This window comes from Novosphingobium sediminicola (assembly GCF_014196525.1).
Lineage (GTDB): Bacteria > Pseudomonadota > Alphaproteobacteria > Sphingomonadales > Sphingomonadaceae > Novosphingobium > Novosphingobium sediminicola.
Genome location: NZ_JACIDX010000014.1, coordinates 1 through 113,571 on the forward strand (window position 1 = coordinate 1; position 113,571 = coordinate 113,571).

Here is a 113,571-nt window from a genome sequence, read left to right on the forward strand (position 1 = left end):
GTCGAACTTGATCGACATATCCCGCACCGCATCATCGCCGCGCTTCTCAATATCGCCCAGCGCCGCCTCGACAATATCACGAACCTTGCGATCCGACGCCGCCTTCTCTTCCGCAGCCGCGCCGCGCTTCAGCCAGATGGCCATGCAAAAATCTCCCCATGAAAGGCTGTTTGGCTGTCATCTGACATGCGCTCCGCCACCCGACCATCGCATGTTATCGATGGTTTGCTATCGACCAAATGCCGTTGCCGCCTCGCGCCCGCGCGCTAGGTTCCACGCCAGATGATAAATTCCGGGAGATATATGCAATGCGTCTGGCCACGCTGAATAATGGCACAAAGGATGGGCGGCTGATCGTGATCTCGCCCTCGGCCACACATTACGCGCCCGCCCCCATCGAAACGATGCAGGCGGCGCTGGAGGATTGGGGCAATGCCAAAACCGCATTGGCCGCGATTACCAATTTCCCCGAGATCCTCGATGTGGATCAGCTGCTCGCCCCCCTGCCGCGCGCATGGCAATGGCTCGACGGCTCGGTCTATCCCAGCCATGGCGCGCTGATGGACAAGGTGCTGGGCATCGAGCCGGAAAAGCCCAATGCGCCGCTGATGTATCAGGGCGTGTCGGACACGTTCTATGCCCCGCGTGCCGATGTACCGATGGCCGACGAAGCGTTGGGCATTGATTTCGAGGGTGAATTTGGCATCCTGACCACCGCCGTCCCGATGGGCACGCCCGCCGCCAAGGCCGGTGATCACATCGCGCTGGTGGTCCAGATCAACGACTGGTCGCTGCGTAAACTGGCCGGGCCGGAAATGAAGACCGGCTTTGGCTGGATTCAGGCCAAGCCTCCCTGCGGCATGGCCCCCTTTGCCGTGACGCCCGATGAACTGGGCGAAAACTGGCGCAATTTCCGCCCCGCGCTGCACCTCAACGTACAATGGAACGGCGCGCAATTCGGCAATGCCTATGGCGAGCCGATGGCCTATGGCTTCGACGATCTGCTGGCCCATGGCGCGCGCACGCGCAATCTGGTGGCGGGCACGGTGATCGGTTCGGGCACCGTCTCGAACGAGAATTTCCGCGAGGTCGGCTCTTCCTGCATCGCCGAGCGGCGCGGGATCGAGATCGTGGACGAAGGCGCCCCGCGCACCGAATTCATGACCTATGGCGACACCGTCCGCATGGAGGCGACATTGCCCGATGGACGCGCGCCCTTTGGCGTGCTGGAACAAAAAGTGGTGCAGGCATGAGCATCAAGCTCGCGATCCTGCCCCGCACGCGTGAGGGCCTGAGCCGCGAAGGATTGCAGGCCTATCTGGCGGACTCCCATGGCCCGCTGGTCATGGCCCATGGCGAGGTCAGCGCCATGTTTGCCGGCTATGTCCATCACTATGTGCAGGATGAGCCATCGCCGCTGGGCGCAGCTTTGGCGGATCGCGATGCGCTGACCATCATCCACTTTGCCCGTATCGAGGATATGATCGCCTCCAAAGCCTCGCCCGCCTATGCCCAGATCGTCGGGCCGGACGAGGATAATTTCCGCGAACTGGCCGGATCGCTGGCCATGCTGCTGTCCGAAACCACCGTTCTGGCCGGGCCGGAGGATGTTGCGCGCAAGCTCTTCACTTTCCGGCATGGCGCCGATGCGCAGGATGCGGAAGGCTGGGCCGCAAAACTGGCCCCCATCCTTGCCGCACAGGGCGAGGATGGGCCAATTGCGGCGTGGCGCATCAACACAGTTGCCCGCACATTGGAAGGCCCCGCCCCGGCGGAATTGTTTGATGAAGTGTCGCTGCGCGGCCCCATTCCCGCCGATCTGGCCGATGCCCTGACCGCCGCGGCGCAAGCCTATTTTGCCGATGCCCCGGCCTCGGTGCTGGTCACCAGCCCCAAGATTTTTGTTTCCAGCCAAAGGATTGAAACCATGGAAATGTCTGATTCCGGCCTGCCGCCGATCCAGCGCGTGGTCACCGGCCATGATGAAAACGGCCGCGCCATCTTCAAATCCGAAGATGTGACCCCCACCAAGATGATCCCCAGCGGCGACGCCAGCTTCCTGACCATCTGGTCCACCGAAACCGTTCCCGCCGACCTCAACGATGAGCGCGACGGGCGCGACCTGCCCACCGGCCTGACGCTGGAGCGCGGCAGCGTGATCCGCATCACCGATATGCTGCCCGGCAAGGAAAGCCCGTTCCACCGCACCAACAGCGTCGATTACGGCATAGTGCTGAAGGGCGAAATCGAGCTGGAACTGGACGATGGCCGCAAAAAGACCATCCGCGAGGGCGGCATCATCGTTCAGCGCGGCACCAACCACCTTTGGCGCAACACCACCGATCAGGTATGCCGCATCGCCTTCATCCTGATCGAGGCACCCGCCTACAAGCACAATGGCGTGCCGCTGGACGAGGCCAAGCCCGAGCAGGTCCACCCCGCCTATGGGGAAATGGGCGAGTAACAAGCCGCGGTTTTGACCGTGATGGGATCATGATGGGGTGGGGCCATGGCCTCACCCTTTCATGTCATCAGGGTCGAGCCGCAGCAGGAGTAAAACCATGATGTTCGATCTGACGGGCAAGGTGGCAATTGTCACCGGTTCTACACGCGGGATCGGCCGCGCCATTGCGCAGGCGATGATGGATGCCGGGGCGCGCGTGGTGATATCCAGCGAAGACCCCGCCGACACCGCCCGCGCCGCCGCAGAGATGGGCGCATTGGGTATCCCTTGCGATGTGACCGATGATGCGGCGCTGGGCGCGCTGGTCGATGGCACGGTGGCGGCGCTGGGGGGGCTGGATATTGTCGTGTGCAATGCCGGGATCACCGGGCGGCCCGGCCCCTTTGCCGCCATTGACATGGCGGATTACGCCCGCGTGATGGCGATCAACCTGCGCTCTCAGGTCGTGCTGTGCAATCTGGCCTATCCGCATCTGCGCGAGCGGGGCGGCAATGCGGTGCTGATCGCCAGCCTGTCGGGCCTGCGCGGCAATGGGGCGATCAATGCCTATGCGCTGGCCAAGGCGGGCGTGGCGCAGCTTGCGCGCAATCTGGCCGTGGAATGGGGGCCGCATGGGGTGCGGGCCAATGCGATTTCGCCCGGCTTCATCGCCACCGAACTTTCCGCTCCCTTGCTGGCCAACGAGGCATTCATGACCCGCCGCATGGGGATGACCCCGCTGCGCCGCCCCGGTACGCCGCAGGAAGTGGCGGGCGCGGCGGTGTTTCTGTCGAGCGCGGCGGGCGGGTTTGTCACCGGCCACAATCTGGTGGTGGATGGCGGGACGCTGATTACCGACGGGAGCTGATCGCTCCCGTCACCACGCCGTCGCCCCGGCATCCACCGCGATGTTGGCGCCAGTGACATAGCGCGCCTCGTCGCTGGCCAGCCAGGTCGCGGCATGGGCAATGTCCTGCGGTTCGCCCAAAACCTTGACCATGTTTTTGGCCAGCACTTTCTCGCGCAGGGCAGGTTCGCTTTCCATATGCGCGCGCGTGGCGGCAGTCAGGATAAAGCCCGGCGCGATTGTGTTGGCGCGGATGCCATGGGGGGCGCCCTCCATCGCCAACTGGCGCGTCATGGCCAGCACCCCGCCCTTGCCCGCGCAATGCGCCAGCGCGGCGGAACCTTCCAACGCATGAGCCGCATTGGCGCTGGCGAAATTGATGATGCTGGCCCGCCCGCTGGCCTTCAGCAGGCCCCATGCCGCCCGTGTGGGCAGGAACACGATGTCGAGTTCGCCCACCAGCGTCCGCTTCCACTGGGCATAGGTCATCTCTTCGATCCACGCGAAAGTCGCGAAAGCCGCTGCATTGAGCAGGATGTCCACCCGCCCATGCTCCGCGCCGATGGCAGCGAAGAGATCGGCCACCGCGGCCTCATCGGTCAGATCGCAATCCCGATCCGCGCCGGAAATATCGACGCCGATGACTGTTGCGCCCTGCTCCCGGAAATGCTCGGCGCAACCCGCGCCAATGCCATTGCCCGCCCCGGTGAGCACCGCCACCTTGCCCATCAGACGACCTGGGCCCGCCAAACGATCAGCCATGGAGCGCCACCTTCTGTCCTGCGTCCAACGCCTGCCCTTTGCGCAGCGATCCGACCAGAGCGCCAATCGCCCCCAGCAGCGCCGCGCCAGACAGCAGGCTGAACGCCCCCATCAGCCCGCCTGCGCGGCTGCTGGCCAAAGTGACCACCACCGGGCAGAGGAATTGACCGATGGAAAAGGCCCCGGTCCACAGGCCAGCCGCGCGGGCGCGAATGTCAAAGGGCAGCCCGTCCATCGCCCAGACCAGCAAGGTCGGCAACAGCACGCCCGCGCCCAATTGGTTGATGAAGCAGCCGATCAGGAAGGGCGTGGTTGACCCGGCCCGCCCCATCAGCAGGAAGCCGACCGTAAGAAAGGCAAACTCGCCCAGCAGCAGATACGCCACCCGCGCCCGCCCGATCCGCGAATAGATGAAGGTGCCGATCGGCACGCCAATGCTGGCCACCGAGGTCAGGAAGCCGATCTGGCCCGGATCGCTCACGCCCAGCAGGGCAATGCCCCGCCCGGCCTGAATTTGCACGGTATAGAACAGCACCGAGCCATAGATGGTGATGGCGATGATCCCGGCCATCCGGCTCCACGGGAAACCCGCCCAAGCGCCGTGATGCGGGGCATGATCCGCCTCCTCGTCGGCGTCCACCCCGGACGGTTCCCAGGTGAAGATCAGCACCAGCGCCAGCATGACCAACGCGCAGCCATAGACCCAGAAAGGCGCGCGCCAGCCAAAGCGGCCCAATTGCCCGCCGATGTTGAAAAACAGCAGCGCCGACATCGAGGCGAAAGCCGTTTGCCCCGCCAGCCATTTGTCGCGCGCGGCGCCCTTGAAATAGTCGCCGATCATTGTCGTGGTCAGCACCATGATCAGCGCTTCGGCCACGCCGACGCCGATGCGGCTGATGATGATCGCGGTCAGATCGGTGAGGAAAACCGGCGCGATGCCCACCACCGCATAGGCCACCAGCGCCCAGATCAGCAAACGCCGCCGCCCGAACCAGTCCCCCAGCATCCCCGCCACCGGCGAAAAGATCGCCACGCAGAGCGCAGGCACCGTCAGGATCATCGGCACCCAATATTCATGCGCCGGAATCCCGGAAAACTCGTTCAGCAACCCCGGCAGGATCGGCGCCAGCAGCACGATGGCCATGGTGGAAAGCGTGATCGGGATAAGCAGCGATAGGCCTGTCATGAAACCCGGCTGATGGTGGCCTGTCACCTGCATATTCTCCCGATGTGCGGCCCCGGCTTTGGGGGCCTATTTTCTCTTGTCCCTTGATTAGGCGCTTTGGCGCGAGGCTTCTATTTCAATCCGCCGATGGGCAGCTATCCATGGCGTGAATAGGATCAGGCGTCCTTGCTGACCCCGGCGGCCGAAATGGCGGCGATCAGTAGCGGCCCGCAAAACAGGGCAAAGATCGCCACCAGCGGCCAATGCTGGCCCAGCGCCCAGCCGCCCAGCAAAGGCCCGGTAAACGCCCCGATCCGACCAATGCCAAAGGCCCAGCCGATGCCCGTGGCGCGCACCGCATCGGGATAGACCTGCGCGGCCAGCGGATAGAGCATGTTGAAGCCGCCCTGAAGCGTGACGCCCATCAAAAAGGCCGAGGCCAGCACGCCCCACAGCGGCATGGACACCCCGCCAAAGAACAGGAACACGCCCGCAGTTGCCGCCAGCAGAATGCTGCACAGGCGGCGCACGTCATAATGGGTGCCTGCGATGCTCATCGCCACAGTTCCGGCAAAGGCGCCGAAATTATAGATCGCGCTGGCGATGATCGCCTGCGTCTGGGGCAGGCCCGCCTCGATCGAGAGTTTGGTGATCCAGCTGGTGATGAAATAGAGCGCCATGAAGCCGCAGATCGTGGCCACCCAGAGGCGGATCGAATTGGCGCGGCGCGGGCCGCTGACCACTTCTCCGATGCTGGCCTGTTGCCCCGATGCGCCCGCGTCCAATCCGGCGGGCAAGACCGCAAGGATCACGGGCACCAGCAATGCCGAAACCGCCGCCGTGCCCAGCAGGACCGAATGCCAGCCAAAGACCGGCAGCGCCCATGCGGTGATAAAGCCGGTAAACATCGCCCCGATGGGATAGCCCGCCTGAAGCACGCCCACGGCAAAATTGCGATGCTTGCGCGGGGCCACGCGCGCGGCGATGGCCGAAATGCAGGCCAGCACCGTGCCGATACCTGTGCCGATGAAAAAGCGCACAAAGGCCAGTTCCAGCACCGAATGGGTAAAGCTGGACACCGCCATAGCCAGCGCCATCAGCGCCATGGCCAACGCCACCATCCGCCGCCGCCCGAACCGGTCGGCCATCGGCGCAAGGCCAAGGCCCCCCAGCGCCATGCCCGCAAGGCCGGTGCTGAACACGATGGCCAGTTCCGCAGGCGAAACACCCCATTCATTTTGCAGCGAGGGCGCAATGAAGGAGACGACCAGCACATCCATGCCATCGGCCATGTTCAGCGCGAAACACAGCGCGACAATCGCCATCGCCTTGCGGGTCCAATGGTCATCCGCCGTATCAACAGTCGTATCGTGGACAGTATCAGGAGCAGCGGAGACAAAGGCCATTGGAGGTCTATCCTTCGGGGGTTTTTAGAATTGGACAGGATCGCGGTGGGCGGCCTGCGCGTTCAGGCGGATCGAGGCATTGGTCGCACCATAGGCGTCATAGCCGCGCCGCTGGACCACCTCGAAGAAGATGCGCTTGGCCACGGCCCGGCTGTAGAACTGGAAATATTCGCCCGCATCATCGCGGTCATAGAGGATGTTGTGTTCGGCAAGCCGGGCCACCAACGCAGGCTCAAGGCCAAAGCGGGCCTCCAGATCCTCGTAATAATTGGGACCGATGGCCAGGAAGGGCAGACCCGCCGCCTTGGCCCGCGCGGCCACGGCAAAAATGTCGTCGCAGGCAAAGGCGATATGCTGGACCCCGGCGCCGAAGTAATTATGCAGAAAGCGCGTGGAAAGCGCATTGGCCGCCATCGAGCCATTGAGCGTGAAGCGCACCGGTTTGGCCGCGTTGCGGCTTTCCACCGCCTGCGAATAGACGATGCCCATGGGGTCGGAGATTTCGAGCTGGGGCGTTTTGGCGAAATCGAACAGCGCTGTGTAATAGAGCAGCCAGCTCAGCATTTCCTCATATTGCATCGTCTGGGCAATATGATCGACGCGGGTCAGGCCGGTGGCGCCGGGCGCAGCGCTGCCCGGAAATTCCTGCGCCCACATATCGGCATCGGTGGCCGCATCGACCAGATAGAACAGCGAGCCCCCCACCCCGCGCACCGCCGGGATTTGCCATTCATCGGGGGCGACCGATTGGCTGAACCGGGGAATGTCGAGCGCTTCGGCTCGCGCAATCGCGGCGGATTGATCGGGCACGGCAAGGCCGATCGCGCAGACCGAGCCGCCATGGACCATGTCGAAACTATGGGCCAAACCTTCAGGCTCGGAATTGATGACGAGGTTGATCCCGCCCTGCTGCCAGCGCTCAACCTGCTTGGAACGGTGGCGGCCGGTGCGTTCAAAACCCAGCGCCTTGAAAATGCCGGTGAACTCCTCGGCTTCGGCATGGCTGGCGGCAAATTCGATGAATTCAACGCCCATAGGCGCGATGGCGGCGGGCATTTCGGGCGTCCGCCCCAGCGCGCGCGATGCGCCGTCATGCAGCACCTTCAACCCGCGCAGACCATCGCGCGCGACCTGACTGGCCGAGCCTGCGCGGAAACGGTCGTTGAAGATTTCAAGGCTCCAATAGCCGTCATAGCCGATGCGCAGCAATTGGGCGGCAAATTCATCCAGCGCAAAATCGCCTTGGCCGGGCATACAGCGGAAATGGCGGCTCCAGTTGAGCAGGTCCATTTGCAGGCGCGGCGCATCGGCCCATTGCACGATGAACAGCTTGTCGGGCCAGATGTCGCCGATGCTGGCGTTGGGGATATTGCGCGAGAGCGAGTGGAAACTGTCGAGCGTCAGGCCCAGCGCAGGATGATTGACATCGCGCACAAGGCTCCATGCATCGCGGTGATCGTTGACATGCGCGCCCCATGCCAGCGCCTCATAGGCGATGCGCTTGCCATGCTCGCCCGCGATTCCCGCGATGCGGGAAAGGTCGGAAAGCAGCGTGTCGCGATCCCCCGCCGCATGGGGCGAACAATTCGAGCAGAGCAGCACCAGATCGGTGCCCAGATCCTCCATCACCGCGAATTTGCGGCGCATCCGTTCCTCGGCCCGCGCGCGCTGTTCGGCGGGCAGGCCCTCGTAATCGCGGAAAGGCTGGAGCATCGCCACATCCAGTCCCAGATCACGGCACATCGCCCCGATCTCAACCGCCGATTGCGGGGCGCTGAGGAGATCGTTCTCGAAAATCTCCACCGCCTGATAGCCGGCCGCGGCAATGGCGTTCAGCTTCTCGGCCAAAGTACCGCTGATGGAGATAGTGGCGATGGAGGAACGAAACGGGGAGGTCATGCAGCCTGTTCTCCTGCAATATCCGCCAACAGACGCGCCAGCATCCGCTCCCGATCAGGAGCGACGCCGGTGATGTGGCGAAAGGCTTCGGCCGCCTGTCCTACCACCATCGACACGCCATTGGCCACCCTTTGCCCCTGCGCGCGGGCGGCAGCCAAAAGCTCTGTTTCCAAAGGGAAATAGATGATGTCGGCCAGCCATTGATCAGCGCGCATCAGCGAGGGATCAAACGGCACGCCCGGCAATTTGACCATGCCCACCGGCGTTGCATTGACCACGCCCGCGCGGCCCGCAATCGCGCCTGCCACATCATCGGCCACGGTAAAGCGGCAGGCGGGCACGGCCTGCGACAGGCTGTCGGCCAGCCGTTCTGCCCGCGCCGCCTCAGGGTCGAACAGCACCACCTCGCCCGCGCCCAGTTGCGCCAGCGCCAGAGCGGTCGCGCTGCCCGCGCCGCCGGTGCCGATCTGGGCCACCGATGCGCCCGCAATCGAGCCGAAAGCCCGCTCGACCAGCCATGAAAAGCCGATCCAGTCGGTGTTCTCGCCGCGCACCCGCCCATCACGAAACACCAGCGTGTTGACTGCGCCCAGCACGCGCGCCTCATCGCTCAATTCATCGCAATGCTCGATCACCTGCTGCTTGAAGGGAAAGGTCACATTGCTGCCCGAATAGCCGATATCGGCCATCAGGCGCACCGCCCGCCCCAGTTCCTCATCGCCCCAATGCATCGCGTCGAAATCGAACAGGCGATAGGTCAGCGGCACACCCAGCGCCCGCGCCTCGGCCTCATGGATTGCGGGCGAGCGGCTGGCGCCTATGCCCCGCCCGATCAGGCCGACAGCGTGGGAGGAAAGCGAGGGGGAAACATGGGTCATGAAAACAATCTCGGAAAAAGAAAGACCGGGAGGGCATGAGCCGCCCTCCCGGCAGTCAGGGTAGGGAAGATTTACGCCATACGCCGCCTGATCCACAGCGCCATGGGCACAGAATAGAAAATATGGCTGAAAATGCCGCCGATGATGACGGCAGGGTCAAGGTAATCGGGGTGTTCATGGCCCGCGATAGCGATGGCCACATGCATCACCACCCACAAAACGGGCGCGAGCAGCAGCCCGGCAAGGCTGGCCTCCCATCCGCGACGGCGCAGCCCCGGCCACGCCACCGCAAACAGCACGCCCCAAACCAGCGCGAAACCAAAGTGGATGGCAATCCCCAGCAGATAGGCAAGCGACCCGAGGGCCTCCTGAAAGGCTTTGCCAAACACCAGTCCGGTGGCGTTGCGGGCAATTCCGGCGAGCGGCATCATATGCTGCACGCCGACCCACACCACCGCCTCATAGATCCAGATCACCACCCCGCCGAGCAGCCCGCCCTCCAATCCCGCTTTGACGGTCAGAGCAGGGGTCGGGCTGCCGGACGGGGCGCGCATCAGAAGGACACCGACACGGTGCCGCCGACATAGCGGTAGAAGTCACGCGGCAAGGCCTGAGCCACCGCGCCCGCGCCGCCCACCGAGCCCGAAATGCGGCGCATACCGGCCACATAACGCTCGTCGAACAGGTTCTTCACATAGAGGCCCAGCTTATACTTGCCTTCGGGCGAGGTGAAGGTGATTGAGGCATTGGCCACGCCGAAGGAAGGACGCAGCCAGGGCGAGTTTGGATTGGTCGCATCGGCCAAATTGGTGAACAGCGTCTTGCCGGTCCAGGTATAGTTGGTCGACAGATTGGCCTCCCAGCCGCCCACCGGAACATCATAGCTGCCCGTCAGGCCCCACTTGGCCTCCGGCGCGTTCAAAGGCATGCCGCCCTTGATGTTCTGGGTGGCGCTCAGGAACAGATCGCCAAATTCGTTTTTCGAGAACAGGAAGTTGCCCGACAGGCGCAGCGCCGGAACCGGGCGCAGCACGATGTCGCCTTCGATGCCCTTGGTATAGAGCTTGCCCGCCGAACGCAGCACCGGCGCGCCAGAGCCGTCGGTGCCCGAGGACGATGTCTGATAGCCGTCGAAGGTGGTCTTGTATCCGGTCAGGTTGATCGTCAGCTTGCGGTCGAACCACTGGCTCTTGATGCCGATTTCATACGAGGTCGAGGTTTCGGGCGCAGCGGGAAGCGCCGCCATGCCCGCCGCGGTCACATACATGTCGGCATCGACCGCCTGCCCCTTATAGCCCTTGGCGAAAGAGGCATAGGTCATCAGGTCACGGGTAAATTCATAGCGTGCGGTGATGCGGCCCAGCAGCGCGGTATCGCTGAAGGTGCGATAGAAATCCCAGTTCGGCGTGCCGGCATTGGCGCCGCCCGTGGTGGGCGTGCCGATATGGTCGCCATTGGGGCCGGTCACCTTCTTGTGGTTCCACTTCAATTCGTCATGCACCACGCGCATCCCGCCCGTCAGCGTCAGCTTCGACGTGGGGTGCAGGTTGAGATTGGCGAACAGGGCCGAATTGATGTTCTGCACCTTGGTGATCAGGTCGGCGAACACATAGGCGTTGGGATTGGTGACGGTCACCGTGTTGGCGGTGGGGAAGGCCACATTGCCCGCGATGTTCGAACGCACGCCGCCGATCGACAGATCGCGCTCGGTCATCGAATTATAGTAGAAGGCCCCCAGGATATAGTCGGCAAACCCGCCGGTGGGCGAGGCAAGGCGCAGTTCCTGGCTGAATGTGTCGCTCTTTTCCAGACTGTTGCTTTCGCCGCAGAGCAGGCTGCCGTTGACCGTGCGACAGGCAAAGCTGAGCGGGTTGAGCAGCAGCGCCTGCATCTTGGCCAGCGCAGCATCGGCGGTGATGCCGGGGTTGGTGGCGCTGAACAATTGCTGGGGCGTGACGCCGGTAAAAGGCGCGTTGGTGCCGTCGCGGTCGCGAATGGCAAAGTCGCGGTACTGGCGATAGGCGGTGATGCTGGTCAGGGTGAAATCGCCCAGCTTGGCCTCGGCCGTCAGCGAGACGCCGCGATTCTTCTGCCAGCCGACCTGCTGCGTGTCGAAATTGACATAGCGGTTGTCGGGGCCGACGGGCGTGCCGGTATAGGCGGCGGTGACATTGCCGCTGGCGGCGGCCACGCGGATCGGTTCGCCGCAGCAATCGGCCTTGCGATAGGCCCAATCGCCCGCCAGCGTGAAGGTCAGGCCGTCATAGGGTTCATAGAGGAACTTGCCGCGCACCCCATAGGACTGCGAATTGTTGACCGTCGAATTGGTGGCCTTGTTGATGACCAGCCCGTCCTCGGTGTGATAATAGCCCGACACGCGAAACGCGGTGGTGTCGGACAGCGGGCCGGTCAGCATGGCATTGACGCCATATTCATTGTTGGCGGCCGCCACGAGTTCGACCTTGCCGCCCAGCTTCTTGCGGTCCGGCCCCTTGGTGACGATCACCACCGCGCCCGCCGAGGCGTTCTTGCCCTGCAGCGTGCCTTGCGGCCCGTTCAGAACTTCGACGCGCTCCAGATCGTTCAGCCCGTCAAAGACCGATCCCACGCGGGTGTAAACCACGCCATCGACGATGGTGGAAACCGAAGGCTCGACACCCACCGAGAAGGTTTCGGTGCCGATGCCGCGGATCGAGAAGTTGAACAGGCGCGCTTCATCGGCGGCCTGAAAGTTCAGCGTGGGCGAGATCTGGCCAAATTCCTTCGGGCTCTGGATCGCCATCTTCTGCAAGGTGGCCGCCTCGACCGCCTGAATGGACACCGGCACCGATTGCAGGCGCTCGGAGCGCTTTTGCGCGGTCACGATGATGTCGCCGGGGGCCTGCGGAGCCTCTGCGGCCTGCTGGGCAAAGGCCGGAGCCGATACCGCCAGAGCACATGCCATCGAGACGAACGAAATCCGGGCGTGAAACGCCTTCATACACACTCTCCCTGTTTAGCGGCGCCCCGATGCGGCCAACATTTGGCTCGCAGCCCCTTGGCGCGCCGTAATCCTCATCCTTGCCCGACTAGGCCCAATTACCCCGCTGGGCGACTAGCCTTAGGTCGAGCCATTTGACGATTCGCTTTTATACGGACCGTTTGGTATGTCAACAACAAACATTCTGGTTGGAATGTTATTGCAATCCCGCGTCGCTTGCGGCTAGATAAATCCACGGTTTGGAGAGAATGCCGATGACGCCCGCACCATCAGATGGCAAAAAGCGCAAACAGCGCGATGCCGAAGCAACACGCGAAGCCATCCTTCAGGTGGCCACCGAGGAATATGCCCGCGTTGGCCTGCACGGGGCCCGAGTCGAGGAAATCGCCTCGCGCACAGCAACCTCCAAACATATGATTTACTACTACTTTGGCAGTAAAGAAGGCCTGTACCGCGCCGTACTGGAAAAGGCCTATGCCGATTTCCGCAGCGCCGAAACGGCGGTCGATTATGATGCGATGGACCCGGTGGCCGCGCTCGAACAACTGATCGGCATCTCGTTCGATACGCACCGGGCCAACCCGCATATCATCCGCATCATCATGTCGGAAAACCTCGATCAGGGCAGCCATCTGGCCGCCGACGATCAGACCGTGCAGCGCGCCAAGGTGCTCGACATCACCCGCAGCATCCTAAACCGGGGCAAACAGGCGGGCGTGTTTGCCGATGATGCCACTCCGCTCCACCTGCATATGTCGCTCAGCGCGCTGTGCTTTCACTTCCATTCCAACCGCTACACCTTTGGCACGATCTTCGCGGTGGATTACGAAAACCCCGCCTTTGTCGAAGAGCGCCGCGCCGAGGTGATCCGGACCCTGATGAAAAGGTGCCTCAAATGACACGTGCCATTTCGCTGGCCGCCCTCACCGTGCTGGAGGCCGGGCCGGTCGAAACGATCCGCATCGCGGCGGCCTGCGGCTATACCCATGTCGGCCTGCGCCCGGTGGCGGCCACGCCCACGGAACGCCACTGGCCGATGATGAGCGACGCCGCGCTGGCGGGCGAAATCCGCGCCGCGCTGGATGGCGAAGGGGTGGGCGTGCTGGATGTGGAGATCCTGCGCCTTACCGATGCGATCGACTGGGATCTGGTGCGCGCCACCGCCGATTATGCCGCAGCCGTTGACGCCCGACGCATCCTTGTGGCCGATAATGACCCCGATGCGGGGCGCAGCCGCGACAATCTGGCGCGCATGGGCGAGATAGCCGATGGCGCGGGCGCGGTGGTCGCGCTGGAATTCATGCCATGGACCCATGCGCCCAATCTTGCCGCCGCCCGCGCGCGAACGCAGGGATTGCGCGGGGTGGCGATGCTGATCGATGCTTTCCATCTGGTGCGCTCTGGCGGGCGGGTCGATGAACTGGTCGCGGGCGATCCGGCGATTTCCTATCTGCAATTGTGCGATATTGCAGGCCCCATCCCCGATATGGACGCGATCCTGACCGAAGCCCGCGCCGACCGCCTGTTCCCCGGCGAGGGCGAGGTTGATCTGGCGGGCATCCTTGCGCGCTATCCCACCTTGCCGATCAGTCTGGAAATCCCGGCGGATCGCTTGCGTTTGCTGGGCGTCGGCCCACGCGAACGCGCCGCTTTGGCCATCACGGCCATGCGCCGGGTGATGGAAAAGGCTGGCCAGAATGACTGAATGCGATCTGTTGGTCATCGGCTCGGGCGCGGCGGGCCTATGCGCTGCGGCGACGGGGGCTGTGCTGGGCCTTGATGTGGTGGTGGCCGAACGCGCGCCGGTGCTGGGCGGAACAACGGCATGGTCGGGCGGGTGGATGTGGCTGCCGCGCAACCCGCTGGCCGTGGCGGCGGGGATTGCGGAACCGCGTGAGGCGCCGCGTGATTATCTGGCCGCCGTGCTGGGCAATCGCTTTGATCCGGCCCGCATCGACGCCTTTATCGACACCGCCCCGGCGATGGTTTCGTTCCTGACGCAACATGGTTTCCTGTTCGAAGCGGGCAACAAGATCTGCGACATCTATGGCGACCAACCCGGCGCGGGAACTGGCGGGCGCTCGCTGATCGCCGCCGCCTATGACGCAACCGTACTGGGCGAGAAGCTGGGCCTCCTGCGCCTTACCAAGCGCGAGACATCCTTTCAGGGCATGCCGATACAGGCGGGGCCTGATCTGGGCGCTTTCCTCAACGCCACGCGCAAACCGGCGGCCTTTGCCCATGTGGCGCGGCGTTTGATCCGCCATGGCTGGGAAATGGCACGCCATGGTCGGGCGACGACTTTGCTCAACGGCGTGGCGTTGATCGCGCGGCTGTTTGAACTGGCCGACCGGCATGGGGCGCGGTGGATGGTGTCATCGCCTGCGGTGGAATTGATCGAGAGCCGAGGGCGGGTGATGGGCGCGGTGCTGCAAACGCCGCATGGGCGCGAAATGGTCCATGCGCGGCGCGGGGTCGTGCTGGCCACGGGCGGTGTTTCAGCCAATCCGGCCCTGCGCGCGCAATTGTTCCCTCATGCGGATAATCACGAGACGCTGGCGGTGCCCGAGGCTGATGGCGCGGGTCTGGCGCTGGCGCGGCCATTGGGCGCGGGTTTTGCCGATGATCTGGCCGCCAATGGCGCGTGGTGCCCTGTCAGCCATGTGACATGGAGCGATGGCGCGCGCGGCATCTTCCCGCATATTATCGAGCGCGGCAAACCCGGCGTCATCGCCGTGCGCGCCGATGGGCGGCGGTTTGTGAACGAGGCCAATGGCTATCACGACTATGTCCGCGCGCTGCTGGCCGCGACGCCCGAAGGTGAGGAGGCGCGGTCATGGATGATCTGCGACCATGCGTTCATCCGGCGCTGGGGTCTGGGGGTGGTGCGCCCTGCCCCGCTGCCCTTGGGTTATTGGATCAAGAGCGGCTATCTCCACCGGGCGCCCACGATTGCGGCGCTGGCGGCGCAATTGGGCATCGCGCCGCAACTGGCGCAGACGGTCGCGGATTATAACAGGGGCGCGCGCGAGGGCCGCGACGATCATTTCGGACGCGGATGGTCGCCCTATAACCGCTATCAGGGCGATCCGGAGCGGAGTCCAAACCCCAATGTCGCCCCCATCGAGCGCGGCCCGTTTTACGCCATCGAGGTCATTCCGGGCAGCTTCGGCAGCTTTGCCGGACTGAAAACCGACGCCGATGCGCGGGTATTGCGCGAGGATGGATCGGCCATCGCGGGCTTGTTTGCCGCCGGCGCGGATATGGCCAGCATCATGGGCGGGCATTATCCGGCGGGCGGGATCAACCTTGGCCCGGCGATGGTGTTTGGCCACCGCGCCGCCATGGCGGCGGCAGGACAAGAAGGCGCCGCCATGGCGGCGGCGGGACAGGAGAGCCCCGCCGCCTGATGAGGCTTTAACGCCCCGCGCCGATCCAAGCGGCAATACCATTGACCGGGGCCGTAAGTTTCGCGGCAAAGCTGGCCGCGTCATCCACCGGGCCTGCGCCCTTATACACCGCGACCTGCGGATAGGCATAGACCGGGCGGCTGCGCGGGGGCAGCAGTTTGCGCGGGGGGAACATGCCCGGAGGCGGGCCTTCCGGCTTGGGTCCGCCGCTGATCCCGACGGGCACGCCCTCGCCGGTCTGGCCCGCGCGGTGGGCGATCATCGCCTGAGGCGCATCGCCGCCCTCGACCCATGCCATCAGATCGGCCAGCAGCGGAAACTCGCTCGGCCCGTCGCCGCCCGAACAATGGCCCATGCCGGGAAAGAGGAACATGCGGATGAAACCATCACGCTGCGCCTTGCCCAGTTTTGCGCCGACGCGTTCGTAATAGTCGATCGTGTTCAAGGGGCTGATATGCGGATCGGCCCAGCCATGCCACAGGATCAGTCGCCCGCCGCGCGCATTGAAAGCCGAAAGGTCGGGATTGTCGGCGCTGTAGAGCGCGCGGGCCGGTTCCTCGGCGCGATACATCGCCTCGGTAAAGGGGAAGGTCTGGGGCGTGAAGGGCGTGGCCGGATTGGGGGTAAACAGCAGGTGGTTGATCGTATCACCAGCAAACATCGCGCTGCCGATCATGCCATCGGGGGTGCGCGGCACGAAAACGCCCACCCATTCCTCCTCGCTGCCCGGCATCAGCGGGCCGACTTCCAGCGCCTTGCCATCAGCCGTGCGTGCGCCCTGATAGATGAGGCGCGCGGCCTCCGCCTTGGCGGGCGTCAGGCATTTGCCCGCCTCATAAGCGCCCTTGCACAGGATCTGCGCCGGATTGACGCGGCAGGCGCGCGGATCAGTGATCTGTCCATCGGCCAGCCCGTCCATCGCATCGCAACTGGCCAGCGCCAAAGCATGAAGTGCCTTGGTATCATCGGCCAGCAAGATCGCCTTGCCATCCGCGCCGGTGTTCACTTTGGCCAGCCAGCCATGGTGGAAGCTGTTCTGCACCGTGAAATTGAGCGCCGGAGCGCCCGCCGCGATGCCGTCGAAATCCTGCGGATAACGCTGCGCCTCCATCAGAGCCTCGCGCCCACCGTCCGAACAGCCGGAGAAATAGGCATAGCGCGGCGCCTGACCGTAAAAGGCGCGGATCAGCCCCTTGGCCGCCAGCGCGGTCAGATGCACGCCGCGATGGGCGAAATCCTCGCGCTGTTGCACGCTTTTGCCCCATGCGCCGCCCATGCCCGAATGGCCCATGTCGGTGCTGGCCAGCACGACCGAGCCGTCGGTGACCGGGGTGCAGCTCTCGGCCTTGCCCGCATCAATGCGCAAATTGCCGCAAAGCCCGCCGCAGCCGGTTTGCAGATAGCGCTGGGTCCAGCCCGCCAGCGGCAGGCGCACCTCGAATTGGATCGCGGGCGCGATGGTGCCGGTCACGCGGCAATAGGGCTTGGCGCCCGTCACTTCGCTGGCCGCCAAATCGGTCTTGGCACCGGTCGCACCCGACAGATCAATCGAGGCCAGACTGGCGCAGGCCATGACCGGCGCGACCGGGGCCAGATTGGCTACACCCCCTGCCTGCGCCGCTGGACCCATGCCCATCCACACCGCCACCATCGTGAAAGCCCATAAAAGCCTTCGCAGCATCTTTGCTTCCTTTCCGTCATCCCCCATGCCAGCGTTAGTGGCCTATGCGTCCCCTTGCGCCTAGACGTTGGTCGAGCCGGGCCGCCCTTGGCGCAGCGCCCGCGCGGGTTTAAACCCGTGCCCGTATGAGAGGAGAGCGAAAAATGCGCGTGCTGCTGGTGGATGACCACCCCCTGTTCCGACAGGCGCTGGCGGCCACTGTGCGCCAGATTGCCCCCGAACACAGCATCGAACATTACGATACGCTGGGCGAGGCACGCGCGGCATTGGGTGCGGGCGAGGATGCGCTGGTGCTGCTCGACCTGAAATTGCCCGACAGCCATGGGATCTCCGGCCTGCTGGGATTAAAGGCGCAGGCGCCCGCCGCCACGGTGGCGATTGTTTCGGCCAGCGATGACCATGAAACGGTCCAGACCGCGCAGGCCTGCGGGGCGTCCGGCTTTATCTCCAAGGCCGTCAGCGTCGAGGAATTGGCCGCCGCGATTGAAACGCTGCTGGCCGGGGCGGAATGGTTCACCGAAACCGGACCGGACCATGGCCGCGCGCCCCTCACCACGGCGCAGGCGCGCATTGTCGAGGGCGTCCATCGCGGCTTGATGAACAAGCAGATCGCCTATGAAATGGGCATCAGCGAGGCGACCGTCAAATACCATCTGACCGGGATTTTCCGCAAGATGGGGGTGCAGACGCGGGCGCAATTGCTGACGCTAGCCAGAGATTAGGCGCTCCCTCTCGCGGCCCAGCAGGCTGCGCAGGGCGAGAGGCGGCAAGGGCTTGGCCATCAGGTGAATGCCCTCACGCGGCAACGTTTCGGCCCAGCCCGGTTCGGGCGTGGCGGTCATCAGGATGCGCGCGCCGCAACGATCCGCTATTGCGCGCAACAGGCTCAGCCCATCGCCATCGCTCTCACGCGCGCCCAGCTTGTAATCGGCAATCGCCACATCCCACCGCCCATCCTGCGGCACGGCGGCAATGCTGGCGCAAGGCGTGACCTGCGCGCCCCAGCGGGCGATCAGTGCGCTGGTTCCGGCCAGCACATCCTCATCATCGTCAAGGCACAGCACGCTCATCCCGCCAAGGTCAAAGGCGGGCGCGGGCGCGGGGACAAGGCGCGGCGCGGGCGCGGTCAAAGGCACGCTGACGGCAAAGGTGCTGCCCCGGCCCGGCCGCGAGGCAACCTCGATGCCATGGCCCAGCGCCTGAGCAATACGCGCCACGATGGACAGGCCCAGCCCCGCGCCCTCGGCCATATCCTGCCCCTGCGCCAGACGGGTGAATTCGCGGAAGGCGGCTGGCAATTGTTCATCGGCAATGCCAACCCCGCTGTCGCGCACCTCCAGCCGCAGATGATCGGCCCGCACCCGCGCCAGCACGACGACCCGGCCATGGGGCGTATAGCGCAGCGCATTGACGATCAGATTTTGCAGGATCGAGCGCAGCAGATCGCGGTCGGTCCTGATCCAGCGCGCGGTGGGCAGGATCACCAGTTGCAAATGGCGCGCCTTGGCCATCGGCTCGAATTCATCGCCCAGCGAGAGCAGCAAGGCCCCGGCATCGACCGGCTGGGGCTGGGGTTTTAACGCACCCAGTTCGAGTTGCGAGAGCTTGAGCAGGGCATGGAGCAGGCGATGCGCGCCCTCGACCGCCTGATCGGCCTTGGTCAGCAGGTCGCGCTGCTCTGGATCATCCGCCGAGAGCAGAGCATTGCCGATGAACAGGCGCGCGGCATGCATCGGTTGCACCAGATCATGGCTGGCCGCCGCGACAAAGCGCCTTTGCGAGCCGGAAGCCTGTTCAGCCTGACGGCGTGCTTCATTCAGCGCGGCGGTGCGCTCCTCGACCCGGCTTTCCAGCATCTGTTCGGCCTGTTTCTGCTCGGTAATATCGGTCAGGATCAGCAGGTAGTCCCCCCCCGCCAGCGCCCGCCCGGCAAGGCTGACCACGCGCCCGTCGTTCAGGGCCAGTTCCTGCGCCAGCGCTTTGCCGGTGGCCTGCGCCGCGCGCCATCCGGTGGCCGCCATCGCCGCCTCGCCTGCCTGCGCCAGCGCATCCTCCAGCGAGCGGCCCATATGCAGCCCCTGATGGTTCATCCCCTGCCCCGTCAGCCCCAGCAGCGCGAAGAAACGCGCATTCCACGCCACCACCAGCGCCTCGTCATCGACCACGCAAACCCCTTGGGGCAGGCTTTCCAGCGTGGTCTGCAACAATTCACGGCTGAAATGGACGGCATGGCCCGCCTCGTCCAGCAGGCGCCCGATCTCGGTCGCATCCCTCTCGCCCGAGGCCAGCGCGATGGCCACCACATTACGCGCCGAGGACGCCCCGATCACGCCCGCCAGTACCCTTTCGGCCGCGCGCACCATATTGGGCGAGACGGGCTGATCGTCGCCTATCGCGCCGCGCCGCGCGGCCATGGCAATGTCCAGCACCGCGCGCCCCGCCTCCTCCTCGCCCAGAAATTGCCGGAGCAGGCGGCGCAGATCGCCAAGGCTGGCATCAATCGCCAGACGCCCCGAATCGCGAGCAGGATCGGCGGCGGCGACAAAACTGCTCGCCTGAATCAGGTCGATCAGGCGCGGGCGGGCCAGCAGCGAAAAGCCGACATAACAGGCGATATTGACCACCAGACTGAGCAGGATGGCCCAGCGCGCCAGCCCGCCTCGCAGCGCCATCCAAACGTCCGCCCCCATATCGGGCGCGGCAAAGAATGCGGGCGCCGCAATCGCCACCGCCCAGACCGCCACCCCCGCGCATACCCCCGCCAGCGCGCCATGAGCATGGCCGCGCCGCCAGTAAATCCCCCCGATCAGCGGCGGCACCAATTGCGCAAACGCGGTCAGCGCGGTCAGGCCCAGTTCGGTCGGCCCCTCGATGCTCTTGACCCCGATGTAATAGGCCCACGCCAGCAGCGCGACCGCCACCACCGTAATGCGCCGCACCAGCAGGATCTCGCCCCCCACGCCGTCATGATCGGGCCGCATCAGCAATCTTTCGCGCAGCCGCCCATGCAGCAGCGGCAGCACGATCTCATTGGACACCATCGCCGAAATCGCGGTCAGTTCGACCACCACCATCGCCCCGCCCGCCGACACCCCGCCCAGCCATGCCAAGAGCGCAATGCCGTAATCCCCCCGCGCGGCGGGCATGGCCAACATTTGCAGATAGGGGCTGACCCCACCCACGCCCAGCCCGCCGCGAATGCCCCCCGCGATCACCATCGTGGCCAGCACCCAAAGGCCGAAATAGGCCGGAACGCTCCAGCGCGCGCCGGCAATATCCTCGGTACGCTCCAGCGCGACAAAGCCGAGGTGGAACTGGCGCGGCAGGGTGAAGCTGGTGACGGTGCACAGGAAGGTGAGGATGAGGAAGGTGGAAAGCGAGCCGCCCTGAAAAGGAGGGAGATGCGCAAGAGGCCGCATCCCGCCCAATGACCACAGGCAGAAACCGGCCACCGCCAGCAGGCCCGAGAGCTTCACCAGCGATTCCACCGCGATCATGCTGACGAACCCGCGCGCATGGCGCGTCAGATTGGGCGAGCGCGTGCCGAACACAATCGTCATCGCCACCAGCGCCAGAAACAGCGGCCATGCCGTCACGCTGGCCGTTTCCTCACGCCCCGCGGCATAGGCCCAGACCTGGCGCAAAACCGCCAGTTGCAACGCAATATAGGGCAGCGTGCCCACCGTCGCCACCAGCGTGACGACAATGCCCAGCGGGCGACTCTTGCCAAAGCGCGCGGCGAGGAAATCGGCCAGCGAGCCGACATTCTCCTGTTTCGCCAGCACCGCGATCCGGCGCCACACCGGCGCAAACACCGTCAGCGCCAGCACCGGCCCCAACGCATTGGCGACGAACAGCCAACTGCCCCCGCTGGCATCGCCCACCGCGCCGAAATAGGTCCATGCCGAACACAGCGTGGCCAGCGAGAGGCCATAGCGCAGGCCCCGCCAGCGGCGATCATCACGCCCCGAAACCCGGTCCGCCCGCCAGCCCACCCAGGCCAGCGCGCCCAGATACAGCATAACCGCCAGAACCAGCACCCGCGCGCCAAGCATGGCCCCTCCCCTTTTCCGGGGCCGGTCATGCCATGGCGGTGCGGCGCTGGCTATCGGTCATGTGCGCAGCGCGACCAGACAGAGCAGTTGAAACAGCATCTGGGCGCCCGCCTGCGCGGTGATCGTGCCGGGGTCATATTCGGGCGCCACCTCGACCACATCGCCGCCGATGATGTCGATGCCCGCCAGCCCGCGCAGGATCGCAATCGCCTCTCGCGTGGAAAGGCCGCCCACCTCGGGCGTGCCGGTGCCCGGCGCAAAGGCAGGATCGAGCGCATCCACGTCAAAGCTGACATAGGTCGGCCCGTCGCCCACCACCTCGCGCGCCTTGGCGATGACCCAGTCGATGCCGCGTTGCTGCACTTCCTCGGCATGGATCACGGTCATCCCGCTGGCATGGGAAAATTCCCACAGATAGGCCGCCCCGCCGCGAATGCCGATCTGGACACAGCGGCGCGGGTCCAGCACACCCGCCAGCACTGCCTCGCGAAAGGGCGCACTGTGGTGAAAGCGCGAGCCTTCGCACATGCCGCCCGTATCGCAATGGGCGTCGATCTGGACCATGCCCATCGGCCCGCTGCGTTCGGCCAGCCCCTTCATGATCGAGCCGGTGATCGAATGATCGCCCCCCACCGACAGCGGCACCGCCCGCGTGCGCGCGATCATGCGATAGGCCGCCTCGATATCGGCATGGCATCCGGCCAGATCATAGCGGCTGTTCATCGGCACATCGCCCAGATCGGCCACGCGCAGCATGTTCATCGGCGCGATGCGCAAGGCATGTTCATAAGGCCCGATCCGGTCCACCGCCCGCAAGGCGCGCGGGCCATAGCGCGCGCCGGGCCGGTTGGTCACGCCCAGATCCATCGGCACCCCGATCAGCGCCACATCCAGCCCGCGCAGCAATTCATAATTCAGCCCGCCCGGCATATAGGGCGCGCCCAGCAGCGTCGAAGGATTGGCAAAGGGCCACTGGCGCTTGTCGCCATCCTTGAAATTCAGCCCGGCCACTTCGCGCAAATGGGGGTCATGCATATCGCCCCCGCCGGCCCCGGCGTATAACCGGCGCAGTTCATCCAGATCGAATGGCATCGTTTTTCACCCCTGCTTTTTATGGTGCAGAGATGAGCGCGCAGACACGGGCGCGGCAATCGCGCAAATGGCGTATTAGGCGGCTTAGCCCAGCTTGCGCCCGGCCTGAATCTTTTGCAGCAGTTCCAGCGCCATGCCCATTTCCGCCTCGGTCAGCACCCCCGCAAAGGCGTTCTCGATGGGCACCACCACCTTTTGCGCCTCGACCAAGGCGACCTTGCCCGCCTCGGTGATGAACAGGCCCTGCGCGCGCCGGTCGCTCTCGATGCTTTCCAGCACCAGCAGGTTCTTGCGCGTCAGGCTGGCGATCATCTGGTGGATGGTGGCGCGGCGCATGCGGAACAGGCGGGCAAGCTGGGATTGCGTGACGCCCGGATTGGCCTGAACCAGCCAGAGGATCGAGGTCTGTTTCGGCGTCAGATCCATCAGCCGCAGCGCCGGATCAAGATCGAACGAAAGCGCCGCATAGGCAATGCCCAGATTGAAACCCAGCAGGCTTTCCAGCCCCGCCGTATTGATCGCGCCCGCCAGCCCGTCGGTTTCGGGCACTTCGATTTCGGCAACATCGGCATCGTTCAATCGGCGGCGAGGAGCGCGAGAATCGAGCACGGGCGGGGGAACCTTTCTGGGTGGTAGTGCCAATGACTGTATGGAATATATACAGATTGGGCGCCATTGCCAATTTGTGCAGTTGCACGCAAGGCTTTGCGCCGATTTTGCGCCCATTTTGCAGATGCAAAAGACGCACAGAGCCTTGCGGTTTGCGCGGAGTTTTCACCCAATTGGTCCGATCAGGACAAAAAGCCGATGCTTTTCAAAGCGTCCTTCAGCGCGGCAACTGCAATCGATAACTGAGGCTAACCTTGCCCCCCGCCGGGATCGTCACCGCCCAAAGCGGATGTCCGTCCTGCTGCCCCAGCTTGACCGAGGCCGAAACCACCCGCGCGCCGTCGGGCAGCAGTTGCTGCGATTCGAAATGCACCGGCCAGCGGTTGGCATTGCGCGCCGTAGCGGTGATCGCCTCCTCGCGATCATTGATCCGCCGCGTCCTGCTTTCCAGCCGCACCTGCGGCGAGGCGCCGATCTCGATATTGGCCGTCTCGCCCACGGCCTTGTCCGCCATCGCGCCCTCGCCCACCGGCAGCGCCGCCGCGCCCACCTGCTGCACCACCGCCACCCCGCCAGCGGGCAGCGCAAGGCCCAGCCCGTCGACCTTGCGGTTGGCCATGCGCAGCCTGATCCGCGCCCGCTGGCTCTCGCCATCCTGCGCCGCCACATCGACGTCCGCGCGGTGGATCAGCCCCAGTTTCACCCGCCGCGCCGCCATCAGCGCCACCTGCTTTTGCCCATGGGCCGCCACATTGGTGGGCATAGGCACGCGATAGAGGCGCAGATCGCCCAGCACTTCTTCCTTCACCACCACCGGGGCCATGCGCTTGCGCGCCGTGACCACCACATCGGCCATCATCGCCACCACCGGCGCGGGCGGGGCAGGAGGCACCGCAAAGACCGGCATGGCCTCACCGCCAAAGGGCGCCTGCACCGGCGAAAGCTGGCAATGCAGCACCAGTTCCTGCGTTTGGGCAGGCTCCTCGCGGCTTTGCTCGAATTTGGGCTTGCCGCCCACCACGGCGGCCTGCGCCTGCGCAAATCCGGTGGTGTCGCCATTGGCCAGCGTGACCCAAGCCGTCATCTCTGCAGCCTGCGCGCCAGGGGCCAGTTTGACGACATAATGCGCCTGCCAGTCGAAGCCCCATGCCAGATAGGTCAGCCTCACCCGCGCCTTTTGCGCCGAGGCCGCATGGGTGGCGATGGACAGCGTGGGCCGCGCGTTCAGCCCCTCGGGCAGGCCATCATAGGCGATGGCATCTTTCAGTCCGCCGCAGCTGGCGATCTCAAAACCCGCCCTGGTCTGGACAATCGCCGCGCCGTCGGGGGCGGATCGGATGATCGCCTCCTCCTCACGGGTGTGCCCCTTGGCGTCGGTGCGGCGCAGCGTGACCGGGCGGCCAAAGACACGCGCGTAAAGATTGCGCGGTGAGAGCAGCTCGGCATCGAGGTTCTTTTCCGAAACCCCCGCGCCCAGCCCTTCGACCAGCGCGGTTTCGGCCATCATGCCCGCCGCCACGCCCTCGAAACGGATCGTGGCATCGCCCGCCGGGATCGCCACCTCGCGCTCTTCGGAAATCAGCGCATAACCGCGCAGCCACGCCGGGTCGATCGCCTGCCCCGCATCACGGTCGGGCGCGCGATAGATGGTCACCGCCACTTTCGTCGGGGCGGGTGATGTCACCATCTGTTGCGCCTGAATGGGCGCGGCGGCCATCAGGGCCGCGCCCAGCACGATCCGCCGCACGATCAATACCGTGCGTCGATCTGCGCGGTCAGATTGACCGAGCCTTGCGCGGGGATGGTGATCTTCCACACGCGCTCGTCGGCATTGCGCTGCTCGCCCTTGGCGCTTTCGGCCGAAATGCGCGTGTCATGCCATCCGCGATCAAGTCCGGCCTGCACCACCTCGACCGTCACCGGCACGCTGCGCGCATTGGTCAGGCGATAGGCCATATGGGTGCGCCAATACGTCTTGGGCGCGTCCATCGAAACGATCTGGCTCTGGCCATCGCGGGTGATGCGATATTGGGCCACGCGCTCCCATTCGGCGGTGTCGATCTTCTCGCGCTTTTCCACCGTGGGCTGGATCTTCACGTCAAACGCATCGCCGGTTTTCAGCGCGAGGGTCGATCCCATCGGCGTGTGGCCGATATTATCCTCGCCCACGAATTGCGGCGCGCCGGACGCATCGCGCATATAGACCCGCACCGTGCCTGCGGGCAGCGCATCGCCCAATCCGCCCTCACGCGCATTGGAAAAATTGATGACGCTGGCAAAGCTCTGCGCCTCGTCATTGGTGGAAAGCCAGGCGTTGCGATACCAATAGGACTTGGTCGCGCTCGCCCCCTTCACGTCCAGAAAGCTGACCTGCTTTTGCTGCGCCTGCGCCAGCGTGGTGGGATTGGCGATGGGGTAGAGGTAGAAATCGCCCACCTGCTCGCGCGCTGCGGCCTGCGTGCCGACGATGCCCACGGGCCGGGCCGGGCGAAAACGGGGCTGCGGCGCGCCGTCGCCCACCGCGCCCGCCACCAGCAGCAATTTCGCCGCCGGATAGGTCGTGCCGCTGGTGTTGTTCAGCGTGACCCAGCCCTGCACATCCAGCTTGCCCGCCTTTTCATCGAACATGGCGACATAATCGGCCTTCCAACTGAACCCGCGCGAGAGATAAGACAGCGCCACCGGCCTCCTGCCCGCCTGCGCCGCATCCAGCGTGACCGAGAGCGTGGGCCGCGCCTTGAGGCCCTCGGGCAACTGGTCGAACACGAGGCGCGCATCCATATCGCCCAGCACCTCGATCCGGTTGCCGATCTGGACCAGCGTGCCGTTGTTGTTGGCAAGGATCGTGCCGCGCTCGGTGGTTTCCACGCCCGTGGCGCGGTTGGTGCGGATGATCGTCACCGCCTGCCCTACGCCTTTGTCCACCAGCCTTTCCGGGCTGAGCAGATCGTAATCGAAATTCTGTTCGACCACGCCTGCGCCCGGCGCGGCAATCGTCACCGTTTCGGGCCGGATCTGGGCCGAAACATCGGCAAATTCGGTCAAGGCCCGCCCCTTGGGCAAATCCAATTGCCGCACATCCTGAACCAGCGCCAGATCATTGTTATAAATCGTGATCGCCACCTGACCCTGCGCGCTGGCCGGGGCCGCATGGGCGACGGTGCCCCATGCCCCTGCGCCACAAGTCATCGCGCCCAACAACAAAGGCGCCCAATTTGCCGCTTGCCGCTTCATCTTTGCATCGCCCCTTATCGCCATAATCTATGTGCCAAGTTAGCTTGACCTTTACTGCTGCCATAGCATGATGATTTTATGGCTGAACGCAAACTGAAGGCATGGGTGGCGGCGGGATTGATCGACGCGGCCGCCGCCGACCGCATCCGCGCATGGGAGGCGCAACACAGCCGCCCGGTCGCGCTCTGGGCGGTGGTGGGGCTGGCCGGATTGTCGATCGGGCTGGGGATCATCTCGCTGGTGGCGGCCAATTGGGCGGCCATCAATGGCGAAACGCGCCTCGCGCTCCATGCTGCCCTGCTGCTGGGGCTGGGGGCTGCGCTCTGGGCCTTGCCGGCGCAGGGAGCCGATGCCACGCGGCGCTGGGCCGAGGTGGGGATCTTCGTGTTTGCCGCGCTGGGTCTGGGTTTCATCGGCCATCTGGGGCAGGTCTATCAGACCAGTTCGCCGACATGGATGGCCATTGGCCTGTGGCTGGGCCTGTTTGCCCCGCTGCTGCTGGGAGCAGGTCAGGGCTGGCTTTCCGCGACGCTGCTGGCGGGAGGATGCATCGCGCTGCCATGGATGCGCTTTGGCGATCCGGCACTGGGCTTTTCGGCCGGACAGGCCGGGCCGGGCGTGATCCGGGGCGCCATCGAATGCGCGCTGCCTGTTTTATTGACGCCGCTTTCGGCCTTTATGATCGGCGGTTCGGCGCATGGTGGATTTTGGGGACGGTTGGGCCAGATAGGCTTTGCCTATGCCATCGGCGCGGTCAGCCTGTTTGTCATCACCTCGGGCTTTGGCGATTGGGGGCATGGGAGCGGGGCGGGCGACCGACAAGGCAATGTCGATGCGGCGCTGATGGCGGTGGCAGGCGTGCTGGGTCTGGCAGGGCTGGCGCTGTGGCAGGCAGACCGCACCGTGCAGGGCAAAGCCAGCGCTGCCGTTTTCGCAATGCTGGCGCTGGCCATGCTGGCGGCGGACCGGCTGGGCGGGCATGGGCTGGCGGTGGGGCTGCTGTTCATGGTGCTGTGGGCCGGGCTGGCCGGGGCGGCACTTCATGCCCAAACGCGCTGGGCGTTTCAAATGGCCGTCGCGGTGGTGGCGCTGCGGCTGATCATTCTGGCTTTTGAAGAGGCGGGCGGATTGCTGGCCAGCGGGGTCGGGCTGATCCTTGGCGGGCTGCTGGTGCTGGGCGTGGCATGGGGGGCATTGCGCATCACCCGCCATTTTGCCCCGGCGCGGGGGATCGCGTGATGCGCGGCCTGCTGCGCACATTGGTCATCGCGCTGCCGCTGGCGGGCCTTGGCTATAGCTGGCACGCAACGCGGCAATCGGCGGCGCAGGGCGTGGAATGGGACGTGGCCGTGACCGGCTATGACCCGCGCGACCCGCTGCGCGGGCATTATGTCCGCTTCAGCTATATCTGGCCTGAGGACAGTGGGGCCTCCCTGACCCCGGGTTTTGCCGGAGAAGATGCCTCCTCCCTCACCCGGCTCTGTATCGAAGGCGAGGCCCCCGCCATCCGCCGCACGACCACGATGACCGATCAGGATCAGACCAAGGATTGTCAGGGCATCGCCAGAACACCGCCGCAAGGTCCGGGCCTGACCTCAACCGTTCCGCGCGAAGGCCGTCTCTTTGTGCCCCAAAGCGATGCCGCCGGATTGCAGCGCGCGCTGAGCAATCCGGCGCAACAGGCGATCCTGCGTTTTCGCCTCAAGCCCGATGGAGAAATCGTCCCGCTGCGCCTGAGCTTTCAACCCAAGCCTGCGGTCAGCACCCAGCCCTGAACGAAGGGGGCGCCCGGCCCCCTTCTCTTCACACCGCGCGGTTGGCCGAATTGCCAAGATCAGCGAAATAGCCCGCCATCGCATCGGCGGCCTTGTCGGTCAGGGTGATGAAGGCGCGACGACGGTCTGATTCATCCTCGATCCGCTTGAGCAGCCCCGCCTCGGTCATCTGGCCGATCCAGCGCAGCGCGGTGGTGGGCGGCACGCTCGACGCGATGCACAGGCTGGTGACCGACACCTTGGCCTTTTCGACATGAGCCGCCGTCAGGTCGAGCAGCATATCCCATGCCGGATCGGCAAACAGATCGCCGTCGAAAAAGCGCGCACGCATCTGGCGCTGGCGGATGATACGGCGGACCATGCGCGGATCGGGCATTTGCGGGCGCGGCGCATTCACCAGCCTGTCGCCTGCGGCATCCTTGGCGATGCCGTCAAAGCGGAAGGCGGCGTTATTCTGCGCAGGGGTCGCCTGTGTTGCCGCGCCGCTCATACCGCCGCTCATGCCGCCGCTCATTCCTGGCGTCAGCGTGTTCAACCGCTCACCGATCTGCGTGACCTGTTCGGTCAGACGCAGCAGCACCATGCGATCCTCGTCCGACAATTCACGCACGCGCTTGGCCGGCATTCGCGCCATCACCTGACCCAGCGCGATCAGGCGTTCGGCGCGGCTGGGATTGACCAGAATTTGCGGGTCGGACTGATCGAGGCAGCCGAACACATCGTCAAGCGCATCCACGCTGGTCGAAACCACCAGCGCCGCGCCGGTATGTCCCGCGCGCAGATCGAGCCGCGAAAGCGCCGCCAAAACCTCACCATCGACAACCGGGCAATCGAGCAGCACGACATCGCCCAACGGCATCGCCTCGCCCGAGAGCAGGTGAGCAATCGGGCTGGCCTGAGCCAGACGGAAACCGGCACCTTCGGCATCCTCGCGCATCTGATCGCGCAGATGCGGGCGGTCGGCAAAGATCGAAACCTTCATCCGCAGGCCCGAGACATCATGGCTAGAACCATAGGCGAAATCATCGGCGGCATCCGAAAAACCAGCATAGGGCGCATTGAGCATGATATCCGACTCCGTCTTTCAAGTTCCTAGTAGGAATACGTAGAACCTAGAACAAACCAGAACATCGTCAAGATCAAAAATGGAACATTTAGAAAACAGAGAAGAACAGATCATCCGTTTCGGAGGCAATTGCCCCGCCCCGCCAAACGAAAAGGCCGTCCGAATGCCCCATAAAGGCAGCCGGACGGCCCTTTTCAAACCCTTGAAATCAATATCAATCGATAAAGGGATCGCGCACCAGAATCGTGTCCTCACGCTCGGGGCTGGTCGAAACCAGTGCGACCGGCGTTTCGATCAATTCCTGAACGCGCTGGATATACTTGATCGCCTGCGCAGGCAGATCGGCCCACGAACGCGCACCGGCGGTCGTGCCCTGCCAGCCATCCATTTCCTCGTAAATCGGCTCAACAGCGGCCTGATCGGCGGCGTGCGACGGATAATAATCCAGCACCTTGCCGCGCAGACGATAGCCGGTGCAGATCTTCACCTTTTCAAACCCGTCAAGAACGTCGAGCTTGGTCAGCGCAATGCCGGTTACGCCCGAAATGGCGCAAGACTGGCGCACCAGCACCGCGTCGAACCAGCCGCAGCGGCGCTTGCGGCCCGTGACGGTGCCGAATTCATGGCCGCGCTCGCCCAGACGCTGGCCCACTTCGTCCTCCAGCTCGGTCGGGAACGGACCCGAGCCGACGCGAGTCGTATAAGCCTTCACAATGCCCAGCACGAAACCGGCCGAGGACGGGCCCATGCCCGAACCGCTGGCCGCCGTGCCCGACACGGTGTTCGACGACGTAACAAACGGATAGGTGCCGTGGTCGACGTCGAGCAGCACGCCTTGCGCGCCTTCGAACAGCACGCGGGCGCCCGCCTTCTTCACCGTGTTCAGGCGCTTCCACACCGGCTCGGCAAATTGCAGGACGAAGGGCGCGATTTCCTTGAGCTCAGCGATCAGCGCCTCGCGGTCCACCGCAGGCTGGCCGAAACCGGCGCGCAGCGCATCGTGGTGGGCGCAAAGGCGGTCAAGCTGGGCATCGAGCGAATCGAGATGCGCCAGATCGCACACGCGAATCGCGCGGCGGCCAACCTTGTCCTCATAGGCCGGGCCAATGCCGCGACCGGTGGTGCCGATCTTGCCAGCGCCCGCAGCGGTTTCGCGCAGAGCGTCCAGATCGCGGTGCATCGGCAGGATCAGCGGGCAGTTCTCGGCAATCGAGAAATTCTCGGTGTTGATGACAACGCCCTGCGATTCCAGCTTCTCGATCTCGGCCTTGAGCGCCCAGGGGTCGAGCACCACGCCATTGCCGATGATCGAGAGCGTGCCGGTCACAATGCCACTGGGCAGCAGCGAGAGCTTGTACACCTTTTCGCCCACGACCAGCGTGTGGCCGGCATTATGGCCGCCCTGAAAACGCACCACCACATCGGCCCGGCTGGCCAGCCAGTCGACGATCTTGCCTTTGCCCTCGTCGCCCCACTGGGCGCCGACAACGGTCACATTTGCCATGGATAGAATCCCTCACCCTGCCAAGCGGATCCAGAAGCGCCCTTCGACAGGACTCGGCGCAGCGGATGGGACGATGGGGCGCGATTCCCAAAGGAAAGCCCCCGATTTCGACCGCGCCGTTACCCAGACTGATGCGCGCCGTCAATGGCCTTAGCGCGCGCGATGGGTTATGCCGATAAAAGCATGACCCAGAACAAGGATCGACCCTCGATGGCATCCCTCCTTCATCGTATGATCGGCGGGCTCAGCATGGCGGCCATGATGGCTGCGGCCTGTCCCGCCCAATCGCAATTGCTGATGGGCGCAATGATGATGCGGCGCATGGCGCGGGCGGCGAACAAGGGCGCCCCTGCCCCCGCTGCTCCCGCGCATCAGACCATCGCCTATGGCGCCGATCCGATGCAAAATCTGGACTTTACCCCGCCCGCAGGGGGTAACGCCAAGGCCCCGCTGGTGGTCTTTGTCCATGGCGGCGGCTGGACCCAGGGCAATAAGGACAATGCGACGGGCGGGTGGAAGGCCCCGCATTACACATCGCTTGGCTATGCTTTTGCCAGCATCAACTATCGCCTCGTGCCGCAGGTGGGGGTTGAGGATGAGGCGGGCGATGTGGCGGCGGCCTTGGCGCGGCTGATCGGGGATGCGGATCGGTTGGGGATTGACCGGCATCGCATCGTGCTGATGGGCCATTCGGCGGGCGCGCATCTGGTGGCGCTGCTGGGCACGGATGAACGCTATCTGGCGCGAGTCGGCCTCTCGCAGGGGGATCTGGCCGGGGTTCTGCCGATTGATGGGGCCGCCTATGATGTGCCCGCGCAAATGACCGCGGCGGGGGCCTATATGCAGGGCCGGTATAAGCAGGCCTTTGGCGATGATCCCGCCCGCCAGCGCGCACTCTCGCCTTTGACATACACCGCCGCGCCCAATGCCTCGCGCTTCCTGTTCATCAATGTTCAGCGCGAGGATGGGCTGGCGCAGGCCAAAGCTCTGGCCGGGGCGCTGCGGGGCGCGGGCGCGCAGGTCGAGACGCAGAGCTTTGACGGGCGCGGATTGCAGGGGCATGTCGAGATCAACCGTCGCCTGGGCGATCCCGACTATGCCGCAACCCCGGTGGTGGACCGCTGGTTGAAGGGCGTATTCGGGGTTTAACCTAGCCCGCGCGGCGCCTGAGCGTTGCTTTGCATTCGCGTCAGCCTGAATGCAAAACGCATCAATGCGCGTTGATCATGGCGATGGTCTGGTCCAGCCGCCCCTCGATCTCGGCACGGCGCAGGAATTGCACGCGCTCGACATTGATCTCGGCCGGGGTGGGGGTTTGCGCGAAGAGACCCATCACCTCGTCGATAAAGTCCGCCAGCGGCAGATAGCCCTCGCGGGTCGCCTGCCCCGGCGTCAGGTCGGTCTGAACCGCGGGCGGGGCCAGTTCGATCACCTCGACCCGCCCGGCCAGCAGCGCGCGCAGGGCCAGCGTATAGGAATGAAGCGCCGCCTTGGTGGCATTATAGGTGGGCGTGGAGAGCAGAGGCACAAAGGCCAGCCCCGAAGTGACATTGACGATGGCCGGGTTTTCGCGCGTTTTCAGATGGTCGATCAAGGCATCGGTCATGCGGATCGGGCCGAGCAGGTTGGAGGTAATCATCCCTTCCGCATCGGACAGGTCGCGCGCGCTGGCGGCATCCTCGAAACGCATGATGCCCGCATTGTTGATAAGGACGTTGAGCGCGGGATAGGCGGCAATGATCTCCTGCGCGGCGCGGGCAATATCGGCCGGATCGTCAATATTCATCGCAAAGCCCGCCATGCCGGGATTGGCCGCGATGATCTCGTCGATCAAAGCCTGACGTCGCCCGGCGATGATGACCTGATTGCCGCCTGCCTGAAACCTCTCGGCCAAGGCGCGCCCGATGCCCGAGGTGCCGCCGGTGATGAGGATGGTGTTGCCGCTGGTCTGCATGGAATATCTCCTTTGGAGGGTGCGACACTCCATGTACGCCTTCGCTCTCTGGATTGAAGAAGGCACCCAAAAGATTTATACTTACCCAATGGAGAGTAACTATCCCCCCAGTGATCCGCGCGTCGATGCGCTCGTCAACGAGTTGATCGGACGGGTGGCCGACAAATGGACGCTGCTGATTCTGGAAGTGCTGGAAGAAGGCGGGGTTATGCGCTTTACGCAAGTGAGCCGCGCCGTGCCGGGGATCAGCCAGAAGATGCTGACGCAGACCCTGCGCGCAATGGAGCGCGATGGGCTGGTGACGCGCACCATCCACCCGGTCATCCCGCCGCGCGTCGATTATGAGCTGACGCCGCTGGGCCATAGCCTGAGCGCCGCGTTCTGCGGGGTCTGGCAATGGGCCGAAGCCCATCTGGAGGAAGTGGAAGGCGCGCGAAGCCGGTTCGACGCCTTCCTCAGCGCAGATTAAAGCGCAACCACCTCGTCGCCTTCAAGCCGGTGAGTACAGCCCAGCGTCGCCGCATCGCAGGCATCGCCCAGCGCCGCCACCGTGCGCCAGCCCACCGCGCGCAGCCGCGCAGCCGCGCCCGTATCATGGCCCAGCGGCAGGAACAGCAGATCGCGCGGCGCCTCATGCGCGGCAAGCGCGGTGATGAGAGGATCGGGATAGAGCGAGAAGCCCACCGCCGGTTCCGCCGGCTCGCCCAGAATCGAATAGGACCCGCCACGCGCCACCGCGCCGCGCACCCCATCGGCAAAAATCTGGAAGCCGAACCAGCTCTGATACTCAAACCCATGGCGCTCGGTCGGGTCCAGCGTCAGGCGAACACCGGCAGGCAGGCGCGCGGCAATCTGGCGCAGCGCGGCGATGCGCTCGTCCAGCACCTCGCCCAAGGCCAGCGCTTCGAGGCGGGCAATCGCCGCGTCCAGCGGCCCGGTGGCGTGGATCAGCGGCAGATAAGCCGCCCCGCCCTCAGTGACCAAAGCGCCAGCGTCCTTGGCGTCCAGCTCGCGGCGGACGGCGTCCAATTGCGCAGGCGTCAACGGCCAAGGCCCGGCGGCCAGAGCATCAACCAGACCCGGCATCGTGAAATCGACCGAAATCCCCGTGGCGCCAGCGGCCTGAAGCGCCTCGATGGCAACCGCCACCACTTCACCCGCCGCCGCCGTGCCCGCATGGCCGATCAGTTCGGCGCCGATCTGCAAACGCTCGCGCGTGGGATCGAGGCCATCGCCCTTGATCGCCGTCACCTGTCCGGCATAAGCCAGACGCAGCGGGCGCGGGGCATCCTTAAGACGCGTGACGGCAATGCGGCCCACCTGCGGCGTAATATCGCTGCGCAGCGCCATCATCCGCAGGGACGAGGGATCGATAAAGCGCACCATGCGCCGCGTCTCGATGCCCGCCATGCGACTGGCCAAGGAGCGCTCGAACTCCACCCCCGGCGGCTGAACCCGGTCATAGCCATGGCTGTCGAGCACATCCATGATCGCGCGCGTAATGCGCGTGGCGGCCGCCGTATCCTGCGGCAGTCGGTCTTCCAGGCCCTCGGGCAGCAAATCGCGGGTTTCGGTGTCCATCATGGGGCGGGCTTTAGCGGGGGTTTGAAGATTTAGGAAGGCAGAATAGATGCGAGGGACTCGTCCCTCGCGCTCCCATTACTGTATATGTTGCGCCATGGGTTCAGCGTTGAGTGTCAGACGCGCCGTTAGAATTGTTAAGGCCTGCGGCGCTTTTTACGCTGCTTCGCCGCGCCGCAGGCTTTAAAACCAATCGTGCGAACACCCCCGCCGAACCATAGCGCCACCCCATAATGGGATTGCAAAGGGCCCCCGCCCTTTGCCCGCCGGAGGCAAAGAAAAAGGCGGAGCCCCATCCGAGACCCCGCCCTAATCCTTCAAACCCTAACGTTCAGATCAGAACGCCAGCGCCTTAGCGCGCTTCACGCCGGGCAACTTGACCGCAGCGTCGAGCACTTCGCCAGCGACCGGGCTGTCGACCGAGAGCAGCAGGACCGCCTCGCCGCCGGCTTCGCGGCGACCGAGGTTGAACGTGCCGATGTTGATGCCGTTTTCGCCAAGGAGCGTGCCGATGCGGCCGATGAAGCCGGGAGCGTCTTCGTTGACGATATACATCATGTCGCCGGTCAGTTCGGCTTCGACCTTGATGCCGAACAGTTCGACGAGGCGCGGTTCAGCGTTCGAGAACAGCGTACCGGCCACCGAGCGTTCGCCCGCTTCGGTCTTGACCGAGACGCGGATGAGCGTGTGGTAGTCGCCGGTCTTTTCGGTCTTCACTTCGCGCACTTCAAGGCCGCGTTCCTTGGCGAGGAACGGAGCGTTGACCATGTTCACCGTGGCCGACTGAACGCGCAGGAAGCCGCAGAGAACGGCCGCCACGATGGGCTTGGCGTTGAGTTCGGTCGCCGCGCCTTCGGTGTGGATCGAGATGCGCGCCACGGCTGAGGGGGTGAGCTGGCCCACGAGGCTGCCCAGACGTTCGGCCAGAGCCATGTAGGGGCGCAGCTTGGGGGCTTCTTCGGCCGAGAGCGAAGGCACGTTGAGCGCGTTGGTCACGCCGCCGGTGGTCAGATATTCGCCAAGCTGTTCAGCAACCTGCAGCGCCACATTGACCTGAGCTTCGGTGGTCGAAGCGCCAAGGTGCGGGGTGCAGATGAAGTTCTTGGTGCCGAACAGCGGCGATTCCTTGGCCGGTTCGGTCTGGAACACGTCGAGAGCGGCGCCCGCGACATGGCCCGAATCCAGAGCTTCCTTCAGAGCCGCTTCGTCGATCAGGCCGCCGCGCGCACAGTTGACGATGCGGACGCCCTTCTTGGTCTTGGCCAGATTTTCCTTCGACAGGATGTTCTTGGTTTCAGCCGTCAGCGGGGTGTGCAGCGTGATGAAGTCGGCCTTGGCCAGCAGCGTGTCGAGGTCGGCCTTTTCCACGCCCATTTCCACGGCGCGCTCGGGCGTCAGGAACGGATCGTAAGCCACAACCTTCATGCGCAGGCCCAGAGCGCGCGAGGCGACGATCGAACCGATGTTGCCCGCGCCGATCAGGCCGAGCGTCTTGCCGGTGACTTCAACGCCCATGAAGCCGTTCTTGGGCCACAGGCCAGCCTGCGTCTGCTCGTTGGCTTCGGGGATCTGGCGGGCCAGAGCAAAGATCATCGCAATCGCGTGTTCGGCGGTGGTGATCGAGTTGCCGAAAGGCGTGTTCATCACAACAACGCCCTTGGCGCTGGCGTAAGGAATATCAACGTTGTCCACGCCGATACCGGCGCGGCCGATGACCTTCAGGTTGGTGGCGGCGTCCAGCACTTCCTTGGTCACGCGGGTGCTCGAACGGATGGCCAGACCATCATAATCGCCGATGCGGGCGATCAGCTGTTCGGGGGTTTCGCCGGTGATCACGTCCACATCGCAGCCCATTTCGGCAAAGATGCGGGCGGCGTTGGGGTCCATCTTGTCCGAAATAAGGACGCGGGGCTTACGGGTCTCGGTCATGGGAATCGTATCCTCATGTGAATAGGGGAGAATGTGCAGGGACGGCTTTGGCGCGTCCCTGCAAAATCAGTTTGGCTTAGCCAGCCTTGACGTTAGCCAGCTTTTACAGTGGCGTAGGCGTAATCGAGCCATGCGCCGAGGTCTTCGATATCCTCGACATTGACCGTGGCGCCGCACCAGATGCGAAGACCCGCAGGCGCATCGCGATAGCCCGCGATGTCATAGGCGGCATCCGCCTTTTCCAGCACAGCGGCGAACTTCTTGATGAAGTCGGCGTCCGCGCCTTCAACGGAGAGGCACACCGAGGTCTTCGAACGGGTCGCTTCATCAGCGGCCAGATGCGAGAGCCACGAACGCTCTTCAACGATCTTGTTCAGCGCGGCGGCATTGGCGTCGCTGCGAGCCTGAAGGCCCTTGAGACCGCCCAGATCCTTGGCCCATTCCAGCGCGAAAATCGCGTCTTCAACGGCCAGCATCGAGGGGGTGTTGATGGTTTCGCCCTTGAACACGCCTTCGGCCAGCTTGCCCTTCGACACAAGGCGGAACACCTTGGGCAGCGGCCATGCGGGGGTGTAGGTTTCGAGGCGTTCAACAGCGCGGGGGCCGAGGATCAGCACGCCATGGCCGCCTTCGCCGCCCAGAACCTTCTGCCAAGAGAAGGTGGCGACGTCGATCTTCGACCAGTCGATGTCGTAAGCGAACACCGCCGAGGTGGCGTCAGCGAAAGACAGACCTTCACGGTCGGCGGGGATGAAATCGGCGTTAGGAACGCGCGCGCCGCTGGTGGTGCCATTCCAGGTGAACAGCACGTCGTTCGACCAGTCGATCGTGTTCAGATCGGGGATCTGGCCATAATCGGCGCGGATGATCGTGGGGTCCAGCTTGAGCTGCTTGGCAACGTCGGTGACCCAACCCTCACCGAACGATTCCCATGCAAGCGTGGTGACGGGCTTGGCGCCCAGCATGGTCCACATCGCCATTTCGAAAGCGCCCGTGTCCGAACCGGGCACGATGCCGATGCGGTGCGTTTCAGGGAGCTGGAGAATTTCGCGCATCAGGTCGATGCAATAGGCCAAACGCGTCTTGCCGATCTTCGCGCGGTGCGAACGGCCCAGCGACTCGGTCGCGAGCTTGGCGAGATCGTAGACTGGCGGCTTGGCGCAGGGCCCCGACGAGAAGAAGGGGCGAGCCGGCTTCTTAGCCGGAACTTGGATAGTCATGTAGTCTCTCCTTACAGAGAGCACGCGCGGCGTTGGGACCGCGTGGCCCGCCGGTCGCTCTAGAGATCGGCGCGGAACAGTCAAGCAGACTTTTTTGCAACAGATGGGAAAATTCGCGGCGCCTTGTGAAGATTCCCGCGCCAATTCGGTCAAATTGCGGCATTTTCCTGCGCAAATATCGGCCCGTTCAAACCGATGATATACCTCACTTTAACCACGCAACATTACATAGGTCAGGCCACCACAGGGTTCATCACGCCATATGGAACAGCCCCGAGGACTATCATTGCTGGCCACTCTCGCCGTCACCCTCACGCTGAGCGGATGCGGCGGGGCCATTCCCGACGCCCCCCATCGCGCCCGCCCGCAGCCCACCATCGCCTATCAACCCATCCGCCCGGACGAAGGGCAATGCCTGTCCGATCTGGGCGCCAAGGCCGCCGGTTTCACGCCCCTGCCCGATCAATATTATGGCGCGGGATGCGCGACCTTTAACGCAGTGCGTCTGGCCAGCCTGTCGGGCGACAGCCAGTCGTTCAACATCTCCAATCTTGGCCCCGTCACCTGCCCGCTGGCCAATACCTTTGCCGGATGGGCGCGATTCGGGGTGGACCGCGCCGCCCGCGCGATTCTGGGCAGCCCGCTGGCGCGCATCGAAACCATGGGCAGCTATAGCTGTCGCAATGTGGCGGGCACCGACAAGCGCAGCGCCCATGCCACCGGCAATGCCATCGATGTGGCCGCCTTCGTGCTGGCCGACGGGCGGCGAATCACCGTGCTGAACGGATGGAATTCGGACGATCCGGCCGAGCGCGAATTTCTCCACACCGTTCACCAATCGGCCTGCCGCCGCTTTGGCACCACATTAGGGCCTGATTTCAATGCCGCCCACCGCAATCATTTGCATGTGGATCTGATGAACAATGGCGTCTGTCACTAAACGGGACTGTCGTTAACCATCGTCCAGCTTGACAAAGGGGGGGCTCGCCCCAATCTGGCCCGCTGTTCGGGAGGGTTTGGGCCATGTTTCGTCTGTCATTTGCTCTGGGCCTGATGGCCTGTGCCGGGCCTGTGTTTGCCGCCCCACGCGTCATCCCGCGTCCGCCCAGCGTCTGGCTCGACGATTACACCACCCAAGAGCTGAAGGCCCGAATAGACAAGGGTTGTCCGGTGGTTATCGTGTTCAGCGGCGGTACCGAGGAAACCGGCCCCTATGTCGCGCTGGGCAAACATGCCGCGCGCATCCGCGCCTATGGCGAGGCGATTGCGCGCAATGTGGGCGATGCGCTGATTGCGCCGGTGCTGCATTATGCGCCCAATCCGGCCTATGTGACGCCCTTTCCCGGCACGATCAGCCTGCGCCCCGAAGTCTTTGCCGCCGTTAACGAAGATGTTGCGCGCAGCCTTATCAATGGCGGTTTCCGCCGCGTCGCGCTGATGAGCGAACATGGCCCCAGCCAGAGGCCGCTGGCCGATGTGGCCGCCCGATTGAACGCCGAATTTGCCGACAAGGGCGCGCAGGTCTTCTACATTTCCGACGGCTATACCCGCGCCCGCCGCGAGATCGAGGCCGCCATCCGCGCCGAGGGCAAGGTGGGCGGCGGCCATGGCGGATTGTGGGATACGGCCGAAACGCTGGCGGTCGATCCCTCGCTGGTGCGCCCCGGCCCCTATCTGCCCGGCACGATCGACAATGACGGCAACGGGCCGGTCAACGGCCTTGGCTACTCGGGCGACCCCACCGGGGCCAACGCGCGCATCGGCCGCGAATTTGGCGCGATGCGCGTGCGTCTGGCCAGTGCGGAATTGGGCGCGGCGCTCAAATCCGCCGGAGCTTGCCGGAAATAACGGGCTTGCCGCCAGTCAGAATCAGTTCCGGGCAATGTGAAAAGGAAAGTCCGGCAGCCCGTCAAGCGCGGCCTTGAGACTGTCGCTCCAACTGGCCGAGATCACGCGATACCACGAATCATTGGCCTCGATCCGGCGCTCATACTTGATGCTCAAATCGTCGCGTCCGATCACCACCAGATCAAGCGGCATACCCACCGACAGATTGGCCTTGAGCGTCGAATCAAAGCTGACCATCAGCAATTTGACCGCATCCTCGAACGCCATTTTGCGGTCATAGCCGCGCAGGATGATCGGGCGGCCGTATTTCGTCTCGCCAATCTGGAAAAACGGCGTGTCGAGCGTGCCCTCGATGAAATTGCCTTCGGGATAGATCATGAACAGGCGCGGCTCCTGCCCCTCGATCTGTCCGGCCAGAATCAGCGTTGCGCCAAATTGCCCCGCCGCCTGCGGCCCCACATCGGCGTCGCGCTCGGCAATCGTCTCGCGCAGAGTCTTGCCCACGATGCCCGCCATCTGAAACATGGTCGAGGCCTCCAGCACGCAATTGTGCCGTTCGCTGGGCAGCTTGAAACGTTCCTCGATCTTAGACACAACCGCCTGAGTTGTCGCCAGATTCCCGCTGGTCATCAGCGCCACGACCCGTTCGCCCGGCACTTCCCAATGGAACAGCTTGCGGAAGGTCGAGATGTTGTCGACGCCCGAATTGGTGCGGGTGTCGCTCATCAACACCAGACCGGCATCCAGCATCATGCCAACACAGTAGGTCACTTGCTTCCCCTTATAGCGCTATACCCCGCGCGAATCCTTAGGCTGCGGTTGCACAATAATGCCTGCTACAGTCAAGGAAAGATGGCCTTGAGAGCGTGACCCTATGGCAAAATACCAAGGATCGCGTCACCGCTCCCCTGCGTAGGCTCCGATAGGGCGGATAGTAGGGAGGCTTTACTGTTCCACCACCTGCTGCTGGGCCACTTGAACCGCCACCGACAGCACCGCCGCGCCCCCGCCCTGCGCCATGCTGGTGACAGGCGCGGCGTCGCGGTAATCGGCGCCGACGGCAAGGCGCACATAGGTGTCGTCCGGGCAGGTATCATTGGCCGCATCGAACCCGACCCAGCCCAGCCCCGGCACATGCACCTCGGCCCAGCCATGGCCCGCACCCTGATCCACGCGCCCCTCGATCACCAGATAGCCCGATACATAGCGCGCAGGCAGGCCCATCAGGCGCGCGGCCGCGATGAACACCTGCGCATGATCCTGACACACGCCTTTGCCTACCGCCAACGCGGCCTCTGCGGTGGTGGCCGCGCCGGTATGCCCCGCCTCATAGACCACCGCCTTGTTCACCGCCGCCATCAGATCGTGCAGCGTGGCAATAGTGTTGCTGCCGTCATGGCTGAATTTTGCGGCCAGAGCGCGGATCTTTGGTCCAGGTTTCGTCAATTCGGTCGGATTAGCCAAGATCCAGAGCGGCATGAAACCGGTATGCGCGCCCGCCACGCCCGCCTTGTCATAGGTTTCGATCATGCCCTGCCCGGTGATCGTGATCTCGCCATTGCCCGTGCCCAGCGAGATCAGCGAGACGAGGTTGCGGTTGTGATCCTCATAGGAACATTCGATCGCCCCGCCCTGCACCGACAATTGCCAGCCCAGCACTTTTTGCATCGCGCAGTCGCGCGGCGTCAGGCGCAGGCGTTGCACCCCGTGCCAGACCGGCTGGTCAAAGCGGTAATGCGTCTGGTGCTGGATCGAGATACGCATGGGCTGGCTCCGGGCCTATTCGGTGAAACGGTAATCGGCGGCAATGGCATCGGCCACCAGACGGTTGGTGGCGAGGAATTCGGTGATGAATTCATGCAGGCCATGTTCGAAAATATCGGTGATCGTGGTCTTGCCCAGCTTGTCGCTGGCCTCTTTCTGCATCAGATAGGCGGCGGTTTCCTGATGATAATCGCGGCACAGCCATTCCATATTGCTGGTCAGTTTGCGCAGGCAATAGGTCAGGCTGCGCGGGAAACGACCATCAAGTATCAGGAATTGCGCGATCCCCTTGGGATCAAGCGCCCCGGCATGGAGCCAGCGAAACGCCCGCTCGCCCGCAACGCTGCGCAGCACCATTTCCCATTGCGCATTGTCCAGCCGCGACCCCACCCAGGCCGCCGAGGGCAGCAGCACATGGTATTTCACGTCCAGAATGCGCGCCGTATTATCCGCCCGCTCCAGATGGGTGCCGATGCGGGCAAAGTTGAAAATATCATTGCGCAGCATCGTGCCTTCCATCGCGCCGCGCACGCTGGTGGCCTGTCGGCGGATGACGTCGAGGACATGCCCCAGATCAGCCTCCTTGACCGGCTTGGCCAGCAGCGACTGAAGCTGCATCCAGCTTTCATTGGTCACTTCCCAGACCTCGCGGGTGATGGCGGTGCGCACCATGCGCGCATTCGTGCGCGCAGCCTCCATCATGGAGAGCACAGACCCATCATTGCCCGCCCCGCGCAGCAACCAGTTGGTGATGGCAGGCCCCGACATATCGCCGGTATAGCCGTCATCCATCCCCAGCGTGACCAGCACGGAGCGCCATTCATCGCTGGCCACCGTATTGCCGCGCGTCAGCGCCATGCGGAAACCGGCGTCGAGCAAGCGCGCGGTATTTTCGGCGCGCTCCAAATAGCGCGCCATCCAAAAAATGCCCCAGGCGGAACGTCCCAACATATCCTATCCCTTATTCCGCCAGAACCCAGCTGTCCTTGGTGCCCCCGCCCTGCGACGAATTGACCACCAGCGAGCCTTTCTTGAGCGCCACGCGGGTCAGGCCGCCCGGCGTGATGTTGATGCCATGAGGCGAAACCAGCACGAAGGGCCGCAGATCGACATGGCGCGGGGCCAGACCCGCCTTGGTAAAGATCGGCACGGTGGACAGCGAAAGCGTGGGCTGGGCGATGTAATTGTCCGGGTTGGCGCGCAGCTTCTTCTCAAAGGCGGCGATTTCTCCCTTGCTGCTGGTCGGCCCGATCAACATGCCATAACCGCCGCTGCCATGCACCTCCTTCACCACCAGTTCGGGCAGGTGATCGAGCACATAGGCCAAAGCGTCAGCCTCGCTGCACCGCCACGTCGGCACATTCTTCAGGATCGGCTTTTCGCCAGTGTAGAATTCGACGATCTCGGGCATGAAGCTGTAGATCGCCTTGTCATCGGCAATGCCGGTGCCCGGCGCATTGGCGATGGTGATGCCCCCGCTGCGATAGACATCCATGATGCCCGCCACGCCCAGCATCGAATCGGGATTATAGGTCAGCGGATCGAGGAAATTGTCGTCCACCCGGCGATAGAGCACGTCGATCGCCCGCCAGCCCCGCGTGGTACGCATACAGACGCGGCCATCGACCACCCGCAGATCGCCTGCCTCGACCAGTTCGGCGCCCATCTGATCGGCCAGAAAAGCATGTTCGTAATAGGCCGAATTGAAAATGCCGGGCGTCAGCACCGCCAGCACCGGCCGGTCGCTCCCTTGCGCGGCGGGCGGCGCGCAGGCGGCCAGCGAACGGGCCAGCGCGCGCGGATAATCCGACACCGGCTGCACCGCGACCTTGGTGAACAGGTCGGGGAACATCGCCATCATCGTCTCGCGGTTCTCCAGCATATAGGAGACGCCCGAGGGCGTGCGCGCATTATCCTCCAGCACCATGAAATCATCAGGCCCGGTGCGCACAAGGTCGATGCCCACGATATGGGTGTACACCCCGCCCGGCGGCGTAAAGCCCACCATTTCAGGAAGAAACGCCTCATTCTGCGCCAACAGGCGTTCGGGCAGCTTGCCCGCCTTCACAATCTCGCGCTTGTGATAAAGGTCGTGGAGGAAAGCGTTGAGCGCACGCACCCGCTGGTCAATCCCGCGCGAGAGTTTCTTCCATTCATCCGCCGTGATGATGCGGGGGATCATGTCGAATGGGATCAGGCGCTCCTGCCCCGCATCCTCGCCATAGACGTTAAAGGTGATGCCGGTGCGGCGAAACACATCCTCGGCATTCTTGCCCTGTTTCTCAAGCCACTTGGGGCTTTGGGCCTCGTACCACTCGCGATAGCCGGCATAGGCGGGACGCACATTCCCTTCGGCATCGAGCATCTCGTCATAAGACGAGATCGTGGTGGATGGCATAGAACACCCCTTGAATACTGTCCGGCTCGAACACCCACGGCCGGTTATCTGGGCTCAAGCTGCAACAAACTTCTGCCATTGCCAAGCGCCTTGCTGCGTATGCGAAAGAAAAAATAGCGGTGTATAGACAAGTGTCGATTTGCCTTTAAAGTCCGCCGCGCACAGCATGGTTCTGGCCCGATTTTAGCCCACCCTTGCAGAACGCATCGCGAACGCCCATAGATAGGCCATGGCTGAACTTATCATCCGCCGGGGCCTTTCCGAACCCGACACTGACGGCACCTTTGTCCCCCATCGCCCTGCCCGCCCGCCCAAGGCCGAAGGCAGTCCGCCCCTGCGTATCGTCAGCGATTATACGCCCAGCGGCGATCAGCCCACGGCGATTGCCGAACTGGTACAGGGCATCGAAAGCGGCGACAAAACGCAGGTTTTGCTGGGCGTTACCGGCTCAGGCAAGACCTTCACCATGGCGCAGGTCATTCAGGCGACGCAGCGCCCCGCGCTGATCCTGGCGCCCAATAAAATTCTGGCCGCGCAATTGTATGGCGAGATGAAGAGCTTCTTCCCCGACAATGCGGTGGAATATTTCGTCTCCTATTACGATTACTATCAGCCCGAAGCCTATGTCGCGCGTTCGGACACCTATATCGAAAAGGAATCCAGCGTTAACGAGGCCATCGACCGGATGCGCCACTCGGCCACGCGCGCTCTGCTGGAACGCGAGGATGTCATCATCGTCGCCTCGGTGTCCTGCCTTTACGGCATCGGCTCGGTGGAAACCTATGCCGCGATGATCTTTGACCTGAAGGTCGGAGAGTCGCAGGATCAGGGCGAAATCATCCGCAAGCTGGTGGCCATGCAGTACAAGCGCAACGAGGTGGCCTTTGCGCGCGGCACCTTCCGCGTGCGCGGCGACAATCTGGAAATCTTCCCCAGCCACTATGAAGACATCGCCTGGCGCATCAGCTTTTTCGGCGATGAGGTCGAAGCGATCAGCGAGTTCGATCCCCTGACCGGCAAAGCGGGGGCCAAGCTGGACAAGATCCGCGTTTACGCCAACAGCCACCACGTCACCCCCGGCCCGACCATGAAGCAGGCGATGGAGGCGATCCGTTTCGAACTGCAGGTGCGGCTGGAGGAACTGAACGCGGAAGGCAAATTGCTGGAGGCCCAGCGGCTGGAGCAGCGCACCAATTTCGACCTTGAAATGATCGCGGCCACGGGTTCTTGCGCAGGCGTCGAGAATTACTCGCGCTTCCTCTCTGGCCGCCTGCCGGGCGAGCCGCCACCGACCCTGTTCGAATATCTGCCCGACAATGCCCTGCTGTTTGTCGATGAAAGCCACCAGACCGTGCCCCAGATCAGCGCGATGGCCCGAGGCGACCATCGGCGCAAGATCACGCTGGCCGAATATGGCTTTCGCCTGCCCAGTTGCATCGACAACCGCCCGCTGCGTTTCAACGAATGGGATGCGATGCGCCCGCAAACGGTGGCGGTTTCGGCCACGCCCGGCGGATGGGAAATGGAGCAGTCCGGCGGCGCCTTTGCCGAACAGGTGATCCGCCCCACCGGCCTGATCGACCCACCGGTCGAAATCCGCCCGGTCGAGGATCAGGTGCAGGATTGCATCGAGGAATGCCGCAAGACCGCAGCGCTCGGCTATCGCACTTTGGTCACCACCCTGACCAAGCGCATGGCCGAAGACCTGACCGAATTCATGCATGAGGCGGGCGTCCGGGTCCGCTATATGCACTCCGATGTGGAAACGCTCGAACGTATCGAGCTGATCCGCGACCTGCGCCTCGGGGTCTATGATGTCCTCATCGGCATCAACCTGCTGCGCGAAGGGCTCGACATTCCCGAATGCGGGCTGGTCTGCATTCTGGATGCGGACAAGGAAGGCTTCCTGCGCAGCGAGACTTCACTGGTGCAGACCATCGGCCGCGCGGCGCGCAATGTCGATGGCCGCGTGATCCTATATGCCGACCGCATGACCGGCAGCATGGAACGCGCCATCGCCGAAACCGACCGCCGCCGCGCCAAGCAGGAAGCCTATAACGAGGCCCACGGCATCACGCCCCAGAGCATCAAGCGCAACATCCACGACATCGTCGCGGACACCGCTTCGCGCGATGGGGTGCTGGTCGATATCGAGGATGACGGCGTCAACAACCTCGTCGGCCACAATTTGCGCGCCTATATCGAGGACCTCGAAAAGCGGATGCGCACCGCCGCCGCCGATCTCGAATTCGAGGAAGCCGGGCGGCTGCGCGACGAAATCCGGCGTTTGGAGGCCACCGAGCTTGGCCTGCCGGAAGGTGAGCGTAAGGCGCCCATCGTCGGGCGGTCGAATGAGGGCAAGCCGGGGACCCGTAAGACGCGGTTTGGGAAGCAGCAGAAGAAGTGGGGGAAGTAGGGGGCTAAGAGATGCCTCCGGCGGGCAAAGGGCGCGGGCCCTTTGCAATCCCGTTATTGTTTGCATTGCGCTTTGAGTTCGGCCTTGGGTGTCGGAGGCGATGTTTTGATTGGAAAGCCTGCGGCGCCAGTCAGCGCAACGCCTCACCGCCGGAGGCTATAGATGCCTACGGCGCTGCCCACAAAGAGCAACGCCGCCAACCAAACACAACATAGACATTACCGGGATTGTTAAGGGCCCCCGCCCTTAACCCGCCGGAGGCAAAACCTCACAACTTCCCAAACTTGGCCTCATACCCGGCCACATCCCCGGCCGCCAGAAACCCCGCCTGCGCCACCCACTGATCCCGCGTGGCGCGCCCGGCAAAGGTGCCAAGCTGCGCGTCAATCGCCACAATATCAGCCTCAGACCACGCGGCGATCTGGGCAAAGCTGACCACGCCCAACTCGGCCAGACGCGCTTTCAGCTTCGGCCCCAGCCCTTTGATGCGGGTCAGGTCGTCGCTCTGGGTTGCGGCTTCCTGTGCGGCCACAGCCTCAGCCAGATCGCCGAAAGCATCAGCCTCCACCTCAGCCTTGACCGCCACCTCGGCCAACGGTTCGGCCACGCCCAGCGACACGGTCGAGGCGGCACTTGGCGCGTTGATCAGCGCGGAGTTGCGCTGCGCCGGTGCCACGCCCTCGTCCAGAGCATCGGGCGCGCGATGACGTTCACGCGTCTTGCCGCGCCCGCGCAGCAGCAGGCCCGCCAGCAGCGCCAGCAGAACCACCGCGCCGGCGATCACCAGAGGATAGGACTGGAACAACTCAACCATCAAAACGCCTCACACATCCATCAATTACGCGGCCTGCTCGCCCTTTTGGCGGCGGAACAGCAAACGGTCGGCCGGGCCAAAGCCCAGCCGCCAGATCACCAGGCAGTAAAGCCCCAGAATCGCGGGAATGCCCAGAGCAATCTGCGCCCATTCCGGCAAAAACCGCACCACCGCCCAGCCCAGCGCGCCCGCCGCAACAGCGGCTGCAAACAGCGACCAGCGCAGCGTCTCGACCTTATAGCCCAGATGCCATTGCAGCAGCCGCGACTTGACCAGACTGGCGATGGAGAGCGTGACCATCAGCGCGCCTGCGGCAGAGGCGGCCTGATCCATCTCGTCGAAGTAAAATCCGCCCGAAATCAACATGCCCGCCAGCGTGAAAATCGCCTGAAGCCCGATCGTGGCCAGCGAGAGCCAGAGGTTACGCAAGGGGGCGATATAGATCAGCGCCGCCTCGCTGACGACCGCAGGCGCGGCGCAGACTTCGGCGCCCAACAGGAACGCCAGCGCCAGCATCCCGCCAGTGAATTGCGGCCCGACCAGCCCCAGCACCCCGTCGCCCGGAATGCCCAGCGCCAGCGCGATTCCCGCCTGAGCAGCCGTGATCCAGAAGCCCACCTGACACACCTGCCGGGCAATCGCTTCCAGATTGCCTTCCTTCAGATTGCGCGTGATGACCGGGCCAAGGATCGGCTCGAAACTGGTTTTCAGCTTTTGCGGCAGGCTGGCCACCTGCTGCGCCACATAATAGACGCCGACCGAGGTGGGCGTGGCGAACATGCCGAGGATGGCGATGTCGATACGCCGCGTGCCCCATTCCACCGCATCGGCCACGGCCAGCGGCATGGTGTTGAGCGCAAGCCGCCCAATCCGCAACGGATGCGGCGTCCAGTCCAGCGGCAGGCCATAGGAACGCAGCAGCGGCACCACCGCCGAAACCATCGCCGCCGAAACCGAAACCACATAGGACAGCGTAAGCCCGCTGGCGCCCAGATGGGTCCACCACCCTTGCGTCCCGCCCCATTTGCCCGCAGCCCAGAACACGCCCGCCGCGATGGAGAGCGTCCACGGCTCGATCACCGAACGCGCGCGCACCGTGGCGCCCACGTCAAAGCGATAGGCCAGCGCCGCCAGCGCAATATCGGTCAGCGCGGTTGGCGCAATGGCCATCACCAGCCAGCGATCCCAGGCGGAAAACTCGCCCGAAGGGAACATCGGCCAGGGAAAGAGGAAAAGGCCCAGCGTCACCGGCACCGCGATCAGCACGGTCAGCACCACGCCATCGGCGATCACATGGGCCGCATCGCGATCATCATCGGACAATCTTTGCGCGATGCCGCGCTTTTGCCCCAGCGTGCAAAGCTGCGAGGCCAGTTCGATCACCACCAGCGCCGAGGCGAAACGCCCCAGCGCATCGGCGCCATACAACCGCCCGGCGATGAACAAAAACGGCAGACGCGCGGCCAGACGCAGCAGGAAGCCGAAGAAATTGGTCCGCCCGCCTTTCGCCAGCGTGTTGAGATCGCGATTGACCACTTCGTCCAGCGCAGCGCCGGACGAGGATGCAGCACCCGGGGCGGCCGCATCGGTCAGGGGGAGGGCAACAGGTTGACTCAAGCAAAACTCCCGTGCGCCGGGGTATCATCCCCCGGCTCGGAACGATCCGCCAGCTCGGCCTTCAACGGCCTTGCCAACAGATCCGACACCACCGCCCCCGCCGGCGCTTCCCCCGAAAGCAAACGACAGACGGCATCGACAATCGGCATGGCAATTCCGGCCCGATGGGCCAGATCCGCCAGAACCGGGGCAGTATGCGCGCCCTCCGCAACGCTGGATTTCCCCGAGAGCGCCTGTGCAGCGCTCTGCCCTTGGCCCAACGCCTTGCCAAGTGAATAATTGCGACTGGCCGTGCTGGCGCAGGTCAGGATCAGATCGCCCAGCCCGCACAGGCCCGAAAGCGTTTCGGCCCTCGCCCCGCGCGCCACGCCAAAACGCAGCATCTCGGCATAGCCGCGCGCGATCAGCGCCGCGCGCGCATTCTCGCCCAGCCCCAAGCCTTCGACCACACCACAAGCAATCGCCAACACGTTTTTCACCGCCCCGCCAATTTCCGCACCCACAACGTCGGGCGAATAATACGGGCGGAAAGCTGCACGGGCGATGACTGGCGAAAGGCGTTGCCATTGCTCCTCGCCGCCCGAACAGGCCAGCGTGATCGCGGTGGGCAATCCCATCGCCACTTCGCGCGCAAAGGTGGGGCCGGACAAGACAGCAATCTGGGCCGAGGGATGAGCGGCGGCGGCCACATCGGCCATCAGTCGCCCCGTCCCCGCCTCGATCCCCTTCGAACACAGCACCAGATCGCGCGGGGCATCGGCCAGACCGGCCAGCACGCCCCCCATGAATTGCGCCGGGCACACCACCAGAATCGTCGACAGACCGGCCAGGTCGCCCATATCGCAGGTCGCGCGCACCGCCTTGGCAATGGTCACGCTGGGCAGATAGGTCGTATTGGTCCGCCGCCCATTGATCTCCTCGACCAGCGCAGCCTCGCGCGCCCACAGGATCGCTGGCGTGCCATCACTGGCCACCATTTGCGCCAGAGCGGTACCCCATGCTCCGGCACCGATGATGCCAACCGCGCTCACGCCTTCACCCCCGCCCCGCGCGCGGGCGCGGCATCGGGGTCCAGCGGCCAGCGCGGCCTTGCGGCAAAATCGAGCGGATCGCTGATGCCAAGCGCGAAACGTTCAACGCCCGCCCATGCGATCATCGCGGCATTATCGGTGCAAAGCTGCAACGGCGGCGCGACAAAGCGCAAGCCAGCCCCCGCCGCCAGCCCTTCGAGCGCGGCGCGAACCGCCTTGTTGGCCGCAACGCCCCCCGCCACGACCAGCGCGGTCACATCGCCCGCCACCGCCATCGCGCGCTTCGTGCGATCGACCACGCAGTCCAAAGCGGCCTGCTGAAAACTGGCGGCCAGATCGGCCTGCGAATATTGGCCCGTTTCATAGGCGCGCAGCACCGCGCTTTTCAGGCCCGCAAAGGAGAAATGCGGTTCTGTCCCGCCCAGCAGCGGACGCGGCAAAGGCACCGCGCGCGGATTGCCCTCCAACGCCAGCCTTTCCACCGCAGGCCCGCCCGGATAGCCCAGACCCAAAACCTTGGCGGTCTTGTCAAACGCCTCGCCCAGCGCATCGTCGATGGTGGTGGCAAGGCGGGTGTAATCGCCCACGCCATTGACCCGCAGCAATTGACAATGGCCCCCGCTGACCAGCAGCAGCAGATAGGGATAGGCAAGCTCGGCATCGGCCAGACGCGGCGAAAGCGCGTGGCCTTCGAGATGGTTGATCGCCAGCAGCGGCTTGTCGGCCGCCATGGCCAGCGCCTTGGCCGTGACCAGCCCGACCATCACACCGCCGATCAGCCCCGGCCCGGCCGTTGCCGCAATCGCATCGACATCGCCAAGCCCCAGCCCGGCGTCGGCCAGCGTCGCTTCGACCATCGGGGCCAGTCTTTCGGCATGGGCGCGCGCGGCGATTTCGGGCACCACGCCGCCATAGGGGCGATGCTCTTCGTCCTGACTGGCGATGCGCTGGGCCAGAATCACCCGGCCATCGGTGACCAGCGCCACCGCGGTTTCATCGCAGGATGATTCGATACCCAGAATAATCTTCAAGGGTTTGGCCACCCGTCCTCATGCGTTCTGCGCTTCCCCTTAGCGAGATTGCAGTTTAGCACAACCCACCATGCCTGAATCACCAGAAACCCAAAACCGCATTTTGCGCCTTGGCACCCGTGCCTCCCCCCTCGCCATGGCCCAGGCCTATGAGACCCGCGCCCGGCTTTGCGCGGCCCATGGCTGGGGCGAAAGCGCAGTGGAAATCGTGCCCGTCACCGCCAGCGGCGACAAGGTGCTTGACCGCCCCTTGGCCGACATTGGCGGAAAAGCCTTGTGGACCAAGGAACTGGACCTTTGGCTGCACGAAGGCGTGATCGACTTTGCAGTCCATAGTCTGAAAGATGTGGAAACCATCCGCCCGGACTGGCTGACCATCGCGGCGATTCTCCCGCGTGAGGATGTGCGCGATTGTCTGGTGGGCGCATCCAGCATCGCGGCCCTGCCCCATGGCGCGCGGCTGGGCACCAGCGCGCCGCGCCGTGCGGCTCAGGCGTTGAATTTGCGGCCTGATCTCAAGATCGTGCCCTTTCGCGGCAATGTCGCCACGCGCCTTGGCAAGCTGGCCGTCGGAGAGGCCGATGCCACCTTGCTGGCCATGGCGGGCCTTAACCGGCTGGATCAGGCCGATGCCGGCACCCCGCTGGAGGCTGACGAATGGCTGCCCGCGCCGGGGCAAGGGGCCATCGCCATCGAATGCCGTACCGATGATGCCGCCACGCGCGCCTTGCTGGCCACCATCGACCATGCCGACAGCCGCATCGCCGTGCTGGCCGAGCGCGCCTTGCTGGCAGGCCTTGGCGGCACATGCCATTCGGCCATCGCCGTGCGCACCGTTCAGCAATCCGGCAGCTGGCATCTGCTAGCCAGCCTGTTCAGCCCCGATGGCGCGGATCGAATCGACGGACAGACCGCTTTTGCCGCGCTCGACCACGGACCCATTACCGCTCTGGCCGCTGATCTCCTGTCACGGGCGTCTGATACGATTGCCATGCATTTTTCCGGAGCCGCCGCCCCTTTATGAATTCCCCCATCGTGATCCTTCGCCCCGAACCGGGCGCCAGCGCATCGTTGCAGGCGGCGGTGGCCTTGGGGCTGGATGCCTATGCCTTTGCGCTGTTCACCACCGTGGAGCGCGCATGGGATGCTCCGACGCCCGATGCCTTCGACGCATTGCTGCTGGGCAGCGCCAATGCGCTGCGCCATGGCGGGGCGGGGCTGGCGGTCTATGCGGGAAAACCGGCCTATTGCGTGGGCGATGTCACCACGCAGGCAGCCGCCGCGCGCGGGCTGACCATCGCGGGCAAGGGGCATGGCGGGCTTCAGGATGTGCTGGACAAGGTTTCGGGCCATGCCCGCCTGCTGCGCCTGTCGGGCGAGGAGCGGGTGGCGCTCTGCCCTCCCCCCGGCGTCACGGTTGCGGAGCGGGTGGTCTATGCCAGCCTGCCCGCGCCCATGCCGGTGGAGCTGGCGCGGCTGCTGTCGGTGGCGGCGCTGCCCGCCATCATCGTGCTGCTGCATTCGGGCGCGGCCGCGCGCCATTTTATTGCGGAATGCGCCCGGCTGGGCCTGTCGCGGGCGCGGATCATCGCCATCACCATTGGGCCGCGCGTCACCCAAATCTGCGATGAAGCGGGGGGCTGGTGCGATGTGTTGACTGCATCGCAGCCCAGCGATGCGGCGATGCTGGCTTTGGCGCGGCAAACGTGCCAGACTGACACGGGTTTGGATGGGGGTCTGGCCGGACAATGAACGAGGAATATCCCAATCAGCCGCGCGCCGAGAAGCGGGCAGGCTGCGCCGGGCGGGCGGTCGCTTTTGCGCTGGTCTTTGCGCTGGGCGCGGGGGTGACGGGCTTTGCCGGATGGCAAATGGGCTGGATGCATCATGGCATCATGCCGATGATGGTCACCAATGCCCCGGCCATCAGCCCCGTTGGCGAGGCGCAGATGAATGCACGCATCGCCACGCTCGATCAAAAGCTGCGCTCGATTGAAACGCAGGCCGCGCTGGCCAGCGGTCAGGCGGGCCGGGCCGAGGCGCTGCTGGTCTCCATCGCCACGCGCCGCGCGATTGAGAGGGGCACGCCGCTGGGCTATCTGGAGGGGCAATTGCGCATCCGCTTTGGCGAGGCGCTGCCACAGGTGGTCAATGGCGTGATCGCCTTTGGCCGCGCGCCGATCACGCAGGACCGACTCTCGGCGCAGCTCGACGTGCTGGCCCCGCAATTGACCGGGCCGGAGGATCAGCAAAGCACATGGTCCAAGGTTCAGCGCGATCTTTCGGGCCTGTTCGTGCTGCATAGCGAAACGCGCCCCGCCGCGCCCGATCCCAAGATGCGGCTAGATCATGCGCGCCTGTGCCTGCGCGAGGGGCGGATCGAGGATGCGATTGCCGACGTGCGCCTGTTGCCGGGCGCCAAGGCGGCGCAGGGCTGGATTACGGATGCTCAGCGCTATGCCACTGCGATGCATGCGCTGGATGCGCTCGACACTTCGGCGCTGCTCGAACCCAAGGGGCTGCGCGATGGTCAGGGGCGGTTGATTGAACAGGCCAGCCCGCTGGCGGGGCCTGCTCAGGCAGAGCCGTCTCCGGCGCCTGCGCCCTCTTCCGTAAAGCCTTAACGCAGCAGGCCCGGCAGCTGGCCCGAAAGGCCGCGCGCCTCGTTCATAAAGAAGGTTTTGAGGCTTGGCATCCGCTGCACCGCGCCCATGCCAAGCCGACGAACCGCGCTGGCCGTGCGGCCCGGCACGCCGAACAGGCGCACGATGCCATCCATCACACTCATCGTCGTGAAATTGTCCAGCGCGCGCCAGTTTTCATAGCGCTTCAACACCTGCGCATCGCCCGGCTCCAGCCCAAGGCGCATACTTTCGGCCAGCACCTCGACCAAGGCCCCCACATCGCGCAGGCCAAGGTTCAGCCCTTGCCCGGCAATCGGGTGCATCCCATGCGCGGCATCACCCACCAGCGCCAGACGGTCGCCCACGATGCGCGTGGCGTTCTGATAGGTCAGCGGATAGGCCATGCGCTTGGCGATCAGCTCGATCCCGCCGAACATGCCCTGCATCCGCTTTTCGATTTCGGCAACGAAGGTGCCATCCGACAGCGCCTTGACCCCGGCCGCATCCTTGGTCGGCACGGTCCAGACCAGCGCGCTGCGATGCACCCGGCCCGAGGCGGTGGGGGTTTTCAGATCGAGCAGCGGCAGCAGCGCAAACGGCCCGGCGGAATAGAAGATTTCCCAGGCCACATTGTCATGCGGCCGATCATGGGCCAGCGCGGTGACAATCGCAGTATGGTGATAATCCCAAGCGACAAGGCCGATGCCGTCCTCTTCGCGGGTCGGGCTGCGGCGCCCCTCGGCCCCGATCAGCAAATTACCCGGCAGGACACGGCCATCGGACAAAGTAGCCGAAACGCCATGCGGCCCGCGCTCGCGCTTCACCACATCGGCCTTGGTATGCCATGCGATATTAGGCTCATGGCGCGCGGCCTCGAACAGGGCGAGGCGGATGTCGCGATTGGAATACATCCGGCCCAGCGTGCCTTCATTGGCCTTGGGGCGGAAATCAATGCGGCCCGGCTTGTGCTGATCGGTCACGGCGATCGATTCAATCGGACAGCCCAGCGGGGCCAGCACATCGCCAAGGCCGATATTGGCAAACAGGTTCCAGCTTGCCGCGCTGATCGCCGAGGCGCGGCCATCGACGCCTTCTGCGGTCAGGTCGGCGGGGTCTTCGCGCTCGACCACATGGGACGTAATGCCCTGTTTCGCCGCAGCAAGGGCCAGCGTCATGCCGACGAGGCCGCCCCCCAGAATAACCAGATCTTTGGACGGCAAGACGCTAGCGGAGTCGGGATGGCTGTTCATGCCATCCCGCTACGCCTGTTATGCCTTAGCGGCAAGTGTCCGCAGGGCCACCGTCAACATCAAGACAGCGCCCGTCGAACGCACCTTCGGGAACCTTCAGCCCGATCATCGCCGCCAGAGTGGGGGCGATATCAACCGTTTCGACCGGCTGGGGCTGTTCCATACCCTTCACGCCCCTGCGCCAGAAGATCATCGGCACGCGGCGGTCATAGTCCCAGATGCTGCCATGGGTGGTGACATAGCCCGGCCCGGCCTTGGGCATGGCGATGATCGCGCGCCTCAACGCCGCATAGACCTGACCCGAACGGGTCGGATCGAAGGAGGCGCGGGCGCGCTGGATCAGGCTCCAGTCCTGCGGATGGCCATGGGGATAGGGGGTGGCGGCGATCTCATCGGCGGTAAAGACGGCCTCGACCTGAGGATGGGCCTTGAGACGGGCGACCAGCTTCTCGCTGACCTTGGCGCGTTCTTCGGGCGTCAATTGCGGGCTGATCCAGTAATCGCCGCCCACGCCGTCCGAGCAGACGATATTGCCCGCCACATCGGGGCCGGGGTTGCATGCGGGCAGAGGCTTCGTAATGCCCAATTCAGCGGCAATAGCGCGGCCTAGCGTTTCACCGCTCAGTGCTGCATCGCCGCGCCCAGCCTCGGGCACGCCCTGTTCGCGCAGGCGTTCGGGCAGGTCGATCCCGCCATGGTCGGCCGACAGCATCACGGCATAATCCACGCCCGACGCATCCAGCTTGGCAAAGAAAGCGCCCAGCTTCTGATCCAGCTCATGCTGCTGGATGCACATTTCGAGCCCTTCCGTGCCATAGGCATGGCCGACATAGTCATTGGCCGAGAGGCTGACCGAGAGAATATCGGGAGCCGTTCCCTTGCCCAGCTTCATCGAGGTGAGCAGCGAGGCGGCCAGATCGAGCGTAGCGGCATCGGCGCGCGGCGAAATGCGGAGCTGATCGGCGGGCTTCACCTTGCCCTTGGGGTCCAGCACAAAGCGGCCGGTGCCCACCGTGACCGATCCGGCCTGAACCGCGCGGTCACTGGCGGCGCACCATGCCGGAACCGCCATCGCGGGCGCGCCCTTGGCCAGCAAGGCCTTGAGGCCATCGTTCAATTTCAACACTTCGGGCGGCAAAGGCGCGCCGACAAAGCTGGTATAGGCCCCGCGATCATACCAGAAGGCGGCATCGATCTGATGCCCGCCCATCATCACCACAGCGCGATCCTTGGTGGACACGGCGACATTGCGGCTGGCGGGCCACTGCTTCTTGGCCCATTCACCAAGCGTGGGGACCTTCAAATGCACCGCCGAGACATAGGGCTTGGAGGTCGAGCTTTCAGGCTTGCTCTCATCCTCGACGCAGTAAACCTTCTTTTCCGCGCGCGGGGTGGACAGATCGACCCAGGTGTTGGCGATGATCCCGGTGCGCGCCGGATGGGCGCCGGTCATCAGCGTCGAATGGCCGGGGCAGGTTTCGGTGGCCGCGTGGCTTTGGAAACCGGCGGCGAACACCGCGCCTTTCAGCAGGCGGGCAAGGCCGCCGGTGTAATGTTCGCGATATTCGGCAAACAGATCGGCGCTGAACTGGTCCACCGAAATGGCAACGATCAGCTTGGGCGCGGGCAATTGCGCATCGGCGGCGGGGGCGGGCGCCTCCTTGGCCATGGCCGGGGCGGCGACCAGACAAAGCGCCAGTGCGGCAAGACACGACTTATGAGAAATGGCAATGGATCGGGCCACGGGGCTTTCCTTGCAAAATGTTTCGTTCGGCGGCAGGGGTAGGTGATGGCGCGTGGGCAGGATTTTCGCAAGTGCGAGAACCACCTTTGCCACAAGCCGGCCTGCCTGCCCCCGACGGAGAAGACGATTGATGACCGCCCCCGCCTTGCATCGCCATGTTGCGCCTTTATGGCAAGGTATCCTGTTCTTGCTGGCGATTTTGGGATTTTGCGCGCCCTTGCGGGCAGCGGATGCGCCGGGCGCGAACCATATTGCCGCGCAATTGATCGCCGAACATGGCGTCGCGCCGGGCGGCACGGTGACGCTGGCCATCCATTTCACGCCGGAAAAGACCTATCACGGCTATTGGCAGAACCCCGGCGATGCGGGGCTGGGCACGGTTCTGACATGGACCGGGCCGGGCAAGGCGGGGGCACCGTCCTATCCGGTGCCTGAAACCTTGCTGATTTCCGGGCTGATGAACCATGTCTATCAATCCGATTTCGCGCTGCTGGTGCCCTATACGGTGCCTGCGGATGCAAAGGCGGGCAGCGAAATTCCCTTGAAGCTCAAGGCCGACTGGCTGGCCTGCACCGATACGATGTGCGTGCCGGAATCGGGCGAGATGAGCACGGTGGTGAAGATCACGCAGCCGGGCGGCGAAGGCGCCTCCGATCCGCGCTTTGATACATGGCGTGCGAAATTGCCCGCCCCGCTGGGCGCGGCGGCGCATTGGGCGATTGCAGGCGACACTTTACGCCTCGCCATCCCCTTCCCCGCCAGCGGCAAGGTGGAAAATCCGCATTTCTTCGCCGCGTCGGAAAACGCCATCGCCTATGCCGCCCCGCAGAGCTTCTCGCGCAAGGGCGACATGCTGATCGTCACGCTGAAGCGCGCGGGCCAAGGGACGTTGAAGGATCTGTCCGGCGTGCTGCGCCTGAACAGCGCGGGCGATGGGGTTGAGGTGTCGGCCAGTGAAGGGGCTGTCCCCGCGGACGGCGAACCGATTGCCACGGGCGAGAGCAAAGGGCCGGAATTGCCCGCGCTGCCCTGGCTGATCCTGGCCGCGCTGGCGGGTGGGCTGTTGCTCAACATCATGCCCTGCGTGTTTCCAATCCTCTCGCTCAAGGCGCTCTCACTGGCCCGCGCGGGTGAATCGCAGGCCGAGGCGCGCGCCGAGGGGATCTTCTATTCCGCAGGCGTGATCGTCGCCTGCTCGCTGCTGGGCGCGCTGCTGCTCTCGCTGCGCGCGGGCGGTGAGCAAGTCGGCTGGGCGTTCCAGTTGCAGGAGCCGGGCGTGGTGGCCGCGCTGCTGATGCTGGCCGTGGCGATCACGGCCAATCTGCTGGGCCTGTTTGAATTTTCGGTGCCGGGTTTTGCCTCGCATGGCGCGGGCTCTTCACGCTCGGCCTTTGCCACCGGCCTGCTGGCGGCATTTGTCGCCACGCCCTGCACCGGCCCGTTCATGGCCAGCGCAATGGGCGCGGCGCTCCTGCTGCCGATCCCGGCGGCGATGCTGCTGTTCGCCTCGCTGGGCCTTGGTATTGCGCTGCCGTTTCTGGCGACTGCCTTTGTGCCTGCGCTGCGCCGCGCGCTGCCGCGTCCGGGGGCGTGGATGAACTGGTTTCGCCGCGCGATGGCGGTGCCGATGGGGCTGACGGCGCTGGGCCTGCTGTGGCTGGCCTCGCGGCTGGGCGGCAATGGCTTTGCGGGCTTCTGCCTCGTGCTGGCGATTGTTTTGCTGGCGGTGCTGGCCATGCTGGGCGATGGACAGCGCAAGGGTCTGGGCCGGGGCGTCAAGGCGCTGGGCCTGATCGCGGCGGGCGCGGTTGCGGCGGCGATCATCATGCCGCGCACGATCCAGCACCCCGGCGATGAAGGCGCCGACCTGCTGGGCGCGCAGGCCTTCAGCGAGGCCGCCCTCGGCGCTGCGCTGGGCAGCGGCCAGCCCGCCTTCGTCTATTTCACCGCCGACTGGTGCCTGACCTGCAAGGTCAACGAACGCGTCGCCATCGAGCGCGAGGAAACCCGCGAGGCCTTCGCCAAAGCGGGCGTCAAAGTGTTCAAGGGCGACTGGACCCGCCGCGACCCGGCGATCACGCGATACCTGACCGCCCATGGCGCGGCCGGCGTGCCGCTCTACGTCTGGTATCCCAAGGGCGCCAAGCAACCCAGCCAGTTGCCCCAGGTTCTCGGCCCCGAAACTCTGGCCGAACTGGCGCGCGGAGCAAAATCGTGAAGGCTGGGCAGATTGCCCATCATGTTTTGACAACGATCAAGGTGGGGAGCAGCGGTTTTCGCTAATCAAACCTCAAGACCGGCGGGTTTCGAACTGAAACTCCGCCAGACTTACGACTTTCTCCCCACCTTGGGCGGTTTCCTTTATGGATGCCGCCCATCTTTTTGTTCGGCTTTGGGCGGGTTATGCCTCCGGCGGGCAAAGGGACTTGTCCCTTTGCAATCCCGTTATTGGGGTGCGTGAGGCTGGCGATGCCGCGTGTTGTGCAATAGTTGCATAGCCTGCGGCGCGGCGGGAGTGCGCTGATCGGCGCCGCAGGCCTTAAAATTCCACGCCCTCGTCCGACACCCAAGGTCGAACCCGTGGCGCAACCCGGACAATATCGGGATTGTTAAGGGCCCCCGCCCTTAACCCGCCGGAGGCAAAACCCCTAAAAACCCCAATCAAACCGCCGAAGAAAACTTCTTCCCCGAATCTACCCGATAGGGATCGAACAAAGCCGCAATCGTGCGCGCATAGGGCAACCCGCCCGGCAGGATCACCAGACGCCCGCCATCCAGCCGCGCAAGCCCCCGCTCGACAAAGGGCGCCAAGGCCCCGCGCAGACCCGCCGCCAGCTCGCCGCCGATATCCGCCTCGCCCTGACACAACAGCGCCTCGATGATCGCGCCGCGCTTTTGGTCGTCGGCGCTGCGGCGAATACCGCCCACGCCCGTCAACCGGTCCTGCGAGAGGAGCATGCGATAGCGCCCGGCGTTCTTCTCGTTCTGGATGATCCGGTCGGGGAAGCAGGAGATGGCCGAAGCCCCCAGCCCGATCAGAACCGGCGCTGTATCCTCGGTAAAGCCCTGAAAATTGCGATGGAGGCGCCCCGCCACGGTCGCCTGCGCGATGGCATCGCCGGGCAATGCGAAATGGTCGAAACCCACCGGCTGATAACCTGCATCGACAAGGTAATCATGCCCGCGCGCCGCCATCATGAAACGCTCGTCCTGACCCGGCAGGTTCTGTGCGTCGATCCGGCGCTGGCGCGGCAGCATATGCGGCACATGGGCATAGCCAAAGAGCGCGATGCGATCCGCGCCCAGTTCGCAGGCGCGCGACAGGCTTTCCTCCACCATGTCCCAATCCTGACCCGGCAGGCCATACATCAGGTCATAATTGAGCGAATTGACCCCTGCTCGGCGCAGCATGGTGGTGGCGCGCTCGATCATCTCGCCCGGCTGGATGCGGCCGATCGCGGCCTGCAACGTGGGAGAGAAGGTCTGCACACCAAGGCTCGCCCGCGTGATGCCGACGAAACGCAACACATCGCCCCAATCCTGCGTCAGCGTGCGCGGATCGAGTTCGATCGACCACACCGGATTGTCCAGGCTGAAATGCACGGTGATCGCATCGACCAGCCGGACGAAATCGGTCGGGCTGATCGCATTGGGGCTGCCCCCGCCAAAGGCGATGCGGCGCACCTTGATCCGCCCGTCCAGCCGAGGCCCGACAATCGCGATCTCGCGCGTCAGCGCGTCCAGATAGGAGGCCAGCCTCTGCCTTTTGCCCGATGCCCCGGTGTTGCACCCGCAATACCAGCAGATCTGCTCGCAATAGGGGATGTGGATATAGAGCGAAACCTCGCCCACCGTGGCGCGCAACGCCTCATCAAGCGCATCTGCGCCAATGGCAGGCGTGAACTCCGCTGCGGTCGGATAGCTGGTGTAACGCGGCACAGGCCGTTCCAGCAGTTCAGGATGATAAGGCCACATGGGAATGGTAATGCCCCCGCGCCGGGCCGCTTTCTTTGCGCGCGATCAAGCGTGCGAAACTTTCAGCAGCACTTCTTTCCCGTGCGCTTGCGCTCGCCGCCATGGCATCCCTTGACGCAGCATCCGGGGGTCTGCTTGCCCGGAACGTCCTGCGGCCCCACCGGCACCGAGATGCTGCGCGTCACCCCATCGCCCGAACAGATCGCGGCCACAATCGCCCCCTTCGCCGCTGCCGGGGCCACATTGAACACCGCCGGCGCCATCGCGATCAGCGCAAAGAGCGAGATCCGCCTCATCCGCGCTCGCCCTTTTGTTCGACAGGCAATTCCTCGTCATCAATCAGGATGCGCGCGGCGGCCCCGTCCAGATCCTCGAACTGGCCATTACGCAGCGACCAGAAGAAAGCCACCAGCCCGGTCAGCCCCATCAGCAAAGCCACAGGGATCAGAAAAGCCAGCCCGGTCATGCCTTGGGCTCCCCTGCCGCCATCGCCAGACGCAGCGAATTGCCGATCACGATCAGCGAGGAAGTGGACATCGCCACCGCCGCGATCAAGGGCGTAACCAGCCCCGCCATGGCCATCGGCACGGCCAGCACATTATAGCCGATGGCCAGCACGAAGTTCTGCCGCACCACGCGCATCGTCGCGCGCGATGTGGCCATGGCGCGCGGGATCGCCAACAGCGAATCGGAGAGGAACACGAAATCGGCCGCCTGCCGCCCGACATCGCTGGCCGTGCCCGGCGCGATGGAGGCATGGGCGGCGGCCAGCGCCGGGCCATCGTTCAGCCCATCACCCGCCATCAGCACATGATGCCCCGCGCCCTGCAACCGCTGGATCGCCTCCAGCTTGTCGGCGGGGCTGGCGTGGCCTTGCGCGGTCATATGCGTGGCGCGGGCCACCTCGGCCACGGCGCCCATCGCATCGCCCGACAGGATCGAAGGCTCGACCCCCATGGCGCGCATCCAGCCCAGCGCCTGATTGGCCTCAGGACGCAGTCGGTCGGCAAACAGGATCAGCCGCACCGGCATGCCTTCGATGTCCAGCGCGCTGGCCATACCGCCCGTCGGCCCATCCGGGCGGCGCAGCGCCACCGGGCCGCCGTGCCAGAGCGCGTGAATGCCCTGCCCCGGCACTTCCTCGACCTGCGTCAATTCCGCCGCCGTCACGCCCCGCGCGCCCAGCGCCTCGACCAGCGCGCGGCTGAGCGGATGGCGCGAATGGCTGGCCAGCGCGAGGGCGACTTGCGCAGCCTCGACGGGCAGCGCATCCAAAGCCTGCGGATCGGGCGTCGGACGGCCCAGCGTCAGCGTGCCTGTCTTGTCCAGCAGCGCGCGGTCGATGCGGGCCATGCGCTCCATCGCGCTGCCGTCCTTCACCATGATCCCGCGCCGCATCAGCGCGCCCGCGGCCACCACCTGCGCCACCGGCACGGCCAGACCCAGCGCGCATGGGCAGGTGATGATCAGCACGGCAATCGCGATCTTGAGGCTTTCATAGGCCCCCGCGCCCGCGATCATCCATCCGATAAACGTCAGCGCCGCCAGCGTATGCACAGCGGGCGCGTAAAGGCGGCTTGCCCGGTCGGCGATGCGGACATAGGCGCTGCGATGCTGGCCCGCTGCCTCCATCGTGCGCGCGATTTCGGCAAGGGTCGTGTCCGAACCCGCCGCCGTCACGCGCACATCGACCGGCGCGTCCATGTTCAACATGCCCGCATGCACGGCATCGCCCTGCGCCACTGGCACAGCCGCGCTCTCGCCGGTCAGCAGGCTGCGGTCGAAACGGCTCGCGCCGCTCACGATCTCGCCATCGGCGGCCAGACGCTCACCCGAGGCTACGCGCATCACCATGCCGGGCAGCAGATCGCGGGCGGAAACCCAATCGACCGCTCCTTTGGCCACCACCATCGCGCCCGGTGCCGCCTGACGCAGCAGCGCATCCACCCCGGCCCGCGCGCGGTCGCGCATCATCGCGTCCAGCACTCGGCCCGCCAGCAGGAACAAGAGCAGCATCAGCGTGCCGTCAAACCACGCCTCGGCGCCATGGGTCAGCGTCTCATACAGGCTCAGCCCCGTGGCCAGGATCACGCCGATGGAGATCGGCACATCCATATTGGTGCGCCCATGCCGCAGCGCCCCCCATGCCGAGGCAAAGAACACCCGCCCCGCATAAAGAATCGCCGGAATACCAATCGCCGCCGACAGCAGATGGAACAGATCGCGCGTCGAACCTTCGGCCCCCGACCAGATACTGACCGAGAGCAGCATGACATTCATGCAGGCAAAACCGGCGACCGCCAGCGGCGCCAGCAAGGGTTTGACCGCCGAGGGCGGCGGGGCCAGATCCTCGACGCGAGGCTGGCTGGGAAAACCGATGGAGGCCAGCGCCCCCACCAGATCGGGCACGCCCAGCGCCGTGTCATGCGCCACACTGACTTGCCGCGCCGTCAGATTGACCCGCGCCGATTGCACGCCGGGCAAAGCGCCCAGCGCCCGCTCAACCTTGCCCATGCAACTGGCGCAATGCATCCCCGGCACCACCAGCGTGATGGTCTCGATGCTTTCGCTTTGGGTCAGGGGCAGGGCGCTGGCCATCTCATGCTTCCTATCAGAGCATCTGCTGCAGGCGGACGGTGTGATGGCCGGCGGCATCATCGCCATCCAGCTTCAAGCGCAGGCGCCAGCGGCCTTCGGGCAGCGGATCAATCGAGATCCAGCGCCCATCGCCCACCTTGCGGAAGGATACGGTGCGGTCGGCTTCCTGCCCCAGCGGATGCCATGCCTCGCCGCCCAGCACCGCATGATCGGGCCGCGCCTCGCCGATCAGCGACACCGCCACCCGGCCATCGGCCTGACGCAGCGCGCTCACCTGCCAGCCCAGCGCCTTTTCCTTCGCCGCCTCGTTCAGCCATGTGTTGTAATGCTGGCTGGCGACATAGGAATTATCGACCACCACGCCGCTGAAGCTGGTGCTGGCCAGCGTGGCCATATAGACATTCACGGCGATCACGATACCGAAAAAACCCACAAGGATCATGGTCATATGCCATCCGGTGAACCGGAAAGGGCGGCGGGCGGCAGGAGTATTCATAGCGGGGGCACTCCTTGGGTTATTCGGCGCCGGGGGCGTCAAAGCGGGTGTCGTAACTGACCTGACCGCCGTCCTGATCCAGCGCGCGCAGGGTAAAGCTGAGCTTGCCCTCAGCCGTCCCGGCAGGCGCCGTCACATAGATCCTTAGCGGCGATGTGGTGTCGGCCGGAATGATCCGTGTCAAATCGCGCGCGGCCATGTCTTTTGCCATGTCCTCGCTCCACATCTTTGCGCCCGCCGGACCGTCCAGCACCAGTTGCATCTTGCGCGGGCGGCCTTCCATGTTCTTCCAGCGCACCGCATAGGCATTGCGGATCTCGCCGCTGGACAGGATCATATAGGGCGGGTTGCGATCCTTGCTGACCGCGATGGAGATATGCTGGCGCGTGCCAAGGGCGAAGAGCAGAGCCGCGCCGATGGTGGACCAGATGCCGAGATAGATCAGCGTGCGCGCATGCCAGATCAGCTTCCAATGCGGCGTGGCGCTCTGGCCCTGCTTTTCGCGGGCCGAATCCTCCAGCGTCACATAGTCGATCAACCCGCGCGGGCGGCCGGTCTTTTCCATCACCCCGTCGCAGGCGTCGATGCACAGCGCGCAGGTGATGCAGCCGATCTGCGGCCCTTCGCGAATGTCGATGCCGGTGGGGCAAACCGCCGCGCAAAGCCCGCAATCGATGCAATCGCCCAGCGGCGCGCCATCGGTGCTTTTCTTGCCACGCGGTTCGCCGCGCCAGTCCTTATAGGTCACCAGCAGCGATTTTTCGTCGAGCATCGCCGACTGAATACGCGGCCAGGGGCACATATAGACGCAGACCTGCTCGCGCATGAAGCCACCGAACCACATGGTCGTGACGGTCAGCACAAAGACGGTCGAATAGGCGATGGAGGGCGCCTGAAGCGTGACGAATTCGCGCGCCAGCGTGGGCGCATCAGCGAAATAGAAGATCCATGCGCCGCCCGTCGAAATGGAAATGAGCAGATAGATGCTCCATTTCCCCAGCCGCCGCGCGATCTTGCCCGGCCCCCACGGAGCCTTGGCCAGCTTCATCTGCGCATTGCGGTCGCCGTCGATCAGGCGGTCAACATGCTGAAACAGGTCGGTCCACACCGTTTGCGGACAGGCATAGCCGCACCATGCGCGCCCCACCGCCGATGTGACCAGAAACAGGCCGATCCCGGCCATGATGAGCAGGCCCGCGACGAAGTAGAACTCCTGCGGCCAGATCTCGATCGCGAACATATAGAAGCGGCGGTGTTCAAGGTCGATCAGCACCGCCTGATCGGGGGAATAGGGCCCGCGGTGCCAGCGCAGCCACGGGGTAATGTAATAGACGGCGAGGCAGAAGGTCATCACCGCCCATTTCAGGCGCCGGAAACGGCCGTCTACCGCACGCGGATAGACGGCCTGAGTTTCCGCATGGAGCCGCTTCGGAGGCTGTCTGGTCAGCCCTTTGGGGTCCATGTTGGTCATAGTTATTGTCCTGTACTTGTGGCGGTTTGGGCCGCAGCATCCGCTGCCGGGGCCGCCGTGGCCGCAAAGGCTTCACCACCGCCAAGGCTGTGGACATAGGCCGCCAGCATCTTGATCGTGGCCGGGCTGAGACGGTTGCCCCATGCGGGCATCACGCCGGCGTGGGCATTGGTCACCGTTTCGGTAATCGCGGTACGGCTGCCGCCATAGAGCCAGACCTTGTCGGTCAGGTTCGGCGCGCCGAACATGCGGTTGCCCTTGCCGTCGGGATTGTGGCAGGCCACGCAATTGGCCGCAAACAGGGCCGCGCCGCGCTGAGCCGAGGCATTGCCCGGTTCCTGACCCGAGATCTGACGGACATAGCTGACCACGTCCTGCACATCGGCGGGTTTCAGGATGCCGTCACGGCCAAAGCTGGGCATCATGCTGGTGCGGGTGGCCGCGTCGCCGGGCTGGCGGATGCCATGTTCCAGCGTGGTCTGGATGTCGGTCAGCGTGCCGCCCCACAGCCAGTCATCGTCGTTCAGGTTGGGATAGCCGATGGAACCGGCCGCGCCCGAACCATGGCAGGGAACGCAGTTGACCTTGAAGGCCGCCTTGCCGCCCGCAACCGCCTTGGCCAGCAGTTCCGGGTTCTTGGGCAGGTCTTCAATCGGCGTGGCGTCGAGCGCGGCCAGAACCGGCGCGCGGGCCGCCTTGGCCGCGTCCATCTCCGAGGCGAGCTGGCCACGGCTGGTCCAGCCGAAGGTGCCGTGGCTGCCTTCCTTGATGCCCGGAATGGCGGGATAGACCACGCAATAGCCGATCGCGAACACGATGCAGGCATAGAACGTGTAGAGCCACCAGGTGGGCAGCGGGGTGTTCAACTCCTCGATGCCATCCCATTCATGGCCCATGGTCGAGGTGCCGGTCGGCTCGTCCACGCGCGGGCCGGCATGTTCATTCTCAGGTGCGGACATGATCGTCCTCCTCGAAAATCATGGTGGCGGCCTCGTCGCTGTTCTTGCGCCCGCCGGGGCGAAAGGGCCATGCGCAAAGCACCACAAAGCTGATCGTCATCGCCAGCAGCCCCCAGCTGTCGGCGAACTGGCGCAAGGCCTGATAGGTTTCGGTCTGGTTCACCGTCCCTTCTCCTTGGCCAGAGCTTCCTGCGCCGCCGCGCTTTCGGTATCCACAAAGGTGCCCAGCACCTGCAGATAGGCGATCAGCGCGTCCATTTCGGTCAGCTTCTTCGGGTTGCCGTCAAAATCGCGCGCCTGCGCCTTGGGATAGCGCTTGATCAGGTCGGTGTTGTCGGCATCGGGGTTGGCCTGATTGAACAGGTCTTCCTTGGCCTTGGCGATATCGTCCTTGGTATAGGGCACGCCGGTGATGGCGAGCGCCTTCACTTCGGCGGCGATATCGGGCTTGGCCAGCTCGTTCTTGGCCAGGAACGCATAGTTGGGCATGATCGATTCAGGCACAACGCTGCGCGGCGCGGTCAGATGCTGGACATGCCAGGCGTCCGAATATTTGCCGCCCACGCGCGCCAGATCCGGCCCGGTACGCTCCGAGCCCCACTGGAACGGGTGGTCATACATCGATTCGGCGGCAAGGCTGTAATGGCCATAGCGTTCGGTCTCGTCACGGAACGGACGGATCATCTGGCTGTGGCACAGATAGCAGCCCTCGCGGACATAGATGTCGCGCCCGGCCTGTTCGAGCGGGGTGTAGGGGCGAACCCCCTTCACCTTCTCGATAGTGTTGTCGATCCAGAACAGCGGCGCGATTTCCACGATGCCGCCCACCAGAACCACCAGCAGCGACAGAACGCCCAGCAGCGTGATGTTCTTTTCAATGGCGCCGTGCCAATGGAACGGTTGCTTGTCTTGGGTAGCCATGATCGGTCCCCCTTATTCGGCAGGCTGAGCGACGAGTGGCACGTCGTTCGCCTTGTTCTGTTCGATATTGTACAGCGGCGCTTCGGCGCGCAGCGGGCTGCCCGCGATGGTCTTCCAGACGTTGATGACCATGAAGGCCGCGCCCGAGAGATAAAGCACGCCGCCAAGACCGCGCAGCACATACATCGGGTGAATAGCGGGCAGCACGTCGGCAAAGCTGTTGAGCAGATAGCCGTCGGCGCCATATTCACGCCACATCAGACCCTGCGTGATCCCGGCCACCCACATGGATGCGGCATAGAACACGATACCGATCGTGGCGGTCCAGAAGTGCCAGTTGACCATGCGCAGCGAATAGAGCTGCGTGCGGTTCCACAGGCGCGGCGTCAGGTAATAGATGGCGCCAAAGGTGACCATGCCGTTCCAGCCCAGAGCGCCGGAGTGAACGTGGCCGATGGTCCAGTTGGTGTAGTGCGAGAGCGAGTTGACGCTTTTCACCGACATCATCGGGCCTTCGAACGTGGACATGCCGTAAAAGGCAAGGCTCATCACGAACATGCGCAGCACCGGATCGGTACGCAGCTTGTCCCAAGCCCCGTTCAGCGTCATCAGACCGTTGATCATGCCGCCCCAGCTGGGCATCCACAGCATCACCGAGAACACCATGCCCAGCGTCTGCGCCCAGTCGGGCAGCGCGGTATAGTGCAGGTGGTGAGGACCGGCCCAGATATAGAGGAAGATCAGCGCCCAGAAGTGGATGATCGACAGGCGATAGGAATAGACCGGACGCTGGGCCTGTTTCGGCACGAAGTAATACATCATGCCAAGGAAGCCCGCGGTCAGGAAGAAGCCCACCGCATTATGGCCATACCACCATTGCACCAGCGCGCCCTGCACGCCCGCGAACCAGCTGATCGACTGGCTGCCCAGGAAGCTGACGGGAATGGCCAGATTGTTGACCAGATGCAGCATCGCCACGGTGATGATGAAGGACAGATAGAACCAGTTGGCCACATAGATGTGCGGTTCGCTGCGCTTCATGATCGTGCCGCCATAGACGACCAGATACGACACCCAGACCACCGTCAGCCACAGGTCGACATACCATTCCGGCTCGGCATATTCCTTGGCCTGCGTCACGCCCAGCAGGTATCCGGTGGCCGCCAGCACGATAAAGAGCTGATAACCCCAGAATACGAAACGGGCGAGGCCGGGGAAGGCCAGCCTCGCCCGGCAAGTGCGCTGGACCACGTAGAATGACGTGGCGATCAGCGCGTTGCCTCCGAAAGCGAAGATGACCGCAGAAGTGTGGAGCGGACGCATGCGGCCAAAATTGAACCAGGGTTCAAGGTTGATCTGCGGATAGGCCAGCTGAAAAGCGATGACGACGCCGACCAGAAAACCGGCGACGCCCCAGAACACCGTGGCGATCACGCCCCAGCGGATCACATCGTCGTCATACTTTGATGCGTCCCCGGTGGGGGCGGCCAGCCCACGGCTCACCCGTTGATAGTCGGGCGAACGAATGGCGAAGATCAGACCGACAAGGCAGGCGACAGCCACCGTCGCTGCCTGGATGGCAAAGGCGGTGTCATGCGCGGCCACGCTGGCCATGATAGATAGAAGCAGAAGCACCAGCCAGATGCCTGCTCGCGAGACTAGGGTAACCATGAGCCTTCCCTCTCAGGTTTGTGGAAGCCTCGCCTATGAGCGGGGCCGGACCGGATCACATTGATTCCCGTCAAAAGCGCGGGCGCCGGCGAGAATTCATTTTCAGAATATCCTAAAACGGAAAATTTATGAAGCAGCGCAGATAGTTAATTGGTCCAATTGTGCATCTGCGATAGGGCGTCTATCCGCCCGGCGGCCGCTCTTTGCCCCCTTGGGCGCAAGTTGATGGAATTGGAGCGATTCGCTTTGGCCATGTTCGCATCCGGTTTTGGCCGCCGACAGAATTGGCGCAGCATAAAAAATCCTGCTTATTAATATAGGGCTCTGTAGAGGCCCTATTTGCCGCAGTTGCAGCATGAATTGCGCAGGATCAATTCCGCCCTTGTCCGCGATCAATGCCCGACTCCAAATATTGGCCCAAAGAGACATCCAACACCGCACAAGAACGGCTCGCACAGGGTGGGCTCGGCGGCGAAAGATGAGGAATCATGCGTAATTTCACCAAGGCTGCGGCCGCCCTGACCGCTCTTGCCGCTGCCACCACGATGGCGGGCGCCGCCCATGCCGAAGGCAATGCGGATGGCAAGATCCAGTTCAAGGTGCTGGCAACCGCCGTACTGCCGGATGGCGGGGTGAAGCAGGTCAAGACCGACATCCTGGGCCTCGTTCCCACCGCCGTTGGCAACACCGTGGCCAGCGACAATGTCACCCCGACCGTGGCGATCGAATATTTCTTCACGCCCAACATCTCGGTGGAAACCATTGCGGGCGTGACGGCGCACCATGTGTCGGCCTCGGCGGGCGCGCTTAAGGGCACCGAGCTGATCAGCAAGATCCACATCGTTCCGGCCACGCTGACCGCCAAGTATCACCTGCCGCTGGGCCATGGCATCAAGCCCTATATCGGCGCCGGACCCGCCCTCTTCATCGTGCTGGCCGACGAACCCAGCGCCGCGCTCAAGGCCGCGCTGCCCGCCGTCACCCGCACCAAGCTGAGCAGCGAATTCGGCGTGGCGCTTCAGGGCGGCATCGATATCGCGCTGGGCAAGGGCTATGGCCTGTCGTTCGACGCCAAGAAATATTGGGTCGGCACCAATGCCACCGTCTATGCCGGTTCGACTCAGGCTCTGGTGACCCGCCACAAGCTCGACCCCTGGGTGCTGAGCGCAGGCGTGTCCTATTGCTTCTAAGGCTTAACGGCTGCTCTGCCCGCCGTGGTCCTTGCGTCTGGTCTTCTGGCTCTGGATCAGGCGCAAATCGGCGGGCAGACAGAAAGGTCTGCCCAACAGGCGGCCGGACGGGTGAAATGTGGGAAGGCATGTTTCACCCGTCAAATCTGCAATGGATTTGACGGGCTATTGCGCGATCAGCCCGCTTCGGCGGTCAGCGCAAAACGATCGGTGATGATGACCTCGCGGCGCGAAGGCAGATCAATAATCCCCTCGCCGCGCAAGCGGGTGAACTGACGGCTGACCGTCTCGATGGTCAGACCCAGCACGTCGGCAATCTGCTGACGGCTGAAGGGCAGGACAAAGCGGTTCGCCTTGCTCTCATCGCCCGGCTCACACGTGGCCGGGGCCAGACGATCCGACAATTCGAGCAGGAAGCTCGCCACCTTCTCACTGGCCGACTTGCGCCCCAGCAGCAGCATCCAGCGCCGCGTGCGGTCCAGTTCGGTCAGCGTGCGTTGCAGCAGCTTATGCTCAAGGCCGGGATGCTCACGCGCGAAATTGTCAAAGTCGCCCCGCGAAAACACGCAGACCCGAGCATCGGTCAGCGCCGTCACGCCATGGTTGGTCGTGCCGCCAAAGGGGCGGCCGATGAAATCGCTGGGATAAACGACGCCGACAATCTGCTCGCGCCCATCCTCGGTGCCGGTCGAAAGCTTGAGCACACCCTCGATCACATTGGCGACCAGAACCGAATCCTCGCCCTCCCAGATCAGTGATTCGCCGGCGACAAGGCTGCGCCGCCGCCCAATCCCGTTGAGCGAGGAGAGTTCATCCTTATCCAGGGCCGAACAGATCGCCCGGTTACGGACAACGCATTGATCGCAAGAAGACATGTATGCGTATCTAACAGCCTTGGCCCCTTCCGGCAATGCTGCACTTTGGTGGAGTATGGCGCGGGGTGTTTTATTTTAGGGGTTTGGTAAAATGTAGATGGTGCCTCCGGCGGGCAAAGGGCGGGGGCCCTTTGCAATCCCATTTTTGGGTGGCCAATTGGCGAGGTTGTGTTTGGGGCTATAGTTGAAAGCCTGCGGCGCGGTGAGGCCATCCCTGTCCGCGCCGCAGGGCTTTAAAATCCAAACATCGCGTCCGACACCAAAGGCCAAACCCTATACGCAACACCGACAGTATCGGGATTGCAAAGGGCCCCCGCCCTTTGCCCGCCGGAGGCATCCTTACCCCCCAACCAGACCTACAAAATATCCGCCACATTCTGCAAAGCATGGCGCAATTTCTCGATGGCCTGCGCTTTTAGCTGATGCACGCGGGGGATAGACACGGACAGAACTTCGGCAATTTCGGCAAGGTTGAGTTCCTCGACGAAGTAAAGCTGGATCACCAATTGCAACCGTTCGGGCAGCTCGGCGATGGCGCCTGCCACGCTTTGGCGCAATTCCTCATCGGCCAGCAGCGCGAGACTGTCAGGCGCATCGTCGGCAAAGGCCATGTTGCTGTCGGAATAGGCATCGTCGATGGCTTCGAAGCGCAGCGGTTCGGAGGAATTGCGCAAGGCTTCCAGCTCGCCCAGCGTGATGCCCAGCGCGCCGGACAATTCCACATCATAGGGTTCGCGCCCCAGTTTCCCGGTCAATTCCTGCGTCTTTTCCCGCATCAGCCTACGCCGCTCGACCGCCCCGCGCGACAAAGGCACATGGCGGCGGATCAGATCGACCATCGCCCCCCTCACCCGCATCTTGGCATAGGCGGCAAAGCCGTCCTCGGTCGGTCCCTGATGGCGCTGGGCGCATTCGGTCAGCGCGACAAGGCCCGCCTGCATCAGATCCTCGACCTCTATGCCATCGCGGCCCGAGGATTGGAGGTGCCACGCAAGGCGCCGCACCATCGGCATAAAGCGGCGAACCCGGTCGGCAATATCGCCGCCATAGGCCCGCGCCGCGCCGCCATAGGCGCGAACAGCCTCCCCTGCGGGCCGTGATTTTGCAAAAGATTGAGGATCATGTTTCATGCGGCCATACTTTCAGAGGTCTGGCTGGAAGAGTCATAGTCGGGTGATGGCAGGCCCAGCGTTTGCGGGGCGGCCCCGCCGATCACGGCAATCACCTCGACAGGCTGGGTTTCGGGCAATTCGGCAATCGACATCACCACGCATCCGGGCGCGCGCAGCCGCAGCAGCGCGGCCAGCGGGCGGCGCAGGCGCGGCTGGACGATCAGGGCAATGGTCGCCCCGGTGCCGCGCTCGGCGACGATGGCGCTGGCCTGCTCGCCAATGTTGCGGGCAAGATCGGGTTCGATGACAGGCTGGCCGCTGATCGGATCGACCAGACCGCCCGCGATCATCGCCTCCAGCCCGGCGTCCAGCGTGACCACCGGCAGGCGTTCGCGCGGCGAACAGATACGCCCGACGATGAGCCCGCCCAGATCGGCCCGCACCAGATCGACGATGCGGTCGTGATCCTGCGTCTGCTGCACCGCCTGCGAGATCGAGGAGAGGATCGGCAGCGGATGGGACACCGAAATGCCATCCTCCAGCAAATTGCGCAGCAGGCGCGTCATGGCCGCCAGACTGAGCGGCGAAGGATAGATCGTTTCCACCAGCCCCGCCGCGCGTGTCTTGATCGCCTCCAACAGGGTTTTGACCTCGTCCGGCCCCATCAGCAAATGCGCGCGCTCGGACAAAAGCTGGTTCAGTTGCGTGGCGATGATCGTGGAGGCATCGACGGTCAGGAAACCCTCGGCAATCGCCAGATCGCGCGAGGCCGGGTCGATCCACCATGCCGGACAGCCAAAGGTGGGATCGGTGGTTTGCTCGCCCTGAAGGCGGGCATGGGGATTGGCCTCACTGGCATCGATCGCCATCACCTTTTCCGGCCGCAGCGTCGCCCCGCCCAGCGGCACGCCGCCCAGCAGGATGCGGTAATCATTGGGCGCGATTTCCAGTGAATCACGCACCCGGAATTGCGGCACGATAAAGCCGAAGCTCTGGGACAATTGCTTGCGTACACCGGTCACGCGGCTGACCAGCGGCGATCCGCGCCGCTCATCGACCAGTTGCACAAGGCCATAGCCCAGCTCGATGGTGACCAGCGTATGGTCGGACACATCCTCCAGCTCGATGCGGGTCGGGTCAGCCTTGGCGACGGGCGCAGGGGCGGCCTCGGCAATCTTGCTCCTGGCCTCACGCTCACGCAGCTTTTTCCAGAGGAAGAAGGCAAGGCCAGCCGCGGGCAGGAACACCGTCTGGGGCATGGCGGGGATCATGCCGATAGCCCCCAGAATGCCCGCCACCGGCAACCATGTGCGCGAATCGGCAAATTGCCCGCCGATCTGCCCGGCAAGATCGCGGCTGTCGGTGACGCGCGTGACGATCACCGCGGCGGCGATGGAGAGGAGCAGCGCAGGCACCTGCGCCACCAGCGCGTCGCCGATGGAAAGGCTGATATAGCGGCTCGCCGCGTCGCTGGCCGAAAGGCCATGGGTGATCATGCCAAGACAGAAACCGGCGATGATATTGACGCCAAGGATCAGCAAGGCGGCAATCGCATCGCCCTTCACGAATTTGCTGGCGCCATCCATCGAGCCATAGAAATCGGCCTCGGTGGTGATTTCGCGGCGGCGCGCGCGGGCATCGTCGGCGGTGATCAGGCCGCCCGCCAGATCGGCGTCGATGGCCATCTGCTTGCCCGGCATCGCGTCCAGCGTGAAGCGGGCGGAAACTTCCGACACACGCCCCGCGCCCTTGGTGATGACCACCATGTTGATGATCATCAGGATCATGAACACGAACAGACCAACCGCGAAATTGCCGCCGATCAGAAACGCGCCAAACGCCTCGATCACATGGCCCGCCGCCTCCGGCCCTTCATGGCCATGCACCAGCACCACGCGGGTCGAGGCCACATTGAGCGCCAGACGCAGCAGCGTGGCAAACAGCAGAACAGTGGGAAAGGAGGAGAAATCCAGCGGCTTTTCCGCATTCATCGAAGCCATCAGCACCGCCACCGACAGCGCGATGTTGAACACGAAAAACACGTCCAGCATAAAGGCCGGGATCGGCACCACCATCAGCACGATGATGGTCAAAATACCGAAAGGCAGCGCAAGCTGGCGCGGGCTGGCGATGCTCAGCAGCTTGTCCATCGCTTACATCCCCATCACACGCAGGCGCCCATAGGCATTGCGCACGAATTCGGACGTGGCGCCATTCTCGCTGCCAAGGCCAAAGGTGGATTGCAGCGTATCGGCCATGGATCGCGATTGCGTGGCGGGCGCGGCGGCCTGCATCGCATTGAATTCGCGTGAGAGCGGCCCGCCGGTCTGCGGCTGAGCGGCGGGCGCGGACATGGGATCGGCGGTTGCGCTCCATGCCATGCCCCCATCGATGCCGCCATAGGCCATCCCACTGGCCATCATCGCATCGGCGCTGATGCCTTCGGCGGCCAGGGCGCTTTCCATCCGGCCCCGGATCAGGCCCATCACCGCGCCCACGCTGCGCGGGTTTCCGGCATCGTCGTAAAAGATCGAGTGGTTGGCCGCCGCCGCGCGGGGAAGAATGCCCGCCGCCGACTGGTCCGGGCTGGAGTTCAGGGCCGAAAGGAATTTGGCCGCCCCATCCGCGCCAAAGAAATGCGCGACATATAACTCGCTGGCATCCGGCTTGCGCCCAAGCACGGCGGTCAGCGCATCGGCATTGTCGCTGGCCAGACTGGCCGCCATCATCGCCGAGGCATGGGGATCGCCGCGCAGGCCCAGCAGCGCCATGCGCTGGGACGGATCAGCCAAGGCCGCCCCCGTATCGCCCAGCCCCAGCATGTCGCCATGCTTTTGCAGCGTTTGCAGCCATGTGCTGTTGGTGAACTGATAAAGGCCGCTGGCGCTGGAGGCGCCATTGCGGGCGGTGGGGTTCAGCCCTGATTCCAGCCGCGCCTGCGCCGCCAGATAGGAGAAGTCCACCCCCGTGGCCCCCGCCGCACGGGCAATCGCCGCGCGGACATTGCCGCCGGACGCGCCATTGGCGGACTGGATCTTGTCGAGGCTGGCCGCCCACGAAGGGGGCGACATATCCGGCTGGCTCAAGCCCAACTCCCAAAGCAAAAGGTTCGGAGTGGATTTTGCAAAAGCCGTGCCAATTGGGCCGAAAACCGCGCCCATCGGGCAAAGCGGTGCTTTATTGTGCCACAGCCGCGCCAGCGCAGGCCATGGCGGGCCACACCCTACCCTCGGGCCGCCGCATAGGCATAGGCGGGTGTGTTGGCCCGCGCGCGATAGACCGAGGCGCCGCCGGTAAAGGCCTCCAACCGCGAGGCCACATTGGCCGCGATCAGATTGCGCACCTGACGGTTGACTTCATTCATCTTTTTGGCCGCTTCGAGCAAGCCGCGGCATTCATCATCCAGCGCGGTCACCCCGGCCAGATCAATCGCATCGCACATCGCGCTCTTGGCCGAGGCCGACCCCATGATCCCGTCCAGATCCAGCCCGGCCAAAGCCTGCCGCTCCTCTTGCAGGACGGCAACCATTTGCCGCAGCGTGTCACGCAGATCGAAAGGGGAAAGGGCCTGGCTCATGGTCAAACTCTCAACATCATGCCAGCGGCGATCATCGCGTCGCTGATCTTGGTGGGGATGATGGGATAATTGCCGTCCTCGATGGCCTTGCGGATCGAGGCGACGCGATCGGTGTCCACGGGGGCATCGCCCGCGCTGATCGCGGTGGTGCTGACCACGGTGGCGCCATCGCCGTTGACGGTCGATCCGGCCGCCGCCTGACCGGCGCTGCGCGTTTCGGTGGAAACCGAAGGCGAGGCAGCCGACGAGGTGGTGACGGGGCGCACCGCATTCACTTGTAATTTAGGCCCTGAACCAATGCCAGAGCCGGAACCGATGCTGGACATCGAACCGCTCCTTGCTTTCTACAAAGCCAAGAACGGAGGCGGTCTGCCGGTTTTAAGAGAGGGCGGCAAAATTTTGCGCGATTTTGCCGGATGGGGGGCGCAACAGACCCCAAGGATGGACGCCGCTATGACGGCCAATCGTGAAAAAGCGCTTAAAACGGCGATTGAGGCGAAAAAATCTGTCATTCGCGCAATTCAACCTCGACCTCGCCGGGCCGGGTGATGCGCGCGCGCACGGCGTCGGTCTGGGAATAGGCGCCCGCGCCGCTGCGCAGGGTGCGCACGCGTATCCAGTCGCCCACCGCGCCCGCGTCCAGCGCCTCGCCCGGCTGCGATACGGCAAAGCCCTCGCCCACCACGGCAATCGTCACCGCCTCGCCCCGCGCGATGGCCGAGGGGCCGGTTTCGGCCATGCGCACCGGCACAAAGACCCGCCAACTGCCTGCATCGGGGCATTGCACCAGCACCGCATCGCGGCGGCTGGTGCGCCAACTGAGCGCCAGCGGAGACATGCAGGCGTTGAGACGCAACCGGCGATCCACCGGCATCATCGCCCCGCCGTTCTGGCCGATGGCCTTGCCGGTGAATTCGGCCACTTCGCGGTCGATGGCGATCAGATCGGCAAAGGGGCTGGCGGCCTGCGCGCGGGCCGGGCTGATCCAGACCAGAGCAGCCATCAACAGCGCCGCGCGCAGGGTGAAGGGGGTGAAAGCCTTGTTTCGCATGATCGTTCTTGCCCGGTGTAAAAAGGCCCGGCGCGAAAAGACGCCGGATTCACGGGCAACCACTGCATATTCTGTGCCAATCAGGCCGGGCCTTTGTCATAGGCCAGCGCCGCCAGCGCCTCGATGCCCGATGCCGAAGCGACCGGTTCGATCACGATGCGCGCCCGTGCGCCCTTGCCGCCCGCCGCCGCCGCCATTTGCGCGGCAAGGCGCAGCGCCTCGGCCTGAGCGGCGGGGGGGTAACGCAGGGTGATCGAGAGCAACTGGCGACTGTCGGCCTGCTGCTCGGCCAGCCAGCGGGCCAGCGGGGGGCCGCCGGGCGCGGGGCGCCAGATGGCCAAAGGCTCGCTGATCGCGGGCGCGGCGGATGCGGGGGGCGCAGGCGGCGGCGCGGGCCGAGGAGCGGTTTTACGATCAGGCACATCGGCCATCGCCGCCGCCGTCACCATGAACAGGATCAGCGAGAGATCGGCCAGCATCGTCTGCCAGCCGACCGGCGAGCGGGGCACAAACACAGCCCCGCCGCGCAGGCGATCACCCGGACGTTCCGCAGGCCTCAACTGGATCATGCCGCCACGCCGGGATGGTGGTGATGACCGCGCGGTTCATGCTGGGGCATCATGGCGGGGGCGATTTCGGCCTCGAACCATTGGGCCAGCGCGTGGCGCGCGGCTTCCTCGGCGCGGGCGTGGCGTTCGACCACACGCGCCAGCGGGGCCAGCAGCAGATTGGCCAGTACCAGCCCATAAAGTGTGGCATGGACCGCCATGCCGATCGCGGCCAGATAGGCCCCGCGATCCACCCCTTGCGCGGGCATTTGCGAGAGCGAAATCAGCGTTCCGGCCAGACCGAAAACCGGGGCCAGTTCGGTGGCCTGCATCAGCGTGCGGATCGCCGCCTCGGCCGGGCCAAGCCGCTTTTCGCGCGCATCGGCCAGCGCATCGTCAAAACGCGCCATCGAGCGGTGGGCCAGCAGCGCGTGAAGCGCATCGTCAAATTCGCCATCGCCGGTGCTGCGCGGATCGGCGCGCAGCGGGCCATTGCGTTGAAAATCCTGCGCCGCGCGGGCCAGAGCCGCCCGCACCGCCTCGCTGTCAAAGCGGCTGGGGGCAAACAACTGGCGCGTGGCGATACGGATCGTGGCGGCCACATCCGAGCGCCCACAGCGCAGCACCGTGGCCAGCGCCGTGCCGCCCACGACGATTGCCAGCGTGGTGCCATCATAGAGGGCGGTAAGATCCATGCCTGCCGAAATCCTTTGACCCAAATCCTTTGCGATACCCAGCCAAGAACGGCGGCAAGCAGCGCAATTTCACCCCGCGGCCAGCAATTGCCGCCCCCCGGCAAAGCCTTGCCGCCCGGCAGGGGATGTCTGCCGTTCGGCATGGCGCGCGCTTGCCGGGCGGCCCCGCCCATCGATGTTTTCCCAGTGTTTTGCGCAAGAGGCCCCGCAATTGGCACGGGCTTTGCAATTCTGATGGCTCGGGCGTCCCGCCCCTCCGTTTCAAACCGTGGAGCCACCTGATGAGCGATCCTGCCAGCAATACCGGACTGTTCGGAGTCCATGGCATGGCGCTGGAATTGCGGTCCCAGCGCATGGGGCTGATTGCCAGCAACATCGCCAATGCCGCCACGCCCAATTACAAGGCGCGCGACATTGACTTCAACACCGCGCTGGATGCCCGGATCAAGGGCGCCAGCCAGGATCAGGCCACCGCCGCCGCCGTGCAATACCGCGTGCCGGTGATGCCCAGCCTGGATGGCAACACGGTGGAAATGGGCAATGAACAGGTCGCCTTTTCCCAGAATGCGGTGGGCTATGCCTCCACCCTTGCCTTCCTTTCCGACGATGTCGGCGAGGTCAAGCGCGCGATCAAGGGAGAATAAGGATGGCCGGAACCGACCTTAACATCTTTTCCGTCGCGGGCCGGGCCATGTCGGCCCAGCAGGTGCGGATGAACACAGCCGCCTCCAATCTGGCCAATGCCAGCGCGGTGGCGGGCAAGGAGGCCGATGCCTATCGCCCGATCAAGGCGGTGTTCGCCACCCAGATGGATAAAGCCACCGGCCTGTCCACGGTCAATGTGGCGGGCGTCGTGCGCGCCAATGCCACGCCCGTGCGCCAGCATGATCCGGGCAACCCGTTGGCCGATGAGAACGGCGATGTGTGGGCAGCCCCGGTCGATGAAAGCGCCGAGATGGTCGAGATGCTCGATTCCTCGCGCCAGTATCAGAACCTCGTCGAAACCCTCTCCACCGCCAAGCAGCTCATGCTCGACACCATAAGGATGAAGTGATGACCACCGTATCTTCAACCGACGCCGCCAATTCGACCGCCTCCTCCTCGTCCAGCACGGTGTCCAGCAACGGCGCCTCCACGCTGGGCTTCGAGGATTTCATCAGCCTGCTGACCAAGCAATTGACCACGCAGGACCCCACCGCCCCCACCGACAACAGCCAGATGGTGGCCCAGATGGCCCAGTTCTCGACGCTCTCGGGCATCACCCAGTTGAACACCACCGCCAGCAGCGTGGCGACCAAGCTGGGCTCGCTCGACAATCTGGCCTCGATGGGCAGCTCGCTGGAATCCATTTCCACCAAGCTGGATTCGATCCTTGCCGCCCAGCAGGCCGCCAATGGCGGCTCCACAACCGCCTAAACCCGACGCCCCATTTTGACGGAGACGCTTCATGTCTTTCTACACCAGCCTCACCGGCCTGAAAAACGCCCAGTCCGAACTCGACGTGCTCTCGCACAATATCGCCAACTCCAGCACGGTCGGCTTTAAAAAGAGCACGGCCTCGTTTTCCGATATCATCTCCTCCTCGATCCTGACCGACCCCAGCCTGACGATCGGCATCGGTTCGCGCCTGTCCTCGGTCAAACAGCAATTCTCGCTGGGCTCGATGACCCAGACCGGCAACACGCTGGATCTGGCGATCAACGGCGACGGGTTCTTCGTGGTCAAAAATCCGCTCTCGGGCGATGTCGGCTATACGCGCGCGGGCGCGCTCTCGGTCAGCCAGGACGGCTATATCAAGACCGATCAGGGCGACCGCCTTCAGGTCTATACCGCCGATTCCACCGGCGCGATCTCGTCCACCACGCTGAGCGATTGCCAGATCCCGACGGCCAATCTGGCAGGGTCCGCCTATTCAGGCATGACCGTGTCGAACACCGGCCAGATCATCGCGTCATTTGGCGATGGCACCACGCAATATCTGGGCGTGATCGGCCTTGCCACCTTTACCAACAACACCGGTCTGAAGCAGCAGGGCAGCTCGGTCTGGGCCGCCACCGGCCTGTCGGGCAATGCCTCGCTGGGCCAGCCCAAGACCGGTTCGTGGGGCGCGATCATGTCGGGCACGCTGGAACAGTCCAACGTCGATCTGGCCAGCGAAATGGTCTCGCTGATCGATGCGCAGCGCTATTTCCAGGCCAATTCCAAGGCGATCGACACCTTCACCCAGGTTTCGCAAAACATCATGAACCTGCGCACCAGCTAAGCATAAAGAGGCATCGGGATGGACCGGCTGATCTATACGGCGGTTTCGGGCATGTCCGATTCGATGACGCGCGAACGCGTGATCGCATCCAACATGGCCAATACCAGCACCATCGGCTTCAAGGCAGAAAAGCTCTACACCACGCCCATCACGCTCAAAGGCCCGGCGCTGGAAGCGCGCGCCATGGCCGATGGTCAGGTCAAGAGCGCGGATATGTCAGCCGGCGACATCAACCAGACCGGGCGCAAGCTGGATATTGCGCTGCTGGGCGATGCGATGATGGCGGTGCAATCGGCCGACGGCACCGAAAGCTATACAAGGCGCGGTGATCTGACCGTTTCGCCCACGGGCGTTCTGGAAAATGGCGACGGGCGCCCGGTGATCGGCAATGGCGGCCCCATCACCGTGCCGCTGGACGCGCAGATCACCATCGGCCCGGACGGCATGGTGCTGGTGGCCAATCCGGAAAACCCCAATCTGCCGCCCCAGCCCACCGACCGGATCAAGCTGGCCAGCACATCGGGCACCACCATTGCCAAGGGGCTGGACGGCCTGTTTCGCGTGGTGGGCGGGGGCGTGTTGCCCGCCGATGAAAACGCGCGGGCCATCGCGGGCAGCCTGGAACAGTCCAACGTCAACCCTTCCGAGGTGTTGACCCAGATGATCCAGGCCCAGCGCCTGTATGACATCCGCACCAAGCTGATCGCCACGGCCAAGGAGGTGGACCAGTCCGGCACCTCGCTGCTGCGTCTCTCCGGCTCGTGATACCCCATCTTTAAGAAAGGAAGCGCCCGATGCCTTCAACCGCTCTTCAAGTCGCCCGCACCGGTCTGGATGCGCAGGACACAAGGATGCGCGTCATTGCCAACAATCTGGCCAATGTCAGCACCACTGCCTTCAAACGCGACCGCGCCAATTTCGCAACGCTCGCCTATCAGGACATGCGCGTGGCTGGTCAGGCCTCGTCCAACCAGACGACCTATGCCACCGGGCTGAACCTGGGCACGGGCGTGGGCGTGCAATCAACCACCCGCGTGGACCAGCAAGGCACGATCAATTCGACCGGCAATGCGCTGGATCTGGCGATTTCGGGCAATGGTTATTTCCAGATCCTGCTGCCTTCGGGGCAATTGTCCTATACGCGCGCGGGCAATTTCAGCCTCTCGGCCGAAGGGCAACTGGTCACCTCGCAAGGCTATGTGGTTCAGCCCGCGATCACCATCCCCAATGGCGCCGGCTCGATCACCGTGGCCAAGGACGGCACGGTTTCGGCCATGCTGCCCGGATCGACGGCGGCAACGCAGGTGGGCCAGCTGACCATCGCCAGCTTTGCCAATCCGGCCGCGCTTCAGGCCGCCAGCGACAATCTCTACGGCGAAACACTGGCCAGCGGCCCGGCTCAGATCGGGGCGGCGGGCACGGCCGGGCGCGGCGACATTGCGCAGGGCAGCCTCGAAGCCTCCAACGTCAACATCGTCACCGAGCTGGTCGACATGATCGAATGCCAGCGCGCCTATGAGATCAATTCCAAGATGATCTCGGCGGTCGATGACATGCTGAAAAACGCGAACCAGACGCTGTGAGGCACGAGATGACCCTGCGCCCCCTGCTGCTGATCCTGACGGCGGCGCTGGCCCTGCCCGCGCCTGCGCAGGCCGGACGCCGTCCCGCGCCCGGCTTCGAGGCCACGCTGCCCACGCCCCCCGCCATGGCCCCCACCGAGGGCGCGATCTTTATCGCGGCGGCCGGTTATGCCCCGCTGGTGTCGGGCGCGCGGGCGCAGCGCGTGGGCGATGTGCTGACCATCATCCTGAATGAGAACACATCGACCGCCAAGACCAGCACTAACAAAACCCAGCGCAGCGGCAGCGCCAATATTGCCGCGCCCACGCTCGGTCCGCTCTCAATGAGCTCGACGCCCCTTAATGCTTCGTCCTCCGGGTCGTTCAATGGTCAGGGCAATGCGACGCAGACCAATTCCTTCAGCGGAATGATCTCTGTGACCATCGCCGAGGTTCGACCCAACGGCACCGCATTGGTGCGAGGAGAAAAGCGCATGCTGCTGGCACAGGGCAAGGAGTGGATCCAGTTTTCCGGCATCGTGCGCCTTGCCGATGTCGATGCCGCCAATCAGATCCAGTCTGGCCAGGTGGCCGATGCGCGGATCGAATATGCAGGCAACGGCAGCGTGGCGCAGAGCGCGCGCGAAGGCTGGCTCTCGAAATTCTTCAGCTATATCAGCCCGTTTTGAGGTCGATCATGCGTATCTTCTCTCTCCTTGCCGCCCTTCTGGCTTTGTGCTCGGCCCCGCTTCATGCCGAACGCGTGCGCGACATCGGCACGTTTCAAGGCGTGCGTTCCAACCAGCTCACCGGCTATGGCATCGTGGTCGGGCTGGACGGCACGGGCGATGATACGCTCGATTATCTGACGCAGGCGATGAAGGGTGTGTCGGGCCGGATGGGCCTGCAATTGCCGCCCGGCGTCAATCCGGGGCTGAAAAACGCCGCCGCCGTGATGGTGACCGCCGACCTGCCCGCCTTTTCCAAGCCCGGCCAGCGCATCGACATCACCGTGTCCGCCATCGGCAAGGCCAAGAGCTTGCGCGGAGGCGCGCTGATCCTGACGCCGATGTATGGCGCCGATGGTCAGATCTATGCGATGGCGCAGGGCAATCTGGCCGTGGGCGGCCTTGGCATTGCCGCGCGCGACGGATCGCAGCTTTCGGTCAATATTCCCACCACCGGCCGCATTGCCGAAGGGGCCACGGTCGAACGCGCGGTCAACACCGGTTTCGAAAAGGCGCCCATCCTGCGCTATAACCTGAACACCGCCGATTTCCTGACCGCCCAGCGCGTGCGCGATGCGATCAACCTGCGCTATCCCGGCATGGCCAGCGCGGAGGACGCCGTGACGGTTGCCCTGCGCATGCCCGATGGGGCCGATACGCGCTCGTCGATGCTGGCCGCGATCGAGATGATCAATGTCAGCCCCGCCGAGGCCGCCGCCAAGGTCATCGTCAACAGCCGCACCGGCACCGTGGTCATCAACAGCGCGGTGCGCCTGTCGCCCGCCGCCGTCAGCCACGGCAAGCTGACCGTGCGCATCGACGAGAAATCCCGCGTGACCCAGCCTGCGCCCTTTTCCAATGGCCGCACCGCCGTCACGCCCAACAGCAATATCACCGCCGAGGAAGAGAAAGCCCATGTCGCGCTGCTGAAAAACGGCGCCTCGCTCTCCAAGATCGTCGATGCGCTCAATCTGCTGGGCGTCACGCCCTCGGATCTGGTGGCCATCCTCGAAGCCTTGAAAGAGGCAGGCGCGCTCAAAGCCGAGATGGTGGTGATATGAGCGACACCACCATCCAGCCGGGCGGCGCGCTGCCCATCGCCTCCAACGCCTCGCCCCAGCCGACCAAGGCCCAGATCCACGAAGCGGCGCAAAAGTTCGAGGCGCTGATGCTGCGCCAGATGCTGGCGCAGGCGCGCAAGGTCGATTTCGGCAACAGCTTGTTCGACCAGAAAGCGACCGAAAATTTCCGCGACATGCAGGACAGCAAAATGGCCGACACCATGGCGCAGCGGGGCACTTTGGGCTTTGCGCGCATGATCGAGGCCCAACTTGCCCGCCAGACCGGCACGGGCAACGGAGAGTGAGCCGATGAGTGCCAACATGATCGCCATTGCGTCGAGCGGCCTGCGCGCCGCGCGTGCCGCGCTGGAAGTGACATCGCAGAACATCGCCAATGCCGGCACCGAAGGCTATGTCAGGCGCAGCGTCTCGCTGAGCGAACTGTCGGCCAACAATCTGCGCTCCAGCTATGGCGAGGTTTCACAACTGGGCGTGCGGGTCAGCGGGATCACGCGCAATGTCTCGGGCTTTGATCAGGCCGAGGTGCGCCGCACCACGGCGGATGCGGCCCGCGCCGACACGCTGGTCGAGGGATTGACCCAATTGTCCGATACGGCGGACAATTCGGGCGTCTTTACCGCGATCACCAGTTTCCAGTCGGCCCTCTCGCAAATGACCGCCAGCCCAGCCAATTCCTCGCTGCGCGCCAATGTGGTCGAGGCCGCGCGCACGATGGCGCAAAGCTTCAATGCGGCGAGCAGCGGGCTGCAATCGGCCGTGACGGGCATGCAGGACGAGGCCGCCAGCGGGGTCAAGGACCTCAACGATCTGGCCGCCAATCTGGCCCAGGTCAACATCCGCATCTCGGGCGATACCGACCCTGCCAACAACAGCGCGGGCCTGCTCGACGAACGCGACACCATCCTGCAAAAGATGGCCGCGATCACCAATATCAGCACCACGGTCAATGCAGACAACACCGTCACAGTGCAACTGGGCAGCGGCACCGGCACCACGCTGGTCGATCACGGCAAATCCGGCACGCTGGCGATGGCCAAGGCCGGCGACGGCAATGTCTCCTTTACGCTGACCGACACGACGGCCGCCGCCACCGCGATCACCCCCACGGCCGGATCGCTGGCCGGACAGCAGCAGGCGATCAGTTCAGGTGTCACCGCGCTGGCCGGTCTGGACACGGTGGCCACGTCGATGATGTCCACCATCAACACCGCGCAGGGCAATGGCGTCGATCTGAACGGGGCGACCGGCACCGCGATGTTTACCGGCAATGGCGCGGCCGATATGGCCATGGTGCTGACCGGCCCCGGCCAATTGGCCGCCGCATCGGCCGGATCGACCGCCAGCAGCCAGAACGGCACCAATCTGAGCGCGATGATCAATTCGCTGGGCAGCGCCAATGTCTCGGGCCAGATGAACGACTATCTGTTCGGCCTGTCGAGCGCGGTTTCCAGCAACACCACGATGCGCGACGCCTTCGACACCATCGCCTCGAATGCCAAGACATCGCTGGCGGCGGCATCGGGGGTCGATCTGGATACCGAGGCGGCCGCTCTCATAAAATACCAACAGGCCTATCAGGCTTCGGGCAAGATTATTCAGATAGCATCGACCCTCTTCGACCAATTGCTGAATCTGTAACGGAAAGGCGAAGCACCATGACCAATGTCAGCACCAGCGCCTTTTACCAGAACGCCATCTCCTCGATGACCGATCTGCGCAAGCAGACCGAAAAGCTGCAGGCCCAGATCAGCACCGGCAACACGATCCAGCATTCGCGCGACAATCCGCTGGCCGCGGCCCAGATGCGCGCGCTTCAGGCCGCCGATACGCTGGCCAGCGCCGACAAGGCCAATGCGAGCGCGGCCAAGACGCAGCTGACCCAGACCGACGATACGCTCAGCCAGTTCACCGACATCCTCTCGCAGATCACCACGCTGACCACGCAGGCCGCCTCCTCGACGCTGAACGACAGCCAGCGCGCATCGGTCGGCCAGCAGATCGGCGCCTTTTACGAAAGCCTGACCAGTCTGGCCAACACCAAGGACGCGCAGGGCAACCCGCTGTTTGGCGGACAGGCCACCGGCAACGCCTATACGTTCGACCCCACCACCGGCGCCCCCTCCTATAATGGCACCAGCACCGCCTCCACGCTTTCGCTGGGGCCGGGCCTTTCGGTGACGACCGGGGTGACGGGGCCGGAGTTCCTCGATTTCCAATCGGGCGGCGTGTCGAAAAACCTGCTGACCACGGTCAAATCGCTGGCCGATGCGCTGCAAAACCCGACCTCGACCGCCGCCGCCATCGCCACGGCCAAAAGCGCGCTCGACGATCTGGGCGCGGCCACATCCTCGGTCTCGGCCAGCCAGACCGTGGTGGGGGCGCGACTGGACTGGATCAACACCACCTCCAATATGCAAACCCAGACCGCCACCCAGCGCGCCACGCGCGAGGCCGATGTGGGGGGCACCGATCTTGCCGCCACCATCGCCAAGCTGAGCCAGCAGATGACCGTGCTGGAGGCGGCGCAGTCCAGCTTTGTAAAGGTGGCCAATCTTTCGCTCTTCTCGATGCTGAACTGATTGATCTGCATAATATTTTTCCTCGCCATGCAGACTAGCGCTGGCGATATTTTGCCCGGCAAAGGACGTTAACCATGTTCCCCGTTATCGGTTTAGTCGTTCTCTTCGTTGCGGTTTTTGGCGTTTTCGCCATGACCGGCGGCGCGCTTGGCCCGGTGTTCGAGGCCATCCCGCACGAAGTGGCGACTATTGCCGGCGCAGGCATCGCGGCGCTTATCATCGGCAATGACATGCATGGGCTCAAGGCGCTGGGCGCCGGGTTTGCCAAGGTGTTCAAAGGGCCGCGCCATAACAAGCAGGACCATATTGACGTCATCGCCCTGACCACCAAGCTGATGAAACTGCTGCGCACCGAAGGCCCGGTGGCGATGGAAAGCCATGTGCAGGACCCGAAAAGCTCGGCAATCTTTGCCGAATATCCGCGCCTGCTGGCCAATCATGAATTGACCGACCTGATCTGTGATACGCTGACGCTGATCGTGGTGTCCTCCGGCACGCTGGAGGTGCATGCGGTTGAAGACGTGATGGACAATGCCATCAAGACCCACATCGCCTCGCTCGAACATCCCCAGCACGCCATTACGGGGCTTGGCGACGCCCTGCCCGCGCTGGGTATCGTGGCGGCGGTGCTGGGCGTGGTGAAAACCATGGGCTCGATCGACAAGCCGCCGACGGTGCTGGGCGCGATGATCGGTTCGGCGCTGGTGGGCACGTTCATGGGCGTTATGATGGCCTATGGCATCGTGGGGCCGATGGCCGGACGCCTGCAACAGGTCAACGAGGCCGACGCGCAGATCTTCAATTGCGTCAAACAGGTCATCATCGCCAGCCTGCATGGCTGGCCCCAACCGCTGGTGGTGGAAAGCGCCCGTTCCGGCCTGATGCATGATTATCGCCCGGGCCTGTCCGAACTGCTCGACGCGCTGCGCGGGCGTTAAGGCCGACGATGTCAGGCACCGGCCCTCTTCCCCGGCCCTGTTACCCTATCGAGGTAGGCTATTGGGTGGCAGGGCCGGTGGAGAGGGCAGGTGCCGCAAGCCTGACCCGGATGGGTCAGGCGCACCCGACAAGGAATCCATGAAATGGCTCCGCCGAAGAAACCGGGCAAGAACGAGATCCCGGCCCCCATCATCGTCAAGAAGATCACCGTTGTGGCCGGCGGCCATCATGGCGGCGCGTGGAAAGTGGCCTATGCCGACTTTGTGACGGCGATGATGGCCTTCTTTCTGCTGATGTGGCTGCTGGGCGCGACCACGGAAAAACAGCGCAAGGGCATTGCGGACTATTTTACCCCCACGCTGGTCAAGACCAAACAGGGCAGCGCAGGCTCAAACGGGCTGCTGCACGGCAATTCGCTGACCGATGTCGACGATTATCCCAACCGCCAGGGCCAGACCGGGACGCGCGCCATGACCATCCCGCGCGACACCACCGGCGGCCCCAAGGAAGGCGGCAGCAAGGTCAAGAAGGTCGCCTCGGTCACGCAAAAGCTGCAACAGCGCCTCTCGGCCACCGAAAAGCTGCAAAAGCTGGCGCGCACGTTGAAGGTCACGGCCACGCCCGACGGCATCCGGCTCGATCTGGTCGATGACGCCGATTTCTCGATGTTCCAGTTGGGCACGACGATCCTGACCCCCGATGCGGTGCAATTGCTCCATGCCATCGGCTCGGTGCTCAAGGATGAGGAAGGCGGGATCACCATTCGCGGCCATACCGATGGTTTGAAATGGAAACGCACCGATACGATCAACAACTGGTCGCTGTCGGCCGGGCGCGCCGAGGCGACGCGGCAGGCGCTGATGCGCGACGGGTTGGGCGAGACGCGCTTTCGCCGGATCGAGGGCGTGGCCGACCGCGAACCGCTGATCGCCGACAATCCCAATGATGCGCGCAACCGGCGCATGTCGATCCTGCTCAATTATCAGTAGGACCACATAGCACCCCATCGACGCCTCCTTCACCTCGCCCATTTACTTCTTGGCAACACAGGAACGGGGCGAGGTCTGGCGCTATATTCGGCCCAAGGCACGGCTCCGCCAATAATGGAGCCTTGTCATGTCTGCGCCACTCGACCACGCCACGCTGGCAACCGATCGGGTCAACCCCGCCCGCAGCGAAGTCCTGCCCCACCAACTGCCCGATGTGCTTGACGATTTTCCGCAGGCGCAGGTGCTCAGTCTGGACTGTTTCGACACGCTGATCTGGCGCGACACCTATCGCCCGGTCGATGTGTTCAAGGCGCTGCCCGGAATGGCCGGCACCCAGCGCGCCCGCGCCGAGGAAACCGCCCGCCGCGCCGCCCGCATTCTGGCGCGGGGCGAAGACATCACCATTGCCGAGATCTATGGCAGGCTGATGCCCGCCGCCTCGCCCGAGGTGCAGCAGGCCGCGATCCGCGCCGAACTGGATGCCGAGGCCACCCATTGCTATGCCTTTACCCCCACGGTCGAGCTGATCCGCCGGGCCAAGGCGCGCGGGATGCAGGTGGTGATCGTGTCGGACACCTATCTGAGCGAGGAAATGCTGCGCGAGCTGATCGCGCGGGCGGGGGGCGAGGAGCTCTCGGCCATGATCGACCGCGTGTTCGTTTCCTCGCATTGGCGCCTGCCCAAGGCCCGCGGGCTTTATCGCCATGTGCTGCCCGAACTGGGCGTCGATGCCGGGGCGGTGCTGCATATTGGCGACAATCTCAACGCCGACGTCAAGGGCGTGGCCCCCTTTGGCGTGCAGACGGTTCACCTCAAGCAATTCCACGCCGAGATCGAGCGTCAGTTGCGGCTGGAGGCCTGTCTCGACACGCTCTTGAGCGATGGATCGGACACGCTGGGCGCGCCCCAGCCCCACCGCGCCGCGCTGGCGCAATGGACCCCGCAATTGACCGATACGGCGCAGCATTTCGGCTATGCCGTGCTGGGGCCGATCTTCACCGGCTATGACCGCTGGCTCTGCGCCGAGGCCGAGACGATCGGGAGCCGACGCGGCGGCAGGGTCCATCCGCTGTTCCTGATGCGCGACGGCCATCTGCCGCTGCTGGTCCATCAGGCGCGCGGCGCAACCGGTGGCCATGCCGTCGAAATCAGCCGCTTTACCGCCACCGCCGCGATCTTCACCGCCGATGCGGCCATAGACGCCTATGTCGAGGACCAGTTGGGCACCGATCCGGCCGTGATCGCCCATCAGTTGCAGATCCCCCCCGCCGAGGTGAAGAAGCTGGCCGCCATTGCGGACAAGACCAAGGGCACGCAGGCCCTTTATAGCCTGCTCGACCGGCGCGAGATCCGCCGTTTCATCCACAAGGCCGCGCGGCGCATGGCCGACCGGATGATCGCCCATATCCGCCATGCCGCCGATCCCCGGCCCGGCGATACGCTGATGCTGGTCGATCTCGGCTATAACGGCTCGGTGCAGAACCGGATCGACGCGGTGCTGGCCGAGGCGCTGGGGGTGCATGTCGCGGGGCGCTATCTGTTGCTGCGCGAGGTCGAGGTCAGCGGGCTGGACAAGGCGGGCTATTTCGACGCGCGCCATTATGATCATGATGCACTCATCGCCATGGCCAACAATATCGCGGTCTTCGAACAATTCTGCACCAACACAGCCGGCTCGGTGGTCGATTATACCGAACGCGGCGCACCGATCCGCCGGGCCAATGACATCAAACAGGCGCAAAGCGCGATCCGTGAGACGGCCCAGCAAGGATGCCTGCTTTTCGCCCAAACCCAGCCCGCCGCCAGCCAGCGCGCCCACCGCGACCCCGCCATGGACGCCGATCACTGGCGCCGCGCCAATGCCGCCGCACTGGCCCGGCTGATGTTTTTGCCCATGCCCTATGAATTGGGCGTGTTTGAAAGCTTCGAGCATGACGTCAATCTGGGCACCGCCGAAACCGTCGCGCTGTTTCACAAGGGCCACGCGCAAAAGGGGCTGCGTCAACAGGGCCTATTCTATCTGAAGGGTGCGCGGCGTATGTTTCTGCCCGCCGAATTGTCGGAAGAAGGCATGGCCACCCGCCTTGCCTATCTGGCCTCCAGCCGCTTCGGCATGATGCTCAATGTCAGCGACTTTACCGCCGAGGGCGGCTTCCTTGTCCCCACGATCTACAGCAACGGGCGCGAGGTGGTCGAAACCCGCTTTAACGCGCTGCCCACGCATAATGGCTATCACAGCCTGTGCATTCCGATCGGCGATTGCCGCTATACCGCCGCGATCCAGTTCGGCGCGCTCTTCGACTGGATCGAGGTCTATTCAATCACCGCTCTGCCCCAGGCCGAGCATCTCAACAACACCCATGACACGGCCAGCCGCGAAATCGCGATGACGCCGGTGCTGGAGGGAATCGAGGCGCGTTCGGGCAATCTGTGGCAATGCACATCGCCCCACGGCTTTGCGCTGATCAACCCGCCGCCGCGCCGCAATGATACGCCGATGATGTTGCTGGTGGTGTTCCGCCCGGTGACATGGAAGGAAGGCGCGGCCTGATCCCATCGCACCGCCGCGATTGCAAAACGCCGCGCCCCCAACGGGACGCGGCGTTTTTCTTTATGGACCGGCAGTAATCGGGAACAGTAATCGGGAAGTGAAACGCGAAAAAACCCGGCGCTTCCCTTGGGGGGAAGCACCGGGCCTGTCCGGGAATTATCCGGATCGCGGCTTACTTGAGCAGCGAGAGGACATTCTGCTGGCTCTGGTTGGCCTGGGCGATCATCGCGGTCGATGCCTGGCTCAGGATCTGGGCCTTGGCCATCGCGGTCGATTCAGCCGAATAGTCGGTGTCCTGAATGCGGCTGCGGGCGGCCGAGAGGTTGGTCGAGTTGTTGGTCAGGTTGTTGACCGCCGACTGGAGCTGGCTCTGACCGGCGCCGAAACCGGCGGCCGCGGTCGAAACCTGACGGATCAGCGTGTCCATCGTGTCGATGGTGGACGAGGCCGAACCGCTGGTGGAAACGTCGATGTTGGCGCTCTGCGCATCCCAATCGATGCCCTGCGAGGTCAGCGTGATCGTGTCCGAGCTGTTCGCACCGGCCTGGATCGAGAAGGTCGTGGTCGAGGCCGAACCGGCGCCGGCGGTGTTGAACAGCGCGTTGCCGTTGAACTTGGTGTCCGACAGGATCGAGCCGATCTGGGTCTTGAGCGAGTCGACTTCCTGCTGCATGTCCTGACGGTCGGTGTCCTGATAGGTGCCCGAGGTGGACTGCACCGACAGTTCACGAACGCGCTGCATCATGTTGGTCACTTCGGTCAGCGACCCTTGCGCCGTCTGAGCCAGCGAGATGCCGTCGTTGGCGTTCTTGATGCCCTGGTTCATACCGTTGATCTGGCTGGTCATCGAGGTCGAAATGGCCAGACCTGCCGCGTCGTCGGCGGCCGAGTTGATGCGCGTGCCGGTCGACAGGCGGGTCATCGCCTTGGCGGTCATGTTGGCGGCGCTGTTCGATGCATTGGTTGCCTGAAGGGCGTTAACGTTGGTGTTGATGACAGTCATGGTTCACTCCCGATTTGTCCCGAAGGTTGCCAGCCCGCCGGTCCATCCGGTACTGGCTGCCAGCCACTAGAGCGGTTGGGGCAGCGCCAATTTAAGCCCTTTGCGAAAATTTGTGCGCAGGGGCCGACAAGTCCTTTTTAGCCAAACAGGTGATTCGCACAGGCTCGCTCGCGGTAACGAATCAACCCCCGCACGACCCGCATGTGACGGTCGGCGTCTGCGGTTTTTAAGCCCCCGAAATAATTTTTTTCCCACCTTGTTGGGCAAGCAGCCCGTAGTGGCCGCAAAACGGGGCGGTGAATCCGGCAAAATAGGGATTGTTACGAGGACTTAAATAACGCCGGATTTTGACGTTGCGGTGGCAAAAACAGCCTCGGGAATGGTCAAATCCGGGACTGGGAAAACATGGACTACATCGACGTCACCAACAGCACGGCACAGCGGCACGCCCCGCTGGTTCAGCGTGCCGGGGCGGTCATCGCCACGATGGGCAGCACCTGCAAGCTGCGCCTGATCGAGGGCGAGGCCGATGGCAAAGCCTGCGTGCATGGCGACGATCGCACCACAATCTTGCTGTTTCACGGCCAGACCAACCGGCTCGACCGGCTGCCGGTTCCGCGCGGCGGGCGCAAACCGCGTTTCGCGCTCAACTATGCCGATCCGGCAAGTGAAGATGCGTTGGCCGCGTTAATCTCTTGTGCCACTTTGGGAGGTCCGGTCGCGGCCGATCCCGACTCGCTTTCGGTTCTCGCGCTGGCCGAGCGTCTGGCGATGAGCGACATTCCCGTCCTGATCGGCGGCCCCACCGGCACCGGCAAGGAAGTGCTCAGCCGTTTCATTCATGACAGCAGCCCGCGCAAGAACGGCCCTTTCATTGCCGTCAACTGCGCCGCCATGCCCGAGGCCATGCTCGAAGCCCTGTTGTTCGGCCATACCAAGGGCGCTTTTACCGGCGCGACCAGCGCCAACGAGGGGTTTTTCCGCGCGGCCGACGGCGGCACGCTGCTGCTTGACGAGATTGCCGAAATGCCGCTGGCGCTTCAGGCCAAATTGCTGCGCGCGCTTCAGGAAGGCGAAGTGGTGCCCATCGGCGCGACCCAGCCGGTGCGTTTCGATGTGCGCATCATTGCTGCGGCCAACCGCGATCTGCCCACCGAAGTGGCGCAGGGCCGGTTCCGCGCCGATCTGTTCTATCGCCTCAATGTCTTTCCTCTGGCGCTCAAACCGCTGCGCGAAAGGCTGGAGGACATCGCCCCGCTGGCCTTCGCCCTCGCCCAGCGCCACACGCCCGCGCATCGCGCCGTGCCGTGGATCAGCGCCGAGGCGATCAGCCTGCTGCGCACCCATGGCTGGCCGGGCAATGTGCGCGAGCTGGAAAATGTCATCCGCCGCGCGCTGCTGCTGGCCGAAGGTCTGGGCGGTTCGCCCAGCGCGCAAATCGGCCCCGAACATATCCGCTTTGATTGTGTGGCCAAGCTGGTTGAAGAACCGGTGGCGGCAAGCGAGCCGGTCGCTGCCCCGGCGACGCCCGTTCTTGAGATGCCCGAACCGGCCCCCGCCACCGGGCGCAAGCTGGCCAGCATCGTGCAGGTGAGCGAGGCCAAGGCAATCCTTGAAACGCTGGCGGCCTGTGGCGGCAGCCGGATCGCCGCCGCGCGCCAGTTGGGCATTTCCGAACGCACATTGCGCTACCGGCTCGCCTCGCTGCGTGAAGCCGGGATGCCGGTGGCCGCCGTGGGTGGAGGCCGCAGATGAGCAGCATCGGGGGCATAGGTGGAGCAAGCGGCAGCGCATGGGGCGGGGCATCGGGCCTGCGCGAGATCATGCAGTTGCGCGCCCAGATCATCGAAAAATCACAGATCCTGCAACAGATCCACTCGCCCCAGACCCAGTCTGTCGGCGCGAGCGCATCGGGTCAGGGCCATTTCACCGACAGGCTGAACGAGGCGATGCAATCGGTGAACGCCACCCAGCAGCGCGCCGACCAACTGACCACGGCCTATGAAACCGGCCAGACGCAGGATGTCGCCAAGGTGATGCTGGCGCGGCAGGAGGCCTCTGTGGGTTTCGAGGCCACGCTTCAGGTGCGCAACAAGCTGCTCTCCGCCTATCAAGACATCATGAAGATGGGGGTCTGATAAATGGCTGACCTTGTTCCGGCCGCCGAAATGGGCGGCCTGCCCGCCACGACGCCGGGCTCCATCCTGACCCCGCTGACCGCGCCCGATGCCGGGCCGCCGATGGCGCGCGCGCGCGCTTTTCTGGGTCAGGGGCCGGTCAAAAAGGCGCTGCCCTGGTTTGCGGGCGTGTCCTTGCTGGGCGCGGGCGCGCTGGCATGGGGCATGTTGGCCCAGCCGCCCCAGCGCGTGCTTTATTCGCATCTCGACGATGGCGAGCGCGCCAATGTCGCCGAACAGCTCGACAAGGCCAAGATCACCTATTCGATCGACAATTCCACCGGCACGCTGACCGTGGATGAAGGCAATCTCTACAAGGCGCGCATGGTCGTGGCGCAGAGCGGGACGCTCTCGATGCCCGATACGGCCAATGACAGCCTCGACAAATTGCCGATGGGCGCCAGCCGCGCGCTGGAGGGCGAACGCCTGCGCGCCGCACGCGAACATGAGCTGATGCTCTCGCTCAAGGAAATCGAGGGCGTCCAGTCGGTGCGCGTCCACATTGCCGAGGGCGAGAAATCGGTCTTCGTGCGCGATCAGATCGCCCCTTCGGCCTCGGTCATGCTGCGCCTTGCCGATGGTCGTCAGCTTTCGGACAAGCAGGTTCAGGCCGTGGTCAATCTGGTGGCAGGCTCGGTGCCCGGCCTCTCGCCCGATGCGGTGCGCGTGGTCGATCAACGCGGCCGCCTGCTGACCGATCGCGGCGGGGCGGACAGCGACCGACTGGAAATGCAGGCCCGGCTGGAGGACAAGCTGCACGGACAGGTTGCCGCGCTGCTGACCCCGATGCTGGGCGACGACAATTTCACCAGCGAGGTCCAGATCGATCTGGACATGGAGCAGGTGACCAGCGCGCGCGAATCCTATGACAAGCAGGGCGCCGTGCGCAGCGAGACCAGCCAGCAAAGCCAGCAGGCCGCCACCCCGCAGGCATCGGGCATACCCGGCACGCTGTCGAACACCCCGCCACCCGTCACCCAGCCTTCGCCCGGCGCGCCGCAAGGCACGCCCACATCCGCTGCTGGCCCCGCCCCCACCGCCAGCGAAACCAGCGCCAGCAAGAATTACGAGCTGGGCCGCGAAGTGGCCGTGACCAACCGCGAGCCGGGCCGCATCCGCCGCCTGTCGGTGGCGGTCGCGCTTTCCTCCAAGGCGATGGCCAAGGCCAAGCAGACCGACATCGACCAGATCAAGTCGCTCGTCTCGGCCGCCGTGGGCGCCGATCCGGCGCGCGGCGATCAAGTGGCCGTGGTGGTGCGCAGTTTCGAGCCTATCACCAACGCGCCCGCGCCTTTCTATGAAGCGCCGTGGTTTGCCCGCACGCTGCATTATGGGGCCATGCTGTTGGGCACGCTGATGGTGCTGCTGCTGGGCGTGCGCCCGCTGATCAAGGCGATCCGGGGCGACAAGCCTGCCGCCAAGAAGCTGTCCAAGGCCGATAAGGCCAAGGCGCTGGCCGCAGCGCAGGAAGAGGCGGCAGCCGCCGAGGCTGCCTCTGCCGCCGATCCGCCCGGCCTTGCCGCCATCTCTCCGCGCAGCCGCGATCCCGAGCCGCAGCCCATCGACGCCCGCATGATCGAGCGTCAGGTCGGCCTGGCCCAGCAAATCGTCGACACCAAACCCGACACGGCGGTCATCGCCCTGCGCCAGATGTTGCAGCAGCCCACCCATGAAGAGGCGCCCACGCCATGAGCGAGATGAATTCCATCGAAATGCAAGACGCCGCCGCGCTCGCCATACCTCCCCTTTCCGATGCCGAGGCGGCCGCCGTGCTGGTGATGCTGCTGGATGAAGATCAGGCCAGCCGGATGCTGGGGCAATTGAGCCCGGCCGAATTGCAATTGCTGGGGCAAAAAATGTGCGCTCTGGGCGAAATCGGGCCCGAGGCGATCTGCCGCGCGGTCGATGGCTTTGCCGCCCGCACCGAAAAGCTCGGCATCCACGCATGGGGCCGCACCGACCGCGTGCATGGCATGATGCGCCGCGCCGTTGGCACGATCAAGGCCGACAATCTGATGGAGCGCATCGCGCCTGAGGCTCCGCCCGCCAGCCCGCTCGACATCACCCGCTGGCTCAACCCTGCGGCCATTGTGCCGCTGGTGCGGGGCGAGCATCCCCAGGCGATTGCCGTGTTGCTGATCCAGCTTGAAGCCGATGTCGCGGCCAAGGTGCTGCATTCGCTGCCGCCCGAACAGCAGACGCAGGTGGTTCACCGCGTCGCCACGATGGGCCCGGTCAGCCCCGAGGCGCTCCTGATGCTGGAGGAATTGCTCAGCCGCCGGATCATCGAGTTTCACGGGCGCGGCACGCTGGCCATGGGGGGCGCGAAAAACGCCGCCGAAATCATCAACAACTCGGCCAAGACCGTGGAAAAGCGCGTCATTCCCGAGATCACCAAGATGGACAAGGCGCTGGCCCGCGCGATCGAAAACGAGATGTTCAAATTCGAGCATCTCTTCGAACTCGATCCCAAATCCATGGGCGCGCTGCTGCGCGAGGTGGAGAGCGACATTCTCATCAACGCGCTCAAAGGCATTGCGGAGGATCAGCGCGACGTGTTCTTCGCCGCCATGTCCAGCCGCGCGGCCGATGGCGTCAAGGACGAGATCGCCAGCCGTGGCCGGTTGAAAATGGCCGATTGCGTCGAGGCGCAAAAACAGATCGTCACCGCCGCGCGCCGTCTGGCCGCAGAGGGTGTGATCTCCTTCGGCAGCGGCGAGGACGATTATGTCTGATCTGGGCGCCATGCTGGGCAGCGGCAGCGGAGGCTTCACGCCGGACGCGCGCTTTGCCGGGCTGCGCGGGATCGAGGAGGAACTGCCTCGCCCGCTCTCGGTCATGCGGATGCGGTTTGGCGCCGATGTCGTGCCCGCCGCCTCCGCCCCGCCCCCGGTCATGGTGCCCGAATTTCCGGCCGAGCCGGACCCGATGGAGGAAGCCCGCGCCGATGCCTATGCTCAAGGCTGGGCCGATGCGCAGGAGGCCGCCGAAATGGCCGCGGTGCAGGCCGACAAGACGCGCGGGCGGATGGAAACGGTCATTCACCGGCTGGATGGCGAACTGGCCGAGCAATTCCGCCAGCGCCTGATGGAAACGGTGATCGCGCTGTGTGAAAGCTGCCTTGCGCCGCTGGCGCTGGACAAGGATGCGCTGCTGCGCCGGGTTGAACGCGCGGCGGCCATGTTCTCCCGCGCCGACGATGAACGGGTGATCCGGCTGCACCCGGATGATCTGGCCGCAGTTCAGGCGCGCCTGCCCGAGGACTGGAATGTTCAACCCGACCCGACGGTGGAGCGCGGCGCAATCCGCGTGGAAAGCGGCGGCGGCGAGGATGGCGGCGCCGAGGACGGCCCGCGCCAATGGCGCCGCGCCATCGCCGAGGCGCTCGATGTGGGCGGGCTGGACTGATGCTGCGCATTTTCAACGATCTTCTGGGCGATCCCCAGCCGATTGATCTGACCCCGCGCCGTTATGGCGTGGTGGTGGCCTGCGATGGCGGCTTGCTGGAGGTTTCGGGCCTGTCGGTGCCGGTGGGCGCGCTGTGCCGGATCAGCCATGGCAACGGGCAATCGCTCTGCGCCGAGGTGATCGGATTTCGCAATGGCCGCACGTTGATGATGCTGCTGGGCGATACGGTGCTGCTGCGCCCCGGCGCGCGGGTGCGCCCGGTGGGCAAGCCGGGGATGCTGCCGGTGGGCGAGGTGTTCCTTGGTCGCGCGGTCGATGGCGAGGGCAAGCCGATTGACGGGCTTGGGCCTTTGCATCCGCGCGCCTTGTGGCCAGCGGGCGGGGTGCGCGCGGGCGCGCTGGACCGCAGCCCGGTGCGCCGCAGTTTTGACACCGGCATCCGCGCGCTCAACGCCATCACCACCTTTGGCGTGGGTCAGCGCATCGGCATCATGGCCGGATCGGGCGTGGGCAAATCGGTGCTGCTCGACATGATCGCCCACGGCGCCAGCGCGGAAATCGTCATCGTCGGCCTGATCGGCGAACGCGCGCGCGAAGTCTCCGATTTTGTCGAACGCCATATGGCGGGCAGCAAACGCGCCACCACCGCCGTCATCGCCGTGCCCGCCGACCATGCGCCCAACCTGCGCATTCGCGGCGCGATGCTGGCCACAGCCATGGCCGAATATTTCCGCGCGCAGGGGCGCAAGGTGCTGCTGATCATGGATTCCCTGACCCGCGTGGCCCATGCCGGGCGCGAGATCGGCCTGCTGCTGGGCGAACCGGGCGCGGCGCGCGGCTATCCGCCCTCGGCGCTGGCCACGATCACCAAGCTGGTCGAACGCGCGGGCAATTCGGCGCAGAGCGGCGGGTCGATCACGGGCCTCTACACCGTGCTGGCCGATGGCGATTCTCAGGATGATCCGGTGGTCGATACCGCGCGCTCGATCCTTGACGGGCATATCGTCCTGTCGCGCGATCTGGCCCAGCGCGGGCAATATCCGGCCATCGACATTGCCGCCTCGCTGTCCCGCGTGATGACCGACATTACCAGCCGCGATCACCAACGCCTTGCCCGCGCCTTTCGCGCGCTGGTGGCCGCCTATGAGGCCAACCGCGATCTGGTGCTGATGGGCGCCTATCGCGCCGGGGCCGATCAACAGCTTGACCGCGCCATCGCCATGCATCCCGCCCTGGTGCAATTCCTGACGCAGGAGGGTGGCACGGTCGTTACGCTGGAGCAGTCTGTGGCGCAATTGGGGGCGCTGCTGGGCCCTGAAGGCTCACGATGAAGGCTGAGCGCGACAAGCTGAAGCGTTTGCAAAGGCTTGAGCGCGTGCGCGCCATCGCCAAGCAGACCGTGGCCACCGAGGCCGCCCGCGCCGAGGGCACCTATACCCAATTGATGCAACTGGCCCAGCGGACCGGACAACTGGCCGCCGATTATGCCGCGCGCACCGACATTACCGATGGTGCGGCCCTGCGCGACATGAACCGCTTTGCCGCCGGATTGCAGGGCATCCGCGCCGCAACCCAAGCCGACGCCAACCGCGCGCAGGCCATTGCCGACAAGCGCCAGCAGGAACTGGCCATTGCCGAGCGCCGTCGCGCCGCCGTCGAGGACCGCGCCAATGCGCAAGCCCGGCAAATGGCCGCCCGGCAGTCCTATGCCGCACTGGCCGGACAGATCCAGAGCGCGAAACGCCGCGATTCCAAGGACTGAGGCGCGCGTCGCAAATTGGCACGTCTTTTGCTTAATCCATTGCAAAGCCTGATACGGAGCCACCATCCATGCCCGAAGCCACCAGTTTGAACATCGGTTCCAGCCCTCTGGCCGCGCTGTCCGGCGCCCGGTCGGCCGATGGTTCGGCGGGCGTGGCGGCGCAGGAGGGCGATGCGGGCGGTTTTCAGGCGATGCTGGACTCGCAAACAGGCCGAAACGCGGGGCAAAATCTAGCCCCGACCATGCCTCAAGGCATCGGGCAAAGCTCCCTCACCCCGCAAGTCCTCGCTTCGGGCCTGTCGCCAGCCCAGCCACCGGCAACCGATCCCGCCCGCGAGGCCCAATCAGCGCCGGTTTCCGCGCCGGTAGTGGCCACCATGACGGCTCTGCGTAATACGGCCGCCTCGGTCGCGGGGGTCTCGATCACCTTGCCTGTAATAACCGCCCCCTCGATCAACGGGGCCGACAGGACGCCGGAAACCGGCGCAGCCGCCGCCATGGCGGCACCGCCAAACGGCAATTTGCCGGTGGGCGGCAAAATCTTGCCGGTGGCCCTCGCCCCCGAAGACAGCGCCGATACCGCCCCCGTCGATACGCCAGAGGCAGCCAAACCGGCAATGGCGCAGAGCATGGTCTGGACGGCGCGCCTGCGCAAAGGCGCCGAGGCTCAAGCCGCCGATACGCAGACGGACAAGCCCGTTGATGAAAGCGGCGACGATGAGGGCAATGACGCAAGCGTTGCGAATGCCGCCGCATCGGCCATGCCTGCCCCTGACGCCGTGCTGCCCGCAGCCATTGGTCTGCCTGCTGCTATCATGCTGACGGCCCAGCCTGCGCCACGATCAGCGGCGGGGTCGGAGCAATCCGCGCCCGGCGTGACGGATGACGCAAACGGGCGATCCGGCCGCTCCAGCCCGGCCAGCAGCCCCATCGCGCCCACAACACTGGCCAGCACAACACCGGCCAATGCGCCAGCCGCGCAGGCTCGCCCCGCCACCGCCTTGCCCCTCAACCAGGCGGGCGCGTGCGTTCAGGATCCAGCAGCGGCCAATACTGTCCCTGCCGAGGCTATCCCTGCCGGCAACGCCCTGCCTGCGGGCCTGCCGCAATGGCTGGGCGCGCAGCAGGCCGAAGTCACGGTGAAGGAAGACACGGCGCAGATCGCGCCCGCGCCGGGCAAGATCGCCATCAAGGCAACCAAGGCCGCCGCACAGGCCGATCTGCCTGAATCATCGCCCGCAACGCCAGCCAACAGCGACACCGCTGGCCCCCTGTCCGCGCCGCAAGTGTCGGCCTCCGCCTTCTCGGCAAGCCCGCTGCATCAAGCCACCCATGCGAGCATGCAGGATGCCCTATCGCCCGCCGCCGATACGCAGGCATCTCTGGCGGCCGCCAGCGCGCAGCCCCTCGATAGCGCCAGCCGCAGCATGGCCATGCCCTCCGAAAGCGGCGCCTCACGCGATATGAGCGCGCTGGTTGACCGGCTGGTCGAGGCGCGCGCGGCGATGCGTTCGGGGGCATCGACGCAATGGGTGCAGACATCGATCCAGCATGCCGAATTTGGCCGGGTCGCCTTGCAGATCCGTCAGGATGGCAACAATCTCTCGGTGGCCATGGCCAGCAGCGATCCTGATTTCGCACCCGCCGCACAGGCCGCGCTGAACGCTTCGCAAAGCCTGCTGCAACCCGCAGCCGCCAGCCAGAGCGGCGCGGATACGGGCCAGAACCAGAGCCAAAACGCAGGACAAGACAACCGGCAACCAGGACAAGGCAACAGCCCCGCCTTTAACGGACAATCAGGCGGACAGTTCAGCGGCCAATTCAGCGGACAGCCGGGCGGGCAGAACCAGCAGTCCGCGCGCCAGCAGGCCCCCTTTGCCGACAATCAGATCGCCCAACAGGCTCAGACCCTGCGCGATGCGGCCAACGCCCCGTCCACCGGCGCCGCGCTGTCGGGTCGCTCCGGCATTCTGGCCTGATCCGCCGCCCTTCGTTTGAAACAAATCAGAGACCGACATCATGAGCAAAGACAAGACCGAGACCGGCGATAAACCCGCCAAGGGCAAAAGCCCGATTATGCTGATCGCGATCACGGCGGTGCTGATGCTGGCGGTGGGCGGGGGCGGGGCCTTTGCCATGGTCAAGATGGGCATCATCGGCGGCGGAAAGAGCGAACATGTCAAAGAAGACAATTCGCCTAAACTGATCCGCAAGGGTCAGGAGGACCCCTATGCCGCCAAACCCGCCGAAGGGGGCAAGGAAGGCGAAGGCGCGGTGAAAGAAGTCGAGGGCGAAGGCGGCAGCCCCTACAAGACCTCCTATTATACGTTCTCCGAGGATTTCACCTCCAATCTCAAGAATTCCTCGGCGCTGGTCCAGATCTCGGTCGCCTGTTCGACGCATCGCGATGGGCGCGTTCTTATGTGGTTGAAAAAGCACGAGTTGGCCATCCGTTCGGAAATGCTCGCGGTGCTGGCTGATACGCCCGAAGAGGAAGTTTCCACCGTGGAAGGTAAGGAGAAACTGCAAAAGCGGCTTACCGCATCCATTAATCATGTTTTGACAGAGGAAGAGGGCTTCGGCGGCATCGACGCCGTCTATTTCAAGAGCTTCCTCGTCCAGTAATCCGCCAGAGCGACCGGAGACCCGCATCATGAAACCGCAGCGCGAGTTCATCGCCGAGCGCCCGTTGGCCGAGCATTGCCCCGAGTTGTTGAAGCGCGGCCCGGCGCCCGAAGACCTGCTGCATCTGCTGGAAAAAATGGGCCAGCGTTTTGCCCGCCGCCTGTCGGGCGCCTTTGCCCCGCTGATGGGCGGCGAGGCCCCGATTGTCAGTTGCACCAGCCCGCGCGAAACCAAGCTCTCCAGCCTGAATTCCTCGATTGCCGCGCTGGCCGCCAACAGTCTGCTGGCCATCGGCAGCGCACAGACGCCGATGCTGGTTTCCATCGAGGCCGAACCGGTGCTGCGCATCGTCGATCGCGCCTTTGGCGGCAAGGGCGAGGCCCCGGCCCCGATGCCCAAGCAATTTCCCCCCGCCGCCGAATTGATGATCGCTCGGCTCGAAGTGCTGCTGGCCGAACATCTGGCGGCGGCGGTGACGGCCACTGCAGGGCGCGCAAGCGATGGCGACATGCCCGACATCACCGCCATCCGCCGCGATGGCAGTCTGACCGCTCTGTCGCCCTTTGACGACAATCTGCCGCTGGCCATGCTGTCGCTGGAGGTGGACGATGGCGGGGTTCTGCCCTGGCTGATGACGGTGGCCATGCCCTTTGCCACGCTGGGGCGGATCTTTGGCTATGCCGAAAAGCCCGCCCGCCGCGCCGCGCCGCATTATCGCGGCGATCCGATGGCCGCGCCCTTTGGCGATGTGCCGGTCACGCTCAGCGCGGTGCTGGTGGACATGCGCGTGCCTTTCCCCGCGATCGCCACGCTGGCGCCCGGCGTCATCCTGCCGGTATCCGTTTCGCGCCAGATTCCCCTGCGCGTGGGCGAAAACACCATCGCCCATGGCACCGTGGGCACGATGGACGACCGCGTGGCCGTAAAAATCGACAAGGCCTTTACCGATGAGAGGACCAACCCATGAATTTCGAAACTTCGCAAGGCTTTGGCGCGCGCGGCTTTGACTTCCTCAAGGATGTCGATGTGCGCCTCTCGGTCGAATTGGGCCGCACCGACATGAAGCTGAAAGATGTGCTGGCGCTGGGCGAGGAAAGCGTGGTGCTGCTCGACCGGCTGACCGATGAATTGCTGGACGTGATGGTCAATGGCAAGGTCATCGCCAAGGGCGAGATCGTGGCACAGGGCAACCGCTTTGGCCTGCGCATCGTGGAAATGGCGGGCAGCGAAGACAGCCCCGAAATGCCCGCCCCCACCGCGCGCGGCCGTGGCAAGGCTGCGGACTCCGAATAATGCTGTGGTATGTCGCCAAGCTGTTGATCCTCCTGCCGCTGATCGGCGTCATGATCTGGGGCAGCCTGAAACTGTCGCAGAAATTCCAGTCGCGCTTTATGGCCGCCGGGCAAGGCCGCCGCATCCGCATCGTGGAAACCGTGATGCTCAGCCCGACCCAGAAGCTGGCGGTGATCGCCTTTCACGGGCGCGAAATTCTGGTGGCCAGCACGCGCCATGGCATGACGCGCCTGTCCGAGGTCGAGGTGATCGACGGCGAGGCGTTTGAGGAAAATTTCCGCGACGGGGCCGATTTCGCCCAGACTTTGCGGAGGATCGACAAGTGAGGCCGATGATGCGCGCCCTTTGGGCGATCCCCATCCTGTTCCACGCGGGCGCGGCCATGGCGCAGGCGGCCCCGCCGGGGTCGGCCATTCCGGGCGCGCTCGACCGGGCCTTTACCTCGATGAACGGCGGGCCGGGCGGGGGCATGACGCTCTCGATGCAGATGCTGCTCATCATGGGCCTGCTCTCGGTCCTGCCCACGCTGATCCTGATGATGACCAGCTTTACCCGCGTGCTGGTGGTCTTTTCGATCCTCCGGCAAGCGATGGGGTTGCAGCAATCGCCGCCCAATCAGGTGCTGATCGGGCTGGCGCTGTTCCTCTCGCTCTTTATCATGACGCCCACGCTGGATAAGGTGACAGCCAATGCGCTCACCCCCTATTCGGCGGGGCGGATCAATGCCGAACAGGCGATTGCGGCATCGGGGGTGGAATTTCACGCCTTCATGATCCGTCAGACGCGCCGCGCCGATCTACAGATGTTTGCCGATATGGCCAAGGCGCCCAAGTTCAACCGGCCTGATGATGTGCCTTTCTCGATCCTGCTGCCCGCCTATGTCACCTCTGAGCTGAAAACCGCGTTTCAGATCGGCTTCATGCTCTATCTGCCCTTTCTGGTGATCGACCTTGTGGTTTCGGCGGTGTTGATGAGCCTTGGCATGATGATGCTCAGCCCGGCCATGATCTCCTTGCCGTTCAAGCTGTTGCTTTTCGTGCTGGTCGATGGCTGGGCGCTGTTGATGGGCAGCCTTGCGGCCAGCTTCAATTGATGGACGAGACCTCGCCCCTCCTCGCTCTGGCCGACCGCATGCTTTATGTGGTCGCGCTGTGCGGCGCGCCGGTGCTGCTCACCAGCCTTGCCGTCGGCCTTGTCGTCTCGATCTTTCAGGCCGCCACTTCGGTCAACGAACAGACCTTGACCTTCATCCCCAAGGTGGTCGCCACCGGGCTGGTGCTGGTGCTGTTTGGCGCAGGGATGCTGGGGCTGATCGAGGATTTTGCCCGCGAGATCTTTGCCGCCATCGCCCATCTGGGCGCGATGCCCGGTCAATAGAGGGGGCCAATAAGCGATGATCGGCCTCGATTTCGGCTTTGGCCCGCTTCAGGATGAATTCTTCCGCTGGATGTTCCTGATGACGCGGATCGGGGCCGCCTTGGTGGCCGCGCCCTTTTTCGGCATGATGAACATTCCGGTGCAGGTGCGCGTGATCACGGCGGGCGCGATTGCCGTGCTGGTGACCGCGTGGACCAACACCGCGATGCCCGCGCACCTCTTCTCGCTCTCGGGCCTGCTGGCGGTGGCGGGCGAGGTGTTGGTGGGCACGGTGATGGGCTTTGTCCTGCAATTTGCCTTTGCCGCCCCGGCGATTGCCGCCGAACTGATCGGATCAGGCATGGGCCTGTCGATGGCCTCGACGGTGGACCCGCAAAATGGCGCGCATTCGCCCGCGCTGGGGCAATATTTCACCGTGGTGCTGACGCTGGTGTTCTTTGGCCTTGGGTGCCATCTGCAATGGATCGCGCTGGTGGTCAAAAGCTATGAGGTCTTTGCGCCGGGCCACACATGGATCGGGCCGGACCGGATACAGGCGATCCTCTCCTTCGGCTCGGTGCTGTTTGCCACCGCCGTCGCCATGGCGCTGCCGGTGACGCTGCTTTTGCTGCTGGTGCTGGTGGTGGCGGGGGTGCTCTCGCGCTCGGCCCCGGCGCTCAATCTGTTCTCGCTGGGCCTGCCCTCGGCGATTGCGGCCGGGTTTGCCGCGCTGCTGGCCACCACGCCCATGTTGACCGACCGGATGATCGAATTGTCCGCCGATGCCATACGCGCGGCCGCGCGCATGATCGGGGCCTGAGACCATGGCAGAGGAAGGCCCCGGCGAAAAGACCCACGCCCCAACCGCCAAGCGGCTGAAAGAGGCGGCCGAAAACGGCGACGTCCTGCGCTCGCGCGATCTGGGCGTGGCGGTCACGATGCTGCTGGCCGCCGCGTTTTTGCGGACGGGGGGGCCTTGGATCCTCGACGGGCTGTCGCGGGTGATGCGTATGGGCTTTGCGTGGGACCGCGCCACCATCGAGGATTTCAACCCCGCGCGCATGGCCTCCACCGCGCTGTGGCTGACCGCGCCGCCGGTGCTGGTGCTGGGCCTGTTGATGGCGGTGATGGCGGTGATAACCCAGCTTGGCCCATCGCCGGGCGGGCGTTTCATGATGAGCAATGTCGCGCCCAAATTCAGCCGTTTGAACCCGATGTCGGGCTTTAAGCGGATGTTCGGCGCCAATGGCTGGATCGAGGTGGGCAAGGGCCTGCTCAAGCTGGTGCTTCTGGGAAGCATTGCGTGGTTCTGGGCCGGGTCGCGGATTGCGCCGATGCTCGAACTGGGCGCGGTGGGGCTGGCGGGGCAATTGAATTTTGCGTGGGATGCGCTGACCAGCCTGTTGTTTCAATTGTCGGGCGGGCTGATCCTCATCGCGCTGTTTGATTTTCCGGTGCAATGGATCCGCCGGATGCGGCGGTTGCGCATGAGCCTTGAGGAAATCAAGGAAGAGAACAAGCAGCAGGAAGGCAGCCCCGAGGCCAAGGGCGCGCAAAAGCGCCGCCAGCGCCAGATCGCCATGGGCGCGATTGCCACCGCCATGGCCAAGGCGCAATTCGTGGTGACCAACCCCACCCATTTCGCCGTCGCGCTGACCTATGATCCGGCCGCCGCCGCCGCGCCCTTTGTTGTGGCCAAGGGGCGGGGCGAAAAGGCACTGGCGATCCGCGAACTGGCCGCCGAGCGCGCGCTGCCCTGTCTGGAATTTCCCGGCCTTGCCCGCGCGATCTATTACACCACCCGCGAACAGCAGATGATCCGCGAGGAACTCTATATCGCGGTCGCGGCGGTATTGTCCTTCGTCTATGCCCTGAAACGCGGCGAGCACCGCCCCGCCCCCACCATCGAAGTGCCCGCAGACCTGCGTTTCGACGGCGACGGACGCCCCGATCCGACCAATGATTATGATCCCTTCGCCACCCCTTAAGTCGCGCCTCCAACGGACGTTCTTTCAACCATGACCACGACCAGCGCCACAACCAGCACCAGCACGGCGTCGACCACCACGACGACCAGCAGCTCATCGGTAGGCTCTCAACTGCTCACCTCGCTGGGCGTTGGCACCGGGGTGGACATGACCGAGATGGCGACCAACATCGCCACCGCGCAATTCGCCACCCAGACCGACGCGGTGAACAACCGCCTCTCGAACGTGGCGCTGCAGATTTCGCAGGCATCGCAGTTGAAGAGCGATCTCCTCACGCTCTCCTCGTCCTTTTCCACCCTGATCGACAGCGGCAATTTGCTGCCCGCGCCCACGGTCACCAACAGCTCGGTCGCCGGCGCCTCCCTGCCCAGCGGCAGCAGCGGCATCACCGGCACCTATGCGCTCGAAGTCACCGCTCTGGCCCAGCCGCAGGTGCTGGCCACCACCAGCTTTTCGGCCGGCGCGGCAACGATGAAGGCGGGCACGCTGACCTTCGATTTCGGCACGTCCAGCGGCTCCACCTTTACCGCCGACACCAGCCACGCCAGCAAGACGATCACCATCGCCGACGGCGCGACGCTGGCCCAGGTGGCCAGCGCCGTCAACAGCGCCCGGATCGGCGTCACCGCCTATGTGGCCACCAACGCCAATGGGTCACAACTGGTGTTCAAGGGATCGGAAGGCGCGGCCAACGGCTTTACCATCACCGCCAATGACACATCGACCGGCACCAGCACGGGCGCCAGCAGCCTGAGCACGCTGGCCTATAATCCGGCGGTGACCTCGACCACGATCACCCGCCAGCAATCGGCAGGCGATGCCGCCTACAAGCTGGACGGGATCAGCCGCACCAGCACCAGCAACACGATCGACAATGCCGCCCCCGGCCTCTCGCTCAAGCTGACGGGCACCAACAGCGGCAATCCCACCACGATCACCTATTCCGACCCCTCCAGCGGCGTCACCTCGACGATGTCCAATCTGGTCAGCGCGCTCAACGCCATCATGACCGAGCTGAACAGCGACATGTCGGCCTCGACCGGCAATCTGTATAATGACTCGGGCGCCAAGGCCGTCTCGCGCGCCTTTTCGCAGCTGGCCGGTACGACGATCATGAAGAATGCCGCCGATGGCGAGCCCAAGACGCTGGCCGATCTTGGCGTTTCGACCAAGAAGGACGGCACATTTGCACTGGACACGACCAAGCTGGCCAAGGCGCTGTCGGACAATCCGGCCGGGGTGGCCGCGATGTTCACCAAGGGCGTCAACGGCATCTACAGCACGGTCTATAAAATGACCTCGGCGCTGACCACCAGCACCGACACCGGTTCGCTGGCCGGTTCGATCACGCGCTATACCGCCCAGCAAACCACGCTGACCACGCAGAAGAGCAAGCTGAGCGATCAGCAGGCGGCGCTGCGCGCAAGGCTGATCACGCAGTATGCCGCCGCCAACACCGCGGTGGCCGCGTCCAATTCCACGCTGACCTATCTGAAAAATCAGATCGCCGCGTGGAACAAGACAAGCAATTAAGAAGGACCGCTCGACATGCTCGCCCGCCGCAATCCTGGCGAAGTCTATCGCCGGGTGGATTTCGATGCTCGTGTTTCCGGAGCCACGCCGGGCGAACTGGTGCGCCTGTGCTATGAACAATTGATCTCGTCGCTGGGCGGGGCGTTGATCGCGGTCCAGCGCGGCGACAATCAGATGAAGAGCCAGATGCTGACCCGCGCCATTTCCGCGCTCAACGCGCTGCACATGGGCGTTTCGGGCGACGATGGAGTCGCCGGCGCGCTGATCCATTTCTATACGGCCACCCGCCGCGCGGTGCTGGACAGCGTGCTGGATTTCGATGCCGATACTATCGCCCAGATACGGCAGGACTTTATCGACATTTCCGAAAGCATGAGTCGCGCCGCCAGTTGAGGGCGCGATCAGACAAATAGGCGCGATCTGTATAAAAATACGAGCCAACAGATAAAAAATTTACATCGAATTTCTGCTGGAACGTGTCACATAATGAACGAAAAAATCATTATCATACAGACATGATTCAGTAAAATAACAATCCATGACAGCAATCCCTGAAAACCAAGGATTAGCTCTTACGGCCAAATACTTACTATCCCTTGAATGAAACGGTTTCGGATCGAACGCTACGCCGTAACGGAGCCAGTTAACGTCCAATGCCTAAGCAAGTTTTGCTAGGCATTAACCAAGATCACTTCAGGGGGTGAGGTTACATTGAACAACGGGACCAGCCTTTTTCTCGTCGATGGCGATGTCCGGCGCCGGGCCGCCATTTCACACTGCCTTGCCGGCAGCACGGTGCATGTCGAACCTTTCGAGGATCCGTCCGAACTCATCGCCCGCTGGCCCAAGACAGGTCTGCTGCTGGTGCATGACGATGGGCGCTCGATCGGCATGCTGCTGGCGCAAATGGGGCGGCTGGGGCAATGGCTGCCGGTTATCGGCTTTGCCCAGGAGCCCAGCACGAGGCAGGTCGTGGGGGCCGTCCTTGAAGGCGCAATCGACTATGTTTCATGGCCCTTTACCCGCGAAGAAATCATCGGCGTGGTCGAACAGGCCGAGGCCAAGGCCGAAGTCTTTGGCAGCGCCAAGCTGCGCGAGGCGCTGGCCCGCAGCCGGGTGGACCGCCTCACCAAGCGTGAGCGTGAGGTGCTGGCGGGCGTGGCGGGCGGCCTGTCAAACCGGATGATCGGGGAAAAGCTGTCGATCTCGCCGCGCACGGTGGAAATTCACCGCGCCAATATGCTGACCAAGATGGGCGCCAATCATACGTCCGAGGCGATCCGCATCGCTATCGAGGCCGCGCTGGTCAGTTGACCCGCAATGCAGTCGAAAATGAAAACGGCGCTCCATTGGGGCGCCGTTCTCATTTCGGGGGCAATCGGGGCAAAGCCTGTCCGGAATGGCGGGATCTGCGCTTTCGCGGATGCAGCAGAACGGGAATAAATTGCCCGCAACACCGCTCCATCTCACACCAAAATTGAATCCCGATAAGCAGCTTGCAGGATCGGCACGACGAGACGGCATCCCATGGACAGCCGCCCGGAACAGACTGGCCCGATCCCAACACCCAAACGCCGCGCCCAAAACGTGGCCATGCTGTTTATCGGCCATGCCGCCGGGATGCCCGACCTGGCCGCTTTTCTGCCGCCTTTCCGCCGCCGTCCCAATGCGGCGGAGAGGCGGCCCCTTTTGCCTCAGCCCTGATTGCAGGAGGCCACAAGGGCCACGCTCAATTCATCCAGAGACAGGATCTTTTCCGCCGCATTGGCGGCAACCGCCGCCGCCGGGGTTTCGCCCACAGTGGCCGTGGCCGGATCTTCGACAAAGGTGCGCGACCCGGCATCGCGCAGCAGCCGCAGCCCCTTGGCGCCATCGCCGCCCATGCCCGTCAGGATCGCCCCAACAGAGGGCACACCCGCGCGCGCCATTGTGCCGAACAGCAGCGTGGCCGAGGGGCGCGCGCCATCGACCGGATCGCGCTGAACCATGCGCAGGCGCGGCGGCGAGCCCGGCTCGAACACGACATGCTTTTCCGGATCGGCGGCAATATGGATCATGCCCGGCGTCAGAGCCGCGCCATCCTTGGCCATGGCGATCTTGCATTTCAGCTCACCCGCCATGCGGTTGATGAAAGTATCGACCAGCGCCGGCTCGCTTTGCAACACGATCACCGTGGGCGGGCATTCGGCGGGAAAATCGCCCAGCATCTGCGTTAACGCATCAATGCCGCCCATCGACGTTGCCATGGCCAGATAGTGACCGTTCCATGTGAACTGCACCTCGGAATGGCGGCTTTCGCGGTGGCTGGACTTTTGCGCCTTCACATTGGAATTGGCCGCCGCCAGCACGATCTTGCCCAGCTTTCCCACGGTCTTGGCGAATTGCTCGGGCGTGGCTTTGAGCGGCTTGGGGAAACATTCCACCGCCCCCAGCGCATAGGCCTTGAGCGAGGTTTCGGTCCCGCTCTGGGTCAGCGAGGAGAGCATGACCACCGGCAACGGGTTGGTCGCCATCAATTCTTCAAGGAATTCGATGCCGCTCATACCGGGCATTTCCACATCCAGCGTCACCACATTGGGTTTGAGCTGAGCGATCTGGTCGCGTGCCTCGTCGGCATTGGCGGCGGTGCCGATCACGGTCACATTGCGCTGCTGCTCCAACACATCGGAAAACAGCGCTCGCATGGCGGCAGAATCGTCCACAACCAGCACACGTGCATCGTTCATTGTCGCAGCTTTCCCGTCTTACGTTGATAAACCGGCCATGTCGGCCTCCACCGATCATGTTTAACCGTGATTCACGAAGCAAATACCTGCTCCTGACTAAGTGCTTAGGCCTAAGCACCGCCTAATCACTATTCAGCGCTGCGCCTGTAGCAACCTGTGTCGGAGCCACGCAAAACGGGCAAAATCAGCCCGCGCGCGCCGGTTTTAGGCATTAATAAAGGCAGGGCAACAGCGCATATGAAACACCGATCCATCGCGCGAAATAACCGCATCGGTGCCATGGTCATCCTGTCGGTGCTTCTGGCGGCGGGGTTGCTGGCGGGGCTGGGCTTTAACGATATCAGGCTGGGCGGGTCGCTGCATCACCGCAACCAACAGGTCAGCGATTTCGTCGCCGACATCCTGCCCCCGCCCGAATATGTGATCGAAGGCTTTCTCGAAGCCAGCCTGCTGCACAACAATCCGGGGCTGATGGCTGAAAAGCGCAGCCGTCTGGGCGATCTGGAAAGGGCCTTTCGGCAAAGGAGCAGCGATTGGGCGGCCTCGGACCTTGATGCCGATCTGAAACAGCAATTGGCGCGAGAGGCTCAGCGCAGCGGCGAGGAGTTCTGGGCCGTCGTCGATCAGGATTTCCTGCCCGCCCTGTCGCGCGGGGACGCACCCGTTGCGCAGGCCGCCTATGACCGGCTGAGCGCGATCTATGCCACCCATCGCGGCCAGATCGAGGCGCTCACGCAATCGGCCCTGCTGCGGCAAAAGGATATTGCCGCCTCCAGCGCGACGATGATGTGGGCGATCATGGCGGGGCTTGGCGCGCTGGGCATGGTGCTGCTGGGGCTGATCCTTGGGGCTTTGCGCTGGCAGAGCCGCCATGTTCTGGAACCGCTGGCCCAAACCGCGCAGGTGATGAGCCGGATGGCATCGGGCGATCTGGACGTGGGCCGCAACATCCATCACCGCGAGGACGAGATCGGCGCGATGACCGCCGCCATCGAAGTGTTCCGCGCCGCCGCCCTTGGTGAGCGGCAGGCCGCCGTCCACCAGCAGCGGGTGGTCGATTCGCTCTCGCAAGGGTTGCAGCATCTGGCCGGAGGGCAATTGCATTACCGCATCCACACACCGCTGGGCGCGGAATACGAATCGCTGCGTCAGGATTTCAACGGCGCGATGCAGGAACTGGGCGAGGCCATCGGCGGCGTGATGGCCACGGCCGCCAGCGTCGAGAAAGGCGCCTCGGAAATTCGCGGCGCCTCCGACGATCTGGCCCGCCGCAACGAGACTCACGCCACCACGCTGGAGGAAATGGCAGCGACGATGGATCAGGTCACCCACACGATCCGCGAATCGGCCAGCCATGCCGTCCATGTGCAAAGCTCGATCACCCAGACCCATCAGGCCGCCGTGGCCGGGGGCAATGTGGTGGCCCGCGCCACAGCGGCGATGACGGGAATCGAACGCTCATCGCAGGAAATCAACCAGATCATCAATGTCATCGACGGCATCGCGTTCCAGACCAACCTGCTCGCACTCAATGCCGGGGTCGAGGCTGCGCGAGCAGGGGACGCTGGCAAGGGCTTTGCTGTGGTCGCCAATGAAGTGCGCGCTCTGGCCCAGCGCAGCGCGGGCGCGGCCAAGGATATCAAGGTGCTGATCCATGCCTCCACCGATCAGGTGCTGGGCGGGGTGGCGCTGGTGCGCGAAACCGGCGCGGTGCTGGGCAATATCGTCGAGCAGGTGGGCCACATCAACACGCAGGTCAGCGATATGACCAGCTCGACCGAGTTGCAGGCCACCTATCTGAGCGAAATCAACAAGGCGATCGCCCATATGGACGGCATCACCCAGCAGAACGCCGCCATGTCCGAACAGGCCACCGCCGCCGCGCGCAGCCTGGCCACGCAGGCCCAGGCCATGAACGCGATGGTGGGCCGGTTTGAAACCGCCGATCATCGGAGGCGGGATTGGGGCCGGGAAGAGCCTGTGCCCTTTGTGCGCGAGCGCGCGCGCGAACGCGGGGGCGAGAGGGGCCAATTTTCTACCGCTGCGTGAAGATCGCCACGCAATTTCCCCGCGATTCTACCGAGGCCCGCGCAAACATGACGTTGCCAACCAGGGCCTATGATTAACCACAAGGGAAAGCGTGTCTTTCGGGCCTTCAGGAACCGCCCGGAACATGACGCGCCGAGGGAACAGACAATGCTCGACTGGTTTGCAAAGCAGGCTCCGATCAGGACCAAATTCCATACATTGACGGCGCTGGTCGCGCTGATGGGTGCGGCGAGTGTCGCGGCCGATGTGTTGCAGGCCGATGGGGTGCTCTCGCCGGGCGCGGCGATGGCGGTGTCGGCGGGCGCGATGGTGCTGGCGGTGCTGATCGTGGCGCTGGCGGGTCAGGTGATCGCAACGCCCTATGTCGCCACGGTTGAACGGATGGAAGGTCTGGCAGCCAATGATCTGACAGGCGCGATTCCCCATACTGATCATGCCGATTGCGTGGGCCGCATTGCGCGGGCGATGGAAATCTTCCGCGCCCATGCGCAGGAACGCGAGGCCCAGCATCAGCAGCAGAAACAACTGACCGTTCTGTTCGAACATCTGGGCGACGCGTTGAAAAAGATGGGCCGCAACCAGCTTGATTGCCAGATCCGCGATCCCTTCCCCGGCCAGTATGACGAGGTGCGCAAGGACTTCAACAGCGCGGTGGGCTCTTTGGCCGATGCGATTGCCTCGGTTTCGGCCAGCGCGCTGCATGTGCTGAACGGGGCGAATGAAATCCACACCGCCTCCAACGACCTGTCGAACCGCAACGAGCAGCAGGCCGCCACGCTGGAGGAAACCGCCGCCGCGATGAATCAGGTGACCGAAGGCGTGCGCGAGAGCGCCCGCAGCGCGCATGACGTGCAAAAATCGATCACCGAGGCCCATGAGGAAGCCACCGAAGGCGGCATCGTGGTCAGCCGCGCGGTCGAGGCCATGGCCGCCATCGAACGCAGCGCGCAGGAGATCAACCAGATCATCGGCGTGATCGACGGCATCGCGTTTCAGACCAACCTTCTGGCGCTGAACGCGGGCGTTGAGGCGGCGCGCGCGGGGGATGCGGGCAAGGGCTTTGCCGTGGTGGCCAACGAGGTCCGCGCGCTGGCCCAGCGCAGCGCGGATGCGGCCAAGGAGATCAAGGCATTGATCACCACATCGAGCGAGCAGGTGGCAGGAGGCGTCACGCTGGTGCGCGAAACCGGCACCTTGCTGGGCAAGATCGTGCACCGCGTGGGAGAAATTACCGGGCTTGTGGCCGAGATTGCCGAGAACGCCAATATTCAGGCCGACGGGCTGGAAATGGTCAACACCGCCGTTGGCGAGATGGACCGCGTGACCCAGCAGAACGCGGCCATGGTCGAACAGGCCACCGCCGCCGCGCGCAGCCTTGCCGACGAAGCGCGCGAATTGAACACGGTGGTCAGCCGGTTCCAATCCGACGTGCAGGATGAGCGCAGCCATGGCCAAGAAGCAGCCATCCCCTTTGTCCGCCAAAGCGCCCGCAGCGCGCCGCGCCTTGCCGCCTCTTCGGTTCCGGCGCGCGCCACAGGCATGGTGCAGGGCAATCTGGCCATCAAACCGCAGGCCGAAGTTTCCACCGATGACTGGTCGGAATTCTGAACCTTCCGGCCCAGACCCAATCCAAGACGGGAATTTGCATGATGCGCAAGATTGTCCTGCCCGCCCGATGCGACCGGGCCGCCGCCGAGGCATTGTTGCCCGAATTTCAGGCCGCGCTGGGCGCCGGGCCGCTCTCGGTCGATGCCAGCGAAACCAGGCAGATCGGTCAGGCCATGCTGCAGCT

The 113,571-nt window shown here is 64.4% G+C and carries 106 protein-coding genes (1 of these 106 only partly in view); 56 read left to right on the forward strand and 50 right to left on the reverse strand.

Annotation, left to right across the window (positions count from 1 at the left end; translation table 11 throughout):
- Positions 1-308: 308 nt before the first annotated feature.
- From GGR38_RS16915 to GGR38_RS16925, 3 genes are all read left to right on the forward strand, one after another.
- Entirely contained in the window at positions 309-1,253 is a 945-nt protein-coding gene (locus GGR38_RS16915) for a fumarylacetoacetate hydrolase family protein (RefSeq protein ID WP_183627344.1), read from the forward strand.
- Complete coding sequence (locus GGR38_RS16920) at positions 1,250-2,464, forward strand: EthD domain-containing protein (RefSeq protein WP_183627345.1); 1,215 nt, start codon at positions 1,250-1,252, stop codon at positions 2,462-2,464. Before GGR38_RS16915 ends, GGR38_RS16920 begins: the two co-directional genes overlap by 4 nt.
- Before the next feature lie 97 nt (positions 2,465-2,561).
- Entirely contained in the window at positions 2,562-3,311 is a 750-nt protein-coding gene (locus tag GGR38_RS16925; protein WP_183627346.1) for an SDR family NAD(P)-dependent oxidoreductase, read from the forward strand.
- 9 nt (positions 3,312-3,320) lie between these two features.
- On the opposite strand, the gene GGR38_RS16930 is transcribed toward GGR38_RS16925, so the two are convergent.
- From GGR38_RS16930 to GGR38_RS16960, 7 genes are all read right to left on the reverse strand, one after another.
- Positions 3,321-4,052: an SDR family NAD(P)-dependent oxidoreductase gene (locus tag GGR38_RS16930; protein ID WP_183627347.1), complete on the reverse strand. Its 732-nt coding sequence runs from the start codon at positions 4,050-4,052 to the stop codon at positions 3,321-3,323.
- The gene (locus GGR38_RS16935; protein WP_246404848.1) at positions 4,045-5,238 is read right to left on the reverse strand and encodes an MFS transporter; all 1,194 of its coding nucleotides are present in this window, start codon (positions 5,236-5,238) and stop codon (positions 4,045-4,047) included. Before GGR38_RS16935 ends, GGR38_RS16930 begins: the two co-directional genes overlap by 8 nt.
- 155 nt (positions 5,239-5,393) lie before the next feature.
- The gene (locus GGR38_RS16940; RefSeq protein ID WP_183627349.1) at positions 5,394-6,623 is read right to left on the reverse strand and encodes an MFS transporter; all 1,230 of its coding nucleotides are present in this window, start codon (positions 6,621-6,623) and stop codon (positions 5,394-5,396) included.
- 24 nt (positions 6,624-6,647) lie between these two features.
- Positions 6,648-8,522, reverse strand: a complete 1,875-nt coding sequence (locus GGR38_RS16945; RefSeq protein ID WP_183627350.1) for a bifunctional sugar phosphate isomerase/epimerase/4-hydroxyphenylpyruvate dioxygenase family protein — start codon at positions 8,520-8,522, stop codon at positions 6,648-6,650.
- Positions 8,519-9,400, reverse strand: coding sequence for a shikimate dehydrogenase (locus GGR38_RS16950; RefSeq protein WP_183627351.1), 882 nt, complete (start codon positions 9,398-9,400; stop codon positions 8,519-8,521). Before GGR38_RS16950 ends, GGR38_RS16945 begins: the two co-directional genes overlap by 4 nt.
- A gap of 71 nt (positions 9,401-9,471) precedes the next feature.
- Positions 9,472-9,954, reverse strand: a complete 483-nt coding sequence (locus tag GGR38_RS16955; protein WP_183627352.1) for a hypothetical protein — start codon at positions 9,952-9,954, stop codon at positions 9,472-9,474.
- On the reverse strand, positions 9,954-12,380 hold the full coding sequence (locus GGR38_RS16960) for a TonB-dependent receptor (protein WP_183627353.1): 2,427 nt from the start codon (positions 12,378-12,380) through the stop codon (positions 9,954-9,956). Before GGR38_RS16960 ends, GGR38_RS16955 begins: the two co-directional genes overlap by 1 nt.
- A gap of 254 nt (positions 12,381-12,634) precedes the next feature.
- Here GGR38_RS16960 and GGR38_RS16965 point away from each other — a divergent pair, with 254 nt between their 5' ends.
- From GGR38_RS16965 to GGR38_RS16975, 3 genes are read left to right on the forward strand one after another with little or no spacing between them, the layout of a single operon-like run.
- Positions 12,635-13,279 (forward strand): TetR/AcrR family transcriptional regulator, encoded by a 645-nt coding sequence (locus tag GGR38_RS16965; RefSeq protein WP_183627354.1) that lies wholly within the window; start codon positions 12,635-12,637, stop codon positions 13,277-13,279.
- Complete coding sequence (locus GGR38_RS16970; RefSeq protein ID WP_183627355.1) at positions 13,276-14,085, forward strand: sugar phosphate isomerase/epimerase family protein; 810 nt, start codon at positions 13,276-13,278, stop codon at positions 14,083-14,085. Before GGR38_RS16965 ends, GGR38_RS16970 begins: the two co-directional genes overlap by 4 nt.
- Complete coding sequence (locus GGR38_RS16975; RefSeq protein ID WP_183627356.1) at positions 14,078-15,790, forward strand: FAD-dependent oxidoreductase; 1,713 nt, start codon at positions 14,078-14,080, stop codon at positions 15,788-15,790. The genes GGR38_RS16970 and GGR38_RS16975 overlap by 8 nt, the downstream gene beginning before the upstream one ends.
- A gap of 7 nt (positions 15,791-15,797) precedes the next feature.
- On the opposite strand, the gene GGR38_RS16980 is transcribed toward GGR38_RS16975, so the two are convergent.
- Positions 15,798-17,471 carry a tannase/feruloyl esterase family alpha/beta hydrolase gene (locus tag GGR38_RS16980; protein ID WP_183627357.1) on the reverse strand — a complete coding sequence of 558 codons (1,674 nt, stop codon included), beginning with the start codon at positions 17,469-17,471 and terminating at the stop codon, positions 15,798-15,800.
- 143 nt (positions 17,472-17,614) lie between these two features.
- Between GGR38_RS16980 and GGR38_RS16985 the strand changes: the two genes are divergently transcribed.
- A complete protein-coding gene (locus tag GGR38_RS16985) occupies positions 17,615-18,193 on the forward strand; it encodes a response regulator transcription factor (RefSeq protein ID WP_183627358.1) in 579 nt (192 codons plus the stop codon).
- Here GGR38_RS16985 and GGR38_RS16990 read toward each other — a convergent pair.
- The 5 genes from GGR38_RS16990 to GGR38_RS17010 form a co-directional block, all read right to left on the reverse strand.
- Positions 18,179-21,526: an ATP-binding protein gene (locus GGR38_RS16990; protein WP_183627359.1), complete on the reverse strand. Its 3,348-nt coding sequence runs from the start codon at positions 21,524-21,526 to the stop codon at positions 18,179-18,181. The two genes, GGR38_RS16985 and GGR38_RS16990, sit on opposite strands and share 15 nt — an antisense overlap.
- 57 nt (positions 21,527-21,583) lie before the next feature.
- Entirely contained in the window at positions 21,584-22,618 is a 1,035-nt protein-coding gene (speB, locus tag GGR38_RS16995; RefSeq protein ID WP_183627360.1) for an agmatinase, read from the reverse strand.
- A gap of 84 nt (positions 22,619-22,702) precedes the next feature.
- Positions 22,703-23,227 carry a MarR family transcriptional regulator gene (locus GGR38_RS17000; RefSeq protein ID WP_183627361.1) on the reverse strand — a complete coding sequence of 175 codons (525 nt, stop codon included), beginning with the start codon at positions 23,225-23,227 and terminating at the stop codon, positions 22,703-22,705.
- Positions 23,228-23,444: 217 nt separating this feature from the next.
- Complete coding sequence (locus GGR38_RS17005; RefSeq protein WP_343059150.1) at positions 23,445-24,974, reverse strand: DUF4139 domain-containing protein; 1,530 nt, start codon at positions 24,972-24,974, stop codon at positions 23,445-23,447.
- A gap of 2 nt (positions 24,975-24,976) precedes the next feature.
- Entirely contained in the window at positions 24,977-26,461 is a 1,485-nt protein-coding gene (locus GGR38_RS17010; RefSeq protein WP_425497067.1) for a DUF4139 domain-containing protein, read from the reverse strand.
- Between the two features lie 78 nt (positions 26,462-26,539).
- Between GGR38_RS17010 and GGR38_RS17015 the strand changes: the two genes are divergently transcribed.
- Both GGR38_RS17015 and GGR38_RS17020 read left to right on the forward strand, forming a co-directional pair.
- Positions 26,540-27,700, forward strand: a complete 1,161-nt coding sequence (locus GGR38_RS17015) for a DUF2157 domain-containing protein (RefSeq protein ID WP_183627363.1) — start codon at positions 26,540-26,542, stop codon at positions 27,698-27,700.
- Positions 27,700-28,236, forward strand: coding sequence for a GDYXXLXY domain-containing protein (locus GGR38_RS17020; protein ID WP_183627364.1), 537 nt, complete (start codon positions 27,700-27,702; stop codon positions 28,234-28,236). The genes GGR38_RS17015 and GGR38_RS17020 overlap by 1 nt, the downstream gene beginning before the upstream one ends.
- 28 nt (positions 28,237-28,264) lie before the next feature.
- Here GGR38_RS17020 and GGR38_RS17025 read toward each other — a convergent pair whose 3' ends face one another.
- Positions 28,265-29,302, reverse strand: a complete 1,038-nt coding sequence (locus GGR38_RS17025) for a winged helix DNA-binding protein (protein WP_183627365.1) — start codon at positions 29,300-29,302, stop codon at positions 28,265-28,267.
- Positions 29,303-29,516: 214 nt separating this feature from the next.
- The gene (locus GGR38_RS17030; protein WP_183627366.1) at positions 29,517-30,806 is read right to left on the reverse strand and encodes an adenylosuccinate synthase; all 1,290 of its coding nucleotides are present in this window, start codon (positions 30,804-30,806) and stop codon (positions 29,517-29,519) included.
- Between the two features lie 297 nt (positions 30,807-31,103).
- On the opposite strand from GGR38_RS17030, the gene GGR38_RS17035 reads away from it, so the two are divergent.
- On the forward strand, positions 31,104-31,955 hold the full coding sequence (locus GGR38_RS17035; protein ID WP_183627458.1) for an alpha/beta hydrolase: 852 nt from the start codon (positions 31,104-31,106) through the stop codon (positions 31,953-31,955).
- Between the two features lie 61 nt (positions 31,956-32,016).
- Here the strand turns inward: GGR38_RS17035 and GGR38_RS17040 are convergent, their stop codons facing one another.
- A complete protein-coding gene (locus tag GGR38_RS17040; RefSeq protein WP_183627367.1) occupies positions 32,017-32,760 on the reverse strand; it encodes an SDR family oxidoreductase in 744 nt (247 codons plus the stop codon).
- 88 nt (positions 32,761-32,848) lie between these two features.
- On the opposite strand from GGR38_RS17040, the gene GGR38_RS17045 reads away from it, so the two are divergent.
- Positions 32,849-33,229, forward strand: a complete 381-nt coding sequence (locus GGR38_RS17045) for a winged helix-turn-helix transcriptional regulator (protein WP_246404850.1) — start codon at positions 32,849-32,851, stop codon at positions 33,227-33,229.
- On the opposite strand, the gene GGR38_RS17050 is transcribed toward GGR38_RS17045, so the two are convergent.
- The 3 genes from GGR38_RS17050 to GGR38_RS17060 all read right to left on the reverse strand — a co-directional run bounded on the left by GGR38_RS17050 (position 33,226) and on the right by GGR38_RS17060 (position 37,490).
- Entirely contained in the window at positions 33,226-34,344 is a 1,119-nt protein-coding gene (locus GGR38_RS17050; RefSeq protein WP_183627369.1) for an ATP phosphoribosyltransferase regulatory subunit, read from the reverse strand. The two genes, GGR38_RS17045 and GGR38_RS17050, sit on opposite strands and share 4 nt — an antisense overlap.
- A 333-nt stretch (positions 34,345-34,677) precedes the next feature.
- Entirely contained in the window at positions 34,678-36,270 is a 1,593-nt protein-coding gene (serA, locus tag GGR38_RS17055) for a phosphoglycerate dehydrogenase (RefSeq protein WP_183627370.1), read from the reverse strand.
- 92 nt (positions 36,271-36,362) lie between these two features.
- Positions 36,363-37,490, reverse strand: coding sequence for a phosphoserine transaminase (locus tag GGR38_RS17060; RefSeq protein ID WP_183627371.1), 1,128 nt, complete (start codon positions 37,488-37,490; stop codon positions 36,363-36,365).
- Positions 37,491-37,776: 286 nt separating this feature from the next.
- On the opposite strand from GGR38_RS17060, the gene GGR38_RS17065 reads away from it, so the two are divergent.
- Positions 37,777-38,430 (forward strand): extensin family protein, encoded by a 654-nt coding sequence (locus GGR38_RS17065; RefSeq protein WP_246404852.1) that lies wholly within the window; start codon positions 37,777-37,779, stop codon positions 38,428-38,430.
- Positions 38,431-38,513: 83 nt separating this feature from the next.
- Positions 38,514-39,338 carry a creatininase family protein gene (locus tag GGR38_RS17070; protein WP_183627373.1) on the forward strand — a complete coding sequence of 275 codons (825 nt, stop codon included), beginning with the start codon at positions 38,514-38,516 and terminating at the stop codon, positions 39,336-39,338.
- A 21-nt stretch (positions 39,339-39,359) separates the two neighbouring features.
- Here the strand turns inward: GGR38_RS17070 and GGR38_RS17075 are convergent, their stop codons facing one another.
- From GGR38_RS17075 to GGR38_RS17090, 4 genes are all read right to left on the reverse strand, one after another.
- The gene (locus GGR38_RS17075) at positions 39,360-40,109 is read right to left on the reverse strand and encodes a peptidase (RefSeq protein WP_183627374.1); all 750 of its coding nucleotides are present in this window, start codon (positions 40,107-40,109) and stop codon (positions 39,360-39,362) included.
- 174 nt (positions 40,110-40,283) lie between these two features.
- Complete coding sequence (locus GGR38_RS17080) at positions 40,284-41,102, reverse strand: transglutaminase family protein (protein WP_183627375.1); 819 nt, start codon at positions 41,100-41,102, stop codon at positions 40,284-40,286.
- A gap of 15 nt (positions 41,103-41,117) precedes the next feature.
- Entirely contained in the window at positions 41,118-42,053 is a 936-nt protein-coding gene (locus GGR38_RS17085) for an alpha-E domain-containing protein (protein WP_183627376.1), read from the reverse strand.
- A gap of 10 nt (positions 42,054-42,063) precedes the next feature.
- A complete protein-coding gene (locus GGR38_RS17090; RefSeq protein WP_183627377.1) occupies positions 42,064-43,500 on the reverse strand; it encodes a circularly permuted type 2 ATP-grasp protein in 1,437 nt (478 codons plus the stop codon).
- 229 nt (positions 43,501-43,729) lie between these two features.
- Between GGR38_RS17090 and uvrB the strand changes: the two genes are divergently transcribed.
- Entirely contained in the window at positions 43,730-45,916 is a 2,187-nt protein-coding gene (uvrB, locus tag GGR38_RS17095) for an excinuclease ABC subunit UvrB (protein WP_183627378.1), read from the forward strand.
- A gap of 268 nt (positions 45,917-46,184) precedes the next feature.
- Here the strand turns inward: uvrB and GGR38_RS17100 are convergent, their stop codons facing one another.
- The 4 genes from GGR38_RS17100 to tsaD are packed head-to-tail and all read right to left on the reverse strand — an operon-like array spanning position 46,185 to position 50,409.
- Entirely contained in the window at positions 46,185-46,730 is a 546-nt protein-coding gene (locus GGR38_RS17100; protein WP_183627379.1) for an NADH-quinone oxidoreductase subunit E, read from the reverse strand.
- Between the two features lie 24 nt (positions 46,731-46,754).
- Positions 46,755-48,347 carry a lipopolysaccharide biosynthesis protein gene (locus GGR38_RS17105; protein WP_343059151.1) on the reverse strand — a complete coding sequence of 531 codons (1,593 nt, stop codon included), beginning with the start codon at positions 48,345-48,347 and terminating at the stop codon, positions 46,755-46,757.
- The gene (locus tag GGR38_RS17110; protein ID WP_183627380.1) at positions 48,344-49,378 is read right to left on the reverse strand and encodes an NAD(P)H-dependent glycerol-3-phosphate dehydrogenase; all 1,035 of its coding nucleotides are present in this window, start codon (positions 49,376-49,378) and stop codon (positions 48,344-48,346) included. The genes GGR38_RS17105 and GGR38_RS17110 overlap by 4 nt, the downstream gene beginning before the upstream one ends.
- Complete coding sequence (tsaD, locus tag GGR38_RS17115; protein ID WP_183627460.1) at positions 49,375-50,409, reverse strand: tRNA (adenosine(37)-N6)-threonylcarbamoyltransferase complex transferase subunit TsaD; 1,035 nt, start codon at positions 50,407-50,409, stop codon at positions 49,375-49,377. The genes GGR38_RS17110 and tsaD overlap by 4 nt, the downstream gene beginning before the upstream one ends.
- A 70-nt stretch (positions 50,410-50,479) precedes the next feature.
- Here tsaD and hemC point away from each other — a divergent pair, with 70 nt between their 5' ends.
- Genes hemC through GGR38_RS17130 form a run of 3 tightly spaced genes read left to right on the forward strand, consistent with a single transcriptional unit; the run spans position 50,480 to position 53,033 of the window.
- Positions 50,480-51,433 carry a hydroxymethylbilane synthase gene (hemC, locus tag GGR38_RS17120; RefSeq protein ID WP_183627381.1) on the forward strand — a complete coding sequence of 318 codons (954 nt, stop codon included), beginning with the start codon at positions 50,480-50,482 and terminating at the stop codon, positions 51,431-51,433.
- Positions 51,430-52,161, forward strand: coding sequence for a uroporphyrinogen-III synthase (locus tag GGR38_RS17125; protein ID WP_183627382.1), 732 nt, complete (start codon positions 51,430-51,432; stop codon positions 52,159-52,161). Before hemC ends, GGR38_RS17125 begins: the two co-directional genes overlap by 4 nt.
- Complete coding sequence (locus tag GGR38_RS17130; protein ID WP_183627383.1) at positions 52,158-53,033, forward strand: MICOS complex subunit MIC60; 876 nt, start codon at positions 52,158-52,160, stop codon at positions 53,031-53,033. Before GGR38_RS17125 ends, GGR38_RS17130 begins: the two co-directional genes overlap by 4 nt.
- Here GGR38_RS17130 and GGR38_RS17135 read toward each other — a convergent pair.
- Positions 53,030-54,283 (reverse strand): UbiH/UbiF/VisC/COQ6 family ubiquinone biosynthesis hydroxylase, encoded by a 1,254-nt coding sequence (locus GGR38_RS17135; protein ID WP_183627384.1) that lies wholly within the window; start codon positions 54,281-54,283, stop codon positions 53,030-53,032. The two genes, GGR38_RS17130 and GGR38_RS17135, sit on opposite strands and share 4 nt — an antisense overlap.
- Positions 54,284-54,308: 25 nt before the next feature.
- The gene (locus GGR38_RS17140) at positions 54,309-56,027 is read right to left on the reverse strand and encodes an alkaline phosphatase family protein (protein ID WP_343059152.1); all 1,719 of its coding nucleotides are present in this window, start codon (positions 56,025-56,027) and stop codon (positions 54,309-54,311) included.
- 130 nt (positions 56,028-56,157) lie between these two features.
- Between GGR38_RS17140 and GGR38_RS17145 the strand changes: the two genes are divergently transcribed.
- The gene (locus GGR38_RS17145; RefSeq protein WP_183627385.1) at positions 56,158-58,245 is read left to right on the forward strand and encodes a protein-disulfide reductase DsbD family protein; all 2,088 of its coding nucleotides are present in this window, start codon (positions 56,158-56,160) and stop codon (positions 58,243-58,245) included.
- Between the two features lie 443 nt (positions 58,246-58,688).
- On the opposite strand, the gene GGR38_RS17150 is transcribed toward GGR38_RS17145, so the two are convergent.
- From GGR38_RS17150 to ccoN, 10 genes are all read right to left on the reverse strand, one after another.
- On the reverse strand, positions 58,689-60,002 hold the full coding sequence (locus GGR38_RS17150) for a radical SAM protein (protein WP_183627386.1): 1,314 nt from the start codon (positions 60,000-60,002) through the stop codon (positions 58,689-58,691).
- Between the two features lie 62 nt (positions 60,003-60,064).
- Positions 60,065-60,298 (reverse strand): hypothetical protein, encoded by a 234-nt coding sequence (locus tag GGR38_RS17155; RefSeq protein ID WP_168604323.1) that lies wholly within the window; start codon positions 60,296-60,298, stop codon positions 60,065-60,067.
- Positions 60,295-60,468, reverse strand: coding sequence for a cbb3-type cytochrome oxidase assembly protein CcoS (gene ccoS / locus GGR38_RS17160; RefSeq protein ID WP_183627387.1), 174 nt, complete (start codon positions 60,466-60,468; stop codon positions 60,295-60,297). Before ccoS ends, GGR38_RS17155 begins: the two co-directional genes overlap by 4 nt.
- On the reverse strand, positions 60,465-62,600 hold the full coding sequence (locus GGR38_RS17165; protein ID WP_183627388.1) for a heavy metal translocating P-type ATPase: 2,136 nt from the start codon (positions 62,598-62,600) through the stop codon (positions 60,465-60,467). The genes ccoS and GGR38_RS17165 overlap by 4 nt, the downstream gene beginning before the upstream one ends.
- A gap of 13 nt (positions 62,601-62,613) precedes the next feature.
- Entirely contained in the window at positions 62,614-63,096 is a 483-nt protein-coding gene (locus GGR38_RS17170; protein WP_183627389.1) for a FixH family protein, read from the reverse strand.
- Between the two features lie 19 nt (positions 63,097-63,115).
- Positions 63,116-64,567: a cytochrome c oxidase accessory protein CcoG gene (ccoG, locus tag GGR38_RS17175; RefSeq protein WP_246404855.1), complete on the reverse strand. Its 1,452-nt coding sequence runs from the start codon at positions 64,565-64,567 to the stop codon at positions 63,116-63,118.
- Between the two features lie 2 nt (positions 64,568-64,569).
- Positions 64,570-65,526: a cytochrome-c oxidase, cbb3-type subunit III gene (gene ccoP / locus GGR38_RS17180; protein WP_183627390.1), complete on the reverse strand. Its 957-nt coding sequence runs from the start codon at positions 65,524-65,526 to the stop codon at positions 64,570-64,572.
- Positions 65,513-65,689, reverse strand: coding sequence for a cbb3-type cytochrome c oxidase subunit 3 (locus GGR38_RS17185; protein ID WP_168604319.1), 177 nt, complete (start codon positions 65,687-65,689; stop codon positions 65,513-65,515). Before GGR38_RS17185 ends, ccoP begins: the two co-directional genes overlap by 14 nt.
- Positions 65,686-66,447: a cytochrome-c oxidase, cbb3-type subunit II gene (ccoO, locus tag GGR38_RS17190; RefSeq protein ID WP_183627391.1), complete on the reverse strand. Its 762-nt coding sequence runs from the start codon at positions 66,445-66,447 to the stop codon at positions 65,686-65,688. Before ccoO ends, GGR38_RS17185 begins: the two co-directional genes overlap by 4 nt.
- A gap of 12 nt (positions 66,448-66,459) precedes the next feature.
- The gene (gene ccoN, locus GGR38_RS17195; protein WP_183627392.1) at positions 66,460-68,118 is read right to left on the reverse strand and encodes a cytochrome-c oxidase, cbb3-type subunit I; all 1,659 of its coding nucleotides are present in this window, start codon (positions 68,116-68,118) and stop codon (positions 66,460-66,462) included.
- Positions 68,119-68,606: 488 nt separating this feature from the next.
- Between ccoN and GGR38_RS17200 the strand changes: the two genes are divergently transcribed.
- Complete coding sequence (locus GGR38_RS17200) at positions 68,607-69,308, forward strand: OmpW/AlkL family protein (protein WP_183627393.1); 702 nt, start codon at positions 68,607-68,609, stop codon at positions 69,306-69,308.
- Between the two features lie 176 nt (positions 69,309-69,484).
- Here the strand turns inward: GGR38_RS17200 and GGR38_RS17205 are convergent, their stop codons facing one another.
- The 6 genes from GGR38_RS17205 to flgM form a co-directional block, all read right to left on the reverse strand.
- Entirely contained in the window at positions 69,485-70,183 is a 699-nt protein-coding gene (locus tag GGR38_RS17205) for a Crp/Fnr family transcriptional regulator (protein ID WP_172342096.1), read from the reverse strand.
- A 356-nt stretch (positions 70,184-70,539) separates the two neighbouring features.
- Positions 70,540-71,313: a sigma-70 family RNA polymerase sigma factor gene (locus GGR38_RS17210; RefSeq protein ID WP_183627394.1), complete on the reverse strand. Its 774-nt coding sequence runs from the start codon at positions 71,311-71,313 to the stop codon at positions 70,540-70,542.
- Positions 71,310-73,445: a flagellar biosynthesis protein FlhA gene (locus tag GGR38_RS17215; RefSeq protein WP_183627395.1), complete on the reverse strand. Its 2,136-nt coding sequence runs from the start codon at positions 73,443-73,445 to the stop codon at positions 71,310-71,312. The genes GGR38_RS17210 and GGR38_RS17215 overlap by 4 nt, the downstream gene beginning before the upstream one ends.
- A 3-nt stretch (positions 73,446-73,448) precedes the next feature.
- Positions 73,449-74,381 carry a transglycosylase SLT domain-containing protein gene (locus GGR38_RS17220; RefSeq protein WP_246404858.1) on the reverse strand — a complete coding sequence of 311 codons (933 nt, stop codon included), beginning with the start codon at positions 74,379-74,381 and terminating at the stop codon, positions 73,449-73,451.
- A 137-nt stretch (positions 74,382-74,518) separates the two neighbouring features.
- Positions 74,519-74,872 (reverse strand): flagellar protein FlgN, encoded by a 354-nt coding sequence (locus GGR38_RS17225; protein WP_183627396.1) that lies wholly within the window; start codon positions 74,870-74,872, stop codon positions 74,519-74,521.
- A 2-nt stretch (positions 74,873-74,874) separates the two neighbouring features.
- Positions 74,875-75,198 (reverse strand): flagellar biosynthesis anti-sigma factor FlgM, encoded by a 324-nt coding sequence (gene flgM / locus GGR38_RS17230; protein ID WP_183627397.1) that lies wholly within the window; start codon positions 75,196-75,198, stop codon positions 74,875-74,877.
- On the opposite strand from flgM, the gene GGR38_RS17235 reads away from it, so the two are divergent.
- A complete protein-coding gene (locus GGR38_RS17235) occupies positions 75,188-75,421 on the forward strand; it encodes a hypothetical protein (protein ID WP_183627398.1) in 234 nt (77 codons plus the stop codon). The two genes, flgM and GGR38_RS17235, sit on opposite strands and share 11 nt — an antisense overlap.
- Here the strand turns inward: GGR38_RS17235 and GGR38_RS17240 are convergent.
- From GGR38_RS17240 to GGR38_RS17250, 3 genes are all read right to left on the reverse strand, one after another.
- Positions 75,381-75,923 (reverse strand): flagella basal body P-ring formation protein FlgA, encoded by a 543-nt coding sequence (locus GGR38_RS17240; protein WP_246404860.1) that lies wholly within the window; start codon positions 75,921-75,923, stop codon positions 75,381-75,383. The genes GGR38_RS17235 and GGR38_RS17240 overlap by 41 nt on opposite strands.
- 80 nt (positions 75,924-76,003) lie before the next feature.
- A complete protein-coding gene (locus tag GGR38_RS17245) occupies positions 76,004-76,492 on the reverse strand; it encodes a hypothetical protein (RefSeq protein WP_246404862.1) in 489 nt (162 codons plus the stop codon).
- On the reverse strand, positions 76,489-77,166 hold the full coding sequence (locus GGR38_RS17250; protein WP_183627399.1) for a MotA/TolQ/ExbB proton channel family protein: 678 nt from the start codon (positions 77,164-77,166) through the stop codon (positions 76,489-76,491). Before GGR38_RS17250 ends, GGR38_RS17245 begins: the two co-directional genes overlap by 4 nt.
- Before the next feature lie 281 nt (positions 77,167-77,447).
- Here GGR38_RS17250 and GGR38_RS17255 point away from each other — a divergent pair, with 281 nt between their 5' ends.
- The 14 genes from GGR38_RS17255 (at position 77,448) to GGR38_RS17320 (ending at position 89,859) form a co-directional block, all read left to right on the forward strand.
- The gene (locus GGR38_RS17255) at positions 77,448-77,810 is read left to right on the forward strand and encodes a flagellar basal body rod protein FlgB (RefSeq protein WP_183627400.1); all 363 of its coding nucleotides are present in this window, start codon (positions 77,448-77,450) and stop codon (positions 77,808-77,810) included.
- 2 nt (positions 77,811-77,812) lie between these two features.
- The gene (flgC, locus tag GGR38_RS17260; RefSeq protein ID WP_183627401.1) at positions 77,813-78,220 is read left to right on the forward strand and encodes a flagellar basal body rod protein FlgC; all 408 of its coding nucleotides are present in this window, start codon (positions 77,813-77,815) and stop codon (positions 78,218-78,220) included.
- A complete protein-coding gene (locus GGR38_RS17265) occupies positions 78,220-78,582 on the forward strand; it encodes a flagellar hook assembly protein FlgD (RefSeq protein ID WP_183627402.1) in 363 nt (120 codons plus the stop codon). Before flgC ends, GGR38_RS17265 begins: the two co-directional genes overlap by 1 nt.
- A 31-nt stretch (positions 78,583-78,613) precedes the next feature.
- Positions 78,614-79,429 carry a flagellar hook-basal body protein gene (locus GGR38_RS17270; RefSeq protein ID WP_183627403.1) on the forward strand — a complete coding sequence of 272 codons (816 nt, stop codon included), beginning with the start codon at positions 78,614-78,616 and terminating at the stop codon, positions 79,427-79,429.
- Positions 79,430-79,447: 18 nt separating this feature from the next.
- The gene (locus GGR38_RS17275) at positions 79,448-80,194 is read left to right on the forward strand and encodes a flagellar basal body rod protein FlgF (protein ID WP_183627404.1); all 747 of its coding nucleotides are present in this window, start codon (positions 79,448-79,450) and stop codon (positions 80,192-80,194) included.
- Between the two features lie 29 nt (positions 80,195-80,223).
- On the forward strand, positions 80,224-81,012 hold the full coding sequence (gene flgG / locus GGR38_RS17280; protein ID WP_183627405.1) for a flagellar basal-body rod protein FlgG: 789 nt from the start codon (positions 80,224-80,226) through the stop codon (positions 81,010-81,012).
- 8 nt (positions 81,013-81,020) lie between these two features.
- A complete protein-coding gene (locus GGR38_RS17285) occupies positions 81,021-81,680 on the forward strand; it encodes a flagellar basal body L-ring protein FlgH (RefSeq protein WP_183627406.1) in 660 nt (219 codons plus the stop codon).
- Between the two features lie 8 nt (positions 81,681-81,688).
- Complete coding sequence (locus GGR38_RS17290; RefSeq protein ID WP_183627407.1) at positions 81,689-82,780, forward strand: flagellar basal body P-ring protein FlgI; 1,092 nt, start codon at positions 81,689-81,691, stop codon at positions 82,778-82,780.
- Positions 82,777-83,085, forward strand: a complete 309-nt coding sequence (locus GGR38_RS17295; RefSeq protein WP_183627408.1) for a rod-binding protein — start codon at positions 82,777-82,779, stop codon at positions 83,083-83,085. Before GGR38_RS17290 ends, GGR38_RS17295 begins: the two co-directional genes overlap by 4 nt.
- Before the next feature lie 4 nt (positions 83,086-83,089).
- Positions 83,090-84,439 carry a flagellar hook-associated protein FlgK gene (flgK, locus tag GGR38_RS17300; RefSeq protein WP_183627409.1) on the forward strand — a complete coding sequence of 450 codons (1,350 nt, stop codon included), beginning with the start codon at positions 83,090-83,092 and terminating at the stop codon, positions 84,437-84,439.
- Positions 84,440-84,456: 17 nt separating this feature from the next.
- Positions 84,457-85,380 carry a flagellar hook-associated protein FlgL gene (gene flgL, locus GGR38_RS17305; protein WP_183627410.1) on the forward strand — a complete coding sequence of 308 codons (924 nt, stop codon included), beginning with the start codon at positions 84,457-84,459 and terminating at the stop codon, positions 85,378-85,380.
- Between the two features lie 74 nt (positions 85,381-85,454).
- Positions 85,455-86,318 carry a flagellar motor stator protein MotA gene (gene motA / locus GGR38_RS17310; RefSeq protein ID WP_172342079.1) on the forward strand — a complete coding sequence of 288 codons (864 nt, stop codon included), beginning with the start codon at positions 85,455-85,457 and terminating at the stop codon, positions 86,316-86,318.
- Positions 86,319-86,462: 144 nt separating this feature from the next.
- Positions 86,463-87,308 (forward strand): flagellar motor protein MotB, encoded by an 846-nt coding sequence (locus tag GGR38_RS17315; protein ID WP_183627411.1) that lies wholly within the window; start codon positions 86,463-86,465, stop codon positions 87,306-87,308.
- Between the two features lie 127 nt (positions 87,309-87,435).
- On the forward strand, positions 87,436-89,859 hold the full coding sequence (locus tag GGR38_RS17320; RefSeq protein WP_183627412.1) for an HAD family hydrolase: 2,424 nt from the start codon (positions 87,436-87,438) through the stop codon (positions 89,857-89,859).
- A 172-nt stretch (positions 89,860-90,031) separates the two neighbouring features.
- On the opposite strand, the gene GGR38_RS17325 is transcribed toward GGR38_RS17320, so the two are convergent.
- The gene (locus GGR38_RS17325) at positions 90,032-90,862 is read right to left on the reverse strand and encodes a flagellin N-terminal helical domain-containing protein (protein ID WP_183627413.1); all 831 of its coding nucleotides are present in this window, start codon (positions 90,860-90,862) and stop codon (positions 90,032-90,034) included.
- A gap of 405 nt (positions 90,863-91,267) precedes the next feature.
- On the opposite strand from GGR38_RS17325, the gene GGR38_RS17330 reads away from it, so the two are divergent.
- The 19 genes from GGR38_RS17330 to GGR38_RS17420 all read left to right on the forward strand — a co-directional run bounded on the left by GGR38_RS17330 (position 91,268) and on the right by GGR38_RS17420 (position 108,318).
- Entirely contained in the window at positions 91,268-92,617 is a 1,350-nt protein-coding gene (locus GGR38_RS17330) for a sigma-54 interaction domain-containing protein (RefSeq protein WP_183627414.1), read from the forward strand.
- On the forward strand, positions 92,614-93,000 hold the full coding sequence (gene fliE / locus GGR38_RS17335; RefSeq protein ID WP_183627415.1) for a flagellar hook-basal body complex protein FliE: 387 nt from the start codon (positions 92,614-92,616) through the stop codon (positions 92,998-93,000). The genes GGR38_RS17330 and fliE overlap by 4 nt, the downstream gene beginning before the upstream one ends.
- 3 nt (positions 93,001-93,003) lie before the next feature.
- Positions 93,004-94,731, forward strand: a complete 1,728-nt coding sequence (fliF, locus tag GGR38_RS17340; RefSeq protein ID WP_183627416.1) for a flagellar basal-body MS-ring/collar protein FliF — start codon at positions 93,004-93,006, stop codon at positions 94,729-94,731.
- Complete coding sequence (locus tag GGR38_RS17345) at positions 94,728-95,774, forward strand: flagellar motor switch protein FliG (RefSeq protein ID WP_246404869.1); 1,047 nt, start codon at positions 94,728-94,730, stop codon at positions 95,772-95,774. Before fliF ends, GGR38_RS17345 begins: the two co-directional genes overlap by 4 nt.
- Complete coding sequence (locus tag GGR38_RS17350; RefSeq protein WP_183627417.1) at positions 95,767-96,447, forward strand: FliH/SctL family protein; 681 nt, start codon at positions 95,767-95,769, stop codon at positions 96,445-96,447. Before GGR38_RS17345 ends, GGR38_RS17350 begins: the two co-directional genes overlap by 8 nt.
- A complete protein-coding gene (locus GGR38_RS17355) occupies positions 96,447-97,778 on the forward strand; it encodes a FliI/YscN family ATPase (protein ID WP_183627418.1) in 1,332 nt (443 codons plus the stop codon). Before GGR38_RS17350 ends, GGR38_RS17355 begins: the two co-directional genes overlap by 1 nt.
- Positions 97,775-98,209, forward strand: a complete 435-nt coding sequence (locus tag GGR38_RS17360) for a hypothetical protein (RefSeq protein WP_183627419.1) — start codon at positions 97,775-97,777, stop codon at positions 98,207-98,209. Before GGR38_RS17355 ends, GGR38_RS17360 begins: the two co-directional genes overlap by 4 nt.
- Before the next feature lie 68 nt (positions 98,210-98,277).
- The gene (locus tag GGR38_RS17365) at positions 98,278-100,188 is read left to right on the forward strand and encodes a hypothetical protein (RefSeq protein ID WP_183627420.1); all 1,911 of its coding nucleotides are present in this window, start codon (positions 98,278-98,280) and stop codon (positions 100,186-100,188) included.
- Between the two features lie 40 nt (positions 100,189-100,228).
- Positions 100,229-100,834 (forward strand): flagellar basal body-associated FliL family protein, encoded by a 606-nt coding sequence (locus GGR38_RS17370; RefSeq protein WP_183627421.1) that lies wholly within the window; start codon positions 100,229-100,231, stop codon positions 100,832-100,834.
- A gap of 28 nt (positions 100,835-100,862) precedes the next feature.
- Positions 100,863-101,801: a FliM/FliN family flagellar motor switch protein gene (locus GGR38_RS17375; RefSeq protein WP_183627422.1), complete on the forward strand. Its 939-nt coding sequence runs from the start codon at positions 100,863-100,865 to the stop codon at positions 101,799-101,801.
- On the forward strand, positions 101,798-102,127 hold the full coding sequence (fliN, locus tag GGR38_RS17380) for a flagellar motor switch protein FliN (RefSeq protein ID WP_183627423.1): 330 nt from the start codon (positions 101,798-101,800) through the stop codon (positions 102,125-102,127). Before GGR38_RS17375 ends, fliN begins: the two co-directional genes overlap by 4 nt.
- Positions 102,127-102,453 (forward strand): flagellar biosynthetic protein FliO, encoded by a 327-nt coding sequence (locus GGR38_RS17385; protein ID WP_172342066.1) that lies wholly within the window; start codon positions 102,127-102,129, stop codon positions 102,451-102,453. Before fliN ends, GGR38_RS17385 begins: the two co-directional genes overlap by 1 nt.
- A gap of 8 nt (positions 102,454-102,461) precedes the next feature.
- A complete protein-coding gene (gene fliP / locus GGR38_RS17390) occupies positions 102,462-103,220 on the forward strand; it encodes a flagellar type III secretion system pore protein FliP (RefSeq protein ID WP_425497068.1) in 759 nt (252 codons plus the stop codon).
- Positions 103,220-103,504, forward strand: coding sequence for a flagellar biosynthetic protein FliQ (locus GGR38_RS17395; protein WP_168604284.1), 285 nt, complete (start codon positions 103,220-103,222; stop codon positions 103,502-103,504). The genes fliP and GGR38_RS17395 overlap by 1 nt, the downstream gene beginning before the upstream one ends.
- 16 nt (positions 103,505-103,520) lie before the next feature.
- Positions 103,521-104,303 (forward strand): flagellar biosynthetic protein FliR, encoded by a 783-nt coding sequence (gene fliR, locus GGR38_RS17400; RefSeq protein ID WP_183627425.1) that lies wholly within the window; start codon positions 103,521-103,523, stop codon positions 104,301-104,303.
- Positions 104,304-104,307: 4 nt separating this feature from the next.
- Complete coding sequence (locus GGR38_RS17405) at positions 104,308-105,471, forward strand: EscU/YscU/HrcU family type III secretion system export apparatus switch protein (protein ID WP_183627426.1); 1,164 nt, start codon at positions 104,308-104,310, stop codon at positions 105,469-105,471.
- Between the two features lie 30 nt (positions 105,472-105,501).
- Complete coding sequence (fliD, locus tag GGR38_RS17410; RefSeq protein WP_183627427.1) at positions 105,502-107,004, forward strand: flagellar filament capping protein FliD; 1,503 nt, start codon at positions 105,502-105,504, stop codon at positions 107,002-107,004.
- Between the two features lie 15 nt (positions 107,005-107,019).
- A complete protein-coding gene (locus GGR38_RS17415; protein WP_183627428.1) occupies positions 107,020-107,397 on the forward strand; it encodes a flagellar export chaperone FliS in 378 nt (125 codons plus the stop codon).
- Positions 107,398-107,715: 318 nt separating this feature from the next.
- Positions 107,716-108,318, forward strand: coding sequence for a response regulator transcription factor (locus GGR38_RS17420; protein ID WP_172342060.1), 603 nt, complete (start codon positions 107,716-107,718; stop codon positions 108,316-108,318).
- Positions 108,319-108,698: 380 nt separating this feature from the next.
- Here the strand turns inward: GGR38_RS17420 and GGR38_RS17425 are convergent, their stop codons facing one another.
- Complete coding sequence (locus GGR38_RS17425; protein ID WP_183627429.1) at positions 108,699-109,730, reverse strand: chemotaxis protein CheB; 1,032 nt, start codon at positions 109,728-109,730, stop codon at positions 108,699-108,701.
- 237 nt (positions 109,731-109,967) lie between these two features.
- Between GGR38_RS17425 and GGR38_RS24250 the strand changes: the two genes are divergently transcribed.
- The 3 genes from GGR38_RS24250 to GGR38_RS17440 form a co-directional block, all read left to right on the forward strand.
- Positions 109,968-111,779 carry a methyl-accepting chemotaxis protein gene (locus tag GGR38_RS24250; protein WP_246404872.1) on the forward strand — a complete coding sequence of 604 codons (1,812 nt, stop codon included), beginning with the start codon at positions 109,968-109,970 and terminating at the stop codon, positions 111,777-111,779.
- A 147-nt stretch (positions 111,780-111,926) separates the two neighbouring features.
- A complete protein-coding gene (locus GGR38_RS17435) occupies positions 111,927-113,387 on the forward strand; it encodes a methyl-accepting chemotaxis protein (protein WP_183627430.1) in 1,461 nt (486 codons plus the stop codon).
- A gap of 38 nt (positions 113,388-113,425) precedes the next feature.
- Positions 113,426-113,571, forward strand: partial view of an STAS domain-containing protein gene (locus GGR38_RS17440; RefSeq protein WP_246404874.1) — the 5' portion only. Its footprint extends 118 nt past the window's final position; the window shows 146 of its 264 coding nt (coding positions 1-146); its start codon is at positions 113,426-113,428; its stop codon lies beyond the right edge, outside the window.

Excerpts from the sequence above, each read along its gene's own strand:
- GGR38_RS17290 (WP_183627407.1), top strand. The coding sequence starts at position 81,689 with ATGCGTATCTTCTCTCTCCTTGCCGCCCTTCTGGCTTTGTGCTCGGCC.
- GGR38_RS16925 (WP_183627346.1), top strand. The coding sequence starts at position 2,562 with ATGATGTTCGATCTGACGGGCAAGGTGGCAATTGTCACCGGTTCTACA.
- GGR38_RS17235 (WP_183627398.1), top strand. The coding sequence starts at position 75,188 with ATGCTGGACATCGAACCGCTCCTTGCTTTCTACAAAGCCAAGAACGGA.
- GGR38_RS16950 (WP_183627351.1), bottom strand. The coding sequence starts at position 9,400 with ATGACCCATGTTTCCCCCTCGCTTTCCTCCCACGCTGTCGGCCTGATC.
- GGR38_RS17240 (WP_246404860.1), bottom strand. The coding sequence starts at position 75,923 with ATGCGAAACAAGGCTTTCACCCCCTTCACCCTGCGCGCGGCGCTGTTG.
- GGR38_RS17315 (WP_183627411.1), top strand. The coding sequence starts at position 86,463 with ATGGCTCCGCCGAAGAAACCGGGCAAGAACGAGATCCCGGCCCCCATC.
- speB (WP_183627360.1), bottom strand. The coding sequence starts at position 22,618 with ATGCCATTCGATCTGGATGAACTGCGCCGGTTATACGCCGGGGCCGGC.
- GGR38_RS17050 (WP_183627369.1), bottom strand. The coding sequence starts at position 34,344 with ATGATGGACACCGAAACCCGCGATTTGCTGCCCGAGGGCCTGGAAGAC.
- GGR38_RS16940 (WP_183627349.1), bottom strand. The coding sequence starts at position 6,623 with ATGGCCTTTGTCTCCGCTGCTCCTGATACTGTCCACGATACGACTGTT.
- ccoP (WP_183627390.1), bottom strand. The coding sequence starts at position 65,526 with ATGTCCGCACCTGAGAATGAACATGCCGGCCCGCGCGTGGACGAGCCG.
- GGR38_RS17285 (WP_183627406.1), top strand. The coding sequence starts at position 81,021 with ATGACCCTGCGCCCCCTGCTGCTGATCCTGACGGCGGCGCTGGCCCTG.
- GGR38_RS17030 (WP_183627366.1), bottom strand. The coding sequence starts at position 30,806 with ATGGCAAATGTGACCGTTGTCGGCGCCCAGTGGGGCGACGAGGGCAAA.
- GGR38_RS17015 (WP_183627363.1), top strand. The coding sequence starts at position 26,540 with ATGGCTGAACGCAAACTGAAGGCATGGGTGGCGGCGGGATTGATCGAC.
- GGR38_RS17020 (WP_183627364.1), top strand. The coding sequence starts at position 27,700 with ATGCGCGGCCTGCTGCGCACATTGGTCATCGCGCTGCCGCTGGCGGGC.
- GGR38_RS17265 (WP_183627402.1), top strand. The coding sequence starts at position 78,220 with ATGACCACCGTATCTTCAACCGACGCCGCCAATTCGACCGCCTCCTCC.
- flgL (WP_183627410.1), top strand. The coding sequence starts at position 84,457 with ATGACCAATGTCAGCACCAGCGCCTTTTACCAGAACGCCATCTCCTCG.
- GGR38_RS17375 (WP_183627422.1), top strand. The coding sequence starts at position 100,863 with ATGAAACCGCAGCGCGAGTTCATCGCCGAGCGCCCGTTGGCCGAGCAT.
- GGR38_RS17205 (WP_172342096.1), bottom strand. The coding sequence starts at position 70,183 with ATGTCTTCTTGCGATCAATGCGTTGTCCGTAACCGGGCGATCTGTTCG.
- GGR38_RS17245 (WP_246404862.1), bottom strand. The coding sequence starts at position 76,492 with ATGATCCAGTTGAGGCCTGCGGAACGTCCGGGTGATCGCCTGCGCGGC.
- fliR (WP_183627425.1), top strand. The coding sequence starts at position 103,521 with ATGATCGGCCTCGATTTCGGCTTTGGCCCGCTTCAGGATGAATTCTTC.
- GGR38_RS16935 (WP_246404848.1), bottom strand. The coding sequence starts at position 5,238 with ATGACAGGCCTATCGCTGCTTATCCCGATCACGCTTTCCACCATGGCC.
- fliE (WP_183627415.1), top strand. The coding sequence starts at position 92,614 with ATGAGCAGCATCGGGGGCATAGGTGGAGCAAGCGGCAGCGCATGGGGC.
- GGR38_RS24250 (WP_246404872.1), top strand. The coding sequence starts at position 109,968 with ATGAAACACCGATCCATCGCGCGAAATAACCGCATCGGTGCCATGGTC.
- GGR38_RS17365 (WP_183627420.1), top strand. The coding sequence starts at position 98,278 with ATGCCCGAAGCCACCAGTTTGAACATCGGTTCCAGCCCTCTGGCCGCG.
- GGR38_RS17215 (WP_183627395.1), bottom strand. The coding sequence starts at position 73,445 with ATGGACAAGCTGCTGAGCATCGCCAGCCCGCGCCAGCTTGCGCTGCCT.
- GGR38_RS17155 (WP_168604323.1), bottom strand. The coding sequence starts at position 60,298 with ATGAGGCGGATCTCGCTCTTTGCGCTGATCGCGATGGCGCCGGCGGTG.
- GGR38_RS17225 (WP_183627396.1), bottom strand. The coding sequence starts at position 74,872 with ATGAGCCAGGCCCTTTCCCCTTTCGATCTGCGTGACACGCTGCGGCAA.
- uvrB (WP_183627378.1), top strand. The coding sequence starts at position 43,730 with ATGGCTGAACTTATCATCCGCCGGGGCCTTTCCGAACCCGACACTGAC.
- hemC (WP_183627381.1), top strand. The coding sequence starts at position 50,480 with ATGCCTGAATCACCAGAAACCCAAAACCGCATTTTGCGCCTTGGCACC.
- fliD (WP_183627427.1), top strand. The coding sequence starts at position 105,502 with ATGACCACGACCAGCGCCACAACCAGCACCAGCACGGCGTCGACCACC.
- GGR38_RS17330 (WP_183627414.1), top strand. The coding sequence starts at position 91,268 with ATGGACTACATCGACGTCACCAACAGCACGGCACAGCGGCACGCCCCG.
- GGR38_RS17275 (WP_183627404.1), top strand. The coding sequence starts at position 79,448 with ATGGACCGGCTGATCTATACGGCGGTTTCGGGCATGTCCGATTCGATG.
- ccoO (WP_183627391.1), bottom strand. The coding sequence starts at position 66,447 with ATGGCTACCCAAGACAAGCAACCGTTCCATTGGCACGGCGCCATTGAA.
- GGR38_RS17350 (WP_183627417.1), top strand. The coding sequence starts at position 95,767 with ATGTCTGATCTGGGCGCCATGCTGGGCAGCGGCAGCGGAGGCTTCACG.
- GGR38_RS17370 (WP_183627421.1), top strand. The coding sequence starts at position 100,229 with ATGAGCAAAGACAAGACCGAGACCGGCGATAAACCCGCCAAGGGCAAA.
- GGR38_RS17210 (WP_183627394.1), bottom strand. The coding sequence starts at position 71,313 with ATGAAACATGATCCTCAATCTTTTGCAAAATCACGGCCCGCAGGGGAG.
- flgC (WP_183627401.1), top strand. The coding sequence starts at position 77,813 with ATGGCCGGAACCGACCTTAACATCTTTTCCGTCGCGGGCCGGGCCATG.
- GGR38_RS16955 (WP_183627352.1), bottom strand. The coding sequence starts at position 9,954 with ATGCGCGCCCCGTCCGGCAGCCCGACCCCTGCTCTGACCGTCAAAGCG.
- GGR38_RS16990 (WP_183627359.1), bottom strand. The coding sequence starts at position 21,526 with ATGCTTGGCGCGCGGGTGCTGGTTCTGGCGGTTATGCTGTATCTGGGC.
- GGR38_RS17165 (WP_183627388.1), bottom strand. The coding sequence starts at position 62,600 with ATGGCCAGCGCCCTGCCCCTGACCCAAAGCGAAAGCATCGAGACCATC.
- fliP (WP_425497068.1), top strand. The coding sequence starts at position 102,462 with ATGCGCGCCCTTTGGGCGATCCCCATCCTGTTCCACGCGGGCGCGGCC.
- GGR38_RS17040 (WP_183627367.1), bottom strand. The coding sequence starts at position 32,760 with ATGCAGACCAGCGGCAACACCATCCTCATCACCGGCGGCACCTCGGGC.
- motA (WP_172342079.1), top strand. The coding sequence starts at position 85,455 with ATGTTCCCCGTTATCGGTTTAGTCGTTCTCTTCGTTGCGGTTTTTGGC.
- GGR38_RS17025 (WP_183627365.1), bottom strand. The coding sequence starts at position 29,302 with ATGCTCAATGCGCCCTATGCTGGTTTTTCGGATGCCGCCGATGATTTC.
- GGR38_RS16915 (WP_183627344.1), top strand. The coding sequence starts at position 309 with ATGCGTCTGGCCACGCTGAATAATGGCACAAAGGATGGGCGGCTGATC.
- fliN (WP_183627423.1), top strand. The coding sequence starts at position 101,798 with ATGAATTTCGAAACTTCGCAAGGCTTTGGCGCGCGCGGCTTTGACTTC.
- GGR38_RS17250 (WP_183627399.1), bottom strand. The coding sequence starts at position 77,166 with ATGGATCTTACCGCCCTCTATGATGGCACCACGCTGGCAATCGTCGTG.
- GGR38_RS17035 (WP_183627458.1), top strand. The coding sequence starts at position 31,104 with ATGGGCGCAATGATGATGCGGCGCATGGCGCGGGCGGCGAACAAGGGC.
- GGR38_RS16965 (WP_183627354.1), top strand. The coding sequence starts at position 12,635 with ATGACGCCCGCACCATCAGATGGCAAAAAGCGCAAACAGCGCGATGCC.
- fliF (WP_183627416.1), top strand. The coding sequence starts at position 93,004 with ATGGCTGACCTTGTTCCGGCCGCCGAAATGGGCGGCCTGCCCGCCACG.
- GGR38_RS17070 (WP_183627373.1), top strand. The coding sequence starts at position 38,514 with ATGTTTCGTCTGTCATTTGCTCTGGGCCTGATGGCCTGTGCCGGGCCT.
- GGR38_RS16960 (WP_183627353.1), bottom strand. The coding sequence starts at position 12,380 with ATGAAGGCGTTTCACGCCCGGATTTCGTTCGTCTCGATGGCATGTGCT.
- ccoS (WP_183627387.1), bottom strand. The coding sequence starts at position 60,468 with ATGACCGGGCTGGCTTTTCTGATCCCTGTGGCTTTGCTGATGGGGCTG.
- GGR38_RS17435 (WP_183627430.1), top strand. The coding sequence starts at position 111,927 with ATGCTCGACTGGTTTGCAAAGCAGGCTCCGATCAGGACCAAATTCCAT.
- GGR38_RS17385 (WP_172342066.1), top strand. The coding sequence starts at position 102,127 with ATGCTGTGGTATGTCGCCAAGCTGTTGATCCTCCTGCCGCTGATCGGC.
- serA (WP_183627370.1), bottom strand. The coding sequence starts at position 36,270 with ATGACCGAGACCCGTAAGCCCCGCGTCCTTATTTCGGACAAGATGGAC.
- GGR38_RS17255 (WP_183627400.1), top strand. The coding sequence starts at position 77,448 with ATGAGCGATCCTGCCAGCAATACCGGACTGTTCGGAGTCCATGGCATG.
- GGR38_RS16980 (WP_183627357.1), bottom strand. The coding sequence starts at position 17,471 with ATGCTGCGAAGGCTTTTATGGGCTTTCACGATGGTGGCGGTGTGGATG.
- GGR38_RS17150 (WP_183627386.1), bottom strand. The coding sequence starts at position 60,002 with ATGTGGCCTTATCATCCTGAACTGCTGGAACGGCCTGTGCCGCGTTAC.
- GGR38_RS17325 (WP_183627413.1), bottom strand. The coding sequence starts at position 90,862 with ATGACTGTCATCAACACCAACGTTAACGCCCTTCAGGCAACCAATGCA.
- GGR38_RS17425 (WP_183627429.1), bottom strand. The coding sequence starts at position 109,730 with ATGAACGATGCACGTGTGCTGGTTGTGGACGATTCTGCCGCCATGCGA.
- GGR38_RS17405 (WP_183627426.1), top strand. The coding sequence starts at position 104,308 with ATGGCAGAGGAAGGCCCCGGCGAAAAGACCCACGCCCCAACCGCCAAG.
- GGR38_RS16920 (WP_183627345.1), top strand. The coding sequence starts at position 1,250 with ATGAGCATCAAGCTCGCGATCCTGCCCCGCACGCGTGAGGGCCTGAGC.
- GGR38_RS16930 (WP_183627347.1), bottom strand. The coding sequence starts at position 4,052 with ATGGCTGATCGTTTGGCGGGCCCAGGTCGTCTGATGGGCAAGGTGGCG.
- ccoG (WP_246404855.1), bottom strand. The coding sequence starts at position 64,567 with ATGACCAACATGGACCCCAAAGGGCTGACCAGACAGCCTCCGAAGCGG.
- GGR38_RS17395 (WP_168604284.1), top strand. The coding sequence starts at position 103,220 with ATGGACGAGACCTCGCCCCTCCTCGCTCTGGCCGACCGCATGCTTTAT.
- GGR38_RS17295 (WP_183627408.1), top strand. The coding sequence starts at position 82,777 with ATGAGCGACACCACCATCCAGCCGGGCGGCGCGCTGCCCATCGCCTCC.
- GGR38_RS17415 (WP_183627428.1), top strand. The coding sequence starts at position 107,020 with ATGCTCGCCCGCCGCAATCCTGGCGAAGTCTATCGCCGGGTGGATTTC.
- GGR38_RS17100 (WP_183627379.1), bottom strand. The coding sequence starts at position 46,730 with ATGGTTGAGTTGTTCCAGTCCTATCCTCTGGTGATCGCCGGCGCGGTG.
- ccoN (WP_183627392.1), bottom strand. The coding sequence starts at position 68,118 with ATGGTTACCCTAGTCTCGCGAGCAGGCATCTGGCTGGTGCTTCTGCTT.
- GGR38_RS17135 (WP_183627384.1), bottom strand. The coding sequence starts at position 54,283 with ATGAACAGCCATCCCGACTCCGCTAGCGTCTTGCCGTCCAAAGATCTG.
- GGR38_RS17355 (WP_183627418.1), top strand. The coding sequence starts at position 96,447 with ATGCTGCGCATTTTCAACGATCTTCTGGGCGATCCCCAGCCGATTGAT.
- GGR38_RS17170 (WP_183627389.1), bottom strand. The coding sequence starts at position 63,096 with ATGAATACTCCTGCCGCCCGCCGCCCTTTCCGGTTCACCGGATGGCAT.
- GGR38_RS17085 (WP_183627376.1), bottom strand. The coding sequence starts at position 42,053 with ATGTTGGGACGTTCCGCCTGGGGCATTTTTTGGATGGCGCGCTATTTG.
- GGR38_RS17080 (WP_183627375.1), bottom strand. The coding sequence starts at position 41,102 with ATGCGTATCTCGATCCAGCACCAGACGCATTACCGCTTTGACCAGCCG.
- GGR38_RS17270 (WP_183627403.1), top strand. The coding sequence starts at position 78,614 with ATGTCTTTCTACACCAGCCTCACCGGCCTGAAAAACGCCCAGTCCGAA.
- GGR38_RS16975 (WP_183627356.1), top strand. The coding sequence starts at position 14,078 with ATGACTGAATGCGATCTGTTGGTCATCGGCTCGGGCGCGGCGGGCCTA.
- GGR38_RS17200 (WP_183627393.1), top strand. The coding sequence starts at position 68,607 with ATGCGTAATTTCACCAAGGCTGCGGCCGCCCTGACCGCTCTTGCCGCT.
- GGR38_RS17145 (WP_183627385.1), top strand. The coding sequence starts at position 56,158 with ATGACCGCCCCCGCCTTGCATCGCCATGTTGCGCCTTTATGGCAAGGT.
- GGR38_RS17045 (WP_246404850.1), top strand. The coding sequence starts at position 32,849 with ATGGAGAGTAACTATCCCCCCAGTGATCCGCGCGTCGATGCGCTCGTC.
- GGR38_RS17010 (WP_425497067.1), bottom strand. The coding sequence starts at position 26,461 with ATGAAGCGGCAAGCGGCAAATTGGGCGCCTTTGTTGTTGGGCGCGATG.
- GGR38_RS17090 (WP_183627377.1), bottom strand. The coding sequence starts at position 43,500 with ATGCCATCCACCACGATCTCGTCTTATGACGAGATGCTCGATGCCGAA.
- GGR38_RS17060 (WP_183627371.1), bottom strand. The coding sequence starts at position 37,490 with ATGACTATCCAAGTTCCGGCTAAGAAGCCGGCTCGCCCCTTCTTCTCG.
- GGR38_RS17130 (WP_183627383.1), top strand. The coding sequence starts at position 52,158 with ATGAACGAGGAATATCCCAATCAGCCGCGCGCCGAGAAGCGGGCAGGC.
- GGR38_RS16970 (WP_183627355.1), top strand. The coding sequence starts at position 13,276 with ATGACACGTGCCATTTCGCTGGCCGCCCTCACCGTGCTGGAGGCCGGG.
- GGR38_RS16985 (WP_183627358.1), top strand. The coding sequence starts at position 17,615 with ATGCGCGTGCTGCTGGTGGATGACCACCCCCTGTTCCGACAGGCGCTG.
- GGR38_RS17360 (WP_183627419.1), top strand. The coding sequence starts at position 97,775 with ATGAAGGCTGAGCGCGACAAGCTGAAGCGTTTGCAAAGGCTTGAGCGC.
- flgM (WP_183627397.1), bottom strand. The coding sequence starts at position 75,198 with ATGTCCAGCATCGGTTCCGGCTCTGGCATTGGTTCAGGGCCTAAATTA.
- flgK (WP_183627409.1), top strand. The coding sequence starts at position 83,090 with ATGAGTGCCAACATGATCGCCATTGCGTCGAGCGGCCTGCGCGCCGCG.
- GGR38_RS16945 (WP_183627350.1), bottom strand. The coding sequence starts at position 8,522 with ATGACCTCCCCGTTTCGTTCCTCCATCGCCACTATCTCCATCAGCGGT.
- GGR38_RS17345 (WP_246404869.1), top strand. The coding sequence starts at position 94,728 with ATGAGCGAGATGAATTCCATCGAAATGCAAGACGCCGCCGCGCTCGCC.
- flgG (WP_183627405.1), top strand. The coding sequence starts at position 80,224 with ATGCCTTCAACCGCTCTTCAAGTCGCCCGCACCGGTCTGGATGCGCAG.
- GGR38_RS17125 (WP_183627382.1), top strand. The coding sequence starts at position 51,430 with ATGAATTCCCCCATCGTGATCCTTCGCCCCGAACCGGGCGCCAGCGCA.
- GGR38_RS17320 (WP_183627412.1), top strand. The coding sequence starts at position 87,436 with ATGTCTGCGCCACTCGACCACGCCACGCTGGCAACCGATCGGGTCAAC.